107 protein-coding genes (1 of these 107 running past the window's edge) are annotated in these 115343 nt (G+C 41.8%); 60 read left to right on the top strand and 47 right to left on the bottom strand.

The features are described 5' to 3' along the window. Nucleotides 1–54, top strand: the 3' end of a protein-coding gene (locus HUS62_RS10340) for a tyrosine-type recombinase/integrase (protein ID WP_175079445.1). The gene continues 1152 nt to the left of window position 1, outside the view; the window shows 54 of its 1206 coding nt (coding positions 1153–1206); its start codon lies beyond the left edge, outside the window; the stop codon is at nucleotides 52–54. 6 nt (nucleotides 55–60) lie between these two features. On the opposite strand, the gene HUS62_RS10335 is transcribed toward HUS62_RS10340, so the two are convergent. Continuing rightward, nucleotides 61–1332 carry a hypothetical protein gene (locus HUS62_RS10335; RefSeq protein ID WP_175079441.1) on the bottom strand — a complete coding sequence of 424 codons (1272 nt, stop codon included), beginning with the start codon at nucleotides 1330–1332 and terminating at the stop codon, nucleotides 61–63. Between the two features lie 460 nt (nucleotides 1333–1792). Between HUS62_RS10335 and HUS62_RS10330 the strand changes: the two genes are divergently transcribed. Further along, nucleotides 1793–2449, top strand: coding sequence for an inovirus Gp2 family protein (locus HUS62_RS10330; RefSeq protein WP_175079440.1), 657 nt, complete (start codon nucleotides 1793–1795; stop codon nucleotides 2447–2449). A gap of 190 nt (nucleotides 2450–2639) precedes the next feature. Here the strand turns inward: HUS62_RS10330 and HUS62_RS10325 are convergent, their stop codons facing one another. From HUS62_RS10325 to radC, 4 genes are read right to left on the bottom strand one after another with little or no spacing between them, the layout of a single operon-like run. Then, entirely contained in the window at nucleotides 2640–2879 is a 240-nt protein-coding gene (locus HUS62_RS10325; RefSeq protein WP_036973951.1) for a hypothetical protein, read from the bottom strand. A gap of 53 nt (nucleotides 2880–2932) precedes the next feature. Then, nucleotides 2933–3493 carry a tyrosine-type recombinase/integrase gene (locus tag HUS62_RS10320; RefSeq protein ID WP_036973950.1) on the bottom strand — a complete coding sequence of 187 codons (561 nt, stop codon included), beginning with the start codon at nucleotides 3491–3493 and terminating at the stop codon, nucleotides 2933–2935. A 10-nt stretch (nucleotides 3494–3503) separates the two neighbouring features. Further along, the gene (locus tag HUS62_RS10315) at nucleotides 3504–3923 is read right to left on the bottom strand and encodes a DUF2787 family protein (protein ID WP_175079439.1); all 420 of its coding nucleotides are present in this window, start codon (nucleotides 3921–3923) and stop codon (nucleotides 3504–3506) included. Nucleotides 3924–3935: 12 nt separating this feature from the next. Then, entirely contained in the window at nucleotides 3936–4409 is a 474-nt protein-coding gene (radC, locus tag HUS62_RS10310; protein ID WP_175079438.1) for a DNA repair protein RadC, read from the bottom strand. A gap of 125 nt (nucleotides 4410–4534) precedes the next feature. Between radC and HUS62_RS10305 the strand changes: the two genes are divergently transcribed. The 8 genes from HUS62_RS10305 to HUS62_RS10270 all read left to right on the top strand — a co-directional run bounded on the left by HUS62_RS10305 (nucleotide 4535) and on the right by HUS62_RS10270 (nucleotide 16970). After that, nucleotides 4535–4711, top strand: a complete 177-nt coding sequence (locus HUS62_RS10305; RefSeq protein ID WP_175079437.1) for an AlpA family transcriptional regulator — start codon at nucleotides 4535–4537, stop codon at nucleotides 4709–4711. A 160-nt stretch (nucleotides 4712–4871) separates the two neighbouring features. Continuing rightward, the gene (locus tag HUS62_RS10300) at nucleotides 4872–6446 is read left to right on the top strand and encodes a type I restriction-modification system subunit M (RefSeq protein ID WP_175079436.1); all 1575 of its coding nucleotides are present in this window, start codon (nucleotides 4872–4874) and stop codon (nucleotides 6444–6446) included. Further along, nucleotides 6443–7627 carry a restriction endonuclease subunit S gene (locus HUS62_RS10295; RefSeq protein WP_175079435.1) on the top strand — a complete coding sequence of 395 codons (1185 nt, stop codon included), beginning with the start codon at nucleotides 6443–6445 and terminating at the stop codon, nucleotides 7625–7627. The genes HUS62_RS10300 and HUS62_RS10295 overlap by 4 nt, the downstream gene beginning before the upstream one ends. Further along, complete coding sequence (locus HUS62_RS10290; protein WP_175079434.1) at nucleotides 7627–8793, top strand: AAA family ATPase; 1167 nt, start codon at nucleotides 7627–7629, stop codon at nucleotides 8791–8793. Before HUS62_RS10295 ends, HUS62_RS10290 begins: the two co-directional genes overlap by 1 nt. After that, on the top strand, nucleotides 8750–9841 hold the full coding sequence (locus HUS62_RS10285) for a virulence RhuM family protein (RefSeq protein ID WP_258536756.1): 1092 nt from the start codon (nucleotides 8750–8752) through the stop codon (nucleotides 9839–9841). The genes HUS62_RS10290 and HUS62_RS10285 overlap by 44 nt, the downstream gene beginning before the upstream one ends. Further along, nucleotides 9838–12951, top strand: a complete 3114-nt coding sequence (locus HUS62_RS10280; RefSeq protein ID WP_175079433.1) for an HsdR family type I site-specific deoxyribonuclease — start codon at nucleotides 9838–9840, stop codon at nucleotides 12949–12951. Before HUS62_RS10285 ends, HUS62_RS10280 begins: the two co-directional genes overlap by 4 nt. A 163-nt stretch (nucleotides 12952–13114) precedes the next feature. Continuing rightward, on the top strand, nucleotides 13115–16219 hold the full coding sequence (locus tag HUS62_RS23370; protein WP_175079432.1) for a type I restriction endonuclease subunit R: 3105 nt from the start codon (nucleotides 13115–13117) through the stop codon (nucleotides 16217–16219). A 265-nt stretch (nucleotides 16220–16484) separates the two neighbouring features. Next, complete coding sequence (locus HUS62_RS10270; RefSeq protein WP_175079431.1) at nucleotides 16485–16970, top strand: hypothetical protein; 486 nt, start codon at nucleotides 16485–16487, stop codon at nucleotides 16968–16970. An 86-nt stretch (nucleotides 16971–17056) separates the two neighbouring features. Here HUS62_RS10270 and HUS62_RS10265 read toward each other — a convergent pair whose 3' ends face one another. Then, nucleotides 17057–18712 carry a hypothetical protein gene (locus tag HUS62_RS10265; protein WP_175079430.1) on the bottom strand — a complete coding sequence of 552 codons (1656 nt, stop codon included), beginning with the start codon at nucleotides 18710–18712 and terminating at the stop codon, nucleotides 17057–17059. A 288-nt stretch (nucleotides 18713–19000) separates the two neighbouring features. Between HUS62_RS10265 and ylqF the strand changes: the two genes are divergently transcribed. Both ylqF and HUS62_RS10255 read left to right on the top strand, forming a co-directional pair. Next, entirely contained in the window at nucleotides 19001–19954 is a 954-nt protein-coding gene (gene ylqF, locus HUS62_RS10260; RefSeq protein WP_058586080.1) for a ribosome biogenesis GTPase YlqF, read from the top strand. 421 nt (nucleotides 19955–20375) lie between these two features. Further along, entirely contained in the window at nucleotides 20376–23825 is a 3450-nt protein-coding gene (locus HUS62_RS10255; protein WP_175079429.1) for a PAS-domain containing protein, read from the top strand. Here HUS62_RS10255 and HUS62_RS10250 read toward each other — a convergent pair. From HUS62_RS10250 to HUS62_RS10230, 5 genes are all read right to left on the bottom strand, one after another. Further along, entirely contained in the window at nucleotides 23822–26743 is a 2922-nt protein-coding gene (locus tag HUS62_RS10250) for a DUF3857 domain-containing transglutaminase family protein (RefSeq protein WP_175079428.1), read from the bottom strand. The genes HUS62_RS10255 and HUS62_RS10250 overlap by 4 nt on opposite strands. Before the next feature lie 162 nt (nucleotides 26744–26905). Beyond that, nucleotides 26906–28072 (bottom strand): DUF547 domain-containing protein, encoded by a 1167-nt coding sequence (locus tag HUS62_RS10245; protein ID WP_175079427.1) that lies wholly within the window; start codon nucleotides 28070–28072, stop codon nucleotides 26906–26908. A gap of 182 nt (nucleotides 28073–28254) precedes the next feature. Further along, entirely contained in the window at nucleotides 28255–29424 is a 1170-nt protein-coding gene (locus tag HUS62_RS10240) for a DUF547 domain-containing protein (protein WP_175079426.1), read from the bottom strand. A 317-nt stretch (nucleotides 29425–29741) separates the two neighbouring features. Continuing rightward, entirely contained in the window at nucleotides 29742–30404 is a 663-nt protein-coding gene (locus HUS62_RS10235; RefSeq protein ID WP_054562939.1) for a response regulator transcription factor, read from the bottom strand. A gap of 112 nt (nucleotides 30405–30516) precedes the next feature. After that, nucleotides 30517–32817, bottom strand: a complete 2301-nt coding sequence (locus HUS62_RS10230; protein WP_175079425.1) for a TonB-dependent receptor — start codon at nucleotides 32815–32817, stop codon at nucleotides 30517–30519. 295 nt (nucleotides 32818–33112) lie between these two features. Here HUS62_RS10230 and HUS62_RS10225 point away from each other — a divergent pair, with 295 nt between their 5' ends. From HUS62_RS10225 to HUS62_RS10165, 13 genes are all read left to right on the top strand, one after another. Continuing rightward, on the top strand, nucleotides 33113–34414 hold the full coding sequence (locus HUS62_RS10225) for a GntP family permease (protein WP_054562937.1): 1302 nt from the start codon (nucleotides 33113–33115) through the stop codon (nucleotides 34412–34414). 9 nt (nucleotides 34415–34423) lie between these two features. After that, nucleotides 34424–35611 carry a homoserine O-acetyltransferase gene (locus tag HUS62_RS10220; RefSeq protein WP_058586092.1) on the top strand — a complete coding sequence of 396 codons (1188 nt, stop codon included), beginning with the start codon at nucleotides 34424–34426 and terminating at the stop codon, nucleotides 35609–35611. Nucleotides 35612–35615: 4 nt separating this feature from the next. Next, a complete protein-coding gene (locus HUS62_RS10215) occupies nucleotides 35616–36377 on the top strand; it encodes a 3-hydroxybutyrate dehydrogenase (protein WP_054552326.1) in 762 nt (253 codons plus the stop codon). Between the two features lie 9 nt (nucleotides 36378–36386). Next, the gene (locus tag HUS62_RS10210) at nucleotides 36387–37094 is read left to right on the top strand and encodes a CoA transferase subunit A (protein ID WP_175079424.1); all 708 of its coding nucleotides are present in this window, start codon (nucleotides 36387–36389) and stop codon (nucleotides 37092–37094) included. An 11-nt stretch (nucleotides 37095–37105) separates the two neighbouring features. Beyond that, nucleotides 37106–37765 (top strand): 3-oxoacid CoA-transferase subunit B, encoded by a 660-nt coding sequence (locus HUS62_RS10205; protein ID WP_054562936.1) that lies wholly within the window; start codon nucleotides 37106–37108, stop codon nucleotides 37763–37765. 228 nt (nucleotides 37766–37993) lie between these two features. Continuing rightward, nucleotides 37994–39235, top strand: a complete 1242-nt coding sequence (locus tag HUS62_RS10200; protein WP_175079423.1) for an OprO/OprP family phosphate-selective porin — start codon at nucleotides 37994–37996, stop codon at nucleotides 39233–39235. Between the two features lie 12 nt (nucleotides 39236–39247). Beyond that, nucleotides 39248–40213 carry a tripartite tricarboxylate transporter substrate binding protein gene (locus HUS62_RS10195; protein ID WP_370316435.1) on the top strand — a complete coding sequence of 322 codons (966 nt, stop codon included), beginning with the start codon at nucleotides 39248–39250 and terminating at the stop codon, nucleotides 40211–40213. A gap of 9 nt (nucleotides 40214–40222) precedes the next feature. Next, nucleotides 40223–40687, top strand: a complete 465-nt coding sequence (locus HUS62_RS10190; RefSeq protein WP_054562934.1) for a tripartite tricarboxylate transporter TctB family protein — start codon at nucleotides 40223–40225, stop codon at nucleotides 40685–40687. 3 nt (nucleotides 40688–40690) lie between these two features. Next, the gene (locus tag HUS62_RS10185; protein ID WP_054552331.1) at nucleotides 40691–42229 is read left to right on the top strand and encodes a tripartite tricarboxylate transporter permease; all 1539 of its coding nucleotides are present in this window, start codon (nucleotides 40691–40693) and stop codon (nucleotides 42227–42229) included. Between the two features lie 14 nt (nucleotides 42230–42243). Then, nucleotides 42244–43866, top strand: a complete 1623-nt coding sequence (locus tag HUS62_RS10180) for a sensor histidine kinase (RefSeq protein WP_175079422.1) — start codon at nucleotides 42244–42246, stop codon at nucleotides 43864–43866. Between the two features lie 37 nt (nucleotides 43867–43903). Beyond that, the gene (locus tag HUS62_RS10175; RefSeq protein ID WP_054552333.1) at nucleotides 43904–44632 is read left to right on the top strand and encodes a response regulator; all 729 of its coding nucleotides are present in this window, start codon (nucleotides 43904–43906) and stop codon (nucleotides 44630–44632) included. Nucleotides 44633–44841: 209 nt separating this feature from the next. Continuing rightward, nucleotides 44842–46929, top strand: coding sequence for an elongation factor G (gene fusA / locus HUS62_RS10170; protein ID WP_175079421.1), 2088 nt, complete (start codon nucleotides 44842–44844; stop codon nucleotides 46927–46929). Between the two features lie 432 nt (nucleotides 46930–47361). Further along, on the top strand, nucleotides 47362–47763 hold the full coding sequence (locus HUS62_RS10165; protein WP_175079420.1) for a hypothetical protein: 402 nt from the start codon (nucleotides 47362–47364) through the stop codon (nucleotides 47761–47763). 260 nt (nucleotides 47764–48023) lie between these two features. Here HUS62_RS10165 and HUS62_RS10160 read toward each other — a convergent pair whose 3' ends face one another. The 12 genes from HUS62_RS10160 to HUS62_RS10105 form a co-directional block, all read right to left on the bottom strand. Further along, nucleotides 48024–50822 (bottom strand): ExeM/NucH family extracellular endonuclease, encoded by a 2799-nt coding sequence (locus HUS62_RS10160; protein WP_175079419.1) that lies wholly within the window; start codon nucleotides 50820–50822, stop codon nucleotides 48024–48026. Nucleotides 50823–50954: 132 nt separating this feature from the next. Beyond that, a complete protein-coding gene (hemB, locus tag HUS62_RS10155) occupies nucleotides 50955–51965 on the bottom strand; it encodes a porphobilinogen synthase (protein WP_175079418.1) in 1011 nt (336 codons plus the stop codon). Nucleotides 51966–51978: 13 nt separating this feature from the next. Further along, nucleotides 51979–53835 (bottom strand): diguanylate cyclase, encoded by a 1857-nt coding sequence (locus HUS62_RS10150; RefSeq protein ID WP_175079417.1) that lies wholly within the window; start codon nucleotides 53833–53835, stop codon nucleotides 51979–51981. Nucleotide 53836: 1 nt separating this feature from the next. Continuing rightward, nucleotides 53837–54619, bottom strand: a complete 783-nt coding sequence (locus tag HUS62_RS10145; RefSeq protein WP_175079416.1) for a TatD family hydrolase — start codon at nucleotides 54617–54619, stop codon at nucleotides 53837–53839. Continuing rightward, entirely contained in the window at nucleotides 54619–55158 is a 540-nt protein-coding gene (locus HUS62_RS10140) for a hypothetical protein (protein WP_062566300.1), read from the bottom strand. The genes HUS62_RS10145 and HUS62_RS10140 overlap by 1 nt, the downstream gene beginning before the upstream one ends. Further along, on the bottom strand, nucleotides 55159–55899 hold the full coding sequence (gene tatC, locus HUS62_RS10135) for a twin-arginine translocase subunit TatC (protein ID WP_054552341.1): 741 nt from the start codon (nucleotides 55897–55899) through the stop codon (nucleotides 55159–55161). It lies immediately after the preceding gene. A gap of 50 nt (nucleotides 55900–55949) precedes the next feature. Beyond that, nucleotides 55950–56282, bottom strand: coding sequence for a Sec-independent protein translocase protein TatB (gene tatB / locus HUS62_RS10130; protein ID WP_054562925.1), 333 nt, complete (start codon nucleotides 56280–56282; stop codon nucleotides 55950–55952). A gap of 5 nt (nucleotides 56283–56287) precedes the next feature. Then, complete coding sequence (gene tatA, locus HUS62_RS10125; protein WP_054562924.1) at nucleotides 56288–56527, bottom strand: Sec-independent protein translocase subunit TatA; 240 nt, start codon at nucleotides 56525–56527, stop codon at nucleotides 56288–56290. Nucleotides 56528–56603: 76 nt separating this feature from the next. Beyond that, nucleotides 56604–58205, bottom strand: coding sequence for a ubiquinone biosynthesis regulatory protein kinase UbiB (gene ubiB, locus HUS62_RS10120; protein WP_175079415.1), 1602 nt, complete (start codon nucleotides 58203–58205; stop codon nucleotides 56604–56606). Between the two features lie 17 nt (nucleotides 58206–58222). Then, nucleotides 58223–58828: an SCP2 domain-containing protein gene (locus tag HUS62_RS10115; RefSeq protein WP_175079414.1), complete on the bottom strand. Its 606-nt coding sequence runs from the start codon at nucleotides 58826–58828 to the stop codon at nucleotides 58223–58225. A gap of 28 nt (nucleotides 58829–58856) precedes the next feature. Next, nucleotides 58857–59612, bottom strand: a complete 756-nt coding sequence (gene ubiE / locus HUS62_RS10110) for a bifunctional demethylmenaquinone methyltransferase/2-methoxy-6-polyprenyl-1,4-benzoquinol methylase UbiE (RefSeq protein WP_055020565.1) — start codon at nucleotides 59610–59612, stop codon at nucleotides 58857–58859. A gap of 121 nt (nucleotides 59613–59733) precedes the next feature. Next, complete coding sequence (locus tag HUS62_RS10105) at nucleotides 59734–60720, bottom strand: GGDEF domain-containing protein (RefSeq protein WP_055020636.1); 987 nt, start codon at nucleotides 60718–60720, stop codon at nucleotides 59734–59736. Between the two features lie 359 nt (nucleotides 60721–61079). On the opposite strand from HUS62_RS10105, the gene HUS62_RS10100 reads away from it, so the two are divergent. Together HUS62_RS10100 and HUS62_RS10095 are read left to right on the top strand one after the other, a co-directional pair. Beyond that, nucleotides 61080–62858 (top strand): DUF885 family protein, encoded by a 1779-nt coding sequence (locus HUS62_RS10100; RefSeq protein WP_175079413.1) that lies wholly within the window; start codon nucleotides 61080–61082, stop codon nucleotides 62856–62858. A gap of 112 nt (nucleotides 62859–62970) precedes the next feature. Next, nucleotides 62971–64455: an FMN-binding glutamate synthase family protein gene (locus tag HUS62_RS10095; RefSeq protein WP_055020563.1), complete on the top strand. Its 1485-nt coding sequence runs from the start codon at nucleotides 62971–62973 to the stop codon at nucleotides 64453–64455. A 51-nt stretch (nucleotides 64456–64506) separates the two neighbouring features. Here HUS62_RS10095 and mtnK read toward each other — a convergent pair whose 3' ends face one another. Then, complete coding sequence (mtnK, locus tag HUS62_RS10090) at nucleotides 64507–65724, bottom strand: S-methyl-5-thioribose kinase (protein WP_175079412.1); 1218 nt, start codon at nucleotides 65722–65724, stop codon at nucleotides 64507–64509. 145 nt (nucleotides 65725–65869) lie between these two features. On the opposite strand from mtnK, the gene mtnA reads away from it, so the two are divergent. Then, nucleotides 65870–66898, top strand: coding sequence for an S-methyl-5-thioribose-1-phosphate isomerase (mtnA, locus tag HUS62_RS10085; protein ID WP_175079411.1), 1029 nt, complete (start codon nucleotides 65870–65872; stop codon nucleotides 66896–66898). On the opposite strand, the gene HUS62_RS10080 is transcribed toward mtnA, so the two are convergent. The 6 genes from HUS62_RS10080 to HUS62_RS10055 form a co-directional block, all read right to left on the bottom strand. Continuing rightward, entirely contained in the window at nucleotides 66887–67285 is a 399-nt protein-coding gene (locus HUS62_RS10080; RefSeq protein ID WP_175079410.1) for a hypothetical protein, read from the bottom strand. The genes mtnA and HUS62_RS10080 overlap by 12 nt on opposite strands. After that, nucleotides 67282–67590 carry a hypothetical protein gene (locus HUS62_RS10075; protein ID WP_175079409.1) on the bottom strand — a complete coding sequence of 103 codons (309 nt, stop codon included), beginning with the start codon at nucleotides 67588–67590 and terminating at the stop codon, nucleotides 67282–67284. Before HUS62_RS10075 ends, HUS62_RS10080 begins: the two co-directional genes overlap by 4 nt. Before the next feature lie 69 nt (nucleotides 67591–67659). After that, nucleotides 67660–68001, bottom strand: coding sequence for a gamma-glutamylcyclotransferase family protein (locus HUS62_RS10070; RefSeq protein WP_058586110.1), 342 nt, complete (start codon nucleotides 67999–68001; stop codon nucleotides 67660–67662). A gap of 1 nt (nucleotide 68002) precedes the next feature. Beyond that, complete coding sequence (locus HUS62_RS10065) at nucleotides 68003–68545, bottom strand: acireductone dioxygenase (RefSeq protein WP_175079408.1); 543 nt, start codon at nucleotides 68543–68545, stop codon at nucleotides 68003–68005. Further along, complete coding sequence (mtnC, locus tag HUS62_RS10060) at nucleotides 68542–69228, bottom strand: acireductone synthase (protein ID WP_175079407.1); 687 nt, start codon at nucleotides 69226–69228, stop codon at nucleotides 68542–68544. The genes HUS62_RS10065 and mtnC overlap by 4 nt, the downstream gene beginning before the upstream one ends. Further along, the gene (locus HUS62_RS10055; protein ID WP_175079406.1) at nucleotides 69225–69854 is read right to left on the bottom strand and encodes a methylthioribulose 1-phosphate dehydratase; all 630 of its coding nucleotides are present in this window, start codon (nucleotides 69852–69854) and stop codon (nucleotides 69225–69227) included. The genes mtnC and HUS62_RS10055 overlap by 4 nt, the downstream gene beginning before the upstream one ends. 99 nt (nucleotides 69855–69953) lie before the next feature. Here HUS62_RS10055 and HUS62_RS10050 point away from each other — a divergent pair, with 99 nt between their 5' ends. From HUS62_RS10050 to HUS62_RS10040, 3 genes are all read left to right on the top strand, one after another. Continuing rightward, nucleotides 69954–71096, top strand: coding sequence for a methionine aminotransferase (locus HUS62_RS10050; RefSeq protein WP_175079405.1), 1143 nt, complete (start codon nucleotides 69954–69956; stop codon nucleotides 71094–71096). After that, entirely contained in the window at nucleotides 71084–71857 is a 774-nt protein-coding gene (locus HUS62_RS10045; RefSeq protein ID WP_175079404.1) for an amidohydrolase, read from the top strand. The genes HUS62_RS10050 and HUS62_RS10045 overlap by 13 nt, the downstream gene beginning before the upstream one ends. 65 nt (nucleotides 71858–71922) lie before the next feature. After that, on the top strand, nucleotides 71923–73338 hold the full coding sequence (locus tag HUS62_RS10040) for a mannose-1-phosphate guanylyltransferase/mannose-6-phosphate isomerase (protein WP_175079403.1): 1416 nt from the start codon (nucleotides 71923–71925) through the stop codon (nucleotides 73336–73338). Between the two features lie 224 nt (nucleotides 73339–73562). Here the strand turns inward: HUS62_RS10040 and HUS62_RS10035 are convergent, their stop codons facing one another. After that, nucleotides 73563–73982 (bottom strand): TIGR02444 family protein, encoded by a 420-nt coding sequence (locus tag HUS62_RS10035; protein WP_175079402.1) that lies wholly within the window; start codon nucleotides 73980–73982, stop codon nucleotides 73563–73565. Then, a complete protein-coding gene (locus tag HUS62_RS10030; RefSeq protein ID WP_175079401.1) occupies nucleotides 73969–75888 on the bottom strand; it encodes an ATP-binding cassette domain-containing protein in 1920 nt (639 codons plus the stop codon). The genes HUS62_RS10035 and HUS62_RS10030 overlap by 14 nt, the downstream gene beginning before the upstream one ends. A 129-nt stretch (nucleotides 75889–76017) precedes the next feature. On the opposite strand from HUS62_RS10030, the gene HUS62_RS10025 reads away from it, so the two are divergent. Beyond that, nucleotides 76018–76221 carry a YheV family putative zinc ribbon protein gene (locus tag HUS62_RS10025; protein WP_054562906.1) on the top strand — a complete coding sequence of 68 codons (204 nt, stop codon included), beginning with the start codon at nucleotides 76018–76020 and terminating at the stop codon, nucleotides 76219–76221. A 23-nt stretch (nucleotides 76222–76244) separates the two neighbouring features. Here the strand turns inward: HUS62_RS10025 and HUS62_RS10020 are convergent, their stop codons facing one another. Continuing rightward, complete coding sequence (locus HUS62_RS10020; protein ID WP_054554490.1) at nucleotides 76245–76457, bottom strand: SlyX family protein; 213 nt, start codon at nucleotides 76455–76457, stop codon at nucleotides 76245–76247. Further along, complete coding sequence (locus HUS62_RS10015) at nucleotides 76444–77442, bottom strand: WD40 repeat domain-containing protein (protein WP_063529198.1); 999 nt, start codon at nucleotides 77440–77442, stop codon at nucleotides 76444–76446. The genes HUS62_RS10020 and HUS62_RS10015 overlap by 14 nt, the downstream gene beginning before the upstream one ends. A 200-nt stretch (nucleotides 77443–77642) precedes the next feature. Here HUS62_RS10015 and fkpA point away from each other — a divergent pair, with 200 nt between their 5' ends. Continuing rightward, nucleotides 77643–78398 (top strand): FKBP-type peptidyl-prolyl cis-trans isomerase, encoded by a 756-nt coding sequence (gene fkpA / locus HUS62_RS10010; protein WP_062564767.1) that lies wholly within the window; start codon nucleotides 77643–77645, stop codon nucleotides 78396–78398. 54 nt (nucleotides 78399–78452) lie between these two features. Here fkpA and HUS62_RS10005 read toward each other — a convergent pair whose 3' ends face one another. Continuing rightward, entirely contained in the window at nucleotides 78453–79499 is a 1047-nt protein-coding gene (locus HUS62_RS10005) for an LD-carboxypeptidase (RefSeq protein WP_175079400.1), read from the bottom strand. Nucleotides 79500–79641: 142 nt separating this feature from the next. Then, nucleotides 79642–80112 carry an Rsd/AlgQ family anti-sigma factor gene (locus tag HUS62_RS10000; protein ID WP_054562902.1) on the bottom strand — a complete coding sequence of 157 codons (471 nt, stop codon included), beginning with the start codon at nucleotides 80110–80112 and terminating at the stop codon, nucleotides 79642–79644. 613 nt (nucleotides 80113–80725) lie between these two features. Between HUS62_RS10000 and hemE the strand changes: the two genes are divergently transcribed. Continuing rightward, nucleotides 80726–81790: a uroporphyrinogen decarboxylase gene (hemE, locus tag HUS62_RS09995; protein ID WP_054562901.1), complete on the top strand. Its 1065-nt coding sequence runs from the start codon at nucleotides 80726–80728 to the stop codon at nucleotides 81788–81790. A 59-nt stretch (nucleotides 81791–81849) separates the two neighbouring features. On the opposite strand, the gene sthA is transcribed toward hemE, so the two are convergent. After that, nucleotides 81850–83280, bottom strand: coding sequence for a Si-specific NAD(P)(+) transhydrogenase (gene sthA / locus HUS62_RS09990; protein WP_175079399.1), 1431 nt, complete (start codon nucleotides 83278–83280; stop codon nucleotides 81850–81852). Between the two features lie 13 nt (nucleotides 83281–83293). Continuing rightward, nucleotides 83294–84427 carry a fatty acid desaturase gene (locus HUS62_RS09985; RefSeq protein ID WP_058586121.1) on the bottom strand — a complete coding sequence of 378 codons (1134 nt, stop codon included), beginning with the start codon at nucleotides 84425–84427 and terminating at the stop codon, nucleotides 83294–83296. A 116-nt stretch (nucleotides 84428–84543) separates the two neighbouring features. Here HUS62_RS09985 and fabR point away from each other — a divergent pair, with 116 nt between their 5' ends. From fabR to HUS62_RS09955, 6 genes are all read left to right on the top strand, one after another. Continuing rightward, nucleotides 84544–85173: an HTH-type transcriptional repressor FabR gene (gene fabR / locus HUS62_RS09980; protein WP_054562898.1), complete on the top strand. Its 630-nt coding sequence runs from the start codon at nucleotides 84544–84546 to the stop codon at nucleotides 85171–85173. Nucleotides 85174–85530: 357 nt separating this feature from the next. Continuing rightward, the gene (gene leuA, locus HUS62_RS09975) at nucleotides 85531–87078 is read left to right on the top strand and encodes a 2-isopropylmalate synthase (RefSeq protein WP_175079398.1); all 1548 of its coding nucleotides are present in this window, start codon (nucleotides 85531–85533) and stop codon (nucleotides 87076–87078) included. Further along, complete coding sequence (leuB, locus tag HUS62_RS09970) at nucleotides 87075–88151, top strand: 3-isopropylmalate dehydrogenase (protein WP_054554475.1); 1077 nt, start codon at nucleotides 87075–87077, stop codon at nucleotides 88149–88151. The genes leuA and leuB overlap by 4 nt, the downstream gene beginning before the upstream one ends. Before the next feature lie 58 nt (nucleotides 88152–88209). Further along, entirely contained in the window at nucleotides 88210–89610 is a 1401-nt protein-coding gene (gene leuC / locus HUS62_RS09965; protein ID WP_054554474.1) for a 3-isopropylmalate dehydratase large subunit, read from the top strand. Then, nucleotides 89610–90209: a 3-isopropylmalate dehydratase small subunit gene (gene leuD / locus HUS62_RS09960; RefSeq protein WP_175079397.1), complete on the top strand. Its 600-nt coding sequence runs from the start codon at nucleotides 89610–89612 to the stop codon at nucleotides 90207–90209. The genes leuC and leuD overlap by 1 nt, the downstream gene beginning before the upstream one ends. Before the next feature lie 124 nt (nucleotides 90210–90333). After that, nucleotides 90334–90927 carry a hypothetical protein gene (locus HUS62_RS09955; protein ID WP_054562892.1) on the top strand — a complete coding sequence of 198 codons (594 nt, stop codon included), beginning with the start codon at nucleotides 90334–90336 and terminating at the stop codon, nucleotides 90925–90927. Nucleotides 90928–90929: 2 nt separating this feature from the next. Here HUS62_RS09955 and HUS62_RS09950 read toward each other — a convergent pair whose 3' ends face one another. After that, on the bottom strand, nucleotides 90930–91295 hold the full coding sequence (locus HUS62_RS09950) for a hypothetical protein (protein WP_055198597.1): 366 nt from the start codon (nucleotides 91293–91295) through the stop codon (nucleotides 90930–90932). A gap of 127 nt (nucleotides 91296–91422) precedes the next feature. Between HUS62_RS09950 and HUS62_RS09945 the strand changes: the two genes are divergently transcribed. Then, nucleotides 91423–91869, top strand: a complete 447-nt coding sequence (locus tag HUS62_RS09945) for a TerB family tellurite resistance protein (protein ID WP_175079396.1) — start codon at nucleotides 91423–91425, stop codon at nucleotides 91867–91869. Nucleotides 91870–91892: 23 nt separating this feature from the next. Here the strand turns inward: HUS62_RS09945 and HUS62_RS09940 are convergent, their stop codons facing one another. Further along, nucleotides 91893–92462, bottom strand: coding sequence for an NADPH-dependent FMN reductase (locus HUS62_RS09940; RefSeq protein ID WP_054562889.1), 570 nt, complete (start codon nucleotides 92460–92462; stop codon nucleotides 91893–91895). A 115-nt stretch (nucleotides 92463–92577) separates the two neighbouring features. Between HUS62_RS09940 and HUS62_RS09935 the strand changes: the two genes are divergently transcribed. Continuing rightward, complete coding sequence (locus HUS62_RS09935; protein WP_054562888.1) at nucleotides 92578–93471, top strand: LysR family transcriptional regulator; 894 nt, start codon at nucleotides 92578–92580, stop codon at nucleotides 93469–93471. Here the strand turns inward: HUS62_RS09935 and norR are convergent. Beyond that, nucleotides 93468–95030 carry a nitric oxide reductase transcriptional regulator NorR gene (norR, locus tag HUS62_RS09930; RefSeq protein ID WP_175079395.1) on the bottom strand — a complete coding sequence of 521 codons (1563 nt, stop codon included), beginning with the start codon at nucleotides 95028–95030 and terminating at the stop codon, nucleotides 93468–93470. The genes HUS62_RS09935 and norR overlap by 4 nt on opposite strands. 156 nt (nucleotides 95031–95186) lie before the next feature. Here norR and HUS62_RS09925 point away from each other — a divergent pair, with 156 nt between their 5' ends. Both HUS62_RS09925 and hmpA read left to right on the top strand, forming a co-directional pair. Further along, nucleotides 95187–96419, top strand: coding sequence for an NnrS family protein (locus HUS62_RS09925; protein WP_175079394.1), 1233 nt, complete (start codon nucleotides 95187–95189; stop codon nucleotides 96417–96419). Nucleotides 96420–96439: 20 nt separating this feature from the next. Next, a complete protein-coding gene (gene hmpA, locus HUS62_RS09920) occupies nucleotides 96440–97603 on the top strand; it encodes an NO-inducible flavohemoprotein (protein ID WP_175079393.1) in 1164 nt (387 codons plus the stop codon). Between the two features lie 32 nt (nucleotides 97604–97635). Here the strand turns inward: hmpA and HUS62_RS09915 are convergent, their stop codons facing one another. The 3 genes from HUS62_RS09915 to HUS62_RS09905 all read right to left on the bottom strand — a co-directional run bounded on the left by HUS62_RS09915 (nucleotide 97636) and on the right by HUS62_RS09905 (nucleotide 100379). Continuing rightward, nucleotides 97636–98010: a hypothetical protein gene (locus HUS62_RS09915; protein ID WP_175079392.1), complete on the bottom strand. Its 375-nt coding sequence runs from the start codon at nucleotides 98008–98010 to the stop codon at nucleotides 97636–97638. Further along, a complete protein-coding gene (locus HUS62_RS09910) occupies nucleotides 98003–99625 on the bottom strand; it encodes a S41 family peptidase (protein WP_175079391.1) in 1623 nt (540 codons plus the stop codon). Before HUS62_RS09910 ends, HUS62_RS09915 begins: the two co-directional genes overlap by 8 nt. Before the next feature lie 100 nt (nucleotides 99626–99725). Further along, complete coding sequence (locus tag HUS62_RS09905; RefSeq protein ID WP_258536754.1) at nucleotides 99726–100379, bottom strand: endonuclease; 654 nt, start codon at nucleotides 100377–100379, stop codon at nucleotides 99726–99728. 116 nt (nucleotides 100380–100495) lie between these two features. Between HUS62_RS09905 and HUS62_RS09900 the strand changes: the two genes are divergently transcribed. Further along, nucleotides 100496–100849: a VOC family protein gene (locus HUS62_RS09900; RefSeq protein ID WP_175079390.1), complete on the top strand. Its 354-nt coding sequence runs from the start codon at nucleotides 100496–100498 to the stop codon at nucleotides 100847–100849. Here the strand turns inward: HUS62_RS09900 and HUS62_RS09895 are convergent. Continuing rightward, on the bottom strand, nucleotides 100824–101549 hold the full coding sequence (locus tag HUS62_RS09895) for a hypothetical protein (protein ID WP_175079389.1): 726 nt from the start codon (nucleotides 101547–101549) through the stop codon (nucleotides 100824–100826). The two genes, HUS62_RS09900 and HUS62_RS09895, sit on opposite strands and share 26 nt — an antisense overlap. Before the next feature lie 158 nt (nucleotides 101550–101707). Here HUS62_RS09895 and HUS62_RS09890 point away from each other — a divergent pair, with 158 nt between their 5' ends. Then, nucleotides 101708–102088: a hypothetical protein gene (locus tag HUS62_RS09890; protein WP_054554459.1), complete on the top strand. Its 381-nt coding sequence runs from the start codon at nucleotides 101708–101710 to the stop codon at nucleotides 102086–102088. A gap of 7 nt (nucleotides 102089–102095) precedes the next feature. Here HUS62_RS09890 and HUS62_RS09885 read toward each other — a convergent pair whose 3' ends face one another. Then, nucleotides 102096–102533, bottom strand: coding sequence for a PaaI family thioesterase (locus HUS62_RS09885; RefSeq protein WP_175079388.1), 438 nt, complete (start codon nucleotides 102531–102533; stop codon nucleotides 102096–102098). 161 nt (nucleotides 102534–102694) lie between these two features. On the opposite strand from HUS62_RS09885, the gene lexA reads away from it, so the two are divergent. The 5 genes from lexA to HUS62_RS09860 all read left to right on the top strand — a co-directional run bounded on the left by lexA (nucleotide 102695) and on the right by HUS62_RS09860 (nucleotide 107930). After that, entirely contained in the window at nucleotides 102695–103312 is a 618-nt protein-coding gene (lexA, locus tag HUS62_RS09880) for a transcriptional repressor LexA (RefSeq protein ID WP_054554457.1), read from the top strand. Nucleotides 103313–103749: 437 nt separating this feature from the next. Then, nucleotides 103750–104892, top strand: a complete 1143-nt coding sequence (gene coxB, locus HUS62_RS09875) for a cytochrome c oxidase subunit II (protein ID WP_175079387.1) — start codon at nucleotides 103750–103752, stop codon at nucleotides 104890–104892. Beyond that, nucleotides 104892–106487 carry a cytochrome c oxidase subunit I gene (ctaD, locus tag HUS62_RS09870; protein ID WP_054554455.1) on the top strand — a complete coding sequence of 532 codons (1596 nt, stop codon included), beginning with the start codon at nucleotides 104892–104894 and terminating at the stop codon, nucleotides 106485–106487. The genes coxB and ctaD overlap by 1 nt, the downstream gene beginning before the upstream one ends. Next, nucleotides 106487–107017 (top strand): cytochrome c oxidase assembly protein, encoded by a 531-nt coding sequence (locus HUS62_RS09865; RefSeq protein ID WP_054554454.1) that lies wholly within the window; start codon nucleotides 106487–106489, stop codon nucleotides 107015–107017. The genes ctaD and HUS62_RS09865 overlap by 1 nt, the downstream gene beginning before the upstream one ends. A gap of 37 nt (nucleotides 107018–107054) precedes the next feature. Continuing rightward, on the top strand, nucleotides 107055–107930 hold the full coding sequence (locus HUS62_RS09860; RefSeq protein ID WP_054562877.1) for a cytochrome c oxidase subunit 3: 876 nt from the start codon (nucleotides 107055–107057) through the stop codon (nucleotides 107928–107930). Here the strand turns inward: HUS62_RS09860 and HUS62_RS23365 are convergent. Beyond that, nucleotides 107830–108141: a DUF2909 domain-containing protein gene (locus HUS62_RS23365; protein ID WP_082710866.1), complete on the bottom strand. Its 312-nt coding sequence runs from the start codon at nucleotides 108139–108141 to the stop codon at nucleotides 107830–107832. The two genes, HUS62_RS09860 and HUS62_RS23365, sit on opposite strands and share 101 nt — an antisense overlap. A 14-nt stretch (nucleotides 108142–108155) precedes the next feature. Here HUS62_RS23365 and HUS62_RS09850 point away from each other — a divergent pair, with 14 nt between their 5' ends. From HUS62_RS09850 to HUS62_RS09810, 9 genes are all read left to right on the top strand, one after another. Continuing rightward, nucleotides 108156–108905 carry an SURF1 family protein gene (locus HUS62_RS09850; RefSeq protein WP_175079386.1) on the top strand — a complete coding sequence of 250 codons (750 nt, stop codon included), beginning with the start codon at nucleotides 108156–108158 and terminating at the stop codon, nucleotides 108903–108905. Further along, a complete protein-coding gene (locus tag HUS62_RS09845; protein ID WP_054562875.1) occupies nucleotides 108886–109380 on the top strand; it encodes a hypothetical protein in 495 nt (164 codons plus the stop codon). Before HUS62_RS09850 ends, HUS62_RS09845 begins: the two co-directional genes overlap by 20 nt. A 20-nt stretch (nucleotides 109381–109400) precedes the next feature. Next, the gene (locus tag HUS62_RS09840; protein ID WP_175079385.1) at nucleotides 109401–110390 is read left to right on the top strand and encodes a heme A synthase; all 990 of its coding nucleotides are present in this window, start codon (nucleotides 109401–109403) and stop codon (nucleotides 110388–110390) included. 9 nt (nucleotides 110391–110399) lie between these two features. After that, nucleotides 110400–111308: a heme o synthase gene (cyoE, locus tag HUS62_RS09835; RefSeq protein WP_175079384.1), complete on the top strand. Its 909-nt coding sequence runs from the start codon at nucleotides 110400–110402 to the stop codon at nucleotides 111306–111308. Then, on the top strand, nucleotides 111305–111922 hold the full coding sequence (locus tag HUS62_RS09830) for an SCO family protein (protein WP_258536753.1): 618 nt from the start codon (nucleotides 111305–111307) through the stop codon (nucleotides 111920–111922). The genes cyoE and HUS62_RS09830 overlap by 4 nt, the downstream gene beginning before the upstream one ends. Before the next feature lie 169 nt (nucleotides 111923–112091). Then, entirely contained in the window at nucleotides 112092–112364 is a 273-nt protein-coding gene (locus tag HUS62_RS09825) for an STAS domain-containing protein (protein WP_175079382.1), read from the top strand. 9 nt (nucleotides 112365–112373) lie between these two features. Next, entirely contained in the window at nucleotides 112374–112736 is a 363-nt protein-coding gene (locus HUS62_RS09820; protein WP_054562870.1) for a response regulator, read from the top strand. A 15-nt stretch (nucleotides 112737–112751) separates the two neighbouring features. Further along, nucleotides 112752–114833, top strand: a complete 2082-nt coding sequence (locus HUS62_RS09815) for a chemotaxis protein CheA (protein WP_175079381.1) — start codon at nucleotides 112752–112754, stop codon at nucleotides 114831–114833. Continuing rightward, complete coding sequence (locus tag HUS62_RS09810) at nucleotides 114830–115285, top strand: chemotaxis protein CheW (RefSeq protein WP_175079380.1); 456 nt, start codon at nucleotides 114830–114832, stop codon at nucleotides 115283–115285. The genes HUS62_RS09815 and HUS62_RS09810 overlap by 4 nt, the downstream gene beginning before the upstream one ends. Nucleotides 115286–115343 lie beyond the last annotated feature (58 nt).

Raw genomic sequence — 115343 nt, 5'->3', positions numbered from 1 at the left:
AGACCAATAATGGATTGGTGGAGTGAGTTGATTGGGCAGACTAGTCCCAAATAAAAGCATTTAATCAAGCATTGTTTTGACTATTTTATTGAGAGCTTTTTTCTCAGTACTATTATGCTCTTTAGCATAGTTAGTCAGTTTTTTCTGGTTTGCTTTGGTTAAACCAAAGTGGCTATTATGCTTTTGGCGAAGTATTTTTTGCTTCTGTGCGTTATACAATGATGAAGTTAACTCATTTACTGTTGGCAGCTTATCCTTTTTTAAACTAACAATAGTTGTGGGCAATATTTCACTTGAGGGGGAGGGTACATCCTGCCTAGCCTCCATTGTAAACCTTATACCATTATAATTTTTTTCTACGTATTGTTTGATTGCGCTATCTGGGTATGGGTCAGCTTTGTAATGTGTGTAATGAAATGAATCTAATAAAGCTTCTTTTACGGTGGTTTTTTCTTTGCTTTTTAATTCGAAGTAATGCGAATACAGGTCAAAAAAAGAAGTTTTATTTGTGATTTCAGAGCTGTTCTTTATTTCTAAGTATAGTAAGGAATTATTAATTGGTGCAGTAATTAGGTGGGGGCTGTGATTAGAGATCTCCTTTTCAGAAAAGCATTTGTTAGTTAAAGTGAGACTTGTTAGTGGTGTAACTAATTTTTCAAAATAGAGGCCTTTTAAAAAGTTCCAATTACTTATCAGTGCAATAACAGACCAATAAATTGTCTCATTATCAATTGGTTTAATGAACCGGAAAGCTCTTTTTTCTCCTGCCGCCTTATCTATTTTTTCTGTTAGATAACGCCAAACCCAGCTACATGTTTCTTCATCTTTTATATCTAACCAAGAAAGCCGACTTTTACCTGTTACAAACTGTGAATAGCTCTCCTTCATAGTCAGTAAGTAGTCCTGCTTAACCCCTTCGTCGCAAAAGGTAGCGTCAAAAATTTTAATGATTAGAGGATAAATCTCTTTAACGTTACTAGCAAAGTCTCGAAAGTACTTATTTGGGGGGGCGTAGTAATAGCGTTTAGGTGGGTTAAATTTCAAGTAAAAAAGTACCCAGCATAACTGCTTAGGGTCCTTAACTGATAGCCAATCAAAGCTCTCAGTAGGTAGGATATTCGAAAAGTAACCTTTCATTAATTTACTTTGTTCAAACTGTATACGACCCTCAGCTCCATTAATGAATTCATTTTCCCAGCACTGAATAATCTCACGAGCTTCTTCGATATTTGTAGGGGATTTTTTAACACTAATTAAGTTGTTTTCAAGGATATATTTAGCTAACCAATACAGTGATCTTTCATCATTTTTGAACGTGTCTAGCCATGACATTTTTGTAATTCCTTATAAAATAATGTTCATTTATAGCATAACCATAGTGTATTTAATCAATGTTTTTTTCATAAAAAATTGAACTGTATGTAGTAAAAAAAACGTAACTTCTGAATTTGCAATGAGTGCTATTTTGCTGGGATAGGCTATGTTTTTTATTTATTTCATTGAACTATCTCATGCCAACCTTAAAAAGCAAGTGAATTGCTCTACCTAAGTATTATGATAGAGGAGCTTTCTGTACTGATAACTTCAGAGTAACTTTAAATCTGCAAAGTAGTTGCTCAGTAATGCGTTAATGAAATTAACCATCTAAAATAAAGCTGGTTTTTTAGTGGGAATTTCGGTTTGGTAATATTAATTAGATTTACTAGTAACGAAGTAATTATCACAACAAATACAATTTAAAAAATACTATTCATCCACCTGATATGAACTCATACTTTTCAGGATAAAGAAGGTGAATAATCAAAAACAATACTCAGTAACTACTATCCCTACTTACAAGCAATATCAAACACTCGCTAGAGACAATCAGCCCTTAGTTATTCCCTACTTAGATGCTATTGAGAAAGTCATGCTTGCTGCATGTGCTGAGCATAAAAGAACGTTTGCTGTGAGAGTTGATTTAAGGTTACCTGCTCATTCAAATACAATTGATTTAGATAGCAATAAAGTTATTAAACGATTCATTGCTTCTCTTGAGGCGCAGATTAAAGCTGATACAAAACGTAAAGCTCGTGAAGGTAGAACGCCACACCCTTGCAATGTTAGGTATATTTGGGCAAGAGAACAGAGCACAGCTCATCATCAACATTACCATTGTGTACTGTTTTTTAATAAAGACCGCTATCACTGTACGGGTAAAATAAATGCAGAGAGTGATAACCTGTTTACTCGAACAGTTAAGGCTTGGGCGAGTGCGTTGAGCTTACCGTTGGATGAAACGATGCAATTAGTTCATTTACCTAATAATGCACATTACTACCTCGACGCTAATAGCTCTGATTTCACTCAAGACTTTCATGCTCTGTTTTATCGACTGAGTTACCTCGCAAAGCTAAATACTAAGCAATATGGATTAGGGCAGCGTTGTTTTGGCTATAGTCAGAGGTAATACTTTTAATAAAGACCTGTGCTTCTCATTATTCGTTTTAACGAGGTTTTGAGATCTTCAACTAGCTAAATAAGCTCAAGCCCTTATTATATAAGGGCTGGCAAGTTCCCAAAATACCATTATGAGAACCTAAAAATAAAAGGTGTTATTACACTTTAAAAGAGTGCTCATTTAGAGCACTCGTATTTGACTAATCAAACAAACTAGCAATGCCAGCAACTATCCCTCCAGCAACAGCTAGAGGGACTGTAACAGGCGCAGACGCAACACCAGCACCAATTACTATTGCGCCAGATGTAAGTGCTCCAGCGGCTGCTCCGGAGCCTATAGCCACAGCTGTTCTGCTTACGCTAGAGTCACTACTGCCAGTTATCTGTTTTGATAACTCATTACCGACTAAGCCGCACGAAACGGCTTTATTTAAAGACATAATGTTTTCCTTTTAGTTAAGTATCACGAGCACCAGAATGGCGCTGTTAGGGTTTATAGCTCTAGCTCTTCAAAGTCTTTGTCTATTTCCTCCTGTGTTATGCCTATGTAACGAAGTGTGGTTGCTTCGGAGCTATGGCGGAGCATTTTCATTACTCGGGCGATGTCATGGGTTTTCTGATACAAGTGATAACCGCGTGTTTTACGCATTGAGTGAGTCCCCAAATGAATATTTAGTTCTTCACCTACTAGCGCAAATGCTTTTGTGACAGCTCTGCGTGATAGCGGTCTAGGCTTTGAATTAATCGCTTGTTGATTGCGGTATGATTGAAATAAGTAGATGTGGTGTGGATGAGTTAGTTTAATTTCGTTGATCAAGGTAAGCGCCTTATCATTTAGCTTTATTTCAGCTAATTTCGAGGTCTTTGACTCATAAATAATCAATCTATTGTTACTTATGTCAGTAAACTTCACTGCAAGTAAGTCAGATATTCTAAGTGCGAGATTTAAGCCAATATTCCATATCTGGCTCATTTGTCTTGAGCAACGCTTTTCTAGTAAATAGCTAACGAGCCTTACTGTATCAAGATCTTTAACTGCTTGTACTTCAGCCATAAAGCCCCCGTTACTCCGTCGTAACTGTTACTTGATAACAACCTGTGTTGTAGTACTCAACAAAGTTTGAAATGAATAGGTCTAATAGCTCTTCACCTTCTTTAGCGCTTAACCAACCCAATAAATAGTGAAAAATCTGTTTAATGCTGAAACACACATCAATCTCTTTTATCAGCTCAGAGCTATGGTGCCCATGATACGAAAAGTCAGTAATGTAAAGAAGTTGCCAGTTGGTGACCTGCTTTTCTAATCGTACCTCTACCGGATGAAACCCTCCAGACTTAGGGCTATAATCGGGATCTCTAAAGTTAAGTATAATCGCCTTTGCTTCCCCTACAGAGTCACCCCCGTTAGTAGCAGCATTAATAATCACACTAATAAATGAGTCTGGCACTTTTAAGCCTGACACTTGCTCTATTTTTAACGTCATATTTAACTCCTTTTAAATTAAGCCATGCTCAGCAAATGAATACGTGCTTTCGCCAATGATGATGTGATCAAGTATTGATACATCTATTAGGTTAAGTGCCTGCTGTAACTTGGTGGTAATGAGCTTGTCTGCTTGAGATGGGGTGGTAACGCCTGAAGGGTGATTATGCGCCAATATAACGGATGCTGCATTAAGCTCTAAAACCTCTTTGACAACTTCTCTAGGGTAAACGCTAGCAGCGTTAATAGTGCCTCTGAAGAGTTCTTTAAACTCTAGTATGCGGTTTTGGCTATCTAAAAAAAGTACGGCAAAAACTTCATGCTCATGTATTGCTAGTTTATGTTTCAAGTACTCTTCGCAATCATTAGGGCTATTTAGTACACCATCTCTAAACTGCTTCTGTGCGATGATGTAGGCAGCAGCTTCTAGTATCTGTTTATCATTTACCGGATGCTCGAATTCATATAACGACTGTTGACCTTGCATTATTAATTCCTCTTAAGTGGTTTATGCAAGTTAGTGATGTATATGTGTAAATTTTTCATTTGGAAGGCGTAAAAAAATACTGCCCCCGGAAAGGTTATGTACTAATAACCAACCGGAGAAATTCCATGCGTTTAATTAAACTGAAAGAAGTGATGGCAAAAACATCACTGGGTCATTCAAGTATCTATAAATTTATTGCTGAAGGTACTTTTCCTAAGCAAGTATCGTTAGGGGCTAAGTCGGTGGCATGGGTTGAGTCAGAAGTGGATGATTGGATAATGGAAAGAATAGGTGAACGATAAGATAGTTAAGGCGTTTATATCTCTAAGTAGCAGATTGGTTATAGAAAATTTATGATAGTATAACTTTCATTGAAGGTAAGTGAATTAGGGTCAGCGCTGACCCTAATTCACTTACTAAAATGTGCAGATAAAAGATAATATACCTTAAGGGAATTTATTGATGACAAGTTTACAACAACGTGCCGAACTTCAACGCCAAATATGGGCTATTGCCAACGATGTACGTGGCTCAGTGGATGGCTGGGATTTTAAACAATATGTATTGGGTACGCTGTTCTATCGCTTTATCAGTGAGAACTTTGAGCTTTACATTACTGGCGGTGATGAGAGCGTCAATTATGCTGCTATGGTCGATGATGATGAAAACATTCTCGCTGCAATGGATGATGCAGTCCTTACGAAAGGGTATTTTATTCTTCCAAGCCAGTTGTTTAGCAATGTGGCGGCCAATGCACACAAGAACGAAAACTTAAATACTGATTTGGCTGCTATTTTTGCTGCAATCGAAAACTCAGCCAATGGCTATGATTCAGAAAAAGACATCAAAGGCTTGTTTGCTGATTTTGATACCACCAGTAATCGTCTGGGTAATACGGTAGAGGCAAAAAACAAACGTCTTGCAGCTGTGTTAAAAGGCGTGGCAGGTTTAACTTTGGGTAACTTTGAAGACAACCAGATTGACTTATTTGGTGATGCTTACGAGTTCCTGATTTCAAACTACGCCGCCAATGCGGGTAAATCCGGTGGTGAATTTTTCACCCCTCAGCACGTATCAAAATTAATCGCGCAGCTGGCCATGCACGGCCAAACCAGTGTGAATAAAATCTATGACCCTGCGGCGGGTTCAGGTTCATTGCTGTTACAAGCTAAAAAGCACTTTGATGCGCATATCATTGAAGATGGTTTTTTTGGACAAGAGCTCAACCACACCACTTACAACTTGGCGCGTATGAATATGTTTTTGCACAACATAAACTACGACAAGTTTAATATTCAGTTGGGTGATACCTTAACCGAACCACACTTTTTAGACGAAAAAAATAACAAAGGTTTTGATGCCATTGTCTCTAACCCGCCTTATTCAGTTAAGTGGGTTGGCAGTGACGACCCAACCTTAATCAACGATGATCGTTTTGCGCCCGCAGGTGTATTAGCGCCTAAATCAAAAGCTGACTTTGCCTTTGTGCTGCATGCGCTAAGTTACCTATCAAGCAAAGGTCGTGCGGCGATTGTTTGCTTCCCCGGTATTTTTTACCGTGGTGGTGCAGAGCAAAAAATTCGTCAGTACTTGGTCGACAACAACTATGTTGAAACCGTGATTTCACTGGCACCTAACTTGTTTTTTGGCACTACCATTGCCGTGAATATCTTGGTGCTGTCTAAACACAAAACTGACACCAGCACCCAGTTTATCGATGCTAGCGGCGAAGCTTATTTCAAAAAAGAAACCAATACTAACGTACTGACTGATAAGCACATTGAAGACATCATGAAAGTGTTTGCTAGCAAGGAAAACGTTGAGCATTTTGCCAAGTCCGTTGATTTAGATGCAATTGCATGCAACAGCTACAACCTTTCAGTAAGTAGTTATGTAGAAGCGAAAGACAACCGCGAGCAAGTGGACATTACAAAGCTTAATGCCGAACTTAAAACCGCCGTTGCTAAAATTGATGCGCTTCGCAGTGATATTGACGCCATAGTGGCGGAAATTGATGGTGAGGAGGTTGAAGTATGAGTCAGTTGAGCTATTTGGAGAAACTGTTGGATGGGGTTGAGGTTGAATGGACGACGCTAGGGAATGAACACGCGGTTGAAATAGCCAATAGTGGTCGAAAGCCCGTAAAAGCAGCGCTGCGTATAGCAGGAGAAACGCCGTATTATGGCGCAAACAACATCCAAGATTATGTTGACGGCTACACACATGAAGGTGAGTTCGTGCTTATTGCTGAAGATGGTTCAGCAAGTCTTGATAACTACTCTGTTCAATACGCAACGGGTAGGTTCTGGGCTAACAACCATGTTCATGTTGTGAGAGGTAAAGACGTTCTCAATACACGCTACCTATATCACTATCTTTGTATTGTTAACTTTGTTCCATTTTTATCTGGTGGTGGTCGTGCCAAGTTGACCAAAGGAAAGCTGGTTGATATACCGCTCCCCATTCCATGCCCAGATAACCCAGAAAAATCGCTGGCAATACAAGCTGAAATTGTGCGTATTCTGGACGCATTTACCGCCATGTCCGCCGAGCTGTCCGCCGAGCTTAACCTACGCAAAAAACAATACAACTACTACCGCGACCAGTTGTTGAGTTTTGAAGACGGTGAAGTTGAGTGGAAATCATTAGAGTTCCTTTGTGAGTCCATCTCTGCAGGTGGAGATGTCCCTAAAAATAGCGCTAAAGGACAAACCGAACCAACTTCTGTGTACCCATACCCAATTTATGCAAACGCTACAGATGAAAAAGGGCTATATGGTTTCACTGATAACTATAAGATTGATAGTGATGCAGTAACCATTTCTGCGCGTGGTGCAAAAGTCGGTTATCACACTGTAAGGGAAGCTAAGTTCACACCAATTATTCGTTTAATTGTTTTAGTTGCTGATAAAAATTTAGTTACCACAAGATATTTAAATTATGTTTTAGACATGACCCCAATTGGTGGTACTGAAGGGGGAATTCCGCAACTCACTGTTCCAATGGTAAAAAAGATAACCGTTCCAATTCCATTTCCAAACGATCCTGAGAAATCCCTGGTCGAGCAGACGCGTATTGTTGCTGTATTGGATAAATTTAAAACGTTAACAACTTCGCTTCAAGAGGGTTTGCCACGCGAAATTGAGTTGCGCCAAAAACAATATGAGTATTATCGTGATATGTTATTAAACTTTCCGAAATCAGATGAGGCGGCTTAATGAGTAAAACGCTAAAGGAAATAGCAGAGCAGTTGCAAGCGACCCCAAAAAAAGTGCAGTTGATCTATGCCTTTAATGGCTCTGGTAAAACTCGACTATCAAGAGAATTTAAAGAGTTACTTGCTTCTAAAATAAATGAAGAGGGTAGTGATGAAGTCGCACTAACGGCGATGTCTCGAAAAAATATCCTTTACTATAATGCTTTTACTGAAGATCTATTTTACTGGGATAATGATTTAAATGGTGATGAGCATAGAAAACTTAAGATACATCCTAACTCCTTCACCAAATGGGTGCTTGAAGAGCAGGGACAAGGAAACAACATTACTACCAATTTTCAGCGCCTAACGAATAGCACTATAGAGCCAAGATTTAGTGCTGACTTTTCGGAAGTTTCTCTTGTAATGAGAGATGACGCTCAGAACAAGCCTATCAAGATCTCTAAAGGCGAGGAAAGTAATCTGATTTGGAGTGTTTTCTATAGTTTACTGTATTTGATCAAAGAAGAACGAAATATTTCTGAGCCAGATAACAGAAGTACTAATGATTTTGATGCACTTGAGTATATTTTTATTGACGACCCTGTTAGTTCCTTAGATGAAAACCACCTCATACAACTAGCTGTTGATTTGGCTGCGTTGATTAAATCTAGTTACTATCCCTCAAGTGGCCTTGGTCTTAAATTCATTATCACTACACATAGTCCTACATTCTATAATGTTCTACATAACGAACTTGGCTTAAATAAAAAAGGGAAAAAAGAAGGCTGCTATCTGCTTGAGAAACTCGAAGATGGAAGTCATCGCCTGGATACTAAGTATGGCGATTCCAATATGAGTTTTTCATATCACTTGCATTTAAAGCAAACTTTAGAGCATGTAACTAAAAATAACTTGGTTGAGCGCCATCATTTTACATTGCTTCGAAACTTGTATGAAAAAACCGCCAGTTTCCTAGGCTACCCAGAATGGGGCAAATTACTAGAGAGCGCTCCAGGTGATAAGCAAGGCTACTTAAACCGCATTATTCAATTTACAAGCCATAACACATTAGCTGGCGAAGCACTTCCTGAGCCGACCCCTCCAGAAAAGCAGATGGTTAAGCTTCTTCTAGATAATCTAATTGATAATTACAGCTACTGGAAGCAAGAAACAGAAAATGACTAATAAAAATTTGACCATACAAGATCAAACCTCTGAATTTTTACTGTATACCTCCCCCAATGGCGATGTGAAAGTAGAAGTGTTACTCAGTGGTGAAACCATTTGGCTGACCCAAAAACGCATTGCTGAATTATTTGGTGTGGGTGTTCCTGCTATTTCTAAGCATTTGAAAAATATTTTTGAAAGTGGTGAGCTGCAAGAAGAACTGGTTATTTCCATTTTGGAAAATACCACTGCACATGGTGCTATGGCAGACAAAACCCAAACCAAAGCGGTGAAATACTATAACCTCGATGCGGTGATTTCGGTAGGCTACCGAGTAAACTCAGCGCAAGCAACCCAGTTTAGAATTTGGGCAACTCAACTAATCAAAGACTTCATCATCAAAGGCTTTGCCATGGATGATGATCGTCTTAAGAATGGCCGTTTCTTTGGTAAAGATTATTTTAAAGAGCTTCTAGAGCGCGTTCGCTCCATTCGTGCCAGTGAGCGACGCATTTATCAGCAAATCACCGATATTTTTGCCGAATGCAGTATCGATTATGACCCCAAATCAGAAACCACTCGTTTGTTTTATGCTCATGTTCAGGACAAATTTCACTTTGCTATTACAGGCCACACATCCTCTGAAATCATTGTTCTCAAAGCCGATGCTAGTCAGCCATTGATGGGGATGAAGACTTATAAAAATGCACCTGATGGGCGGATTCTTAAATCAGATACGACCATTGCAAAAAACTATCTGGCAGAAGACGAAATTAAAAAGCTAGAGCGTGCGGTTTCTGCCTTTTTTGATTATATAGAAGGTATTATTGAGCGCCGCAACACCTTTACTATGGAAGCTTTTGCCCAAAGCGTAAATAAGTTTTTAGCCTTTAATGAATACCAAGTGCTAGAAGGTTATGGAAATGTCAGCCGAAAAGTAGCCGAGCAAAAAGCTCATGCAGAGTATGAGCAATTCAATAAGCAACAAAAAATAGAATCTGATTTTGACCGCGAGGTTAAAAAGTTACTTGGGCAAGGAAATAAGAAAAAGGATGTAAATGAATGAAGTCTTATAAAGCAGTTGCAGAATTGAATAATTTCATCGTTCTAGATAAATATACATGGCAAGACCAAATTGCTGAAGGCTACCAGAGCGAAGCTGATTTAGAGCGCGAGCTTGTTCAAGATTTAAGTAATCAAGGTTATGAGTATGTGCCGGAGCTAACTACACCCGATGCCATGATGGCTAATGTGCGCAAACAGCTACAAACTCTAAATAAGGTCGAATTTACGGATGTCGAGTGGCTTCGTTTTTGCGAGCAATACCTTAATACGCCAAGCGACAATATTCTTGATAAAACCCGCAAGGTACACCGTGATCATATCTTCGATTTTGTCTTCGATGATGGCCATATAGAAAACATCTACCTGTTCGATAAGAAGACCATTGCTCGTAACAAAGTGCAGGTCATTAAGCAGTTTGAGCAAACGGGAAGCCATGCCAACCGTTATGATGTGACAATTTTGGTCAATGGTTTGCCTTTGGTGCAAATTGAACTGAAAAAGCGTGGTGTGGCGATCCGTGAGGCGTTTAACCAAATACATCGCTACAGCAAAGAAAGTTTTAATGCAGAGAACTCGTTGTACAAGTTCTTGCAGCTGTTTGTGATCTCTAATGGCACCGACACACGTTATTTTGCTAATACTACTAGGCGAGACAAAAATAGCTTCGATTTTACGATGAACTGGGCGAAGTCAAACAATACGCTGATCAAGGATTTAAAAGACTTTACCGCCACTTTTTTCCAGAAAGAGACGTTGCTTGAAGTAATCTTGCGTTACTCGGTATTTGACGTCAGCAATACCTTACTTGTAATGCGCCCCTACCAGATTGCCGCCTCAGAGCGCATTTTATGGAAAATAAAGAGCGCGTTTAACGCTAAAAATTGGAGCAATACCGACAGCGGTGGATACATTTGGCACACCACTGGTTCTGGCAAAACACTCACCAGCTTTAAAGCGGCACGTTTGGCCACCGATTTAGACTGTATCGATAAAGTCTTTTTTGTGGTGGACCGAAAAGACCTCGACTATCAGACGATGAAAGAGTATCAGCGCTTCTCACCTGATAGTGTGAACGGTTCAGACAGTACCTCAGGGCTAAAAAGCAACCTGGATAAAGACGATAACAAGATTGTTGTTACCACCATCCAAAAGCTCAACAACTTAATCAAAAGCGAAAGCGATTTAGCGATATACAACAAGCAAGTGGTTTTTATTTTTGATGAGTGTCATCGAAGCCAGTTTGGTGAAGCGCAGAAAAACCTAAAGAAGAAATTCAAAAAGTACTACCAGTTTGGCTTTACCGGTACGCCAATTTTCCCTGAAAACGCCTTGGGTGCTGAAACCACGGGCAGCGTGTTTGGCCAGCAGTTGCACACTTATGTGATCACTGATGCCATTCGTGATGAAAAAGTACTCAAGTTCAAAGTGGACTATAACGATGTTCGTCCGCAATTTAAGAGCATTGAGACTGAGCAGGATGATAAGAAGCTTAGTGCCGCCGAGAATAAGAAAGCGTTCTTACATCCAATGCGCATTCGTGAAATCTCGCAGTATATTCTGAACCATTTTAACCAGAAAACGCATCGAGCCTATTCTGGTGCCAAAGGGTTTAACGCCATGTTTGCGGTCAGTAGTGTTGATGCAGCGAAAGCGTACTATGAAACCTTTAAAACATTGCAGGCCGAGGCCGAAAATGGACCTACGAGTAAACCTCTGCGCATTGCGACTATCTTCTCATTTGCTGCTAATGAAGAGCAGGACGCCATTGGTGATATTTTAGATGAGAGTTTTGAAGTCAGTGCCATGAATAGTAGCGCGAAAGAGTTTTTGAGCGCCGCGATTAACGATTACAACGCCATGTTTAAATCTAACTATGGCGTGGACAGTAATGGCTTTCAGAACTACTACCGTGACCTTGCCCAGCGTGTGAAGAATCAAGAAATAGATCTGCTCATAGTGGTTGGTATGTTTTTAACGGGCTTTGATGCGCCTACGCTCAATACCTTGTTTGTTGACAAAAATTTGCGCTATCACGGCTTAATGCAGGCGTTTTCTCGCACCAATCGTATTTATGATGCAACGAAGACCTTTGGCAATATTGTTACCTTCCGGGACTTAGAGCAGGCAACCATTGACGCCATCACCTTGTTTGGTGACAAAAACACCAAAAACGTGGTGCTGGAGAAGAGCTACAAAGAATACATGGAAGGCTTTAACGATATTGCTACTGGCCAAGCTCGTCGAGGTTTTGTTGATATCGTAAAAGAGCTGCAAGAACGCTTTCCAAACCCTGAAAATATTGAAAAAGAACAAGATAAAAAGGAATTTGCCAAGCTGTTTGGTGAATACCTAAAAGCAGAAAATATTTTACAAAACTACGATGAGTTTGCTGGATTAAAAGCACTGCAAAGCATAGATACCAGTGATGAACAAGCTGTTGAAGAGTTCAAGTCAAAGTACTATCTGGATGATGCTGACATTGAGGCAATGCAAACCATCGATATGCCAAGTGAGCGTGCTATTCAAGATTATCGCTCTACCTACAACGATACCCGCGACTGGTTGAGACGCGATAAAGAGGGCCTGGACAAAGATAAGTCAACGGTAGACTGGGACGACGTGGTCTTTGAAATTGATTTGCTTAAATCTCAGGAAATAAACCTCGATTACATTATTGAACTTATTTTTGATCACAATAAGAAGAACAAGAGCAAAGAAGGCTTGATTGAAGAAGTTCGCCGTATGATTCGTGGTAGCCTTGGCAATAGAGCGAAAGAGGGCTTGGTGGTTGATTTTATTAACCAGACAAACCTAGATGAGATCAATGACAAAGCCAGCATTATCGACGCTTTCTTCAAATTCGCCCAGGCGGAGCAGAAGCGCGAAGCCGATGCCATTATTGCCTCTGAAAAGCTCAATATCGATGCTGCCAAACGCTATATTGCGTCATCACTCAAACGTGAGTACGCCTCTGAAAATGGCACTGCACTTAATGAGGCGCTGCCGAAACTTAGCCCATTAAACCCACAGTACCGAACCCAGAAACAAACGGTTTTTCATAAAATTGCCGCTTTTGTTGAAAAGTTTAAAGGTGTTGGGGGGCAGGTTTAGCTGGTCGCTTTTAAAATCAATGGCTTATGCCTTTGTGATGTGAGAGATTGCAAACATAACGAAGCTAAGGTTATACCGCAAATAAATTAAGTCGAATCATCAAGTATTTACGTAGGTGAATGGGAGATATTTCCTTAGGCTAGCTTGAAGTAAAGGATTAGAAGTGACTAAAAATAATAATTTTCCTAAGCTAAATGAATTTATAGTAATAGATAAGGTAGATCAGAATAGGCGAGCGAAAAATAACTATCAAAGTGAAAATGCCCTTGAGCGAGAACTCATTAGAGACCTACAAAACCAGCAGTACGAATATGTCCCAGGACTCAAATGCCCTGACAGGATGTTGGCGAATGTGCGTAAGCAGCTGGAAAAACTTAATAAGATTACCTTTCTAGATAGGGAGTGGTTTCGGTTTGTTGAGAGTTACTTAGATACACCAAGTGATGGAATCATTGATAAAACACGTAAAATTCATGATAACCATATTTTGGACTTTAAATTTGATGATGGTCATATCGAAAACATCTACCTGTTCGACAAGAAGACCATTTCTCGTAACAAAGTGCAGGTCATTAAGCAGTTTGAGCAAACGGGAAGCCATGCCAACCGTTACGATGTGACGATTTTGGTCAATGGTTTGCCTTTGGTGCAAATTGAACTGAAAAAGCGTGGTGTGGCGATCCGTGATGCGTTTAACCAAATACATCGCTACAGCAAAGAAAGTTTTAATGCAGAGAACTCGTTGTACAAGTTCTTGCAGCTGTTTGTGATCTCTAATGGCACCGACACGCGCTATTTCGCCAATACCACGAAGCGTGAAAAGAACAGTTTTGATTTCACAATAAACTGGGCTTTTTTAAAAAATAATCATATTAAAGATCTTAAAGAGTTTACTTCTAGTTTTTTACAAAAAAATACACTGCTTCAAGTACTATTTAATTATTGTATTTTCGATGTCAATAACACTTTACTCGTGATGCGGCCATATCAGATAGCGGCGACCGAGCGCATTTTATGGAAGATAAAGAGCGCTTTTAGTAGCAAGAATTGGAGTAACATTGAGAGCGGTGGGTACGTTTGGCACACCACCGGTTCAGGCAAGACGCTCACTAGCTTTAAAGCTGCACAGCTAGCTACCAGGTTGGATTTTATAAACAAGGTGTTTTTTGTCGTTGATCGTAAAGATCTAGATTACCAAACAATGAAGGAGTACCAACGCTTTTCACCAGATAGTGTAAACGGCTCAAATAGCACAACTCAACTTAGGCGCAACCTTGAGAAAAAAGATAACAAGATTATCGTCACAACTATTCAGAAGCTAAACAAGTTACTCAAAAGAGAGAATAATCTAGCTATTTATGAAAAGCATGTTGTGTTCATTTTTGATGAGTGTCATCGAAGTCAATTTGACGAATCACAGAAAAATTTAAGAAAAAAGTTTAGATATTATTATCAATTTGGTTTTACTGGAACGCCAATATTAAAAGGGAATGCTATAAGAGGGAAAACAACCGCTAGTGTATTTGGTGAGCTCATATCACACCCATACAAAATATCCCATGCAATTCATGATGAGAAAGTACTCAAATTCAAGGTTGATTATAACAATGTTAGTCCAAAATTTGAGAGTATTGAAACTGAGTCTGACGAAAGGAAGTTAAGTTTTTACGAGAAGAAAAAGCAATTTTTACATCCTGAACGAATTAAGAAGATATCGCAATATATACTTCATAACTTCCGTAGGAAAACCCATAGACATCAGGGAAGAGATAAAGGTTTCAATGCGATGTTTGCTGTCAGTAGCGTTGACGCAGCGAAAGCATACTACGAGTGTTTTAGTTCTTTACAAAAAGAAAATAAACCCAAATATCCTCTTAAGATAGCGACTATCTTCTCATTTGCTGCCAATGAAGAGCAGAATGCCATTGGTGATATTTTAGATGAGAGTTTTGAAGTCAATGCCATGAATAGTAGTGCGAAAGAGTTTTTGAGCGCCGCGATTAACGATTACAACGCCATGTTTAAATCTAACTATGGCGTGGACAGTAATGGCTTTCAGAACTACTACCGTGACCTTGCCCAGCGAGTGAAAAATCAGGATGTTGATTTGCTGATCGTGGTAGGTATGTTTTTAACGGGCTTTGATGCGCCCACGCTTAACACCTTGTTTGTTGATAAGAATTTGCGTAATCACGGTTTAATACAGGCATTTTCTCGAACTAACCGTATTTATAATACAACAAAGACCTTTGGCAATATTGTTACTTTCCGTGACTTAGAAAAGGCAACAGACAGCGCTATTGTTTTATTTGAAACGGAAAATACTAAGCAAGAAGTTTTGGAGAGAAGTTATTTAGATTACATCAATGGCTTTGTAAGCATTAAGTCCAGAAAAATTAGCCGTGGATACTCTGCAATTGTTGCAGACCTTCAAAGTGGATTTTCTGAACCTTTAGAGCTAATTAGAGAGAGAGATAAGAAAGAATTTGCACAGCTTTTTGGCGAATATCTTCGAATTGAAAGAGTGTTACATAGCTTTGATGAATTTGACGTTCTAAAAAAATGGAAAAAAATAGCCAAAGAAGATGTAAAAGGGATCGAGGCATTTAAAGCAAGATATGGTGTTGATGAAAATGATATCTGTCAGATGAATAGTATTCAGATACTTACTGAGCGTCAAATCCAAGATTATCTATCAAATTATAGGGATATAATGGATAAATTGCGCCTTCAAGAAGAGGGAGATAGAAAAAATGAATCGAACATTGATTGGAGTGATGTGCGTTTTGAAGTAGATCTAATAAAATCGACGGAAATAGGTCTAGATTATACTCTTGATTTAATTATTAAGCATAATAAAAAAAATAGAAGTAAATTAAAGCTACTTGAAGAAGTAAGTAAGCTTATTCATTCAAGGTTTGAAAATAGTGCAATAGAGAGTTTGATTCTTGATTTCATTAATCAAACTAATTTGAATGAAGTCTATGATAAAGAAAGTATCAATGAAGCGTTTGATAAGTTTGTCCTATTTGAAAAGAAGCGTGAAATTGAAGAATTGATAAAAGTTGAAAATCTTAATGTAGAAGCCACTACTCGTTACATTTCTACATCTCTTAAGCGAGGTTTTGCTAGTGATAAAGGTATTGAATTAAACTTAACCTTACCAACTTTAAGCCCACTTACTTCTCAGTATAAAACAAAAAAAGATGTTGTTTTTAAAAAGTTTGTTGAATTTGTTGAAAAATATAAAGCTATTGAGAAAGCTTAATATTTGGGATTTAATATACCAACAAATGTCCCCCAAGGTGTAGATGTGTAACTACTTGTAAAAATTGGAAAAAACAGATTTAATAGGGTAATACGTTGTTCTGACAGGGACTGAGTCGCAACCGTACAAGCTATAATTTAATAAAGCTTTAAGTATCAGTTACTTTCTCTAGTTTCCTTTAGCGTAAGTAATATTAACGTTAGTTAATGTCAGCACTGTATAACAATAAACATTTTTATTTTGTAAGGATATAGAGGGTTAGTTGATGAAAAAAGAGCTTATAAGCAGTTATTTTACAATTGCTTTAATTTGTAGCATTTTCATGTGGTTGTTTGGTGAAGATAGTTATCGTGGTTATGCATACAACTTAGGTAAAGCAATTGTTTGGCCTATATCTATTTTTAAATCTTATCCAGAAATTGATGGGGATAGCCCATTAAAATTTGCTTCAAGCTACCAGAAAGTAGCTGCTTCTGGCAACGTTGAGGGTTATACCGATTTTAATGTAGCTGTTGGTCTACTCTCTTATTACTTTTATGTTGAAAGCGACCCTTCCATTAAGCTTAAAGATTATAATGAACTAATGTATCAAGGGCGTGGAGCAGATCAATTCTTTAAAACTTTGTTGGGAAAAGAAGAAATTTTAACAAAAGTCGCTGATTATTTAGACGGTATGAGTTTTGGAGATATTGTTTCAGAAAGAGATGATATCGAAGATGATTTAATGGAACTGTTGAATGATAGGGAATAGCTATCTTAAATCTAGAAAAGTAGTCGCTTAAAAAGCGATTACTTTTCTAATGAAATTAGCAACTTTTTACTATTAGTATAAATGGTTTACCTGAGGCTCCATACCAAGTCTAAAGATTTATCTATGAAGTTATGTGTATTATTTTCAATGTGTTTTTGAAATGTTAATGCTTTGCTTTCAAAGTTTGTAGCAAACTTTGTTAAGTCTTGCTCTATTTCATCTAGAGTAAAGTTACCCTCATCAACAAGTTTCGGCAGGGCTTTTTCAACATTAATTGATTTGGTAATATTCACAAAAAACAGCCTTCCGATGAAGGTTACTATGAAATCTTTATCCTCAAAATAGCTTTTCTCTACTTTTCGAACTGCTAAGATATATTTACTATTTTGCCAGTTCCCGCGCTCTCCAAATATAAGCTTTAGGCCTTCAAGAATTATTGTGTCAGATAAGTCAATATCTAGTCCCCTTTTTAACATTGACATACGCGCATAAGCTGTTGAAAAAACTATTACTTCTAAAGTGGCATAATCGTTCTTAAGTTCAGTGTAACTTGCATCCTCGATTATACTTTTTCTAAATCTAGATACATTTTTTACAACAAGAGACTGAAAATCCTCCTTTAATTTTGTTAATGGGGCACTTCTTGGATCTGATGGAGATGTAATAAATGAGGTTACTTTATCAAGCCTATTCATTTTTTTTATAAAATCATATAGATCATCATTACTAATAAACTTTAATTTTAAGCTGGAGTTTCTCCCTAAAGTGGAGGGTTCGTTTTTATTTGGCATTTCTATCGAGGAAGCTGCGTACTTATTTAGTATTTCTGTATTTATTTCATCATGATTTAGAAGGTGAATTATGCAATCCAGTAAAGTTTTGGAAAAAGGTTTGGTGAAACCATTTTGAATAGAAGTGAGGACTTTTATACCATTACTAAACTCTACTTCCCAATATCTTGAATTTTCTGACTCGGAAATTGTTTTTAAATTCTTAAGCTCGCAGAAACTTATAAATATTTCATTTGAATTATTGTAGGAAAGATATATGCCGCAATCCGTAATACAGAAAAAGTCACTATAAGCAGGTGATGAAGACAAAAAAGATACAGCTAGAACCTTCTCTTCTTCTAATTTTAATTGGAAAGCTATGAAATCTAGCTGTTCAGAAGATAGTTCACCTGTTAATTTCAAGGCCGATACTTTAGTTATTAGCTCAGGGTTTGGCCCAAATGTTCTATTCTTGTTAGGGTCGTAGAATACTGGTGTATTTTGGATTCTGTAGATTAACTCTTCTAGCAGTACAAGAGTTTCTCCATCAAGCTTTACTTTTCTACTGCTATCTACAACTTTTTTAGAAGTGATTGCATAACTGTTGAGTACAGAAAATAAAAAAGCTAGTGGCATCTTTTCTGCGTAGGTAAGGCGAGATATAAGGTTGTTATTTATTATGAGCTGACAATCATTACAAGAGACTTTCTCTATATCGTCAAAAAGAACTTTTTTGATTTCTGATGCTCGACTGCTAAAGTAGACTCCATTGTTTGTAATAAGTAAGCCCTCTTTTCCACTTCGCCAGAAGGTATCATCTATTAAAGTTATTACATCTTCCTCAGCTATACCTCGACCATACTCATTCAAAGCATTAAGCAGTTTTTTTCGTGGGATATTTGGTTTAGAGAAAATATAGTCAGATGTAATAATGGGGAGGCTTGTACTTAAAATATAAGTTTCAAAATTCATATTAATTCCTTTATTTGATTAATCCTTTTGATAGAGGTTAGTTCAAACGTATTGAAAAATACAGCTGTATTCTTGTTAGGTTTTGATTTATATGAAGTAAAGTGTTGTCAATTAAGATTGAAATTTTGCTTTTTTTTGAATCTATCCTTGAATACCCGTTAGTAATAGTTAATTTCTTCAGGTTTGTAGTAAGATCACTTATATCGAAGTACAAAAACACTGTTATGTTTTAGTACCCACATTAGTACCCATGGGCAAAAGCCTTAAAATAAAGGTAATATAAATCAAATGAGTAGAACAGGAATACAGTGGTTCCCGGGTCACATGAACAAAGCCCGAAACGAAATTAAAGAAATCATGCCACAGATGGATGTGATCATTGAGGTACTTGATGCCCGTATTCCTTATAGTAGTGAAAACCCAATGGTTACTGCGCTGCGTGGCGACAAGCCGGTGATCAAAATCATGAACAAGGCGGACTTGGCTGATCCTAAGTTAACGCAAGCGTGGAAAGACTACTTTGAGCAGCAAAGTGGCGTGAAAGCGATTGATTTTGGTAATGATAAAGCGGGTGAAGTACATCGTATTAATGAGCTTTGTAAAAAATTAGTGCCCCATAAAGTAGGCGCTGATAAACAAATTAAAGCCATGATCATGGGTATTCCAAACGTTGGTAAATCAACTCTTATTAATACCTTAGCTGGCCGTATCGTGGCAAAAACAGGTAATGAACCTGCGGTAACCAAAGCGCAGCAACGTATTAAGCTTGACGATGGCATTATGCTTTACGACACACCGGGTATGTTATGGCCTAAAGTAGAGAACGAAAACTCAGGTTATCGTTTAGGGGCAACTGGCGCTATTCGTGATACCGCTATCGACTACGAAGAAGTGGCAAGTTACACCGCTGAATATTTATTGCAAGCATACCCAGAACTTTTAAAAAGCCGCTATAAAATTGATGAGCTACCGGAGTCTGACTGGGAGTTTGTTGAAATGGCAGGTAAAAAGCGTGGTTGTATCCGCGGTGGTAATCAAATCGATACTTACAAAATGTCTGAAATTCTTATCAACGAATTACGCGATGGCATTATTGGTCGTATTACCATGGAAACACCGGCTATGCGTGAAGAAGAAGAGCAAATGGTTGCTGAGCTTCGCGCTGCTGCAGAGGCGAAAAAAGCCGCTAAAGAAGAAGAGAAAAAGCAACGCCGTGCACGTGCACGTAAGAACCGTCGATAAAGTTAATGCATTAATTTTTAGACATAAAAAAAGCCCTGTAAGGGCTTTTTGAGTTTCATATCTACCGTCACCGATATGAGCAATGTAGCAAGTAAAATAGTAGGGCGATCACCTGTTGCCAATATCAAGGGGCGTTGCGATTAGCAACAGGCGATCTTAGCTTTATCGTGGGCCACACGTGTTTCAGGGTCGAGAAACAAATCAGTTTATTCCGAACAAGTCATAACACTTTATTGTCTTGTTGATAGTGATTATCAATTAGATTTACGTGGCTGTCAACACTCAATTAAAAATAATTCTCATTTCTTTGTGTTTGTTTTTTAAACTTCCGTAATACAATGCATTAGCACTAAAGTTAGGCTGTAAATTACGTGCAATAAAAACTATGCTGGGGCTATAACAATTAAAATAATCACATGCGATGTTCTCAATTTGGTCAATAAGCCTTCTTGCAATTGTATATCTGGCAATTTTATTTGCGGTTGCAGGCTGGGCTGATAAAAGAAAAGTATTGCCTTTTAAAGGCTTAACCTATGGTTTATCACTTGGGGTGTATTGCACCTCTTGGGCGTTTTTTGGTACCACAGCACAAGCTGCTTACAACGGTTGGTGGTTGGCTCCGACCTATGCTGGGACTATTTTGCTATTCATTTTTGGCTGGCAAGTCTATTGCCGCATAGCACATATTTGTCGGCAGCAAAAAATAACCTCAATGGCAGATTTTATTGCCACTCGGTATGGTCAATCGTCGAGTTTGTCTGGGTTCATTTCATTGATTTCAGTGATTGCCATTGTGCCCTATATCTCTTTACAGCTAAGCGCAACGGCACAAAGTATCAACTTACTTACCGACCGCGCTGCCACACAAAGCCATGAAGTATGGGCCGATAGTACTTTTTATATCACGATTGTATTGGCACTGTTTGCTATTTTATTCGGCGCGAGGCGGTTAAAACCCAGCGAACATAACCCAGGATTGATTGCCAGTATTGCCTTTGAATCTGTGGTTAAGTTATTGGCGTTTTTAGCGGTGGGTTTGTATGTGTGCTTTGCTCTATTCGACAGCCCAGTGGCTCTGTTTGAAAAAGCGCATGACCTAAATATTGATCAGCAAGTGGCGGCCACACAAAGTCCAACCTATGTGTATGTTGCTCATACTTTGCTTGGTATTTTGGCAACCTTATGTTTGCCAAGACAATTCCACATGAGCTTTATCGAAAAAAATAACGATAAAGAGCTGGCCTCGGCGCGTTGGCTATTTCCGATTTACCTCTTACTTATTAACCTGTTTATTCTACCGATTGCATACGCCGGATTAATTTACTTTCAAGGTCAAGAAGTCGGCTACGACACCTTTGTATTGGCTTTACCCATGGCGGCTGATGATGCCTTTGTGGCGTTATTAGCCTTTTTAGGTGGCTTTTCAGCGGCAACCAGTATGGTGATTGTGTCATCAATTGTGCTTTCAGTGATGATCACTAATGACTTTATTAACCAGTTTATTTTACGCCGTTCCCAGCTTACATCGAGTAGTCGCGGGCTTGATAAAAATAACCTATTACATGCGCGTAAAATCGTTATCGTATTGATTCTATTGCTTAGTTACTTCACTCACCGAGTGCTGGGCGAAAGTACAACCCTTGCCAATGTGGGTTTGATGTCGTTCACCTTAGTCGCGCAATTTTCGCCGGCCATGATCATAGGCTTATGGTGGCGACAAGCATCGTGTCGCGGCGCGCAATTGGGGATTTTAAGCGGCTTTATTATTTGGGGATACACACTTTTACTACCGAATATCGCCGGAGGTTTAGGAAGCGATAGTTTATGGCTTGTGAATGGACCGTGGGGAATAAGCTGGTTAGCGCCAACCGACTTATTCTCATTAGGCATGGAAAGCATTAGCCAAGCTCTATTGCTATCGTTAGGTGCGAACTGTTTAGTGTATTTCTTAGTGCCGTTATTTAGTCGTGCAACCTTGGCTGAACGCTTACAGAGTAATAAGTTTGTTTCGCAGCTGAATGATTCGAAGGTAAGCAATCATCTACAGCCTTTGAGCTACCATGATCTAGGTGCACTATTGCAACGATTTGCCGAAAAAGAAGCGGCACAGTCTTTGGTAAATCATTACTTTCCGGATGATAAAAGTAAGTGGAAGCGCCCTGCCAATGTCGAGTTAGAGCTATTAGTTGAGCGCGAGATGTCTGCGGTGATCGGCGGCGCATCGGCACGGCTTATTCTAGATGTGGCGAAAAATGAGCAGCGCCAGCCTCTAGAGCAGGTTGCCGAGTTTGTTGATGAAGCAAGCCAAGTACTTAAATTTAATCGTGACTTACTGCAATCAACAATCGAAAACATTCAGCAAGGGATCAGTGTAGTTGATAGTGAGCTGCGCTTGGTAGCTTGGAACCAAGGCTACAAAAACATGTTCGCCTACCCAGATGATGCGCTTTACATAGGCCGCCCTGTTGCCGACATTATTCGTTTTAATGCCGAGCGCGGCCTATTCAGCGGCGAGAGCATGACCAGCGAAGTTGAAAAACGTTTAGCCTATTTACGCCAAGGCAGCGCTTATAAATATCAGCGCTCGCACAATGATGGCCGGGTGTTTGAAATGCAAGGTAACCCACTGCCAGGTGGCGGCTTTGTAACAACCTATACCGACATTACCGAGTTCGTAAAACAACAAAAAGCGTTAACAGAAGCCAATGTTAGCCTCGAAGAAAAAGTCGCAGCACGCACCTTGGCATTGACTCAAGCAAACCAAGAGTTGTCGATGGCAAAGCAAGTGGCGGAACAAGCAACGGTCAGTAAAACACGCTTTTTTGCTGCTGCCAGCCATGATTTATTGCAACCATTCAATGCCGCGAGCTTGTTTTGTTCTTTAATGAATGAAAAAGCCCAAGACACCGAACTTAAAGAGCTGGCGATGAATATTAAGAATTCATTGGGCAGCGCCGAAGAGTTGTTATCGAGTATTTTAGAGTTAACCAAGCTCGATTCGGGCTCGTTTAAAGTACAAATGAGCGAGTTTGCTGCCAGCTCGTTGGTTGAACCATTGCGTAATGACTACGAAGCCCTTGCCCGCGAAAAAGGCTTAAAGTTTATTATTGAAACCTGTGATGTGCGCTTGCATACTGACAAAGCGCTGCTGCGACGAGTGCTGCGTAACCTTTTGAGTAATGCGATTCGTTATACCGAGCAAGGTGAGGTTCGCTTAAAAATGCAGTACGACGATGACCATGTATCCTTTATTGTTGAAGACACAGGGATTGGTATTGCATCGAGCGATCAACAAACTATTTTCCAAGAGTTTAAACAGCTTGGTGCAAAGCCAAGCGCCGAGGGGTTAGGCTTAGGGTTGGCAATCACTAAACGTATATGTGACTTACTTAAAATCCCCCTAGTGATGGGGTCTGAGCTTGGTAAAGGCACGCAATTTACCCTAACTCTGCCTTGTAAAGTGAGTGCTGCGCCAGCGCAAGCGAAAGGTGCTGAGGCATCACAAGAAACAGAGCTGGGGCAATTGCGTATTTGGTTGCTTGATAACGACCGCAACGTGTTAGAGGCATTAAAGCAGCTACTCGAGAATTGGGGCTGTGAAATTTCAACAGCCACTAACTTAGCGGAGCTTGAGCAGTTAAAGGCAAGCCAAGCCCTGCCGCAATTGTTGATTATTGATTATCAGCTGGATGATGGGGTAACAGGACTAGAAGTGATTGAACAAGCGGCACTAACACGCTTACCTGCCATCGTGAATACTGCGAATCATGACGAAGGCATACGCGAGTTAGTGCTCGATGCGGGCTACCCATTACTTTATAAGCCTCTGAAAGCGCCTGCCTTAAAGCGCATGATTAAGCGACTGACTTAATCTGCGTTTTGCTCAGTTGTTGGGGTATTGGCTTTAATTAAGCGCTCTACCTCAGCGACAAACTTCTTATCTAAGTCATCTTCATGGCTCAAAAATAACAGCATTTCATCACCATTGTGGTCAATGACAGTTACCGTGGTGGTTAGTAGGGCGCTTTTAGCATAATCAACGTTGATCTCTTTAATGTCACTAAAGCGGCGTTGATCTTTTTCGAGCACACCTTGCTCATTTTCCCAGTAACTAAAAATGGTGTTTTCTGTGATGCCGTTTCCATCAGTTTTAAAATCGAAAAATGCGTCACTATAAAAATAGTGCACATTCTCGTTGGCAGGAATAATTTCTTTTCTTTTTAGAAAGTTAACTTGATAGGACCAAAGCTTATCGCCGGTTACTATGGTTGAGCTTGGCAACAAATATAGCTCATAAATTAAGCCATAAAATAACCAAGGCAACATGAATATCGAAATGATAACCTGCCTCGCTCGCCACTGAGAGTGGTACTCAAGAGCCTGTTCTGGTTGCTTGAGGTTTTGAATGTAATTAACCAGTGGCAACCATAGAATAGGTATAACTAAAAACAGCCAACTACCATATTCCCAGTTATAGCTTACGACTTCAGAAATGATAATCGCCAGCCATAACACGAACCCAACCGCGACGGGCATGATCTTATTTTTGCCAAAGGTTTGTTCGCTGTGCTTGCAAAGTTCAAGTAACAACGGAATAAAAAACAGTGGTGCGAATATCCCTCGAGCAATCGGCATAATATGGCTTTGTTGCTGCTCTTTTATCGCTTTCCAGTTGCGATAGCTCCAGTAGTGAATGAATATTCCTAAGCTCAATAAGCTGTAAATAACAAACTTACTGTTACTGACAGGGTAGAACTGTTGCTCAGCAAAAACCGGGCGGTTACTTGCTTCTATACGCCAAGCCGCGATGAAAAAGATGATTGCCGCCAAGTAACTTAAAATAAAAACGCTATACCAGTTGGTTTCGTCATCCGCTGGTGTGGTTGTTGAGCTATTTGTGCCGTATTTAATGATGCCGAAATGGGTCGCGTTATTGAGTTTTTTACGCTCGCTTAGGTAAAGGTCTATTTGATCGGCTGGAATATGATCCTGCTTAGCACTGTAATCAAAGTATAAGGTCAACACCGAGTCTTTAAATGTCACGCGTTTCTCGAGATGAAAAAATGGGTTGTCGACTGTGACCTGCTCATCATCAAACTGCCAATTAGTATCCGTAAACGTAACCTTTATGGTTGTTTCGATATTATTTGGGTAACGAAACCACATTGGTGCATTGTTACGCTCTCGCTGTTCTGGCTTATAAACTGAATTTTGAATTTCACTGGCGTAAAAGTCGTTTTGAAAATCATTACCCTCAGGTCGCCAAAAGTCATCAATAATATAATACTCATTGGTAATTAGTTGACCGGTGTCCTTTGGAGATTCAACCAGCATAGGTTTGGCTGTTTGTAAGCCTTTGTAGGTATCTTGATAATATTCGCGGTAATCATCTTCTACGCTTTTTAAGCTGTTTTTAGCGATTGAACTGCGGCGGCTAATTGCTTCAAAGTCGCCGTATTTATATTGAGTTGAGAAATTAACTGGCTCATCAATACCTTCTGGGATCTGATAATTATCAAAAACCTGTATGCGTTTTAGGGCAGGCTCTGTGAACATATCTGTAAAGCCTGTTTCACCTTGCTTTATGATTAACGCTACATCGTAGTTCGGTTGAGCTAAATGTTCTAAATCGCCGCGCTGGTAAGAAATGGTCGGATCAAGCCAATAGCGCTTACCTTGGTGCTCTAAGGTGACAATCACATGGTCAAACAAGCTAGGAGAGACCGGTAAGCTGGCAGTACGTTTTCTGTCTTCGGTGTTAACTAAAGCTGGATGAGCCTCTACGCCGAGCGCTTTAAGTAAAGAAATGAGCAAGACGGTTTTGTCTTTACAGTCGCCATAGCGCAGTGCCAAGGTTTCTGATGCAGGAGTAGGCTGGTGCGAGTTGGTGCCCATTTCTAGGCCCAAATAACGTACTTCGTCTTGGCTAAAGCGCAGGGCAGCCACAATTTGAGACTCTAAATCGGCATGTTGAAACTTAATTTGACGAGCAATTGTGTCAATAGCTGGACTCACTTCGATGGCTGATTGGTACAAAGGTAACGACCAATTGACTACCTCTTGCCAATTATTTACTTCAGAAAAATACACCTCTTTGTAAGGCGAATACCAATGCGGTACTTCGCTTGCAGAGCTAAGGGTCGGCTCATTGTGTTGGCTAATTTGGTAGTCAAAACCCGTATCGAGCTTGGTTTTAGTAACTGGCGACTCACCATTCATAAAGTTGATATATAAGGGCGAAGGCTTTTGCCACTTTACCCGCATAAATTGCTGCACTATCGGCACCGACCAGTTTAGTGTGCGCATGGTGCTGAAGTGTTGATAAACCGGATTACTCCCCGAAACCGTATAGCTGTAATCTAAAATATCCATGACCCGCATATCATCAATAATGACATTTAGGCTTAAGGTACCATTGTATATACGACTTGCTAAGTCGGTCTCGCGCTGTAACACCTGAAGCTCGGCACTATTTAGTTTATCTATATATTGGCCGTCACGAATAATGCCTAAACTATTGAGCGTAAGAGATTGATAATTTGGGTCAAAATCAATATTCAGCTGGCTTATATAATCAACCCCAGACTGATTGACCGCTTGCATTACGGTGCGATTAAAGCGTTGCTGTGGGGCTTGCTCAGATACCTGAAGCTGAGTGTCGAGCATCAGGTAGAAAGTCCCGTCTCGTATTTGGTCTCGAGGTATCTCAGGGGTAAGTAACTCATGGTGTTTTACCCAGTTAGCTGCGGGGGCAACCTGATAGTCTTCTGCGGCTGCAAAGCAGCTCACAAAGAATAAAAAACAGCCAGTACCTTAAGTTGTAAGTGCATCCATTTCATTGTTATTTTCTAATTACGTTTAGTTTTATATGACAAATTACTGAATTTCACGGCATGAGCCAAATAAAATTCAATATAAATGCTTCTTTTTAGGTCCAATGCTCAATAAGCGCTAGTTTTCAGTGCTTTCTTTATCAGGTAAGTCAGTGATTTCAACGCGGCTATTTACTTCATAGTATTTTTGCGTGATTTTTTTCAAAATCTCGCGGCGTAATGTGCTTACAGTGCCTGCTTTAGTTAAGTGGTTACCATAGGTAGTAAATGTTTTATCCCAGCCCATTGCCACAATACTAGGATCGACAACAATTGCATTACCTCCCCCGTAAGCAACATCGGTACCTAAAATATCGGTAATATCGTAATTATCGATACTAAAAGAGAGGTTTTGCACAACTTGGTCTTTATCTGGTTCTTGAATAACTAACGATTGAAGATGATCAGCTAAGTCTTCTTCAAAGTTAGGGAAATAGTTTTTCTTTTCAAGGTATAACGAAGAAACACGTGTGCTATGAGTATCAATAACACTGCCTCGATTTGAATTTACAAATTGCACTGCATTGTTAGTCAGGGCGGTAAATACATTTTTCGCTGTATATGGGTAGTTAAGTAAATTTGGGCTACCAATATAACCACGGTAATAGCCATATATTAATAGCGGGTCATTGTTAAATAGCGGTGCAACAATGTTGTACTCTATATCGTTCAATGAATATTGATTACCGTTAAAATTAAAGCGTGGCTTATCAAAAAAACTTGGCTCTTCGTTTATTAGCTTAGATAAGTTTTTTACTGGGTACTGCTGAACTAACTCATTGAGTACCGTCACGTTATAAAGATTGAACCAGTAAGCGAGCAGTTCAGGCTTTGGCAAGTTACTCAAGTTAATCTTATTTGGCAGGTCGGCCATATTTTTTTGTATGACCTGCAAGGCTTGCCTCATTTTAGGATTGTCTTTATATGAATCATAATAAAAGCGGTTTGCTTCTGTTGCTGTCGAAGGTTTAGGGTTGGATGATAAATGTGTACCAATCGTCGTGGTGTGTGAGGTGATGCGGTAGCGGTCAGACATGCCTAAATCAATGACCGAAGCACTTAATATTTGCCCATAGCCAGCGTAATCAAGAGTAATGTTTGAGTTTGCATCATACTGATGAAATTGGCTAAATTTTTCTTGGTTAATTGCTGTGATGGCTGTTTTATTAATAGGAGCCGTTGAATTACAGGCCGTTACCAAAATAAGTGATGTTGTTAATGCGATGGTCTTTATAGCGCTTTTCATTTTTACCACCTTCCTTAGTACAAAAAATAAACATGTTACTTTTGCTTTAAATTGGCAATATCCAGGTAATTAACACAGAAAAAACAAGACTTAAAGTTGGCTATTGCGGTTTTGCTAAGTGTTTTAGTTGGGTATTTAAGGGAGTATTAAAGCGGCTTATAGCGAGCCGCTTTAGGGTTATATTATTTATCTTCAGACTCTTTAGCTGGTAAGTCTTTTATTTCAACGCGAGTATTTGCTTCATAGTATTTTTGCGTGATTTTTTGCAAAATCTCGCGGCGTAACGGGCTTACATGGCCGACTTCTTTAGTTAAGTTTTCACCATAAGTAACAAAATTAGTATCAAAGCCCTCTGCTACAATACTCGGATCGACAACAATTGCATTACCTCCACCATATTCAACATCGGTACCTAGAATGTCGGTAATGTCGTAGTTATCGATACTAAAAGAGAGGTTTTGTACAGCTTGGTCTTTATCTGGCTCTTGAATTACTAACGATTGAAGGTGGTCAGCTAAATCTTCTTCAAAGTTAGGAAAATAGTTTTTCTTTTCAAGGTATAAAGAAGAAACACGAGTGCTATGGTTACCTATCACACTACCACGGTTTGAATTAACAAACTGCACTGCATTGGTGGTTAGGGCTGCAAACACATTTTTTGCTGTATATGGGTGGTCAAGCAAATTTGGGCTGCCAATGTAGCCACGGTAGTAGCCATATATTAATAGCGGGTCATTGTTAAATAGCGGTGCAACAATGTTGTACTCAATGTCGTTTAATGAATACTGGTTACCGTTAAAGTTAAAGCGTGGCTTATCAAAAAAACTTGGCTCTTCATTTAATAACTTGGTCAGGTTCTTAACAGGGTACTGCTGCACTAACTCATTGAGTACCGTCACGTTATAAAGATTGAGCCAGTAAGCGAGTAACTCTGATTTTGGTAAGTTACTTAAATTAATTTTGTTTGGCAGATCGGCCATATTTTCTTGCACTAGTTGCAAGTCTTGCTTCATCTGAGGATTCTTTTTGTACGAATCATAATAAAAGCGGTTTGCTTCTGTTGCAGTCGACGGTTTTGGATTCGACGACAACCGCGTGCCAATTTTGGTTGTGTTTTGTGAAATGCGATAGCGGTCTGACATACCTAAATCAATCACCGAGGCATTTAATATTTGCCCGTAGTCAGTGTACTCAAGGGTGATATTTGATTTTTCATCGTACTGATGAAATTGGCTAAATTTTTCTTGGTTTATGGCTGTCGTTGCTGTTTTATTAATAGGAGTCGTTGAATTACAGGCTGTAACTAGAATAAGTGATGTTGCTAATACGATGGGTTTTATAGCGTTTTTCATTTTTATTACCTTCCGTAGTTTAAAAAATAAACATAGCGTGGTTTTTCTGAAAGCGCAACAATCTGTTGTTTTTGTTAAAAATACTAACTTTTGTTAATTAAATAGGTACGATGATGTTGGCTTCTGTGCCTTGCTGGGGTTTTGAATTTATCGATAACTCAAAGCCTTGGTTGCGCACAAGTTCTCGGGTTATCACAAGCCCGATGCCTGTGGTAATATTTAAGCTTTTGAAAAAATAACAGTTTGTTGTTTTTTAGAACGTGAGCTTTTCCCACTACTGGGAAAGCGAGTTTTAAAACTGGGAGTGAATGCTTAAATTAGCTTTCTTCGATTTTGCCAACCTGCGAAAGTTGATTAAATAAAATGCCCGCTTGAGTACGGTTATAAACATTGAGTTTGCGTAAAATCGCTGACACATGTTGTTTGATTGTGGTTTCTTGAATCGACATTTCAAAGGCGATTTGCTTATTCAATAAACCGTCGGCAATCATCGCTAGTACGCGGTATTGCTGGGGGGTTAGTTTTTCAAGGTTACGAGCAAATTCGCTTTGTTCGTCGTTGATCACCACATCAGTTAAATCTACTTCAGGTGGTAACCAAGTGTCGCCATTGAGTACATGACTAATTGCTTCACTGATAACATCTAAAGAAGATGACTTAGGAATATAGCCTGCAGCGCCAAGGCTCATAGCTTGTTTGATTATGGCGGGTGTCTCATTGGCAGAGACCATGATCACTAAGATATCAGGGTAGTGGTTACGCAGTTGCGAAAGGGCTTGTAGGCCATTTGCACCTGGGATCGTAAGGTCTAAAAATATTAGTTCAATCTCAGGGTGAGCGCTTAACAGTGTAAACAAACCATCAATGTCACTGGTCTCTTTAATATGTTCTTCAGGCACTGATGTCGCGGCAGCTTGACGCAGCGCACTTCTAAATAACGGGTGATCATCGGCGATTATGGTGTTCACAGCTAAAGACATTCCCTCGATTCTCCAATGCGTTATGTTATAAGTGATTTTGCGCTTTGAAACAAGGTTTGCCTGAGGGGAAGTTTCAGACAAACCTTTCTCACACAAGGATTTAGATTCTATTTTAGAAACGGTAACCAACAGTGAAGGCTACAGTGCGAGGGTCGCCGTAGTAACCAATCAGGGTATTATCACCACCTAAACCTGGAGTGTATTTGCTGATATCTGTTGGGTCTGTTGGATCTGTTGGATCAGGTGCCACGAATTGGTAACCACCAATCATGTACTCTTCATCCGTTAAGTTTTTACCGTAAAGACCTGCAGTCCAGTGACCATCTGTGCTGTACCAAGTGATACCCATATTAAAGATACCGTAAGCATCTTGCGTTAATAGGCTATCTTCTTCGAATAGCGCGTAGTCGCCTCTGTGGTAGTAGTTACCATTGATGACGAAGTCACCCATTTCTGTGTACATACGGTACGTTGCACCCAGATTAAAGGTTAAATCAGGTGTGTTTGATACCGTAAAGCGATCTGATTTATCGAATGCTTCACCGGTTTCTGGGTCGTAATCAATTACGTTATCGAAATTACTATCGATGTAACCTACTGATGCATCAAAGCTGAGTGATTCTGTTGCAACATAGTTAAGCTCAAGCTCAATACCATCTGATGTTGACTCACCAATGTTACCTAAACGCTGGTTTAGATCTGCATCTGTTTCACCAGGTAAGACGGAAATATATTGGCGATCTTTATGGTCAAGTGAGAATAAGGTAACGTTTGCACGTAAGTTGTTATTCCACTCACTCTTCATGCCGATTTCGAATGAATCAACGATTTCTGGTTTTGCAGCAGGCTCAGCCGTGCTTGCTCGTGGGTTGAAAGTACCTGATTTAAAGCCTTGCGCATAACTTGCAAAGAACATGATGTCGTTTGAATACTGATATTCAACACCTGCGCGCGGTGTGAAGCGTGACCATTCTTCCTCATCATCGAGTACCGTTGGTACAAGTTGACCTTCTGGGCGAGTGTAACCAGGGATCCAATCTGATTCAGGGTAGACTGTATCAAAAATTAAACCGTTATAAACATTCGCCTCTTTTTTGTCCTTAGTGTAACGTGCGCCGAGTGTCATTGACCATTTATCGGTTAAGTCAATCGAGCTTTGGATATACGCTGCTTTACTGTTTGAGTTACTACAGCCACCTGTTTCACGAGTTAAGCTTGGACCACCTAGTGCCTGACCTAATACTTTTAAGATAGCTTGGAATTGACCGCAAGATTCACCATCATAGTAGTAAAGGCCCGAAACCAGTTTATAGTTATCGCCTTGATGATTTAGCTGTAACTCATGAGTGGTTTGCTCATCATCGTAAATAGCAGGTACATCGAAAATTTGAATTGACGTGTTATCAAAGTCGATATTAGTCGGTGAGTAGCTCTCACGGCTTGAACCAATATATTTAATGCTAGTACGGTCAGTCATATCCCAACGAGCAGTTAGGCTATAGCCTTCTAGTTCAACCTTGTTCCATGTTGGTAAGCTGGTGTAAGAGTCATACACGCTGTCTGGAACTGGCGCATCAGTAAGAATACTTGGTAGTAAACGGTAACCACCTTTTGCGTTTGATTTGTCTTCTGTTTTATCCCACGCGAAACGGAAGAATAAGTCGTCAGTCGGAGTGTATTCGAGTGTAACGCGAGCTGCGGTTACGTCTTTGTTGTAGTTTTCGCGGTCTTGGTTATCAAGAGAAGACGTTAAAAACTCGCCAAAGCCATCACGGTTAAGCGTTGCAAAACCAAAGCCCACGTAAAGCTTTTCGTCAACAATTGGTAATTGGCCAGTAATTTTTAAATCTTTTTGGTTATAGCTACCTACAGTGCCTTGAATATTTAAGGTTGCATCACCGCTCATTTCTTTGGTGACGTATTTAATCGCACCACCGATGGTATTTTTACCGTAAAGCGTCCCTTGTGGACCACGTAATACTTCGATTTGTTGCACATCAAGAAGGTCAAGCACGGCACCCTGTGGACGAGCAAGGTAGACATCATCGATATAAATACCTACGCCTGGCTCATACCCCCAAAGAGGATCTTGCTGACCTACACCACGAATAAACGCGGTAATTGTAGAGTTAGTACCACGGCTTGCTTGCAGGGTGGTATTTGGCGAGAACTGTTGAACTTCGGTCATAACGACGATGCCATTTTCTGCCAGTTCCTCAGCACCCACTGAGGTTACAGCAACAGGAACTTCTTGCAGGTTTTCAACAGTTTTACGTGCTGTTACCTGAATACGTTCAAGTTCACCTTTTTTTGCTGCAGGTTCGGCTTGTTCTGCCGCTTGAGCACTGACACCTGCCAAAGCAAGTGATACAGCCAGAGTAAGTGGCGCGACTTTTGGGTTAAGCTTTATCATGTTGTATTCCTTGTTATTGTTGTCATTAGTCTTATGGCCACTCACATTGATGTTGCCGAAGACTTAATAAGATTTGCCCGTGTCACCTGTCAATTAATGTAGAAGATAGTTGCAGAAATTGAATTAGTACCATAGTGCTATACCCGCCACAGCCCTTTATTTATCAAGCAATTAAGCTATTTTTAAAGCAGATAGTACCTTAGTGTTATGTATTTTTTGAACGCTTAGGGTAAGACTGAAAGCATTATTCCGATGTCACCTCATCTGTGTAATAACAATAATTATAGGAATGTCTATGCTGAGCATGATAGGACTGTTAGGCGGTTTAATACTGCTGATCATTTTAACGCTGCGTGGGGTAAATTTATTTATCGCTGCGCCAATCTGTGCACTGTTAGTTGCACTTAGTAGTGGCATGGCCATTTTCCCTGTATCGGCAGATACAAACTTTATTAACGCCTATATGGATGGCTTTGCAGGCTTCTTAAGTGCGTGGTTCTTTATGTTCTTACTGGGGTCGTTATTTGGTAAGTTCATGGAAGACACCGGTGCTGCAGACAGTGTTGCAAGCTACATTGTGGGTAAACTTGGTATGAAACACGCCGTTCTTGCGGTTGTGATTGCCTGTGCAGTTTTAACCTATGGTGGCGTGAGCGTCTTTATCGTTGCGTTTTCTGTTTACCCAATGGCATTGAGTCTGTTTAAAGATGCAAATTTACCGCGCCGCTTTATTCCAGCAACGCTGGCATTTGGTTCGGTGACCTTTACCATGACCTCAGCAGGCTCGCCAGAAATTCAAAACTGGATCCCGGTTAAACACCTTGGTACGTCACCTTATGCAGCATGGGAAGTGAGCTTAGTGGTGGCTATTTTCATGGCGACAGCAGGTTACTTTTGGTTAAACAAGATGATCAAAAAGGCCGTTGCTAACGGCGAAACCTTTGAAGCGCGCGATGATGATCCTGTCATTATTGAGCGTCGTCGTCCGCATCCAATTACGGGTGTGATCCCGCTGATCGTGGTGCTACTTTTATCATTTACGCTACATGATGTACTACAGCAAACAGCGCTTATTGTTGCCTTACTTGGTGGTGTACTGAGTATTGTGATTATTAACTTCAAGCATTTTCACGATATGGGTAACGCCATTAATGTTGGTACAACTGGCGCTTTAGTGGCAATCGGTAATACCGCTGCTGTGGTTGGCTTTGGCGCTGTGGCGAAAGTATCACCAGCATTTACCGCCGCTGTCGATGTGATGACCCATATGCCGGGGAATGAGTTGGTTGGTGCTGCGGTTGCGGTCAGTGTGATTGCTGGTTTAACTGGCTCTGCTTCTGGCGGACAAGCCATCGCATTACCACTTGTCGCACCAGGTTATTTAGATATGGGCGTAAACCCTGAACAACTGCACCGAGTAGTGGCGATTAGCTCTGGAGCCCTAGATACCTTGCCGCATAATGGTTATGTGGTCACAACAATACGCGCTATCTGTAAAGAAACGCATCAACGAGCGTATTGGTCAATGGCAGCACTCACTGCGGTTATTCCGCTTATCGGTGTCGCATTGGCACTTGGACTCTTTATTATCTTTTAAGGAACAGCAATGAAAACCAAATTAATAATTTTGCTATGGCTGGTTGTATTTAGTAGCACTGCGTTTGGCGCTGCAAATAAAGCCGACACTATGCTGGTGGAAAAACAGCATTTTACGACAAAAGATTTTACCACCGTGTCTGGTGTGACGTTAGAGCAAGTGGATATTGGCTGGGAAAGCTACGGAAAACTAAACGCCAATAAAGATAACGTGATTTTAATCACTCATTATTTCTCTGGTACTTCTCATGCTGCAGGTAAATATAAAGCGGATGATGCCCTACCGGGTTATTGGGATGCGATTATCGGCCCAGGTAAAGCTATCGATACGAATAAATATTATGTGATTAGCTCAGATACTTTAGTGAATGCCAACTGGCATGATGAAAATGTAATCACCACAGGCCCTGCATCAACAAATCCAAAAACAGGCAAACCTTATGGCTTAGATTTTCCTGTGGTTACGATTACTGACTTTGTGAATGTGCAAAAGCGTTTACTCGACAGCCTAGGTATCACTAAATTACATGCTGTGATGGGCGCATCAATGGGCTCGTTTCAAGCACTTGAGTGGGCAACACGTTACCCAGATAAAGTAGAGCGTTTAATTCATGTGATTGGCGCTGCAACGATGGATGCATGGACAGTCGCTGCACTTGAAAAATGGGCGTTACCAATTCGTTTAGATAAAAATTGGCAGCAAGGTAATTACTACGGCAAAGAGCGCCCGCTAGATGGCTTAGCGGCAACCATGCTTAATATTACGCAAGATGCGATGCATCCTATTATTTATAACGCGAGCTTCCCTGACTTTAATGTATTGGATGAAGGTGCATTAAAAGATATTCGTACCTTGCCTAAGTTAAACCAAGTACTCGCTCAGCGCGCAATGGCACGAGCGAAAACGCAAGATGCCAACCATGTACTTTATTTGGTCCGGGCATCACAGTTATTTACCGCTGGCATGCAAAGTGATTTAACAACGGCACTTAAAAATGTCTCTGCCAAAACATTATTACTACCCGCAACGAATGACTTACTGCTTCGCCCTGAAAACATGCGTACAGTGTTTGACACCATGAAAGCGGCAGGTAAAGACGTTGAGATTTCAGAAATTGAAGGGGGCTGGGGACACCTTGATGGTATTTTCTCAATCACCCCTAAAGCGCAGCTTATCAGTGAGTTTTTAGAGGAGTAGCCCGATGAGCAAAACAGTTTTAATTACCGGTGCAGCCAGTGGTATTGGTCTATATGTTGCCCAGCAACTGGCGATGCAAGGTCACACTATTATTGTGACTGATTTAAATCAGCAAGCAGCACAACAAGCGGCAGCAGGCATTGTTGAGCAAGGTGGTAGCGCCGAAGGGTATGCACTTAATGTGGCTGATAGTGATGCAATAGAGCAGTTTTTCACTGAGCTTAATCAGCCAATTGATGTACTTATTAATAATGCAGGTATTCAGCATGTTGCAAAGCTTGAAGATTTTCCGGCTGATAAATGGCAGTTCTTACAGCAAGTTATGCTCGTTGGCCCGGCGATGATGACCAAGGCGGTACTCCCTCGCATGCGTGAGCAAGATTTTGGTCGCATCATTAATATTGGCTCAATTCATGCCATGGTGGCTTCTAAATATAAGTCGGCTTATATCGCTGCAAAACATGGCTTAATCGGCTTTGCTAAAACCATGGCACTTGAAACGGGCGATGCCAATATCACGATTAATACTGTGTGCCCAGCGTATGTAAAAACGCCGCTTGTGGAGCAACAAATTGCCTCGCAAGCTAAAGAACATGGCATTTCGGAGCAACAAGTGATCGACACGATTATGCTAGCACCGATGCCGAAAAAAGCATTTATCGGCTTAGATGAGATCCTGCATACCGTTAGCTTTTTAATGGCCGATGCAGCACGCAATATTACCGCCCAAGCAATCGCCATTGATGGCGGTTGGACTGCACAATAGGAGGAGCCAATGGCAGGTTTTGATAAAGTAGTTACAAGTTATAGCGAAGCAATGGCTGGCCTTGAAGATGGCATGACAGTGATAGCCGGTGGTTTTGGTTTATGTGGTATTCCTGAAGGACTGATTGCGCAAATTAAACGTCAAGGCACCCGAGATTTAACCGTGGTATCGAATAACTGTGGCGTTGATGGTTTTGGTCTAGGAGTGCTACTTGAAGACAAGCAAATCAGTAAGATGGTTGCCTCTTACGTTGGTGAAAACGCGCTATTTGAGCAGCAACTATTAAATGGTGAACTTGAAGTTGAGCTCACACCGCAAGGCACTTTAGCTGAAAAAATGCGTGCTGGTGGTGCGGGTATTCCTGCATTTTATACCGCAACGGGTGTCGGTACACCGGTGGCTGACGGTAAAGAAACCCGCAATATTAATGGTCGCGATTATTTATTAGAGCCAAGCATTACTGGCGACTTTGCGATAGTTAAAGCGTGGAAAGCAGATCGCTACGGTAACTGTATTTATCGTCATACGGCGATGAACTTTAATCCGATGGCAGCAACCGCAGGCAAAATTACGGCTCTTGAAGTTGAAGAAATTGTTGAGCCAGGGGAGCTAGAGCCAAGCCAAATTCATACGCCGGGTATCTATATTGACCGAGTGATTAAAGGTGAATTTGAAAAACGCATCGAGAAAGTTACCACTAAGCAAGAGAATCAATAAGGAGCACGCTGATGGCATTATCACGAGAACAAATCGCTAAACGCGTGGCGATGGAACTACAGGATGGTTACTACGTTAACTTAGGCATAGGTATTCCAACCTTGGTCGCTAATTATGTCCCTGATGGCATCGAAGTGATGCTGCAATCTGAAAATGGTTTACTCGGTATGGGGCCATACCCAAGTGCAGACCAAGTTGATGCCGATATGATCAACGCAGGTAAAGAAACGGTCACCGCTGCAACGGGGGCGGCTATATTTAGCTCCGCAGAAAGCTTTGCCATGATCCGCGGCGGCCACGTTGATTTAACCGTGCTGGGTGCCTTTGAAGTGGACCAAAACGGCAACATTGCCAGTTGGATGATCCCGAAAAAGTTGGTTAAAGGGATGGGCGGTGCGATGGATTTAGTAGCCGGTGCTAAAAACATTATTTGTACCATGACCCATGCCAACAAGCATGGTGAATCAAAACTGCTGACCGAATGTAGTTTGCCGTTAACGGGTGTTGGTTGTATCAATAAAGTGATCACTGATTTGGCTCTTTTAGAAATAAAAGACGGTGCATTTCATTTATTAGAGCGTGCCCCGGGTGTCTCGGTTGATGAGATTATTGCTAAAACACAGGGCAAACTTATTGTCTCTGGTGACGTTCCTGAGATGACTTTTAGCTAGTTTTGCGACTTTTAAGCAGCTAATTTGCCTAGATTTTATACTAACCCCCCAGTAATGTGCTTTTTGTTCATGAGTTTTATGAACAAAAAGCCATTTATCACCATCAATGCAACTTACCCCCTAAACATTTCGTTAATCTATCGTTAACACTATGCTCCAAACCGGATCGCCGTTTGCAGTAGGCCGATCAACGACAACAAATAATTATAATCTGGTGTGGAGTAATTCATGAAAGCAAGTAACACACAGCTCGCTTTAGCCGTTGCAGCGGCGTTAGCAAGTACATCAGCATTCGCACAAAGCGACACTGAACAACTACAGCAACAACTCGATGCACTTCAAAAAGAAGTGGATTCATTAAAAACATCTAGCGGCTTCAACCTAGAATTTGGTGGTCGCGTGCAACTTGATTACAACTATTTCGACGGTGCTTACAATGCCGACAATGATGGCGCTGGAGGCAGCGACTTCTTCCCACGTCGTATCCGTACTTATGTTGAAAGTGAACATGGCAACTGGGATCACAAATTACTACTCGAATTTTCTGAAGGCACGGCTGAAATCGTGTTAGCGCGGGTACGTTATGCATTCGACAACGGCTTAAAAGTAAAAGCCGGTAAAATCCGTGAAGACATGTCGCTCAATGCGCTAACCAGTTCTAAACACATTAATACTATTGAGCGTAGCACCCTTGCTAACACCTTCTCGCCTTTCTTCCGCTGGGGTATCTCGGCTTATCAATACTTTAAAGATTCAGGCTTACGTTACGCCGTGGGTGTTTACAAAAACGATGCGTTTGGAGCATCGGGCCATGACGAAGATGACAAACTGACATTGGCTGTAACAGGTCGCTTAACCTGGTCAAGTGCAGCGCCGGGTGATGTGATTCATTTAGGTGCTTGGCACTCTTATCGTGATATGGGCGACAATGATTTGAGCGCTCGTTTTGCCCGTGGTGAAGTGCGTGAAACCAATGTTCGCTTAGTGGATTACGCAGTCGGTGGTGAAGCCGCAGCGCTAAATAGCATGTCGCAAAGCGGTCTTGAGTTTGCCTACCAAGCTAATGCTTTCACTCTAGAGGCTGAATATGCCAGCCGCTACCTCGATACGGTTGATAGTAGCAACGAACTTGATGGTGAACGTTTTGATGGCTTTCATGTATCGGCAAGTTACTTCTTAGGTGGTGAGCAGCGCCGTTACAAAGCAGGCTCAGCATTATTTGTACAACCGAAAGGGATTAAAGATGCATGGGAGCTTGTTGCCCGTGTGTCACAAATGAACGCTAGCAGCAAACAGCAAGGTACCGACGTAACCACTTATACATTAGGCACATCATATTACCTAAGCAGCGATATCAAATTTATGGGCAACCTGATTTACAGCGATGTTGATGGTGCCGGTGCTTCTACGCTGGTAGGTGATGAAGATTCAGGTATGGGCATCAGTGCTCGTATGCAGTACTTATTTTAGGAGTCGTGCATTATGACTATGTTTAAATCATTAAAAAGATCTGTTTTAGCAGCTTCATTATTAGTAGCCAGCCCACTGGCTTTAGCAAACTTACACTTTTTGGTACCGGGTGGCCCAGGCGGCGGTTGGGATACCACCGCGCGTGGTGTCGGTGAAGCAATGGTAAAAGCGGGCATTGAAGACAATGCATCGTTTCAGAATATGTCGGGCGGCGGCGGTGGCCGTGCAATTGCTTACTTGATTGAATCGGGCACTAAAAAAGGCGATATGTTGATGGTTAACTCAACGCCTATCGTACTGCGCGCATTATCAGGCAAAATTCCTTACAGCTATCGCGATTTAACACCCGTTGCCAGCATGATTGCTGATTATGGTGCATTTGTGGTGCGTAATGACTCGCCATTTAAAACATGGCAAGACGTTATTGATGCAATGAAAAAAGACCCAGGCTCTGTAAAAGTAGCAGGTGGCTCTGCGCGCGGTAGCATGGATCACTTAGTGGCTGCACAAGCGGTTAAAGCGGCGGGTCTTGATGGTCGTCGATTACGTTACATTCCTTACGATGCCGGTGGTAAAGCGAAAGCTGGTTTATTGTCGGGTGAGGTCAACTTACTTTCAACAGGCTTAAGTGAAGCACTCGAAGTCGCTAATGGTGGTCAGGCACGTATTTTAGCGGTGACTTCTGCAGATAAATTGCCAGATTACCCAGCAATTCCAACCTTAAAGTCGCTAGGTTACGACATGGAGTTCGTAAACTGGCGCGGCTTTTTTGCAACCCCAGATTTACCAGCAGACAAACTTGCCGAGTACACAGAAAAGCTACGTAAGTTGCAACAAACCCCTGAATGGGAAGCGGTTCGTGCCCGCAATGGTTGGCTAAATCTATTTCAAGAAAAAGAAGCGTTTATTAAATCGCTTGAGCAGCAAGAAGCGCAATTACGCGTTGTAATGAAAGAACTTGGTTTTATCCGAGGCTAAGGTTAGACGATGTTAAACCGTGAACTAATTGGACCGAGTTTATTCTTGGTCCTCTTTACCCTCTACGCCCTTGTGGCTTGGCAAATTCCACTTATGCCATTTGAAGAGTACGAAAGCGTTACTTCTGCAACCTTACCAAAAGTGTATGCAGTATTTGGTATCGTGGTGTGTGTACTTTCGATTGGTGCCAACTTATTAAAGCAAGCGCCAGCAGAAAAAGCAGAGCTACTCAGTAAGGGCAATTTACTACGTACCTTTGCACTGCTGGTTTTAATGGTGGCTTATAGCGCCATGCTTGAACCGTTCGGCTTTTTAATTGCCACCAGTGCATTTTTAATTACGGGCTTTTTTATCATGGGCGAACGCCGTAAGGCAGTGTTGTTGTTTGCTTCTGTGCCTGTGGCCGTGGTTTTTTGGTTTTTAATGACACAAGTACTGGGCATTTACTTAGTACCTGGCAATCTGTGGAGTTAAGTTATGCTTGATGGAATTATGTTAGGTTTGTCGACCGTACTCGACTGGAACAACCTGTTATATGTGATCGTAGGCTGCTTTGTTGGCACGTTCATTGGTATGCTACCTGGCCTTGGCCCAATTACCGCGATTGCGTTGATGATTCCGATCACTTACAGCATCGGTGCTGATTCGGGCATGATTTTAATGGCCGGTGTTTACTACGGAGCTATATTCGGTGGCTCTACTTCTTCTATTTTGATTAATGCGCCGGGTGTGGCGGGGACAGTAGCGTCATCGTTTGATGGCTACCCGCTAGCAAAGCAGGGTAAGGCAGGTAAAGCCCTTGCGATTGCAGCTTATTCATCCTTTATAGGCGGGACGATTGGCGCCATTTTATTGATGGTGGCTGCGCCATTATTAGCGAAAGTGTCATTAAGTTTCCAATCGCCTGATTATGTTGTACTGATGTTTTTAGGCTTAACGGCTATCGCTGCGTTCTCTAATAAAGGGCAATTTTTAAAAGCTATGATGATGACGGTATTTGGTTTGATGCTGGCAACGGTAGGTATTGATCCCTCTTCAGGTACCGAGCGATTTACTTTTGGCCAAGCTGATTTATTAGATGGTATTAGCTTTTTATTAGTAGCAATGGCAACGTTTGCGTTGGCTGAGGCGCTGATTAATGTGGCACGCCCTGAAGCTGAACCAGATAAAAAAATTGATGATCCTGATACGCCAAAAATTGGCTCAACAAAACTGACTAAAGAAGAAGTAAAAGACATGGCTCCTGTAGTTGGGCGCTCATCTTTACTTGGCTTTATTGTCGGTGTTTTACCGGGCGCAGGGGCAACCATTGCCAGCTTTATGGCCTATGCCACTGAGCGTAACCTCGCTCCAAAGGCGCTGAAAGATAAATTTGGTAAGGGCTCAATGCGTGGCTTAGCGGCACCTGAGTCAGCTAATAATGCAGCCTGTACTGGCTCATTTGTACCATTACTGACTTTAGGTATTCCGGGCTCTGGTACAACAGCGATCATGCTAGGTGCATTAATTGCCTACGGTATTCAGCCGGGCCCTATGTTAATGCAAGAAAACCCAAGCGTGTTTTGGGCAGTTATTGTTAGTATGTACTTTGGCAATATTGTACTGCTGATTTTGAATCTGCCGTTGATCCCATATTTCGCTAAAGTGTTGGCAATGCCTAAATCTGTGCTGACAGTAATGATTTTATTCTTCAGCCTGATTGGTGTGTACTTAGTGTCATTTAACACCTTTGATTTATTTATGATGGTGGGCTTTGCGCTGGTGGCCTTGGTACTTCGATTATTAGCTTTCCCGATGGCGCCTTTATTACTGGGCTTTATCCTCGGTGATATGATAGAGCGAAACTTCCGTCGTGCCATGATGATTTCAGATGGTTCACTAAGCTTTTTATGGGACCGCCCATTAACACTGAGTATTTTTGTGATTTCGATCTTAGTGTTGTTGTTCCCGCTGAAAGACTATATTGTCCAACGTCGTAAAGAAAAAGCAGCTACGCAAGCAGAGCAACATGCGTAGAACAAGGCACTGATATGAGATACACCAATAAGCTAAACCCATTTCAGCATATGGTTAAAAAACCTAAGCGCTTAGAAACGCGGCTCATCATTTGGGTTACCGGTCTATGTGTTTTACAGGCTGTATTGTTTGGCGCTTTGGTGTATCAGATCACTGCAGAAAGCTTACATAACCACATGGGTGATAAAGCGCTTGCGCTCGCAACCAGTATTGCCTCACGGGATGACGTGCAAAACGCATTGCAAACCAAGCAAGGGCTTGATGAGTTAAATACGCAAATAGAGCATATTCGTGAACTCACCGCAGCTAGCTTTATCGTGATTGGCGATAACAATACCCGCCGCATTGTTCACCCAGACCCCGACAAGCTAGGTAAGCCGATGGTGGGTGGTGACAGTAAAGCGGCACTGCGTGGTGAGCGTTATGTGTCGATTGCAAAAGGAAGTTTGGGCGAGTCTATTCGTGGCAAAGTCCCCGTGCTTTCAGAGCAGGGCGAAGTTATTGGCTTAGTTTCGGTTGGCTTTTTAGTGCAATCAATTGAACCGCTTATTCGTGCTCGCAGTGCTGAAATTATGCTTTGGGGTTTGTTGTTAGTCGGTTTAAGTATTTTGGCCGCGGTGTATATTGGTCAACGGGTTCGTAATGCTATTTTTGGGTTACAGCCTGACGAAATAGCACGGTTGTTCTCTGAGCAAGATGCTATTTTGAATACTGTTCGTAGCGGCATTATCGCCCTCGATCCTGAGGGTAATGTACGTAACTTAAACCAGCGTGCCTGCGAAATCCTCGGTAAACCGACCAGCTGTATTCATCAGCCACTTAAGCTTGCAGACTTACTTCCAGAACATAGCGAGTTTTTAATGCATAACCAACAGCGTCCGATTGTTGGTTTTGAATTATTTGCCGCCGATAAACGCATTGTGTTGTCGCGATATGCATTGCAAGTGCAAGGTCAGGCTGATGGCATTTTGCTGAGTATGCGCCCTGCGGATGAACTTGAATATTTATCGCAGCAATTAACCAAAGTGCAAGCCTTTGCTGAGTTATTACGAGTGCAAACGCATGATTACTCGAACAAGCTAAACTTAATTGGTGCGTTAATTCAGATGGGGCAAACGGATCAGGCGATTGAGCTAATTGGTCAAGAAAGTAAAGGCTCGCAAGCGCAGATCCATCATTTGCTCGAAAGGATCCAAGATCCGGTACTAGCAGGTTTATTGGTTGGTAAATACCATAAAGCCCGTGAATTAAACGTGATACTTGAGCTTAATCCAGATAGCTTATTAGGACCGATCACTCGTAAAGATATGCTTGAACGGGTTGTCTCGATACTTGGCAATTTGATTGATAACGCAATTGAAGCTGCTATTCGAGCTAGTGATACACGTACCCCTAAGGTTCGTGTTACGGTTGACGAAACCAGTAAAACATTATTGTTTGATGTTGAAGACAGCGGCTTTGGTTTAGGCGATGACAAGGATGTGATATTCACACCACAATACAGTTCTAAGTCAGGGGCAGAGCATGGTATTGGCCTATATTTAGTTAAAACCAACTTAGATTCGTGTCGTGGTAGTTTAGAAATAGGTGAGTCTGATCTGATGGGGGCACGCTTAAGTGTCTACATTCCAAAATAATAAAAAATGATCAGCCTATAAATAAAAGGTAAAGAACATGACTTACTCAGTTGTCATTGTTGAAGACGAAGTAGAAGTAGCCCAATTATTGGCGCAATACTTATTACTTCCTCATGGCGTTGCTGGCCAACAAGGGGCACGGCAAACTCTACGTCAGGGACAATATCAGGTTGTTGGTATTGCAGGCAATCTTGCCACTGCGAAAGCGCTATTATCGGCGATTAATGCCGATTTAATTTTGCTCGATATTCATTTACCCGATGGCAATGGTCTTGATTTACTTAATGAATTACGCCGCGAAGAAATGAAAAGCGAAGTAATGCTATTAACCGCAGCAAAAGAAGTAGAAACACTGGAAAAAGCCATGCAACTTGGTGCCTGTGACTTCTTAGTAAAACCATTAATGCTAAATCGTTTAGATCAAGCGCTGGCGCGATTCGAAGCAAGGCAACAATGTTTGTCAGATGCTGATGAAGTAACCCAATCTATGGTCGATACTTTATTTGGATCGCAAGAACAGTTAAAAGCCCCGGTCAGGTTGCCAAAAGGGGTGGATCAGCTTACTTTGCAAAAGATCTTAAAAGCTTTTAAAGCGAATATTGGCACGGCTTTTACTGCTCAGCAAATGGGTGATTTAGTCGGCGTAAGCCGCTCAACAGCCCGTCGTTACCTTGAATACTTGCTTGAAGCTGAGCAAGTCAGTGCTGATCAGAGCTACGGAAGTATCGGGCGACCCGAGCGTTGTTATAAAATGACAAGTAGCTAATCACATCATTTAAATGCCAAATCAGCGCTAAATTAGCGATTTTAGTAGCATAAACTCACTGTTCGGCACGTTAAAAAGTGCCGCTTATCCTGAGCATAGAAAAATTTTATAAAATTGATTGCATTTTAAGCGACTTCGATGGTGATGTTCGCTTTAAGTAATGCTATACTCCCGCCGAATAATTTTTCGACTTTATTAAGAGTAAAATAATGGCAGATTTATCGAAGTACAGAAATATAGGTATTTTCGCCCACGTTGACGCGGGTAAAACTACTACCACCGAGCGTATCCTTAAGCTTACGGGTAAAATTCACAAAAGTGGTGAAACGCATGACGGTGAGTCTACTACTGACTTCATGGAACAAGAAGCTGAGCGCGGTATTACAATCCAATCAGCAGCTGTAACTTGTGAATGGAAAGGCCACCGCTTAAACGTTATCGATACTCCGGGGCACGTTGACTTCACAGTAGAAGTATACCGTTCACTTAAAGTACTAGACGGTGGTATTGGTGTATTCTGTGGTTCTGGTGGTGTTGAGCCGCAGTCAGAAACTAACTGGCGTTATGCGAACGAATCAGAAGTTGCACGTGTAATCTTCGTAAACAAACTAGACCGTATGGGTGCTGACTTCTACCGTGTAGTTGATCAAGTTAAAAAAGTACTAGGCGCAACTCCATTAGTGATGACTTTACCAATCGGTATCGAAGACCAATTCACTGGTGTAGTAGACGTACTTGAGAAAAAAGCATACGTTTGGGATGAGACAGGTCTTCCTGAAAACTACGAAGTACAAGACGTTCCAGCTGACATGGTAGACAAAGTTGATGAATACCATGAAATGCTTGTTGAGTCTGCTGTTGAGCAAGACGAAGACTTAATGATGGCTTATATGGAAGGTGAAGAGCCTTCTTTAGAAGACATCAAACGTTGTATCCGTAAAGGTACTCGTGACCTTGCGTTCTTCCCAACATACTGTGGTTCTGCATTCAAAAACAAAGGTATGCAACTAGTACTAGATGCGGTTGTAGATTACCTACCTTCGCCTACAGAAGTTGACCCACAACCTCTAACTGATCCTGAAACAGGTGAGCCTACTGGTGAAGTAGCAACTGTTTCTGCAGATGAGCCACTTAAAGCGTTAGCGTTCAAAATCATGGACGACCGTTTCGGTGCACTTACGTTCATCCGTATCTATTCTGGTCGCATGAAGAAAGGTGACACAATCCTTAACTCAGCAACTGGTAAAACAGAGCGTATCGGCCGTATGGTTGAGATGCAAGCTGACGAGCGTACTGAGCTTACTGAAGCACAAGCGGGTGACATCATCGCTGTTATTGGTATGAAGAACGTTCAAACTGGTCACACTCTTTGTGATCCTAAGCACGAATGTACACTTGAAGCGATGATCTTCCCTGATCCAGTAATCTCAATCGCTGTTGCTCCTAAAGATAAAGGCGGTAACGAGAAGATGGGTGTTGCTATCGGTAAGATGGTTGCAGAAGATCCTTCATTCCAAGTTGAAACTGACGAAGATTCAGGCGAAACCATCCTTAAAGGTATGGGTGAGCTTCACTTAGATATCAAAGTAGATATCCTTAAGCGTACTTACGGCGTAGACCTAATTGTTGGTCAACCTCAGGTTGCTTACCGTGAAACTATCACGAAAGAAATCGAAGATAGCTACACGCATAAGAAACAATCTGGTGGTTCTGGTCAATTCGGTAAGATCGATTACCGCATCAAGCCAGGCGAGCAAAACTCAGGCTTCACGTTCTCTTCATCAGTTGTTGGTGGTAACGTACCTAAAGAATTCTGGCCTGCAGTTGAGAAAGGCTTCGCATCAATGATGCAAGAAGGTGTTCTAGCTGGCTTCCCAGTATTAGACGTTGAAGTTGAACTTTTCGACGGTGCTTTCCACGCAGTTGACTCATCAGCAATCGCGTTCGAAATCGCTGCTAAAGGCGCTTTCCGTCAGTCTATCCCTAAAGCGGGTGCACAACTTCTTGAGCCAATCATGAAAGTTGACGTATTCACTCCGGAAGACAACGTAGGTGATGTAATCGGTGACCTTAACCGTCGTCGTGGTATGATCAAAGACCAAGAAGCTGGCGCAATGGGCGTTCGCATCAAGGGTGATGTACCACTTTCTGAAATGTTCGGTTACATCGGCCACTTACGTACTATCACTTCTGGTCGTGGTCAGTTCTCTATGGAGTTCTCACACTACGCACCATGTCCTGCAAACGTTGCTGAAACAGTAATCGCTGCAGAAAAAGAGAAAAAAGCTGCTAAGTAATTAGTCTTTTAACTTCTTTAAAAAAACCCGCACTTGTTGCGGGTTTTTTATTGCCTAAACATCGTAAATGTATTGTCGTAATTTTTTCGATTACAAAATAATCACTTCTTATCTTTATAGATTAACCCATCATTCAGTCTTAAATGATTAATGTATCGGTACAAGTATCGAAATTTTAAAGTGCTTTTAACTAATGATTAGTCATTAATATTGCTGATTATTGACTTGTACGATTTTAATACAAAGTTCATTTTCTAGAAATATATAAGGTTATTAGTAAGTTGTAAGTTAGTTATTTTATCCTAGTATAAAAGTGCTTTTTCGTGCCTTGTGTACCTTTTTTGCACCATGTAAAATGGCGACCGAATGATTTTTTAATCATTTTGTATTAAACGTCTGCTTATTAAATATTACAACTAAAGAAACATTTTCATGAAAACGATTAAGTTAAGTCCTAATTGGACTCTACAGGGAAGCAAGATAGCATTAGCAATTCTTGTTGCATTAAGCGTTATACTGCTAGGTGCATCATTTATGATGATACTGTTACCTATTTTACTACTTTTTATCTTATTAAATTTCTTACAAATACGCTTTTTATACTGTTACAAGGCGGGTGTTTGCCATTCGAGTGGGTTTGGTAAGCGTTACATTAACGCTGAAGATATAGTGGCCGTTGAATTTAACCAAGTGGCATTTGTTACTGTTTTTAAAGTTACCCTAGTTAATGGTAGCACTAAACAGTTTTTTAATTGGCAAATTGATGATCAGCAACAGACAGAAATAATAAAACTTTACCAGCGAGTTGGTGATGCCGAAAATGCAACTCTTTAGTGTAATACCAATCCGCAATAATACTTAATCATTTTGAGGGATTAAACCTGTCGCTAACGGCGTTAAAAATTTCTGATTTAGAACAACTAAATAACGAAATTTTTGCCTTGTTATCAACGAGGTTTTATTGCCTCAAAATAGACCACTTAATTAAGCTAATTGGTATAAAGCCTAATACTAGCAAGTCTCAATAATGCTAAATTAAGTGAACTGAAATAAAAAAGGCCGCGAAATGCGGCCTTATTCATAAGCTGTGTCGTTTATTTTTTCATTCGACGACGAAGTGCAAATGGTAAAGCAAGTAAGCTTAACCAAGCAAATGAACCAGAATCATCGTCTTTTGACTCTTCTTCTGTTTCTTCTTCAACTTCTTCAGCTACATCTTCAGCTACATCTTCTGCTTCATCATCAGCTTCATCGTTTGTGATGTTGATGTATAGCAGTTGTGCTTCTGATAGGTTACCAGCGCTATCTTCTGCACGGATCATCAGCGTAAGCTTGTCTTCTTCTTCGAAGTCTAGCTCTTTAGCCACTGTGATTTCACCTGCAGCACTGATTGCAATCGCATCAGCATGCTCACCTTCAATGCTAAAGCTTACTACTGGGGTGTAATCAGCATCACCATCAGAGAAAAGCAGTTGGCCAATCACAGCGCCAATTTCACTATTTTCTACGATTTCGAATGATTGACTCGCTTCGATTACTGGTGCCTGCTCTGCAGGAATAGGCTCTGCAGATTGAATATCAACAATCACTGGGTCGTGATCAGATGCGCGGTATGCATTGTCAGCGTATAGGCTAGCTTGTTGTGTCGATGACTTATACTCAAGGTTGTAGTCTAGGCTAATTGGCTCATCGGCATTGATATGCCAATCCGTAGCAGCGACAACTTTAGCAAGCATAGATTCAGAGACTAGTGCGTGGTCAAGGCTACCAATGCGGCCAGAGAAGCTATAAGAGTAACCTAATGTGTCGCCGTCTAGTTCAGCAACCGCACTCTTCAGACCTTTATCTGCGAATGCACGGATAGGATCTTCCATCGCATAAGAGTTCATATCACCGACTAGGATGATATCTTCATCTTCAACTTCAGTTGGGTAAGTTGCTAACCAATCAGCATATGCATTTGCACCCGCAACACGGATTTCATTCCAACATGCTTGACCATCGCCTAAGTCAGCATTATTACCTTCAGCGCTACCACAGCCGCCTTTAGATTTTAGGTGGGCAACGGCAACAGTGAAGATTTCTTCGCTTTCAAGAGATTGGAAGCTTTGTGCAATTGGCGGGCGATTACTGTAATCGAAAGGTTCTACTGTAGTATGAGCAGCCTTACCAACTTCAGATACTTTATTTGAGCGATAAATCAGTGCTGTTGTGATTGCATCAGTACCAATTTGGTCAACACCGAAATCAACAAATGCGTAGGTATTTTCTGCATCTTCATCATTAAGTGCAGATACTAGACTAGCAATAGCGCTATTTTCACCGAAACCGTCATTTTCGATTTCCATTAAGCCAATAACATCAGCGTTAATAGCTGTAATTGCACTAACTAATTTAGCTTCTTGGCGAATCAGCTCTTCTTCGCTATCTGCACCACGGCTAGTAGGGAAGCCTGCGCCTTGGCCATCACCATTGAAATAGTTTAATACGTTGAAGCTTGCTACACGTAGGTCTGCACCTTCGTTAAGCTCTGGTGCATCTGTACGAGGGTTAGTGGCAGTGAACTCAGGCTGTACTGTAGGGTGAATACGGTAACGGTCGAAGCTGTAACCCATTACACCAGTAATTGTATTAACAGTATCGCCTAAACGTAACGTGTTATAGGCATCAAGGCCGGTACCTGGGTAGGCAATAGGATCAAGGTTTTGCTTTGTTGAACCATCGTCGATTAAGATTTGTTTTTTCAGGTTTTCAGCTTCAACAGCATTTGCTGCATCACCTGGTAGTGCAACTTGAGTACCTTGGTATAAACGCTCAGTACCTAAGTCAACTTCACCATAGCGACCAAGACCGTAGTTGTTATTAACGACTAAAGGTTGATCTATGGTCACTAACATACCTTCGTAAGCTTCAAGGTCTGCCACGTCAGCAACAGGTAAAGTGATAGCGGTTGCGTCAGTAGATAAACCTGTCGCACAGATCTCAACTTGGCTAACATCACCTAGTTGTGTTGCGCTGTAGTATTCAGCCACGCTACCTTTAACACGCACATGGTCACCAACAGCAACGTCGGTATCTGCGAAATAAACGAATACACCCTCAGAAGTAAGTGGGTTTTCATCAATATCAGCAGCAAGTGAGCTAATGAAGAAACCTTTTAGTTGGTCATCACCTTGGAAGTCAGCTGTAACAACACCTTCAACTTCTACTTCAGTGTCTATAAGCGGGCTGTCGCCGCCTTCACCTTGAATTGCGCTGATTAAGGTTTTTTCTGCACCACACTCAAGAGGAGTTACTGGCTCTGGTTCAGGTGTTGGCTCAGTGCTCTCACCATATTGACCTATATTGCTGAAATCGTCTTGGTCGAATTGCTCCCACTCATCGCTTGGGTTAAACGCTGAGGTTGCATCAGTACGGCCTGAAGTGATTGTAGCTTTACGGCGAAGTGTTTTATTTTGTGTTGATACGCCGCCTTCGTCCCATGCTGAACCTGGATCTACGCCCAGTTGACCAAAGCTATCAACAATTGCACCGTCTTTAGTTAGCACTAATGCGTCATCACCGTTGAAATAAGTGATTGTTGATTCAGTGTCCGCGTTGGCTTTTAACTCATCTGCAGAGCCTGCATTAACAATAACGTAAGTTGCATTTGCTGCAAGAGTACCGGTTAAAGCTAAGCTGTTATTAGGGTCTGCTAGATCGCCGTTACCATTTGAGTATAAAGAGATGGTGTAACCGTCAAGCGATAGCTCAGCACCAGAAGTGTTGTAAAGCTCTACCGCTTTATTGTTAGAGCTTCCTTCAACGTATTCAGAGATGATTAGGTTGGCAGAAGCAGGTGCGCTCAGGCTTGCAATTACAAGCGCGAGCGGCGTTAATTTTGTATTTATCATTATTTTTCCCGTGTATGTATTATAAAAGTCCCAATATGGGACACAGTACTTTAAGAAAAATCTATGACAAATTAAATACAAAATGTTAATAAAATAGGAATAATTACCAATTTTTAGAACATTTACTTTAGATTAGTTATTTTTTAACCAAATAGCTGCTTGTTTTGCAAAATAAGTCAGGATGCCATCGGCGCCAGCACGTTTAAATGCTAATAATGATTCCATGATTATTGCTTCTTCTGCAAGCCAGCCGTTATCAATGGCTGCTTTATGCATGGCATATTCACCACTTACTTGGTAAGCAAAAGTGGGTACACCAAACTCATCTTTTACGCGGCGTACTACATCTAAATAAGGCATACCTGGTTTTACCATCACCATGTCTGCACCTTCTTGCAGATCGAGGGCTACTTCACGAATTGCTTCATCAGAGTTGGCAGGGTCCATTTGATAGGTCTTTTTGTCGGCACCTTTTAAGTTGCCTGCAGAACCTACCGCATCACGGAATGGGCCATAATAGCTAGAGGCGTATTTAGCAGAGTAAGCCATTATACGCGTGTGGATATGGCCTTCGGCTTCGAGTGCTTCACGAATTGCACCAATACGTCCATCCATCATGTCTGATGGTGCAACTACATCCGCACCTGCTTCGGCATGCGATAGCGCTTGTTTAACTAAGATTTCAGTTGTTACATCGTTAATCACATAACCGTCTTCATCGATAATGCCGTCTTGACCATGAACGGTGAATGGGTCAAGTGCAACATCGGTGATCACACCTAGTGTAGGAAAAGCTTCTTTAAGCGCGCGGACAGTGCGTTGTGCTAATGCATCTGCGTTATAGGCTTCTTCAGCAAGTAGAGATTTTTTATCGCTCGGTGTTACTGGGAAAATCGCCACTGCTGGCACACCTAATTCAACGAGTTCTTTTGCTTCTTCAAGTAGTAAATCGATAGAAAGACGCTCAATGCCTGGCATAGACTCAATGGCTTCGCGGCGGTTTTTACCTTCTAACACAAATACAGGAAAAATAAGGTCATTAACGGTTAGTTGGTTTTCAGCCATTAGGCGACGAGAGAAGTCATCACGACGCATGCGGCGCATACGTGTATAAGGGAAAAGGTCGAGTCCTGATTGGGCCATGCTTTGTATACTCCTAGTCTGGTAGAGGATAACTCACTACGCGATTTCGACCCGTTTGCTTGGCATGATATAAGGCTTTGTCGGCATAGTCAGTGAATAAACTTGGGTTATTAATGTCTTCAGCAATTGCGCTGTAAACACCTGCACTCAAAGTAAATTTAATCGTTGTTCCGGCAACTATTATATCAGTATTTTCTGCGGCTTTGCGTATTTGTTCGGCAATTTCTAATGCACCTGTCAGTGGCGTATTAGGCAACAGCACGACAAATTCTTCGCCGCCATAGCGCGCCACTTCATCAAGAGGTCGTTTCAGGTGCTGTTTAATGACATCGGCAGCTGATTGAATGGTTTGATCACCGGTTAAATGACCGTAGGTGTCATTAATTACTTTGAAATGGTCAATATCTAACATGATGATGGCTAAAGGTGTTTGTTCACGTCGCGAGCGACGAATATCCATCAGGAGTTTTTTATCGAAGTAACGGCGGTTCTTGGTTTTTGTCAGCGCGTCTTCCATATTGAGTTGTTCAAGCTCTCGGTTTTTCTCTTCAAGCTCGCGTAATGTCACTTGTAACTCAAAGGTACGCTCCTCGATATTCGCTTCAAGGTCTTGGCGAGCTTGTTCTTGCAGTTCAAGGCGCTCGCGCATTAAAGTATCTTTAGCTTTGCTCTCAGCTAAGGCATTTTGTTGTGCTGCAACTTCAGCATCGCGCTGCATCAAAAACAGTTTTATAACTGCATAGCTTAAACTTAAGCTACAAACCAAAAAGCAAATAAAGGTAAGTGACAGCACTCCGATATTTAAATTAAACGGGTTAAATACCCCAAGTGCGCTGTAAATAATGGCGCAGAAGAAAGCGAATAGGGCGATTAGAAAAGCGCTACAAGGCTGTTTATACTCACGGTTAAACTGCTTTAGAGCAATACTTGCAAAGATGATTAGCACCACAGGTAAACTTAATAAGCAAAGTGTAATAGCAATATGAATAGGTAAGAACCACATTGTTACAGTAGTAAGTACGACCGCCCACGCTAGCCAATACTGAAAGCGATTTAAGCGAGATTTGGTAAAGCCGAATATATAGCCTTGCAAGGGCACAAATAACGCACCACAAATGAAAAATAGGCTCGGTATGGTGAGTTGTTGAAACGATGAACCGCTCGGTTGTAAGTAACGATAACCATAGCCATAAAGGTAGGCTAGCGACAACCAAAGTAAGGTAAGTAATAACCCAGTGTAGGCGAAATAGCGGCGTCTAGAAAAGCCATAAAGTACTAAATTAGTGAGTGCCAGCGATAAAATAAAACCGACTAATAAACCGTACAATAAATTGAACTTACTTTTATGTTTTAGGTATTCAGAGGGGCTCCAAAGGCTTAGAGGTACTCTTAGGCCACCGTTGTTTTTAATTTTTAGGTAGATTTCGGAATGACTGGCTTTTGGAATAGTTAATGAGGCTAGCAGCGATTCATTTTTAATTTGCCGATTGGCTAAAGGAACGGCATCACCTATTTTGGTGTTAAATAACACATGCCCACCTTGCAGATGAAAGACGCTCACTTCATCGAGTAAAGGGTTATCTATCGATAATATCAGCGGTACATCATCTAATGAGGTGTTTTTTATCGATAGCTTTAGCCACAGAGGCTTTAAAGTCATGCCTAGATTTAAGGTTTCACCTCGGTTTTTCAGCCATTTTACATTAGCATTGCTAAACGCTTGTTGTTGAGTAATAGGATCAAGGGTGTACTCAACATTTAGCGTATGTTGAGACTTAAATTGTGAGCTAACAATAAGTGGGTTAGCCAATAAATAAGGAGTAAATAAAAAAACGAAGAGTACGCCACAAAGTGACCATAGGCGCTTCATCTTAACCCTTTATGGAAAATAATTGCTGAAAGTTTAGTGTAGTTTGTTTTGCCACTTCAGTAAATTCACAGCCTTTTAAATCAGCAATTTGCTGACACACATAAGGAAGGTTCTGAGGTTCATTGCGACGAGACTTCGGTCTTGGTCTAATATTTCTTGGCATTAAAAAAGGCGCATCAGTCTCGATTAACAAGCGATCTAAAGGGATTGATGGCACTAAGGCTTGTAGTTGCTCACCACGGCGTTCATCGCAGACCCAACCCGTAACACCGATATAAAGCCCCATTGCTAGGTAACTTTGTAGCGCTTTTTCATCCCCTGTAAAACAGTGCAATACGCCTCGTACTTTGAAGTCACTTAAAATTGCGAGCATATCTTCACTAGCATCTCGCTCATGCAAGTACACTGGCATATTCAGCTGCTCAGCTAGCTGCAGTTGGCGTCTAAAAACGCTGCGCTGAACGTCCCGAGGAGAAAAGTCACGATTGTAATCGAGGCCACATTCACCAATAGCAACTACTTCATGGTTTTGGCTAAGCGTTGTTAAGTGTTCTTCAAGGTGTTCGTCGGCGGTTTTTGCATCATGAGGGTGAATTCCTGCAGTGCAAAATTGCTTAAATTGTTTGGCGAGGTTAAGAGAGGCTTGGCTACTTTGCAGATCGCAGCCGATAAGAAGCAGCTGCGTTACATTTGCCTCAGCGGCACGTTGTAACACAGCTTCATGAATATCATCAAATTGATGATTGCTTAAGTTGACGCCAGCATCAACCAGCGAAATGCTCATTAGTTAGTGCGCTTTACACGAATCGAACGGTTTTGGCCTTCAACTTTTAAAAGGAAAGAATTGAAAACGCCACGTTCAATAACCACAACATCTTGTTTTTTTAGACGTAAGCTATCAGAGCCAACTTGACGCCATTGTTGACCATTATCAAGTTCGATGATGAGTTCACCATAAGGGGCTTTTTTCACGCTTTTTACACTAGCGCTAATTTGGTCATCGTTTACTTTAGCAACTTCTTTATGCTCTAAACCAAAGTCTTCATTTTTTGTTCTTACGATTTGTTCATTTGTTGCTCCTGCTGCGGCAACAGGTGCTGGGGAAGCAGCTGCAGCTGAGCTTGCAACAGGTTGTTCAATTTGTTTTTTTGTCGCAGGTTTTGATAGTGATTTACCTGCCATCACGTTGTCGTAACAAAGTAAGCGGTTAAAATCATTTTCAACAAAAGTACACGCTTGTAGTGCTTGTAAGTTAACTTCGTTTGCTTGTGCAGTGCCAGTAATCGTTAACAGTGCAACTAATGGAATGAGTTGTTTTTTCATTTATTCCTCTGATTCCTGTTGAGGTTTGGCGGTATAAAATGCAGCCAAAATTAAACCTAATTCAAATAATAACAGCATGGGTAATGCTAGTAATGTTTGTGACAGTACATCAGGAGGTGTTAAGAACATGGCAACCACAAATACACCTACCACGATATAAGGTCGTTTTTCTTTTAAACTTTTTGTTGTTGTTGCGCCACTCCAGCATAACAGCATGATGGCAACTGGTATTTCAAAGGCAATACCAAAAGCAAAAAATAGTTTTAAAGCAAAACTTAAGTAGCTACTAATATCAGGCGCTAATGTCATCATATCAGGGCCAGTGTTAGTGAAAAACCCTAAAATAATAGGTAACACCACAAAGTAGCAAAATGCGATACCACTATAAAATAGCAAAATGCTAGAGGCCAAAATTGGCATTAGCATACGCTTTTCATGTTGATACAAGCCAGGTGCTATAAAGCTCCAAACTTGGTGCAGTATCATAGGAATAGCAGCAAATAACGCCACAAATAAGGTGAGTTTAAACGGTGCAAAAAAAGGTGCCGTTACATCCGTTGCGATCATGGTGGCAGTGCTAGGCAAGTTTGCAATAAGTGGTGCTGCAACAAAGCTATATATATCGTTGGCAAAGTACACCAAGGCGATAAATATTAGCAAAATGCTTAACAAAGCTTTCATGAGTCGATTTCGTAACTCAATTAAGTGGCCAACAAAGCCTGTGTGAGCTTGCTCGGTCATAGTTTACTATTCATCATCATTGTTATTGACCACAAAAGCAGAGATTAAATTCACTTTTTTTCGTCATTATTGTTACTTTCTGCTTTTTCAGGCGTGTCTTTTTTGTAACTGTGGGTGACTGACTGAGCAGCCTTTTGAAGTTCGTTTACAGAGTCTTGCAGATCTGGAGATAGTTCTTGCAAGTTTTGTTGCTCTGCTTTTTTTAAGTTTTCGTGAAGCTCATGGATACGGAGTTCTTCGTTCACTTCTGCTTTCACTGAGTTGGCGACTGACTTTAAGGTTTTTACCCAGCGGCTAACCGTGCGAATTGCCACAGGCAAGCGCTCTGGGCCTAATACAATTAGACCCACGATCAGTACGACAACAAGTTCCCACATCCCCATGTTGATTAAGCCTTATGGTCGTCTTTGCTTTTCTCTACGGTTTCTTTGTTTTGCGTGTTAGAAGCTTGTTCTATTTGCTCGCTTTTAGCGCTAGCTTGGTCATCATCAGATACGGCTTTTTTAAAGCCTTTTACTGCGCTACCTAAATCACCGCCGATGCCACGAAGTTTTTTTGTGCCAAATAACAATACGATGATTGCCAAAATAATGATTAATTGCCAAATACTGATACCACCAAAACCCATGGGTTACTCCGTTTTTTCAAATTTATCGAATAGACTTGTCTCGATTATACTCACCAAAACATAAATAGCACTTAGTTTATGCACTACGCCACGCTGCAATAAAGCCTGCTATAGCAAAGCCTGCGGTAATTGCACTGGCAACTAAGTCATGCTGCAAATAACATAAGCCTGAAACAATCAAGCAGCTGCCAGCAAAGATGCTGAGTAACAAAGGTTTAGCAGATTGCGGCGCTGGCAATTGTACAGGTTGTTGTTGACGCTTTAAGTTTTGATAAATTAAATCAGGTAATTCAGGCATTTTTTCTGCCCAAAATGGCAAGTTCGCATACATTTTTTTCATTACTGCAAGCGGACCAACTTGTTCTTTGACCCAATCTTCTAGAAAAGGTTTAGCGGTTTTCCATAAATCAAGCTGCGGATACAGTTGTCTGCCAAGGCCTTCAACATACAACAGCGTCTTTTGCAGTAACACTAATTGCGGTTGAACTTGCATATTAAAGCGACGAGCCGTATTAAACAGGTTGACTAACACATGGCCAAACGAGATTTCGGCCAGTGGTTTATTGAAAATTGGCTCACACACAGTACGAATGGCAAATTCAAACTCTTCAATGCTGGTATCGGCGGGTACCCAGCCAGAATCAACGTGTAGCTGCGCTACTTGGCGGTAATCACGATTGAAAAAGGCAATAAAGTTTTCTGCTAAATAGCGCTTATCTTCACGATTAAGGGTGCCTACAATACCGCAATCAATACCAATATATTTTGGGTTATGAGGGTTTTCGCGAGAAACGAAAATATTACCTGGGTGCATATCAGCGTGGAAGAAACTATCACGAAATACTTGTGTGAAAAACACTTCGACACCACGCTCAGCTAGTAGCTGCATATTGGTATTTTGTGCCAGCAATGCTTCGGTATCAGATACTGGAATACCGTAAATGCGCTCCATTACTAATACGTTACTGCGGCTGTAGTCACTGTAAACAAAAGGAATGTAGAGTGAATCTGAGTCTTCAAAGTTACGGCGTAGCTGAATCGCATTCGCCCCTTCACGCATTAAGTCGAGCTCATCGAGCAAGGTTTTTTTGTACTCGTTTACTACCTCAATAGGGCGTAAACGCTTGGCTTCTTTTAATAACTTAGCCACTAAGCGTGCGACTTTTTGCATTAGCATTAAGTCGGCATCAATTTGCTCTTTAATGTTAGGGCGAATGACCTTAATCACTACATCTTGTGGTGCGCCATGCTCATCAATTAAGGTTGCCGTGTGAACTTGTGCAATCGAGGCTGATGCTAAAGGTGTTTGCGAAAAATCACTAAACAATTCACTAATATCATTAATACCCAGCGCCTTTTCAATAAGCTGCTGGGCAAGTTCACCTTCAAAAGGTTCAACCTGATCTTGTAGTAGTGCAAGCTCTAATGCGACATCATGAGGGAGTAAATCACGGCGTGTTGAAAGCATTTGGCCAAACTTGATCCATACAGGGCCAAGCTCTTGCAGAGCAAGTCGTAAGCGCATACCTGCAGGTTTATCTTTATGTTGGTTACGTAACCAAAATAAGCTGCCACGGGCGAGTTTGGCAAACCAAGGCACTCGTTTACGTGGAATTAATTCGTCTAAGCCATAGCTCAGTAGGGTTTTAGTGATGTAATAAAGACGAGCAGACGACACACAAGTTCCTTAGCGCATTAGCGAGACTGTAACAGCGCGTTAATTCGCATCTCTAATTGAGATACTTGGCTTTTTAATTGGCGGTTTTGCTGTTTAAATTCAGCAAGCTCAAGAGGGTGTATAGTCACTGCTAACTCATCTTGGCAAAGCGTTGTTAAGGTGTTTTCTAACTTGCTTTTCGTTTGTGAGCCACGACGTTTTAAAGCTTGAATAGAGAGCCACAACTGTTGCGCTGGGGCATCGCCAATGTACCGAGAAAAATGTTCTGGCCAATCAATATCAAGCTCAGCAAACGCATTGCTAAAACCTTGTGCAAGATTTAAGTCGCCTTGTAAGTCGAGCTTATCTTGGCGAATGAGTTGCGTGAGCATTGATGGATCTTTAAGCGCCAACAAGGTGTCGATATCGGCGCTGATCATGCAATCAAAACTACGCTCTTGCGTACTGTATAAGTGAATTTGCTCGTCGCTGTAAACACACAAAATTGACTGTTGCCAATCACGTATCTCAATCAACAGCTGTTTATCAGCAATTGCTGCAAGCTTGCCCTGTAACTGGGGGTCTAACTGCAGCAGTTGATTAATGATTCGTTCGACTAGTGATAACAGAGCGTTTGCTAACATCGCGTTACCTACTTAATTTACAGAATTTTTAGTATTTAAAACCACGGTGAAGGGCAACAATACCGCCAGTAAGGTTTTGATAACTGGTTTGTTCAAAACCAGCATCTTCCATCATGCCTTTTAATGTTTCTTGATCTGGATGCATACGGATTGATTCAGCAAGATATTGATAAGACTCGCCATCATTCGCAACCAGTTCACCCATCTTAGGTAAGATATTAAATGAGTAGAAATCGTAGGCTTTACTTAATATTTCTTGTTCTGGTTTTGAGAACTCAAGCACGAGTAAACGGCCACCTGGCTTAAGAATACGATACATTGAACGCAGAGCTTTATCTTTATCGGTCACGTTACGAAGACCAAAGGCAATCGTAATTAAGTCAAAGCTGTTATCAGGAAATGGTAATGCTTCTGCATTCATTTGAACATATTCGATATTGCCAACACGACCAAGGTTACGCAGTTTCTCACGGCCAACTTTCAGCATTGAAGAGTTAATATCGCCTAAGATAACCTGACCGGTCTCACCTACTAGCTGACTAAATTTAGCGGTTAAATCACCTGTACCGCCGGCAAGATCTAATACATAGTGACCTTTGCGAACACCTGAACTTGCAATAGTTTGGCGTTTCCATAAACGATGAATACCGAACGACATAAGATCATTCATTACGTCATACTTTGCAGCGACTGAGTGGAATACATCTGCAACCATTGATGCTTTGTCGTTTTCAGCAACGGTTTTATAGCCAAAATGCGTGGTCTTTTCTTGATTCTCGTTCATGATTAATCTCTATCGTGGCAATAAAGACTAGTGTACTTGATTGTAGCTGTGGGGTGCAATTTGATTATAACTAAATCATCAGATTAGCGTGGCTTTTCATGACTTAGCGCAGTTTTAAACTTTATTGGCCGGCAATAAAACTACTTTGTCCAAGTGACTTGGCTTTAGCGGCTGCTAAAGAGGCTTTACGGGCTAAACTGTTAAAGTCGCCATCGCCTTCATGTTTAGCGATCCCTAAAGCAAGAGTGATAGCAGGAAGTTTGGTGCCATTTTTTGAGCTGACAAAGCGCAGCTTTTCTACGCCATTTCGTACTTTTTCGGCAATTAAGTTTGCAGTTTCAGGCTCTATATCAGCAAGTAAGATGGTAAATTCATCTTTACTTGTGCGCCCAGGTAAACCGCTTTCTTGTACGTACTTTTGCACTTGCTTGGCGACTTTACTCAAAATGACTTCACCAATGACATCGCCATAGTTTTCAATAAAATGATTTAAGTTCTCAATGTGAATAGAGATAGCACAAACCGCTTTATTTTGGCCGACCCAGAGTTGGGTTTGTTGATTCAAGTAGTGGCGCTTGTATAAGCCAGTTTGTTGGTCGGTAATGTGTTGTTTGCGTAATTGAGTGAGTTGTTTTTGAGTTTTTTCTTGCAGTGATTTGGCTTTTGCTATTTCTTGCTTAAATTGACGATGCTGGTTGAGCAGTACTTCTGATTGTTTACTGAGCATTTTTAATGCGTGACGCGTTTGCTCAATATTGTTTTCATCGATTGAATGCACACAGTCACTAACTTGATCAGCAAAGCGGACAATATTTTGTTCGTTATTGCTAGCATTACGTGAAAGGGTGTTAATTACTGAGTCAACGTTGCGAACAATGGCGGTTTTCATTTTATGGCCTTGCTCTATAAAATCGAAATAAAGCTGTTCTACATAGACACAATCGATGGTTTTTCTTTGTGCGATGGCACGGTCAATAGCGGCGTTAAGTTTTGGGTTAGACTGGCTGACGTAGGTGTAAACAACTTGGTAGTTAAGTGGTGACGGCGGTAATGCATGATGTTCTAAAAAGATACATACCTTTGTCATTTTTTCTTGAGCAATAGCCATGGGATCATGGAACATCATTTTTCAATACCACTAAATACGCATATCAACCAATTAATCATCTCTTCCGTAAAGTTTATTTGCTTCCAAGCATAAATACTGAGTCTACAGTAATCTGTAATCAGTCTATTTAAAAGCAAAATCGCTAATTTTGGAACTTAAATTTGTTTCGTTTGCGTCTATTAGCTGATTTTCTCAACAACTTTAACAAGTGTAATTAAAAATTGCTTAAACCTTGCTCATTCTTATCTACACTGCGCTGTTAATTTGAGCGTATTTAACCTGAGCTTGGTCGCATTTGCTTGGGTTTTAGCCAGTGCTGCGCTACTTTAGCGATACTGATTAAAACTAAAAAGAATGCTATGAAACAAACACTGTCGCGAACTTTAAACCGTTCTGTTATTGCGGTTGCTTTAGCTTGTACTTTAAGCGCTTGCCAAGTAACAAATATTGATGCTGATCAGCAATTTACTCAAGTAGCCGAAAATATTGTTAATTACCGCCAAAGCATCAGCCCATATGGTAAAGAAAATGGCGTTGATGGTTATTTATTAGAAAATCTATCGGCTGAATTTTTAGAACAAAAATACAAGAAGAATACTGAGCTACTTGCCGAGCTAGACGCTATCGACCGTGATAAGTTATCGGAAGAAAACCGCATTAACCTGACTATTTTGCGTGGCCAAGTGCAAAATAGTGTCGATGAATATGTGTTTAATGCGCACTATATGCCGCTGACATCTGAGTATGGTTTCCACTCTAGTCTATCATTTATGATATCAAGCTCAGATTACACAAAACCACAAGATTACCAGCTATATCTTGCTAAATTACAGCAAATTCCCCGCTATTTTTCGCAAAATATCGGCTGGATGCGTAAAGGTCTTGAAGTAGGTTTAACTCAACCAAAGGCTGTTTTAGAAGGGTATCAAGACTCAATCACGGCTTATATTGTTGATGATGCGACACAGTCTGAATTTTACAAACCATTTTTAAATAACACGGCAGGTGTAAGTGATAGCGAGTTTGCAGCGCTACAAAAGCAAGCGCAAACCATTATCACAGAACAAGTTATTCCGGCATATCAAGGTTACTTAACCTTCTTTAACAATGAGTATCAACCGGGTGCACGTACAGATATTGGTATTTCAAGTACGCCGAATGGCAAAGCGTTTTATGAAAACCGTGCTAAGTACTACACCACCACAGATATGACGCCAAAAGAAATCCATGAGCTAGGTTTACAAGAAGTCGCGCGTATTCGCGCAGAAATGGAAAAAATTATTGAGAAAGTAGGCTTTGAAGGCTCGTTTGCTGATTTTGTGCACTTTTTACGTACTGATCCGCAATTTTACGCAAAAACACCAAAAGATTTGCTAAAAGAAGCGTCTTACATCGCCAAGAAAATGGATGCGCAGTTACCTAAGTTATTCCACACCTTGCCAAGAATGCCGTATGGTGTTGCGCCAGTGCCAGAGAGTATTGCCCCTAAATATACAACCGGCCGTTACTCAGGTTCTCGCCGTGATGACCAAGCAGGTTATTACTGGGTTAATACCTATGCGCTAGATAAGCGCCCGTTGTATGTTCTTGAAGCATTAACTTTGCACGAAGCTGTACCAGGGCATCATTTACAAATTTCACTTAATGCAGAACTTGAGTCATTACCAAGTTATCGCCGTAATGCATATTTGTCGGCATTTGGTGAAGGTTGGGGCTTATATTCGGAGTTTTTAGGTATCGAAGCGGGCTTTTATCAAGACCCATACAGTAATTTTGGTCGTTTAACCTATGAAATGTGGCGTGCAGCACGTTTAGTAGTTGATACAGGTATGCATATGTATGGCTGGAGCCGCGAACGCGCAATGAAATTTATGAGCGAAAACACCGCGCTATCATTACATAACGTGAAGACCGAAACTGACCGTTATATTTCATGGCCTGCACAAGCGTTGTCATACAAAATTGGTGAGCTAACAATTAAACGTTTACGCCACGAAGCTGAGCAAGCACTTGGTCAAGATTTCGATATTCGCGAATTCCACCATCAAATATTACGTCATGGCTCAGTGCCAATGTCAGTGCTTGAAGAGCAAATTCAACTTTATATTAAAGCTGAATTAGCCAAACGAGCAGCATAGCGGCATAAAAGAAACGAAAAGGCGTGACTTACATCACGCCTTTTTTGTTTATTGCACGTAATATAAACACCTTATATGCTTTGAAGGATGTCATTTCACAAAGGGGCCTTGGATGAGTGATTTTATAATTTTTAGTATCGATGTTTTTGCCAGCTTGTTTATTTTTGCACTCGGCATAGGTTTGCTGGTGATTGTGTGCTTTTACATTAGTGATGTGACGCAATCTAAGCAGGCGATTCGCCGTAATTACCCGGTGATCGGCCGCTTTCGTTATTTTTTTGAACGCCAAGGTGAATTCTTCAGACAATACTTTTTTGCCATGGATAGGGAAGAGCTACCATTTAATCGTGCTGAGCGAAGCTGGGTTTACCGCGCTGCGAAAAATGTTGACCGTACTACGGCCTTTGGTTCAACCCAAAGTCTTGAAGCAACGGGAACGGTGATGTTTATGAACTGTGCGTTCCCAACTTTAGATGAAGATGCACTCGATCCGAGCGAAGTTACGTTAGGGCCTTATTGCCAAGCTCCTTATACAACAAACTCGTTATTTAATATTTCTGGCATGAGCTTTGGTGCCTTATCTAAGCCCGCTGTTCGCGCACTATCGCGAGGTGCAAAGTTAGCGGGTTGTTGGATGAATACCGGTGAAGGAGGGCTCAGCCCTTACCATCTTGAAGGTGGCGCTGATATTGTGTTTCAGATTGGCACGGCAAAATATGGTGTACGAGATGAGCACGGTAAATTAAGCACCGAAAAACTCAAAGCGATTGCTGAGCACGAACAAGTTAAAATGTTCGAAATTAAAATGAGTCAAGGTGCTAAACCCGGTAAAGGAGGTATGTTACCAGGGCGCAAAGTGACTGCTGAAATTGCAAAAATTCGGGGTATTCCTGAAGGGCATGACTCTATTAGTCCAAATGGTCATCCAGAGATTAAATGCCCAGCAGATTTACTCGATATGATTGAAACGGTACGCAGTACCACAGGTAAACCAACCGGTTTTAAAGCGGTGATTGGTGAATACACTTGGCTCGAAACCTTGTTCAGTGAAATCAATAACCGAGGCATTGAATCTGCTCCTGACTTTATCACTATAGATAGTGCCGACGGTGGAACGGGCGCTGCCCCTCAACCCTTGATGGATTCAGTTGGTTTACCGCTACGAGAGAGCCTGCCTTTGGTTGTTGATCTGCTAAAAAAACATGGTCTCAGAGAACGAGTGAAAGTGATTGCATCGGGTAAGCTAATCGTACCGTCAAAAGTGGCTTGGGCACTTGCATTGGGTGCTGATTTTATTGTGTCGGCGCGTGGTCATATGTTTTCGCTTGGTTGTATTCAGGCTCTACAATGTAATAAAGATACCTGCCCGACCGGTATTACGACTCATAATGAACGCTTACAGCGAGGGCTCGATGTGACCGATAAGGCACAACGTGTCGCCAATTATAATAAGTTTATTCATTATGGTGCAGGGCTGATTGCTCATTCATGTGGAGTATCAAGTGCCCGCGAGTTAGCTCGCCAGCATGTGCGAGTGGTACAAGAAAATGGTTTATCAGAGCCGCTCGATAAAATGTATGAGCACTACAATAAATAATCTAGTTGAATAATTAAAAGGCGCGTTGAGCGCCTTTTTACTTTTTGCTAGTTAATTTAATAAACTGATTAACAACGAAAAGAACTCGTCTTTATTGTTACAGCTTGTGGCATTAAGCATCAGTTGCTCGCCAAGTACGAGTGTTTGCTGTTGTACTGCTAAACGAGCTTGTGCATCTTCAATACCGTCTATATCTGCAACATGGGCTAAACCAATAGTACGGCGAATAAGTTCAGCGCCACAGTAGCCAATCGCATCACGCAATACGTGTTGTAAGTAATCTTCGCTAAAGGTGCGGTTTGCAAAGCTAATATCAGTTGCTTCGCTGCTTGCTAGGTTTAACCAATGTTGCTCAAATTGGCTATAACAGTCTTGTAAGCAGGTTAATAAATGAGTTTGATACTGACGGCGCTTTGCTTGCTCTGTAATACGGGCGTTTTGGGCACAGTAATTTAGAAGCAAGTTACCCATAAATGAGCCGATATCAAAGCCAACAGGACCAAAAAAGCCGAACTCTGGGTCGATCATTTTAGTGGTTTTGCTATCAACAAAAATGCTGCCACTATGCATATCGCCATGCAATAAAGTTTGTGGGCAAGATAAAAATTTAGCTTTTAATTTCGCAGCGGCCAGTTTTAAAGCATCATTATTTCGAATACTTTCGACGTGCTCATTAAGCTCAGTTGGGAAATTATTGCGCTCATGCTCAATGTACGGATCAGTAAAGAATAAGTCTTCTGTGATCTTACATAAATCAGGATTAATAAATTGACTGACTTTGGCTTTTTTATCTTCAGCAGATAAGTAAAAGTCTGAGTTATAAAAGCCTGTTCGGCTTAAGTAGAGCGCAACATGGCTGGCCAATAATGGAAATTGCTCTGCGTTGATTTGTGCGCCACGTAAAATTTGTAACTCACCTAAATCTTCTAACACGGTTAATGCTAGCTCTACATTGTGATGCAATATCGCCACGGTATGCTCTGGGCATAACTTACCATGATTAATCAATACTTCGGCTTCGATTCTGGAGCGGTCTAATGATAATGGCCATGACTCACCTACGCAGCGGGCATAAGGCAGTGCTTGCTTTAGAATTACACTGTTGTTGTGCTGATCAGCAACCCGAAAAACTAAGTTTAAGTTTCCGTCACCAAACTCGTATGCAGTCAGTGCTGCATCAGCAGGGAAGACTGAAATTAGTTCACTTTTAACAAGTTCTTTAATGTAATCAACAGCATGCTCTGCATTAAAGGCAGTGTATTTAGCCATGGCTCTATCTCGTAATACAATTAACTTTGAGCATTCTATACCTGTAACCGTTTAGATGTCCATACATCTAGCTTGTTAGTTATCAAAACTGATGTAAAATAACTATTCACTTAAATTAGTTATTCATTAGTTATTCGGATTCAGTATGCAAGATCTCATCGCCAGCAGTATTAAATATCAGCAAGGTACGCTAACCGTGCTTGATCAGTATTTGTTGCCACATCAACAGCATTGGCATGTATGTAACGATGTTGAAACGATGAAAGATTTGATTCTGACTTTGAAAATCCGGGGAGCACCTTTAATCGGCTTAGGTGCGAGCTTATTGGTTGCACACTTAGCTGAGCAAGGCATGAGTCAATCAGCACTTGCTGTTGCTATAGATGAGCTTGAAGCAACACGCCCAACAGCGGTAAACCTTATGCACTGCATGGCCAAGTTACGCGTAGCGCTTGCAGAGACTGACTTTGTAACTGCTGTTGTCGCGACTGCTGAGCAGTTATTTAAAGAAGATATTGCCCTTTGCGATAGCATGGCAGAACGTGGTGCTGCTTTGGTTGATAAAGGCGATAACATTTTAACCCACTGTAATACCGGTGCTTTAGCGACTGCGGGTGTCGGCACTGCATTAGGGGTTATTTATAAAGCTCAGCAACGCCATGGTGACATTCATGTTTGGGTTGATGAAACAAGGCCGTTACTGCAAGGCGGCCGCTTAACGGCTTTTGAGCTTGAGCGCTGGCAAATTCCTTATACCTTGATTTGCGATAACATGGCGGCGAGTTTAATGGCTGCGGGCAAAGTAGATAAAATCTTTGTAGGGGCAGACCGTATTGCTGCAAACGGTGATTTTGCCAATAAAGTCGGCACTTATAATCTCGCTGTGTTAGCGCATTTCCATAACATTCCATTTTATGTCGTTGCGCCACTTACGACACTTGATACACAAACGTTGTGTGGTGCAGATATCGAAATTGAGCAACGCAGTCCTAATGAAGTGCGCGGTGTTAGTGGTAGTTTTGGTGAAGCGATGTGGGCACCGACTAACGCGAAGGTTTATAACCCGGCATTTGATGTGACACCGGCGAGCCTAGTCACAGGCTGGGTGCTCGATAGCGGCGTTTATAACCAGTCCGATATCGAGCAAGGTATTCTAAAACAGTTAAAGTCGTAAATTACTCTGCGCTTTTTTAGTGTAGAGCTCAATGCTATTTTGATTGTTGGCAGTTAAGAAGGTCACTGCCAGCTTGTCGTTTTTAGCATTAAGGCGCGATATATAGTGTGAAGGCTTCATTTGAAGTACTAACTCAACGCCCTGCATTGTGGCTAAATTAATGCTGAAAACTTCAGTATCAGTGGCGATATACAAGCTATGTAGGTTACTTGCCATCGACACAATAGAAGGCTTTAACTCAGTTAGTTTGTCTGGTGTAGTCAGCTCACTATAGATATTGTTATCGCTGTCTAAAAGCAGGTATTTATCGTATTTAGAATGCACAATCAGCTGTGTATCGTCATACCATGCAATAGCTAGGGGTGTATCTATAGTGCTTTTAATCACTTCATCGCTGTGGCGATGTAACTCATTGTTTTTGAATTAAGGTCAAAGACTGCGGCATCTTTATCGTGAAGGTCAGTACTGATCAACACACTTTCTTTGCTTAAAGGGTAAGCATAATTTGCTCGTTTTACTGGCGCTGTTATAGCGGGTTGTCGACTCATACTATCAAAAGAGAATGATTCAATAGTTGAGGTGCCGCGGCTATACCAAATTAGTGAGTTGGTCTGCTCATCATATGTGGCTACCCATGCACGGTAATCGTTGGTAGTTAAAAGCTTTAACGAGCTGCCATCTAAATTGGCCATGTATATCTCTACTTGGCCAACATTATGGCGCTCAAAGATGATGCGGCTCGGGTTTTTTATATTTGTAAATTAAAGGCTGTTTTTTGCAACATATAGCCAAGCTTGGTTGTTACATTGGAATGTTTCTGCAATTCGCTGATAATCATCTACTTCGTAAGCGTCTGCCTGAGCAAGCTCTTGTTCGGTGATTAAATAAATAGTGCCATTAACAATATCACTTTGTTTGCTTGTTTTGATTAAAGCCGGGTGAAAACGTTGACCACTACTTTTAAGTACGGCTTCGTCGGTGATCTCGACTTCACCAATGACATACCCAGTTAGCGTAGCAGGTTGACCTTCGAGCAAACGCCCGAAGGTATCAAGCTGAACCTGCGGGTATTGTAAAGTACCGTAAGAGAATAGCTTTTCCATGTTAGTCCAGCAGTGGGAAGTTGGTAGCAATAGTTGACTCTGTGCTTTTAGCGACCCAACCTTCGGTATTATTGAATAAGCGAATTGCTGTGAATTCAGGGTCGTTGCCCATATCAAACCAATGTGGTGTGAGTTCTGGTACTGAAATTAGGTCGCCCTGTTGGCACAGCACTTGATACACTTTATTGCCTAAGTGTAAACAAAATAAACCTTGGCCTTTCACAAAAAAACGAACTTCATCTTCGCTATGTGTATGTTCAAATAAGAACTTGCTGCGTAGTTCGCTGGCATTTGGATTACCTTTAGCAAGCGAAATAACGTCCACTGTTTGATAGCCCCCTTCAGCCCTAAGGCGCTCTATATCGCTAGCATAGGCAGTTAAAATAGTGTCATGGCTGGTATCTTGGTCAATCTGTGCCGTTGCTTGCCACTGCTCAAAGCGAACGCCAACCGCATTCAGCTCACTCGCAATCGCGCTTAAGTCTTCACTGTGAAACAGTATGTTGTTTGCGTTGTTATCGTTATAAATAGTTAATTGGCTCATGCTAAAAGCTCCGCACTAAATGCTGTGAAATCGTTAATGTATGGGTGAGCGTCGCTTACTGCTTGGCCATCGCGAACAAGGTGCAAAGTACCAAGACCAGCAGCTTTGGCAGCATCAAGCTCTGCCACCACATCGCTTAAAAACAATACTTCGGCAGCGTCAAATGGCAGCTCGGCGATAATATTCTCATAAGAGCTTTGCTGTTGTTTTGCACCGACTTTAGTGTCGAAGTAATCACTGAATAAAGGTCTAACATCACCGTAGTCAGAAAATTCAAAAATCAGGTGTTGGGCTTTTACTGAGCCTGATGAGTAGACATATAAACTTTTACCAGCTTGTTTTTGGAGTTGTAAAAAGTCATAAGCATCTGGGTAAAGGTGGCCAGTAAAATCACCACTTTCGTAGCCCGTTTGCCAAATTAACCCTTGCAACTGCTTGAGTGGGGTAATTTTTTGATCTGTTTCAATCCAATGAATTAAATGGCTAATGACCGTGTCGATATCGGCTTCGGGTTGTTCAATATGTGCTTTCACGGCCTCAATTTGGGCTGCTACTTCTGGGTCACTTTGATGTGACTTCACAAACTTAGGTAATTGCCCTGCCGCGTAAGGAAATAATACGTCTTTAACAAAAGAAATGCGGGTAATTGTGCCTTCAATATCGGTTAAAATCGCTTTGATCATGGCTGAACTCCAGCTTGAATACCTTCTAGTTTTAGGCGCTCAAGCTCACAGCTAAATAGGAACTCTAAGCCTTCTAAATGACGCTGTACTTCTTTGATATCTCGGCCAACGACATATAAACCATGGCCACGAATTAATACGGCATGCTCAATAGGGGTGTGAAGGTGATGATCACTGACCAGTAAGCTTAAGCGGTCAATGTCTTGGTCATTATCAAAAATAGGAATAGTTAAGGTATCTAAATGCGATTTGACACCGCTTAAAGACTTTTGCATTTCGTAGCCATGCAAATTGATAGCGTGGCCTTTGATCACACGCGATAACACAGTTGCTGCAACAGAATGGGTATGCAAAACAAATTTAGCTGATGGGATCAGCTTATACATATTCAAATGTAGCTCAGTTTCAGCTGATGGATTGCCAGAGCCTTTAGTACGATTGCCTTCATGATCAAATTCAATAAATGCATGAGTGCCGAGTTGACCTTTATCGAAGCCACTTGCTGTGACGACATAACCGCTTGCAGTGCGGGCTGAAAAGTTACCACCAGTAGCAGGGACCCAGCCACGTTGGCTTACCCATTTACCAGCTTCAATTAGTTCTGAAATAGCGGTATTGTTATGCATATATTCCTCGACATTCTAAAAGTTATTTAGACGGCTATACATCTGTTTTAAGCAATGATAGCATCGCTTCGGGCGCAAAACCATCTTTAAGGAACCTCTGTGTTTGAAAGTAAATTGCCGAATTTAGGCACCAGTATTTTTAGTCAAATGACCGCTCTAGCAAATAAGCACCAAGCGCTTAATTTATCTCAGGGTTTTCCTGAATTTGATGCACCAGAATTACTAAAAAAACAGCTCAATCATTATGTACTTGAGGGAGTAAACCAATATGCGCCTTCAAGTGGGGTTGCAAAGCTACAACAGCAAATAGCGGCTTTGATAGCTAGAAAATACCATAACAACATAAATTACGAGCAACAAGTTACCGTCACTTCAGGGGCAACAGAGGCATTATTCGTAGCAATTCAAGCGCTTGTTAAAGAGGGTGATGAAGTTGTGGTATTTGACCCCGCGTATGACTCGTATCAACCGGCAATTGAACTTGCTGGTGGTCGCTCAGTTCACGTTGCCTTAAATGCGCCAGACTACAAAATCGATTGGCAAGCTGTAGCCGATGTTATAACAGACAAAACACGTGTCATCATCATCAACACGCCACATAACCCAAGCGGTAAAATCTTTAAAAAAGAAGATATTTATGCCCTTAAAGCGCTTGTTACTAAGCATGATTTATATGTAATTAGCGATGAAGTGTATGAGCACATTACCTTTGATGGCGCTTTGCATTTAAGCGCGCTGACCGACCCTGAGTTATTTGCACGCAGTTTTGTGATATCAAGCTTTGGCAAAACCTTTCACAGCACCGGCTGGAAGATGGGTTATTGCGTTGCACCTGCTCAGCTCATGGTGGAGTTTCGTAAAACTCACCAATATGTGACCTTTTCAAGCTTTACGCCTGCCCAGCATGCACTAGCCGATATGCTTGAGTTAGAGCCAGAACATGTTGATGAACTTAGTTGTTTTTATCAACAAAAACGCGACTTGCTCAGCGAAGCATTAGCGAAAAGCCGTTTTAAAATATTACCAAGTGAAGGCACCTACTTTTTATTACTCGATTACAGTGATGTGTCTGATCTTGATGATGTTGAGTTTTGCCAATGGTTGGTTGAGCAAGCGGGTGTTGCAGCTGTACCACTCAGTGTGTTTTATAACAGTGCAAGCAGCGACAAAGTGATTCGTTTATGTTTTGCTAAAAATGATGACACATTAAAATGTGCCGCGGAGATTTTATGCCAACTTTAACCTTAGCTTTAGTGCAGTCATCACTGCATTGGCTTGATAAAAGCGCCAACCTTGCGCACTTTACAGAGCAGCTTAACAGTTTAAACGAGCAAGTTGATATAATTGTCTTGCCAGAAACATTTGCCACGGGTTTTGCGATTAATCTAGATTGCAGCGAACCAGAGCAAGGCGAGGTACTTAGCTGGTTAAAAGCCACAGCTAAGCAAAAAAATGCTGTGGTTGCAGGCTCTGTTTTAGTTGCAAAAGGCGACAAAAAGGCTAATCGCTTTTATTGGGTTTGGCCAAATGGCGAAGTGAGGTATTACGACAAACGCCATTTATTCTGTTTAGGTAACGAAGGCAATTTCGTCGCAGCAGGCGAGCAGCGCGAGATATTCGCTATCAATGATTTTCGCATTTTGCCGCAAGTGTGTTACGACTTACGCTTTCCTGTATTTCAGCGTAATTGCAACGACTACGATGTGATGATCAACGTAGCTAATTGGCCAGCTGCTCGTCGCCATGTCTGGGATACTCTTCTAAAAGCACGCGCAATGGAAAACCTGTGTTATGTCGTGGGTGTGAATCGCATTGGTGCTGATGGTAATAATGTTGCCCACAGTGGTGGTACTGCCGTTTATGATTTTAAAGGCGACACCTTGGCGAAGCTTGAAGATGACCAATCGGGCATCATTATTCAGCGCTTAGAAAAATCACCGCTTGATGACTTTCGAAGAGTGTTTCCTGCTCACTTAGATGCTGATCAATTTCAGTTACTGTAATTGCTCGAAGCCGCATACTCAAAAATTTGTTAAACTCATGATTGGATTATTTACTATAAGCAATCATGAGTCGCAAAATCACCCCCGTTATTCTTGCTGGTGGCATAGGTTCTCGTTTATGGCCTTTGTCGCGTAAAGCGATGCCTAAGCAGTTTTTATCTTTACTTAGCGAAAAATCACTCTTACAGAACACGTTGTTACGAGTGGCTGACTCACGATTTAATGCGCCAATTTTAGTGTGTAATGAAGAGCATCGTTTTATTGCTAAAACGCAAATTGCAGAAATCACAGATAACTATACTTTATTGCTTGAGCCTGAAGGTAAAAATACCGCGCCAGCGATTGCCTTGGCCGCTGAATTTGCATTGCAAAATGGTCTAACCGACCCCTTACTAGTCATGCCTGCTGATCACCATATCAGTGATTTTGATAAGCTTATTGCCTGCTTAGATAATGCGATAGCGCTTTGTCAGCAACAACAATTAGTAACCTTTGCTATTACTCCCACTGAGCCACATACCGGTTATGGTTATATTCGCCAAGGTGAGCCGTTAGCCCATGAAGGTTGTTTTAAGGTGGCTGAGTTCAAAGAAAAACCAGCTCTGGAATTAGCAGAAAAATACCTTACCAGTGGTGAATATGGCTGGAATAGCGGCATGTTTTTATTTTTGCCAGATATGTATTTAAGCGAGCTTAATCGTTTTGCCCCAAAGATTGCTGACAGTGTCGCAAAAGCGGCAAGCTTCACCGCAGATTTAGGTTTTCAAAGACCCGTTGCGGATGCGCTCACAGCATGCCCAAGTGATTCTATTGATTATGCTATTTTGGAGCGTAGCGCTAACGTTGCTGTTATTCCTGTTGATTTAAATTGGAGCGATGTTGGCAGCTTTTCTGCATTATCGAAAATCGCAGAAAAAGACCATCATGGCAATTATTTAGCCTCACAAGGGGTGAGTTTAGATAGCGAGAATAATCTACTTATCAGCGAAGCCGACCATACTATTGCGGCGCTCGGCGTGAGTAATAAAGCAATTATACATACTCATGATGCCACCTTAGTGGCAGACAAAAGTGCGCTCGATAAGCTCCCTGATTTACTTAAACAGCTTGCTGTTGTCGATAACGATAAACTAACCCACCATCAAGCCGTATTCAGACCTTGGGGTAACTATCGAACTTTAATTGAAAGCACTGGCTTTAAAGTAAAGAAAATCATCGTAAACAGCGGTGCAAAGCTCTCAACTCAACGCCATCAGCACCGTGCAGAGCACTGGGTCGTCGTATCTGGCGTGGCAAGCGTGCGAGTAGGTGATGACGAATTTGAATTAACAGCTGATCAATCTTGTTATATTGCGGCTAAACAATTGCACAGTCTTGCTAATCAACAAAACACGCCACTGATCGTTATCGAAGTACAAACCGGAGCGATACTTGATGAAACTGACATCGAGCGATTTGATGATAGGTATGGGAGGGAGTAGACATAGCTATCAGCTTTCAGCCGTCAGGCGTCAGTTGAGCGGTAGAGTTGTTGAGTGCGGTGTCTCACTCAGCATTCGCCCTGTTCACTCTTCGGGTAGGTTGGTTTGCGAAGCGAAACCCAACGTAAGCAGAGCTGTCAGCTTTCAGCCGTCAGACGTCAGTTGATCAGAGCGGTAGGCTTGACTTACAACGTTTAAACTTTACCCCCACTAACCACTAACCACTAACCACTAATATAAATTTTTAAATTCTCCGCATTCTCACACTGAGTGAATATCATGGCATTCGCTGTGTTTATCAGTAATTGTTGCTGTTGTTTTTCTAGTTTTAGTTCTGCGCTAAGTAGCTCTTTGCGGATGGTGGGGTAGTCTGAAATCTCGTTTTGAATAGTTTTCAGGTAGGCGCGTGTGGCTCGTAGGGGCTTTAAAGCTTGTTGGTCAAATTCGGCAATGCACGACTCAAGCTCACTCAGTTGAGAGGGTGTTACAGCCAGCTCTAAAGAATCGAGATAATAAAGCAGCAGGCAAAGGTTCACATTTTTGCTTTGCTGGTCTTGATAGCCTAGTAGCTTGGTTTGCATGCCGTCTTTGCTGTAAAGCTTGCATGCAAACTGCCAAAACTGTTCGCTGTTAAGCGGTTTCATCGGCAAAGGCCTGCTCTTTTTCTTCAAGCTCTTCAAGTGCCATGAGCAGCTCTTCTTCAACGTCATTAAGCTTGGGTGTTAAGCTTGCTTGCTTAGCGAGTAGCTCTGTTAGTTTGGCTTTATTTTCATCATTGTATAAGTCATTGTCGGCAAGTGCGTTTTCGATTTCACCAAGCTCTGTAGAGTACTTATCAAGTTGCTTTTCAAGCCTTTCGATTTGCTTTTTCAACGGCTGCACTGACTTTCTGAACTCAGCTTCTAAGCGCTTTTGCTCTTTGCGGTTAACGCTTGAATGGGCTTTAGGGGCATTGTCTTCAGGGCTTTTAGCAGCTTCTTTATTGGCATTCAGTAGCCATTGGTAATAGGCATCAAGGTCATAACCAAATTGTGTTACTTCGCCGTTATCAACGAGGTAATACTCATCAGCGGTATTTTTAAGCATATGACGGTCGTGCGATACGGTAACCATAGCGCCTTCGAAGCCTTGTAGCGCCATCACTAAGGCATGACGCATTTCTAAATCTAGGTGGTTGGTTGGCTCATCCAGTAACAGTAGGTTTGGCTTTTGGTACACCAGCATAGCTAGCACTAAACGGGCTTTTTCACCGCCAGAAAATGGCGCAACTGGCTCAAGTGCTTTATCGCCAAAGAATGCAAAGCCGCCTAAAAAGTCACGTAGTGACTGCTCTGGAGCTTGTGGATTTAAACGTTGTAAATGGGTCACTGCACTGGCTTTTAAATCAAGTGACTCAAGCTGATGCTGCGCAAAGTAACCAATATTTAAGCCCTGATGCTGAAATACTTCACCTGCTTGAGGTTGTAAATCGCCAGCTAATAATTTAATCAGTGTTGATTTACCTGCGCCATTTCGGCCAAGCAGCGCAATACGGCTACCCGGCACAAGGTTTAGCTTGATGCTGTGTAAAATGGTGGTGTCGCCATAGCCTGCTTTGGCTTGGTCGAGAGTCATTAATGGGTTTGGCAGTGCTGTTGGCTCAGCAAATTCAAAATCAAAGGGTGAGTCAACATGGGCTGGGGCCAGCTTTTCCATACGCTCTAGGGCTTTTACGCGGCTTTGTGCTTGCTTAGCCTTACTGGCTTTTGCTTTGAAGCGCGTAATGAATTTTTCTAGGTGAGCAATTTGTTCTTGTTGCTTTTCGAACATCGCTTGTTGTTGCAATAAGCGCTCTGCTTTTTGGCGTTCGAATTGCGAGTAATTGCCTTTATAGACATTTATTTTTTGTGCGTCTATGTGCCAAATTTGGTCAACAACGGCATCTAAGAATTCTCGGTCATGGGAAATAAGCACTAGAGTGCCTGTGTAGGCACGTAAAAAGCGTTCTAACCAGTAAACCGCATCGAGATCTAAGTGGTTGGTTGGCTCATCCAGCAGTAATAAATCGGCGTCACGGATCAGTGCTTGTGCTAAGTTTAAGCGCATACGCCAGCCACCAGAAAAGGCGCTCACTGGGTTGTCTATTTGCTCATTACTAAAACCTAAACCGTGTAATAGCTCTCCTGCTTTTGCCTCAATGCTATAGCCTTGAATATGTTCTAGGCCAATATGTGCTTTTGCCTGTGCATCGCCGTCGTTATTTTGCTCAGCTTCGCGTAGTGCAATTCTTAGCGCGTAATATTCAGGGTGACCTTGTAATACATAATCTAGAGCGCTGATTTCGAGCGCGGGTGTTTCTTGCTTCACAGAGGCAATTGACCAGTCTTTAGGAATTTGGCATTCACCGGCATCGAGTTGCAATTCAGACTTTAATAGCGCGAACAGCGTTGATTTACCACAGCCATTAGCGCCAACAAGGCCGACTTTATGCTCTGGGAATAAGGTTGCAGAGGCCCCTTTTAGTAAGGCGTTACCACCACGTAGAAGTTCGATGTCTGAAATTTGGATCATGAATGTTTACTTGCACAGCACTGATTAAATTGCCGCTATCATAACACGGATCACATTAGCCTTCGCAATCGTATCAAACAGAGAATTATTAGGCTAAAATAGCAGCCTACATGCCACGGGAGATCATCTATGAGACAAAAGAAACGCTTTATTGCTGGCGCATCATGCCCTGAGTGTAAGGCCATGGATACCATGATGCTTTATAAAGAACATGATGTGGAAAAAGTGGAGTGCGTACAGTGTGGCCACAAAATGACGCAACCAGAGCAGGCAGTGCAAGCCTCAACACGCCAATTTGAGCAAGTGATTGGTGTATTTAAGCCGGGTGATTAATCCCCGGCTCTATCGCTACCTAATTAATAGTGCGGCGGTGGCGGCTCTTGCATTTGTGACATTAAAGATGGCTGCTGCGCTTCTTTTATCTTTTCTGCAAGTAACTCTGTCTGGCGTTTCATTTTAGCCAGCTGTTGTTGGTGCGCTTTAAGCTCATCGTTTAATATTTCAATTGTTTCATCTTGAAAAGCGACTTTCGCTTCAAGTTCCATTAGACGATCTTCAATTGTATTCATTTGATTCTCTTAGATTAAAACTTTCAGCGAATCCGCTGGAGCTTTCGGTTAATAACGCTTGGTTGTTATCAGTAAACGCAACATCTAACACCACGGCTGATTTCGGGCGGCTTCCTTCACGAGGAATCACTTGCCACGTTTGTAATTTTTTACCTGACTCTAGCTGCCATAAATCAACCAATCGATTGGGTGAACCGGTAGCAATTAAAGTCCCTTCATCGTTAAAACGGACGGCGGTAAAAATTTTCTGACGCGCAATATACGCCAGTTTGCTAACAAGATCACCTGTAGTCAGTTGCCATACATTTGCTTGCTTCATACTGTCTGCGGTAAATGCGTAACGACCTTGTGGATCAAGGGCGACTTGAGTAACGCGACTTGGGTGATTAAAGCGGTGGATCACTTGCCCTGTGCGAGTATCCCAAAAGTAAGCAACATAATCATTTGAGCCGCTAATGGCGTAGTGACCGTTAGGTGATAGATCAACAACATTGACTTTTTCTTGGTGGCCAAGGAACTCTATGCGTCTGCCACTCTCTAAGTCGAGGTAAACGACTACACCGTCGGCGCGGCCATATAATACACTGCGCCCTTGGTTACTTATCGCGATATCTCGAATTGTTGAGGCGTGTATTTTGTAATAACCCGTGTTGTTGCCCGTGGCAATGTCCCACACTGCAAAGGTGGACTTCTCAGCGGTAACTGCATGGCTATTGTCGTAAGAGATAGCAACAGTATGAACCAAGCTATCTTGATTTTGTTGTTGAAACCATTGGTATTTTAGCACCTGTTGTTGATTATCCCACAGTGCGACCCCATGGTGTATTGATGAGATTAAGCTGTATTTGCCATCGTGTGACAGCGCACTGGCGAAGGCACCTTTAGCCGCATGCTCATAGCGTGCAGTTGATTGCTCATGTTGCTCAGAGCAGGCTACAACTAAGCAAAGGCTGAGCAGATACAAAAAAGTACGAAATATCGACATATTACGAGTATTTCCCCTTAACTCTTAGTGATTGAGAGGTTAGACTAGGTCTCGTTGAAGGCCTAGGTTGTTAGTCTAATCGCTGATCATGCATAGGCATGACGTTAGTTATTAGACAAGCAGCCTACCATGTAGGTCGTTAATCTTTAACTAGTAATAATACAATAATTGACAACTGCAAAGTGTGTCGGAGATATAAAATGAGAAAGACGATTAAATTGTCATTGATTGCAGCGTCAGTTTTAGCGCTTACAGCTTGTAATCAGGAAGCAAAAAAAGAACAGCAAGTTGAAGTTAAACTAGAGACTGAAGCTCAACAACAAGCATACGGTATTGGTGCATCTGTTGGTAACTTCTTAAACCAAGACCTTGCTGATAAAAAAGCGCTAGGTGTTGAATTAGACGAAGCACTCCTTAAGCGTGGTTTTGAAGACGCACTAGCGGGTAACGCTAAACTTGATGACGAAAAAATTCGTGAAGTGTTAACGGCGCTTGATCAAAGCATTCGCACTAAACAACAAGAAAAAGCGAAAGTAGAATCTGAAAAGAGCAAAGCTGAAGGCGAAAAATACCTAGCTGAAAACGCGAAAAAAGAAGGCGTTACAGTAACTGAGTCTGGCCTACAGTACGAAGTGATCACTGAAGGTGAAGGCGAAAAGCCAGTAGCAACTGACGTTGTTAAAGTACACTACAAAGGCACTTTATTAGACGGTACTGAGTTCGATAGCTCTTACTCACGTAACGAACCAACTACTTTCCCACTTAACCGTGTGATCCCAGGTTGGACTGAAGGTTTACAATTAATGCCAGTTGGCTCTAAGTACAAGTTCACTATTCCATCTGAACTTGCATACGGTGAGCGTGATCTTGGTAAGATCCCAGCAAACTCAACGCTTGTTTTCGAAGTAGAATTACTTGAAATCCAAAGCGATGACAAAGCTGTACCAGCTGAGTAATATTTAACTCAATAAAAAAGGGCTTTTTAGCCCTTTTTTTATGCGCGAAGTTTATTAACTAAATGCCGCTTCTTTCATTTTTAATGTGCCACTATCTGCATTAAGCTCAACCACAGTGCCAACAGGCAGGATAAATTGGCGCTTAATATGGCCAATCATAGCTCCACGATAAGCAGGAATTCCCAGCGGTTTTATATAATCTGCAAAAATATCGTCAAGGGTTAAAGAGCCATAACCACGGCCAGGCTTACAGTCATTACAATCACCAAATACAAAGCCTGCAATTTTATCCAGTGCGCCCATGAGTTTTAGTGTGCTCATCATCCTGTCAATTCGATACGGCGCTTCGTCGATATCTTCTAAAAATAAAATTGCGCCATTAAAGTCAGGTAAATAATTCGAGCCTGCAAGGGCTGTCAGTACTGTTAAGTTGCCACCGATTAATCGTCCAGAGGCTTTACCTGGTGTAATCGTTTGGGTCAGATACTGTGTGTTAACAAGCTCATCATCGGCTTTTGGTAAGTTTTGGAATTGCATTAGCTTACGCGCTTCGAACATGCTCTTAAATTGCGCAACATGAAACGGGTTCCAGTCACTCGATGCATTTGGGCCATGAAAGCTGATTAACCCAGCTTGAGACAGTAATGCATTGTGAAGAGCGGTAATGTCCGAATAGCCCATTAGAGGTTTTGGGTTGTTACGGATCATTGCGTAGTCTAGCAAAGGTAAAATACGGGCAGCGCCTGAACCGCCACGTAAACACAAAATGGCATCAACCTCTTTATCGCTGAATAAACTATTTAAGTCGCCGGCTCGCATTGCATCAGTGCCAGCTAAATGACCTCGTCTTGCTAAAATGTTTGGTGCAAGCTTAGCCTTGTAACCCAGTGCTTCTATAACGCCCTTTGCTAATATGATATCAGCCTGCTCAGCAGTGGCAGCTGACGGGCTACATATCCCAATTGTGCCGCCTGTAGTAAGAGCTTTTGGCTTAATTAATGTTTGGGTACTAGCATTTTGTGCCGCCATTAAAGGAGCTGATGTCAGACTTGCGCCAGCAGCAAGAATTGAAAGTGACTTTAAAAATGACCGTTTATTCATAGCGAGCCTCATGTTTTTATAGTATGAGTATCGCATTGAAGAAAATATTTCAAATATTTGTTACGAAATGGAATAGATGATTCTTTTTGGCAAGGCAAAAACACTTCAGCAGAGAGTGTTTCTCTGCTGTGTAACTAAGCTGTTAGCTGGTGTGATTAGAATATAAGTTGTCGATTAACTCATCTTCTAGCTCAAAGCGCAGTTCAAGTGCTTCGCCTAAGATTGATAGGTCTTTATCAAACTCATCAAGCAAGTCATCTTTGTCAACTTCTGCGTATTTGTCGTTAAAGTCGAGTGCTACATCTGTGGTTTCAGAAATGCGAGGGTATAAGGCATTCGCCAGCTTTTGGCTCTCAGGACCTTTTTCTTCACACGCTTTGGCAATGTCGTCGTAAATTTCGAAATGGCCAGCAGAAAGGTAATCCATCAGAATTTGGCAAAAGTTTTGAATTTGCAGCTGATCAGGAAGGGCGTGATCTTTCTTTTCGTACGGTGAAAAGCCTGCAATACGGCAGAACAACACAAGCAGCTCTTGACGTTCTGTGAGCCATTTGTCGATTACAGAGTGACTACCACCCCATTTTTGTTGAGCTTTTTCCAAACGCGTCAGCATATTTCATCTCCTCGCTGAGTAGGTTTTCCTTTGTATATATAAAAAGGAAATATGACACAAAGATCAACTAAATTCTTAGTGTCTAATTGCAACAGATTGTAAAAAGTCATTCTAAAGACATACTTTTCAGCATTGAATAGGCCAAAAAATGACCTTGTTTTTAGAGTGGACTTTTTTTGCTCTCATTGCAGTGTATGGGAATTGATTCAAAACTACTAGTATTAATTTTGCGATTTTTATCTGAGCGGAGGAGTTATAATTTGCTGATTTAGAAAAGAAAAAACCACCAAAATTGGTGGTTTAATTCTTTTTCTAAGACTTGTTAAAACAAGCGTTCTTATTGTTATGGGAAGATTGTTATTCTTATTGTTATAAGATTTTTATTATTGTTTTTGTTAACGCGGGATAAGTTATACCAAGCTTTTTTTTATGTTGCAAATTTATTAATAGAAAGTTTTAAATTTATTTTATTTTCGCTCAAAAAACGCACATTAGGCTTAGGCTGGCTTAAAAAACATGATCTATATCTAGCCTTGATTATCTATCCATAGTGAGACGCGCAATATGGTGATACAATCTGCTCAATTTCATTCAGTTCTAGGATTCTATACGCATGAGCGAATTAAAAAACGATCGTTATTTACGTGCACTACAAAAGCAACCTGTTGATGTCACACCGGTATGGATGATGCGCCAAGCTGGCCGCTATTTACCTGAATACCGTGCTACACGTGCCCAAGCAGGCGACTTTATGAGTTTATGTAAAAACGCTGAACTTGCTTGTGAAGTAACGTTACAGCCATTACGTCGTTATCCGCTTGATGCTGCAATTCTATTCAGTGATATTTTAACTATTCCTGATGCTATGGGCTTAGGTCTTTACTTTGAAACAGGTGAAGGTCCAAAATTTGAACGTCCGATTTCTTCATTAGCAGATGTTAAAAAAATCCCAAATATCGATCCAACTGATGAGCTTGGTTATGTGATGAATGCGGTAAGTACGATTCGTCGCGAATTAAAAGGTGAAGTACCGCTAATTGGTTTCTCTGGTTCACCTTGGACACTTGCCACTTACATGGTTGAAGGTGGTAGCAGCAAAACATTCGGTAAAATCAAGAAAATGGCCTTTGCAGAGCCACAAACACTGCACCTATTACTTGATAAATTAGCTGACTCAGTAATCGACTATTTAAACGCGCAAGTTAAAGCGGGCGCGCAATCGTTAATGGTATTTGACTCATGGGGCGGTGTATTAAGCCCACGTGACTACAATGAGTTTTCATTACAATACATGCACAAGATTGTTGATGGCTTAATTCGCGAACATGATGGCCGTAAAGTACCAGTGACGTTATTTACTAAAAATGGTGGTCAGTGGATTGAAGCAATTGCAGCAACAGGCTGTGATGCAGTAGGTCTAGACTGGACTATTAACATCGGTGATGCAAAACGTCGTGTTGGCGATAAAGTAGCGCTGCAAGGCAACATGGACCCAGCAATGCTGCATGGCACGCCTGAGCGTATTCGCCAAGAAGTTGCCACTATCCTAGAAGACTTTGGTACAGGCTCTGGCCATGTATTCAACCTAGGTCATGGTATTACTCCAGATGTAGACCCAGAAAACGCAGGTGTATTTATCAACGCGGTTCATGAATTCAGTGGTAAATACCACAAATAAGCAAAAGATAATCGTAAAAAAGCCCGCATTAAGCGGGCTTTTTGTTGTAATTTACTTCGTTACTTAAACAAACGATTTAAGCCATTTAATGCAGCTACGCGATAGGCTTCAGCCATGGTCGGATAGTTGAACGTGGTATTTACAAAGTAATCAATGTTATTGCCGCCGTTCTTTTGCTCCATAATCGCTTGGCCGATGTGAACGATTTCAGAGGCACGCTCACCGAAGCAGTGCACACCCAGTACTTCTTTGGTATCAACATGGAATAAAATCTTTAAGCTACCCACCTCGGTGCCAGCAATTTGCGCTCGCGCTAAATGCTTAAATTGAGCACGGCCTACCTCGTAAGGGACTTTTGCAGCTGTTAATTCTTGCTCTGTTTTACCCACTGAGCTCATTTCAGGGATCGTATAAATACCTGCTGGGATATCAATGATCAGCTTCTCATCACAGTTACCACTTGCAATCGCATCGGCTGCAATACGGCCTTGGTCAAATGCCGCACTTGCAAGGCTTGGGTAACCAATGACATCACCTACAGCATAAATGTTGTCGACTTCTGTTTGGTATGTTTCATTCACTCTAAGCTGGCCACGACCATCCGCTTTTAGGCCTACAGCTTCAAGGTTTAATGTGTCTGTGTTACCAGTACGACCATTGGCAAATAAAATACAGTCAGCTTTTACGCGCTTACCTGATTTTAAGTGCATTACCACACAATCATCGCGAGTTTCTACGCGATCAAACTCTTCATTATGGCGAATAACAATGCCGCTATTCCAGAAGTGATAGCTTAGAGCATCTGAAATTTCCGCATCCATGAAAGCAAGTAGGCGGTCACGGGTATTTACCAGGTCAACCTTGGCACCTAAGCCTTTAAAAATAGAGGCATACTCACAACCAATTACACCGGCACCATAAATCAGCACACGATGAGGGTCATCTTCAAGGCCTAAAATCGTATCGCTGTCGTAAATACGTGGATGTTTAAAGTCTACACCCGGTGGACGGTAAGGGCGCGAGCCAGTAGCAATAACGATTGTTTGTGCAGTAAGAGTTTCAAACGAACCGTCTAGGTGCGTCACTTTGATAGTGTGGTTATCAATAAACTCAGCATCACCTTGATACATATGAATGCGGTTACGCTCATAAAAGCTGCTGCGTAAATTAGATTGCTTTGAAATGACGTTACTTGCGTGGTGCAAAATATCTGGGAAAGTTAAGCGGTTAGGGCGTTCACTAATATTAAAAAGCGGATTTGCTTTATATTCAATATAACGGCTTACAGAATGACGTAATGCTTTTGACGGGATAGTACCCCAGTGCACACAACCGCCACCTACCGCTTCTTGGCGCTCAATGACAGCGACTTTCTTGTTACTTTTAGACAGGTTCATGGCGGTACCTTCACCGCCAGGACCTGTACCTATGATGATCGCATCATATTGATAAGATGGAGTATCTTTTTGCTTTACTTGTTGTTTGGCCACAGCCGCTCCTATGTTAACTAAAAGAGGCTTTTAACAACCTCGCATTTAGTGCAAGCCAAGCCTGCTTTTGGTTTTCCCAAGCGGCTTCAAGCTCGTGATATTGTGTCATTAATGCTGACTTTTCGCATTGTTTCATCATTTTATTGCGTTTGATTTCTAACACGCGTTTTTGCAAGGCACAGAAGTGTTGCAGTTTTTTCAGCAGTAAATCGTACTCAGATTGTAATAATGTAAGCTTATCTTGCGCTAAAGGCAATTTTGCAAGGCGACCTTGAGTCTTATTCATCAAGGTTTCTGCTTTGGCTTTTTCGATTCGCTCAATCGGTGTGCGCTTTAATTTTGAAGCAAGACCGATTGCCGCTAAAGAGCGGATCATCCACTTAGTTGGATCATAGTGATACCACTTAATGCCATTGCGATAGTCGCTAGCAAAAATATGGTGGAAGTTATGATAGCCTTCACCGTAGGTGAATAGCGCTAAAAAGCCATTATCACGGGCGGTGTTTTTTTCTGTGTATGGACGTGAACCCCAGATATGCGCCAGCGAGTTGATAAAAAAGGTAAAATGTTGGCTCAATACTAAGCGTAGTAAACCAACCAGTAATAACATGCCCCATACATCGCCAAGCATTAAACCAAGTAGTAAAGGAATACCAAAATTAGTCGCGACGACTAACTTCATATAGTGACGGTGTTGCCACATAACAACTTTGTTTTTTTGTAAGTCACGGCAGTTACTGTAGTTACCGTATTGCTCGCCTTGATAATCGCGCAGCATCCAACCTATGTGGCTATACCAAAAGCCATTTGTAGCGGCGTAAGGGTCTTTGATTGGATCATCGACTTGACCATGGTGAATACGGTGATCGCTACTCCAGTGCAAGGCACTATTTTGTAGTGCAAAAGCACCACCTAAGGCAAAAATCACTTCAATAACAGGGTGCACATCATAGGCTTTGTGTGCCCATAAACGGTGATAACCTGCAGTAATAGAAAGTCCGGCGTAGAACATACAGCCAACAAAGGCTATCCACTGTGTACTGGTGTATCCGTAGCTAAAGCCATACCAAGGAACAAGGGTGATCGCGGCCAAAAATGTAAGGCTAAAAAATAGCACATTGGTCCAAATAATCGGTGGTTTTTTCATCTGAATAAATCTCGGCGTACAGTTGTACGCTAAAATAGTGTTTCATTCTCTCCGCGTCAAGTATTAGACTGTCTCATTAACCGAAAAATCATTAAAAGTTCACGCTGGGAGTTTCCATGTCGGGTGTTAGAGCGCAACAGAAACAAAAAACACGACAAGCACTAATCGAGGCTGCATTCAATCAATTGAGTGCCGATCATAGTTTTTCTAATTTAAGCTTGCGTGAAGTTGCCCGTGAAGCAGGGATTGCCCCCACCTCTTTTTACCGCCACTTTAAAGACATGAATGAGCTCGGTTTGACCATGGTTGATGAAGCTGGTTTAACACTTCGCCAGCTTATGCGCCAAGCGCGTCGCCGTATTGAGAGTGGTGGAAGTGTGATCACCACATCAATCGTGACCTTTATGGAGTTCATCGATAACTCGAGCAACCAATTTAGATTGTTATTGCGTGAGCGCTCAGGAACTTCAAAAGCATTTCGTGCCGCGGTTGCTCGTGAAATTAAACATTTCATTTTAGAGCTTGCGCATTACCTTGAAAGCGAAACACCATGCGACCCAACTCATGCATACATTCAAGCCGAAGCCATGGTGACTTTAGTATTTAATGCCGGTGCCGAAGCCCTCGATATTGAAGGGACACAACGCGAAGAGCTGGTTGAACGTTTAATTTGGCAATTACGTTATATTGCTCGCGGTGCCACTTTATACGTGCGTGATAGTAACCAATCGCAAAAGTTAATCTAAGCAATAGAGGCTTTACCTTCCGAAACTTTAAACGTTCAATACACTCAGTGAGGGTTAATTAACCTTAAAAATGCATTTTTGTGGATTTTTAATTTCATTAAGGCGATTTAAAAATCGCTTTTGTGGAAAAATTATGCTTGCAAGCAAGTTTTTTGAATGTTAAAAATACAGCCACTGAACACACATTTAGTAAATTAAGATGCAAATTACACATTCAATTACATTAAAACTAAACCTCTTACTGCTTAAATCAGTGAGCGGGGCTTAGTGTATTTGCATTTGTAGAACATTAAAAAACCCCGCAACCGCGGGGTTTTTTTTATCTCGCTAATGGGTCATTGGGAACGAGGACAGTTTATGAAAGATAAGGTTTGGATTTTTGACACAACGTTACGTGATGGTGAGCAAGCATTAAAAGCAAGCCTAACCGAAGACGACAAAATTCAACTTGCGCATACCATTAGCCGCTTAAATGTGGATGTAATGGAAGTGGGTTTTCCGGTATCTAGCCCGGCAGATTTTCGCTCTGTACAGCGCATTGCGACTGAAGTAAAAGGGCCGATTATTTGTGGCTTAGCACGTGCTGTTGCAAAAGATATTGAAGCATGTGGTGAAGCACTTCGCCCGGCAGAGCAGGGCCGTATTCATACATTTATTGCAACCAGTCCATTACACCTTGAACACAAATTACGTATGAGCTTAGACGATGCAACGGCAATGGCTGTTAAGTCGATTAAACTTGCGCGTAACTACACCGATGACGTTGAGTTTTCGTGTGAAGATGCAGGTCGTACACCGCATTGGGATTTATGCCGTATTGTTGAAAGCGCTATTGATGCGGGTGCATCAACTATCAACTTACCTGACACCGTAGGCTATGTAACGCCAGACGAATATGCTGCGATGATCCATCACTTAATGAACAATGTGCCAAATATCGACAAGGCGCGTTTAAGCGTGCATTGCCATAACGATTTAGGTTTAGCGGTTGCTAACTCAATCGCAGCGGTACAAGCCGGTGCTCGCCAAATCGAATGTACGATTAATGGTATTGGTGAGCGCGCAGGTAACTGTTCGCTTGAAGAAGTGGCGATGATCATGAAGATGCGTGAAGACCACTTAAAAGTGCATACCGATATTCGTAGTGAAGAAATTTACCGTGCTTCGCGTCAAGTCGCGAAGATTTGTAATATGCCAGTACAACCAAACAAAGCAATTGTTGGTGAAAACGCCTTTGCACACAGCTCAGGGATCCACCAAGACGGCGTATTAAAAGCCCAAAACACTTACGAAATTATGTCGCCAGAAAGTGTCGGTGTACCTAATAATCAATTAAACATGACTTCGCGTTCAGGTCGTCATGTTATTGAGCATCGTTTAGAAGAGTTAGGCTATCAAAAATCTGATTACGATATGGATAGCTTATACAGCAGCTTCTTAGCATTAGCAGACCAAAAAGGTACTGTGTATGACTACGACTTAGAAGCGATGATTTACTTTAATCAAATCAAAGATAAAGACGAAAAGTACCAGCTTGAATTTGTTAACTCTACGTCTAACTCACAATCAGTGGCGAGCTCAACAATCGGCATGACAATTGATGGCGAGTCTAAGCAAGAGGCAGCAACAGGTAACGGCCCTGTCGAAGCATCATTCTTAGCAATTGAGCGCTTAACGGGTATGTCGGTTGAGATGATTGAATATAACCTAGAAGCAACAGGCCAAGGCGCCAGCTCGCTAGGACAAGTGAATATTATCGCTAAATACGATGGTCGCCCTTATCACGGCGCGGGCATTGCAGCGGATGTGGTTGAAGCGTCGGTACGCGCTATGATCCGCGTTTATAACTTAATTTATCGTGCACAAAAAGTGTCTGATTTAAAACAACAGAGGAAAGTAGGATGAGTCAATCGAATTACAGTATCGCAGTATTAGCAGGCGACGGGATTGGTCCAGAAGTTATGGCAGCAGCAGAAACCGTCTTGGATGCTGTAAGCGAAAAGTTTGGTTTTACTTTGACTCGTCATCACCACGCGATTGGTGGTGCTGCCATTGATGAGTTTGGTCAGGCACTGCCGCAAAGCACTCTTAGTGCTTGTGAAAATGCCGATGCGATTTTATTTGGCTCGGTAGGTGGTCCTAAGTGGGAAAACTTACCACCGAACGAGCAACCCGAGCGAGCTTCACTGTTGCCACTGCGTAAGCATTTTGGTTTGTTCTGTAATTTACGCCCAGCACAATTATTACCAGCACTAAGTGCTGCATCACCGCTGCGTGCAGATATCAGTGCACAAGGCTTTGATATCTTATGTGTGCGCGAGTTAACCGGTGGTATTTATTTCGGTGAAAAAGGCCGCAGTGGCGAAGGGGAGCAAGAAGCTGCTTTCGATACCCAAACATACTCACGTAAAGAAATTGAGCGCATCGCACGCTTTGCATTTGAAGCCGCTAAGCTGCGTAGTAATCATGTTACCTCGGTTGATAAAGCGAATGTGTTGGCGACCAGCGTACTTTGGCGTGAAGTGGTCTCTGAAGTGAGCAAAGACTACCCAGAGGTAAGCCTTGACTACATTTATGTTGATAACGCGGCAATGCAGTTAGTAAAACAGCCAAGTCAGTTTGATGTATTACTTTGCGATAACTTGTTTGGCGACATTTTGTCTGATGAGTGCGCGATGATCACCGGCTCTATGGGCTTATTACCATCAGCGAGTTTAAATCAGTCTGGCTTTGGTTTGTATGAGCCAGCTGGTGGCTCAGCACCTGATATCGCGGGTAAAGGGGTTGCAAACCCTATCGCACAAATTTTAAGTGCTGCGCTTATGCTGCGCTACTCACTAGGTCAAGATGAAGCGGCTCGCACGATTGAAAAAGCGGTAGCAGAAGCGGTTGAGGCCGGTGTCGGTACACCAGATATTTACCCAAATGCAGGGTACACCACCAGTGATGTTGCTGCGGCAATTGTGGCACGTATTTAATTAAAAATTGTTTGCGCTGAGCTCGTCACTCAGCGTAACTAAAATGAGGGAATAGCAAGTGGCCCAAACCTTATACGATAAAATTTGGCAAGCTCATGTAGTCGCCAGCATAAATGATCAAACCGATTTACTTTATATCGACCGTCATCTAGTTCATGAAGTTACATCGCCGCAAGCCTTTGCTGGTTTACGTGAGAAAAACCGCAAAGTACGTTGCCCAGAAAAAACCTTTGCGACCATGGACCATAACGTTTCAACAAAAAGCCGTTCATTAGATGCTGCGAGTGAAGTGTCGAAAAATCAATTAATGGCACTGGATGCAAACTGTAAAGAGTTTGGTATTCAACTTTATGATTTAAATTCGATTAATCAAGGTATTGTGCATGTAATGGGGCCTGAGCAGGGCATTACCTTACCGGGCACAACCATAGTGTGTGGTGACAGCCATACCTCTACCCATGGTGCATTTGGTGCACTAGCGCACGGTATTGGTACTTCAGAAGTTGAGCATGTTCTAGCCACTCAAACACTGCAGCAGAAAAAAGCCAAGTCATTAAAAATTCAAATAAATGGTCGCCTGCGCCCAACCGTTACTGCCAAAGATTTAATCATGGCTGTGATTGGTAAATTAGGCACTGCGGGTGGTACTGGCTATGTTGCTGAATTTTGTGGTGAAGGGATCGAAGCGCTGTCTATGGAAGCGCGTATGACGCTTTGTAATATGAGTATTGAAATGGGCGCAAAAGCGGGTTTAATCGCACCAGATCAAACAACTTATGATTATTTAAAAGGTCGCCCATTTGCACCACAAGGTGCTGACTTTGATAGTGCCGTTGCCTACTGGCAAACACTAAAAACTGATGAAGGCGCAGAGTTTGATCATGTTGTTGAATTAGAGGCTGCAGATATTCAACCGCAAATTACGTGGGGTACCAGCCCTGAGCAAGTGATTGGCGTAGATGAATTCATTCCTGATCCTGAGCAAGAACCAGATCTAATCAAAGCTGATGCAATCCGTAGCGCACTAAAATATATGGGCTTAAAAGCGGGTGATAAATTGTCTTCTGCGACTGTTGATACCGTATTTATTGGCTCATGTACAAACAGCCGAATTGAAGATTTACGTGCTGCTGCGCAAATTGTTGAAGGTAAGCAGGTTGCAGCGGGTGTTGAAGCTCTGATTGTTCCTGGTTCTGGCCTTGTTAAAAAACAAGCCGAAGACGAAGGCCTTGCAGATATCTTCAAAGCAGCTGGCTTTGAATGGCGTGAGCCAGGTTGTTCAATGTGCTTAGCAATGAATGATGATAGATTAGAAGCTGGTAAACGCTGTGCATCTACTTCAAATCGTAACTTTGAAGGACGCCAAGGTCGTGGTGGACGCACTCACTTAGTGAGCCCTGCAATGGCTGCGGCAGCGGCAATTCATGGTCGTTTTGTTGATATCAGAGGAGAAGCCTAATGAGTGTATTTTTTAGTGGCTTAATGGCCCCGTTAGATAAAAACAATGTTGATACTGACCAAATAATTCCAAAGCAATTTTTAACGTCGACCAGCCGTGATGGTTTTGATGCGGCGCTTTTTTACGATTGGCGTTATTTAGATAACGGTGAGCCAAACCCTGAGTTTATTTTGAACCGTCCTTGTTACCAAGGTGCGCAAATTCTTTTAACTCGCGACAACTTTGGTTGTGGTTCATCGCGTGAGCACGCGCCATGGGCATTAAAGCAATATGGTTTTGAAGTGATCTTAGCGGAAAGCTTTGCTGATATTTTCTTTAATAACTGCGGCAATAACCAAATGCTTGCTATCGCATTACCAGCAGAAACGCTTGAGCAATTATTTTTGCTGAGTGAACAGCATGACGATATTCATATCGAAGTTGATTTAGAAAACCAACAACTTCGTAGCGATAAGTTTGACACTATTCACTTTGATATTCGCCATGACATTAAAGAGCGTTTATTAAGCGGCTTAGACTTTATCGGTGTGACTGAAACACTTAACAGCCAAATTGATGCCTTTGAGCAGCAACTAGCAGCAGAACGCCCTTGGCAATAACCTGTTTTTTCCATGTGAACCTAAACGCGGCCTTGGCCGCGTTTTTTTGTTTTTTATCGTAATTGTTTTCTTTATGGCTATTAAGCTATTAGGCTAGGCTGAAATTTTATTTAGGGAACACACCATGAAATACTTAGTAGCATCGATGCTCGTGGCAGCATCATCAGTAGCAGCTGCACGACCGGCACCATTAGTGTCAATTCCAAGCCATGATGGCTTTTTTGATAATATTGCTGCCCATTGCGGTAAAGCTTACGAAGGTAAAGTGAGCGTTGATAACGCTGCTGGCCCGAGCTCATTTGCGGGCAAAAAGTTAGTAATGCATGTACGTCGTTGTAACGAGCGTGAGTTACAAGTACCATTTCATGTTGGTGATGATGCATCTCGTACTTGGATCATCACAAAAACGGGCAGTGGTTTGAGTTTAAAGCATGACCATCGTCATAAAGATGGCAGCGATGATAAATCAACCATGTATGGTGGGCATACTCTTGATGCGGGTTTTGCTAACGCGCAGTCGTTCCCGGCTGATCAGTACTCAAAAGAGTTGTTTGTGAGCCAAGGTATTCCCCAATCAATGGGTAACACGTGGCAAATGTATATTTATCCTAAGCAATTTACGTATCGCTTAGTGCGTGAAGGGCGTGAATTTCGTGTTGATTTTGACTTAACTAAACCTATCACACCTCCAAGCGCGCCGTGGGGATATGAAGACTAGTGCTATTTAGCTTCGTCTTCACACTGTAAAACAACCGTTAAAGGTGGCTGATAGGCGCGTGGTTTAGTTGGAAAACGTTCATACTCCTGCACCCCATCAGTCACTCTTAGCATAAAAGGTTTGTCTCTACATAAGCGACTTGCATGGCGCAGTAAGAATACGCTTTGATTGCGAAAGTGCTTGTAGTCGTCAGACTGAATTTCGAGGTGGTAGCGGCCATCGGCCAATTTAGTTTGGTAGTAATGGACTTTTTCGTCGAAGTCATAGAGCTTTTCGGTTTCGCCTTTTGCTGCCTGCGCATTACTGCACCCCGCTAACATTAAAACGGCGCTGATTAATAGTGCTTGTGTACTTCTCACTTCACTCATAAACACTTAACTCCATGTGATTAATACCTTGTTTCATCGAGATGTTGAACCTGAGTTAGCATCCATAGTCAAACTAAGGTAACGTTACGTCTTACATGTAGTCTAACACCCAAAAAGGGAAAATGTGATGCTCAATAAAATAAAACAGCTGTTTTCAGCGCTGAATGATACCCAATCTAGCATTGCTGAGCATGACCTAAAAACCGCCGTTGCTGCGTTATTAATTGAGGTTATGCGTGCAGATAATGAGTTACAAGATGATGAGCAACAGACCCTGAATGAGACCTTAAAGAATTATTTCTCGCTTAACGAAGAAGAGGTTCAAGAGTTAGTTGCAAGTGCATCGCAAAGCTTAGATGATGCAATAGATTACTTTCAGTTTTCAAAACAAGTTAATGCCCAGTGCAGTGCCGAGCAGCGTATTGAAATCATCGAGCTGTTGTGGCGTTTAGCCTACGCAGATGGCAATTTAGATAAGCATGAAGAAATGGTTATTCGCCGCGTCGCAAGCTTGCTGTATGTAACTCATGAAGACTTTATCGCTGCTAAGCTAGCAGCGACAAAGCTTAGTTAGTAGCGATAAAACTAGGCTAGCAATTACTTATTTAATTTGCTCGCTACGCTCACAAGTTGCTGGGCAAGGCTGGCAACTTGCTCGGCTGTATCAGCATCGCTGATGCGGCCTTGCTCATCTAATTTAGTGTGGATAGCAGGCACTGCGAGTTGATCTGCAAGTACTAAACTACCAATACCCGATAAAATATCACGCACGTGATTTAAACCACGTAAACCACCTAAACCACCCGGTGAAGATGCATAAAGTGCAGTCACTTTATTACGAAATGCAGGTACTGCGCCTTGCTCTGTACGAGATGCCCAATCGATTGCGTTTTTAAGTGGCGCTGTAATTGAGCCATTATATTCTGGGCTTGCTAATAAAATGCCATCAGCAGCGCGAAGCTTATCTTTTAATAATTGTGCACCAGCAGGTGTACCTTGCGCTTCAATATCTTCATCAAATAAAGGTAAGTCTAAATCACTTAATTTAATCACTTCTACTTCAGCACCACTTTCGAGGGCGAAGCGTGCAGCTTCATTAATCAGTTTTTGATTAAAGCTGTCTTTACGTAGGCTGCCTGCTAGGGCAATAATTTTTGGTGCTGTCATGATGGCTTCCTTTTATAAGCTTCACTGTTGATATACTCACTGTAGCAAAAAACAGCTTGCAGAAAAGCCAAATAAACGCAAAACTTATGTGCGTATATGCACACAAGGAGCCGTTATGGCGATTCAATTTGATGATTGGCAAGATGTAAAAGTTGCTTATGAGGTGGCAAGACTCGGCACGTTAACCGCTGCTGCCGAATCGTTAGGTGTTCACCACAGCACAGTGCTTAGAAGAATCAATAATTTAGAAGATAACCTTGATGCGCGGTTATTCCACCGCCATGCCCGTGGCTATACAGTGACAGAAATAGGCGCTAAGTTGTTTGCGACTGCAAAATCGATTAACGCTGAACTTGAAAAACTTCACAACGATATTATTGCCGCTGATAGCCAACTGCGAGGCAGTTTATTATTAACTACGGTTAGTGGTTTTATTGATGTGCTTAGTGATGTCTGCGAGCAGTTTCAAAGTCTGCACCCGCAAGTGCAACTCGAAGTTATTCTTGATCAAAACCGTTTACGCCTTGATCACGGTCAGGCGCATATTGCCGTGCGAGCGGGCCCTCGGCCTGATGAAGGCGACTATATTGCCCAGCATTTAGCTGAACTTTCGTCAGGGTTTTATGCCTCTAAAAGTTATATTGAAAAGTATGGCATGCCAAAGAATATTGAGCAGTTGCAACAGCATAGTTTTGTTTCTGGGGTGGCTGGGTATAACGGTAAAGTGCCTTATTTTGCATGGGTTGATCAACATATTGAACCTTCGCAAATTAAGTTACGGGTGTCTGAAACATCAGAAGCTACAAGGGCGATTGTGAGAGGCTTAGGAATTGGTGGTTTACAGCATGAAGTGGCAAGCCAATACCCTGATCTGCTGCCAGTGCTTCCTAAAGAGCTAAACTGGCCAACGGATCTTTGGCTGGTAACGCATCACTTGGTGCATCGCACAGCCAAAGTCCAAGCATTTAGTCAGCTTTTAAAAGCCTATTTTAAAGATTTAAAAGCTTAAACAGACTTTTTAACGTTAATGCCTAGCCGTTTGGCTAGGCGCACAAGGTTGGCTCTATCAACACTTAAGCTGCGTGCTGTGGCTGCCCAGTTTAGGTTGTGTAGTTCAAGTTGTTGCATAATCAATTGATAACTAAAAGCGTCGGTTGCCTCTTTCAGCGATAAGCGAGTGGCTTTTTGTTCGTTAACTGCAACAGGGCTTGGTGCAGCAACGGTCGTTTTAGCAATATCACAATGCTCAGGTTCGATTGTGACAATGCTTTGTTGCCATTGCTGCTGCTTGGCTTTGAGTGCTGCGCGGCTAATCACATGTTCAAGCTCTCTCACATTGCCTGGCCAATCATATTGACGCAGTAGTAACTGTGTATCGCTACTAAGCTTAAGTTGCTTAATTGCCAATTTTTTAGATGTTTGCTCAATAAAAAAGCCTGCCAATAAAATAACATCGTTATCGCGCTCTTTTAGTGGTGCAACATACAATGGGTAAACGCTTAAGCGGTGATAAAGGTCTGCACGAAAGCGCCCCGCAGCGACTTCTTGTTTTAAATCGCGGTTGGTTGCTGCAATCACTCTGACATCAACATAACGGCTTTGATCTTCCCCGACGGTTTGTACTTCCCCACTTTGTAATACGCGTAATAGCTTACTTTGCATAGCAAGCGGAAGCTCGCCGATTTCATCTAAAAACAGGGTACCACCATCGGCGAGTTGAAACTTACCCTGGCGCGCAGTATGTGCGCCAGTAAATGCGCCTTTACTGTGACCAAAAAACTCACTTTCGACTAAGTTCTCTGGTAACGATGCGCAGTTTAAGTGGATCAACGGCATGTCGCGGCGTTTTGAGTTTAAATGGATATTGCGCGCAACGAGTTCTTTACCGACGCCTGTGTCGCCTTGTATCAATACGCTAAATTCTGAGGCAGCCACCAGCTGAATATCATTTTTAAGGGTCTGCATTGCTTGGCTATTACCAATAATTTCGACACCTTCTCGTGTTAGTGCCTCAAGGTTAAGCTGCTGCGCAACTTGATAGTTGTGCTGTGCGTGCTGCATAAAATGCTGCAAGGTTAGGGCATGCTCAACATAGCCTGCAGCTAGCTGTTTTAGTTGATTGAGCTCGTTCATTGCTAAAGCGTCAAAGGCATGTTCATCTAAACTATCAAAGGTCAAAACACCCAATAGTTCGTTGTTATCTTTGCTGCTCAGCAGCGGCACGCCCATGCAGGCATGAACAGGAAAGTCTCCATGCTGGCTTTGTAATAAACCATCGTAGGGGTCGGGTAGGCCACAATCTTTGGCAAATTTTAGCGGTTCACTGCCACGGCATATTTCAAATAAGCGCGGATGCTCCGCTATTTTAAAGCGTCTTCCTAACGTATCGTCCGACAACCCATGAAGGGCTACGGGCTTTAACACATCGCCTTGTTTCAATAATAAGGCAACTGCATCACATTCAAGCCAATCATTAATGCAACTCAACAGATAACTGAAATTATGATCAACACTGCTTGCTTTGGTAAGTGCAAGTGCAACATCAAGAAGGGATTTTTTGAACGTCATGTCAATTTGACCTGAATGTGTTTTATTGATGTTTTTAATTGTGTGTCATTTTGACTTATTTATCAAGCGTCCAAATTTAATGCATTGATATTTAATGGTTTTTATTTTTGGCTTGAACTGTGCAATAGCTGGGGAAATTAAACGCTGAGAGCACGAATGAAAGTCATTAATTTAACTGAACCTATGCCAACTAAGATCAAATTTTATCAACTCAGCCAGTGGCCGTTATGGGCATTAGCATTTCGGCCTTTTTTCTTGGCGGCAGGTGCCTTAGCTGTATTTGCTATGAGTTACTGGTTTTTAATCTTGGCGGGCTATGCACAGTGGCACCTAACAATGCCCGCAACGCTTTGGCATGCTCACGAAATGCTGTTTGGCTTTGCAGGCGTCGTTGCTATGGGCTTTTTGCTAACCGCCGCACAAACATGGACAGGTGTGGCAAGTGTAAGTGGTATTAAGCTTTGTTTGCTTAGCATGATTTGGCTTGCTGCAAGGCTTAGTTTTTTTATTGAGATTGCAGGGTTCGAGCAGCTAAACCTTTATATTGTTAGTGCGCTACAACTCGTTTGGTGGCTAGCTGGAATTATTATTCTAGCTGACATGCTGATACAGGCAAAAAGCAGTCATAACTACTTATTTGTTGTCATCGCATCTTTGCTCTGTGCGCTCAATGTGATTTTTTTGAGCTTAGTTGTACTTAATAAAATGTCGCTGGCACTGGGGGTTGTTGATACCGCTGTACTTATCATGACACTGCTAGTTGGTGTTGTGGCTGGGCGAGTTGTGCCATTTTTTACCGCGCGCGGCCTTAACCTAAGTGAACAAGTTAGAACCCCCAAGCTCGATAAATTAGTCGTATTTAGCTCATTTTTCGCCATTGCGTGGTTTTTTATGAGTCAGCTATTTTTTAGCGCAATGAGCACCGGTTGGGTTTTTGCTTGGCTTGCTTGTTTACATTCAGCCCGGTGTGTTTTGTGGTGGCATAAAGGCATTCTAAAAGTGCCTTTGCTATGGTCATTACATGTGGCTTATTGGGCTTTATCGGTTGGTTTAATACTCGTCGCGCTGAGCTATTTCAGCCCTATTATCTTATTCAAAGATGCGCTTCATCTGATCACTGTTGGCACCATAGGTGTAATGATCATCGCCATGATGGTACGTGTCTCTCATGGTCACACTGGGCGCGTATTACAAGCCCCTGCGTACATTAGTTTGGCATTTGTACTCATTGTGATAGCTGCCATTGTACGTTCGTTACTTCCCGTTTATTTAGGTCATCACCTTGCATGGCAGTTAAGTGCGTTGCTGTGGGTTGCTGGCTTTAGCTTATTTTTATTTCATTGTGCGCCCATCTTAGTGAATCGTCGTGTTGATGGTCGCCGCGGTTAATCTCTCCAATAGGAAAAACTATGTTATCTGAAAAAACGATCCAGATTGTTAAAAGTACTTTGCCGTTGCTTGCACAAGCAGGCCCTCAAGTGACTGAGTATTTTTATGACCGTATGTTTAGCTACAACCCTGAGCTTAAAAATATTTTTAATATGACACATCAGCAATCGGGCTCTCAGCAATTTGCGCTGTTTAATGCCTTAGCTGCCTACGCGGCAAATATTGATAACTTGGCAGTGTTAAAAGGTGCGCTTGCGCGCATTAATCATAAACACACCAGTTATCATATTTTGCCAGAGCATTATCCTATTGTTGGTGGACATTTGATTGCGACTTTAAAAGAGTTATTGCCAGAACAATTTACCCCTGAGGTTGAGTATGCATGGCGTGAAGCTTATTCATTATTAGCGGATGTATGTATCAACGAGGAGATGTCGCTATATCAAAAAACCAAAAAGGCGCCGGGAGGATGGTTTGGTACCCGTACTTTCACTATTACAGAAAAACGTATGGAGTCATCGCAAATTTGTAGTTTCACATTAACGCCTGCCGATGCAAAGCCTGTTGTGGCGTATTTACCGGGCCAATATTTAGGGATTAAAGTAACGCCTGCAAACAGTGATTTAACGCAAGTGAGGCAATACTCTTTATCGCAGCAAAGTAATGGTCGTAATTACCGAATTAGCGTGAAAAAAGAAGGCTTAGTATCTAACTACCTACATAGCTTAACTGAGGGGGATGAGTTAGAAATTTACCCACCCGCAGGCGACTTTGTGCTTCGCGAAATTGACTCGCCTGTTGTATTGATTTCAGCGGGAGTTGGTCAAACCCCGATGATGGCGATGCTCGAAACACTATTAAGTAATCAACCTAATCAGCCAATTCATTACCTACATGCTTGCGACAGTGAGACGCAGTTTGCCTTTAAAGAGTACTTATTTAAGCAACAGCAAGCGCACGCTTCATTACATTGTGTTACCTGGTTTAAAGATGGCAAGGGGGGCGATTTTGCGGGCTTAATGGATGTAAACCACATCGCTGAAAGCTTACCAATTAGTAAAGGTGACTTTTACCTGTGTGGCCCAATCGCCTTTATGGCAATGATAAAAGAGCAACTACTAGGTATTGGGGTTGCAAGTGAACGCATTCATTATGAGGTGTTTGGCCCTCACCAAAGCCTATGATGTAAAAGGCGCAGCCTAAGCTGCGCCTTTTGTTAGTTAACTTCGCATTCTACATTAGGAAGTGGAATACGGAGCTCTTTTTTGGGGTAGTAAAGCAGGCATTGCTCACCTGCTTTTTGCAACACAAACTTCTCAGAAGGAATTGAGTGGGCGCCCATAATTGGCAGGCCATCAGGCCCTTTGTTGGTGCCGTGGTCAATCAGTAACTCTGCGCTTTTAGTAAACACATCATCGGCTAAGGTGACCAGTGCACCGCCTTTAGCAGACTGAATAGCCTGCTGTATATCAGTAATCACTCCCGGGTTTACCCGAACAAGCGTAGCATCTTGCGGTTGCTCTGCTTGAGTACTTTTACAGCCTGCTATGCTTGTCAGTAAGGTGCAGGTTAAGAACAGTGCTTTATTCATTATCACCTTCCTTAGCTGGTAGCGGACGGGTTAAATCCATATTATTTTTGTAAAGCGGTTGCTTAATCGTAAGTGGTAGGCCTATTTCTTGAGTTGCTTGCGATGTAAAGCTAGGTTGCTTAGCACTTGATGACTCAACCACAATTGGGCAAGTATTATTTTCAATATGATAAAGCGCGGTTGCTAATAAGTCTTCTTGGCTATCACCTAGTTTGTTGTCAAAGTCATCTGCAACTTCACATCCTCTTACATCTGCATCAAACTGAGGTGAGGGAGTTGGCTTTAAGCCGTCTGAGTATTCGCCGAAGCCTTTATAATTTGCGCCTGAAAATTGAATTGTATAGTAAGTGGTCGCGCAGTTATGTGTTGGGGTAAAACCATAGGGTTTACCGCAGGTAGTGCCACCAATTAGGATCACCTCAGCATCGATACCTTTTAAACCATTAATAAACGCCTCAGAAGCAGAGCAGGTGTTATCTGTACTTAACACATACACTTTTGAGAGGTTTAGGTCGGGTAAAGTATTGCCCGTTGATCTGAAGGTAGAGTAATCGATTTCAAGATCGATAAATGGATATGGGTCCTCTTGTGGCTGTTTGTCGTTCTGAATTGTTTGATAGTAATAGAAATCATCGGTATTCGCAGGGCCTGCAACCATATAGGCAAGTTGCGATGAAAGCGCTAATAAGCCACCACCGTTATATCTAAAGTCGATAACCAATTCATCAATATTATCGGCTTTGAACTTGTTCACTGCACTTATCAGCTCAGGCTGAGCAATACTGATAAAGCTATTAAATTGCATATACCCCACTTTTGTACCGTTGCCAGTTGTTAGAGTATCAACATTCTGCACGGGTGATTGGGTAATATTTCCTGCAACTAAGGTAAACGACTTTTCGGTGCCATCGTTACTTTGCACAACAAAGTTGTGAGAGTCGCCAGCTGTCGGTCCAAATAGCGCTTCATTTAGAATATCTACGCCTTCTTGGGTATTAGTGTTAATACTAACGTCGTCGACCATTAAAATAGTATCACCACGTTGTAAGCCTGCATTTGCAGCCGGTGAGTCATCCTCTAAATAGGCAACACGCAACTCTCGTGGTGGAACATTACTGATAAATGCCCAATTGATACCATAGCCAGAAACCACACCTGATTGAGCCTCTTGATAATATTCTTCAGTGGGTCTGCTAAAATGAAAGTTGTCTTTAGAAGCACCAGAATCAGTTGTTTCGAAGGTCTTTAACTGATCAAAATAAGCGGCGACAGAGCTGAAGTTGTCAGGATTGTTGTCTTCTATTTCATCGTACCAGAGGTAGGTTTCGTCACTCCATGAACGTAGCCACATCTTCTCAGTAAATTCAGACCCTGCTGTATCTGGGTAAGGTTGATTATTGTTATATGGATCATTGCCAGTACGTGGTACAGCGCATTGATCTTTAAATTCGCTCGATGGCTCAAAAACACCAGCCGTCCAGGTGGGTTCTGAAGTTGTTGGTGGTGGATTGGTAGTATCGGTATTACTCGATGAGCCACCGCCGCCACAACCAGATAGAGACGCGCCTGAGGCCGCTAAAAAAATGGCTAATGCGAGTTTATTATTGATAAACATGAGTGCTTCCTTTGCGATAGTAATTGACTAAAAGCTAGCAATTACTTTATCTGAAAGCAATAAATTATAGCGTCTGAAATGTAAACGAATGTGCTTCTAGTTATAAAGACTTACGGTTGTTAATTTCAGCTATTTCAAGCTTTTGCCATGACTCAAACAGTTTGCGTTGTTTGTCAGATATTTTTAAGCCATAGGTTTTTTGCATATAAAAATAGGTATCGGCTATTTGCTTTCTTGCATAAATGGGTGGCTCAAATACGCGTTGCTTAAAGTCGACTTTTACAGGGCATGCTCCGTAACTTGCACTTGATGTTGACACCATGCCATAGCGAAAGTTTGAGCGGTCAGCATTGATCTCGCCTATAGCAGGTGCAAGGTTATTAATGTCGGCTTCCATTTGACGAAACTTTTCACTGACCTTTTTACAGTTTTTGCGACCGCCATCCTGCCAGCATTGTAATTGGTGGCCAAACTCCCAGGCAGGCACAATGTGCTCCCACTCTATTCTTTTTGCGCGAGCATTCTCTTTTCCTGAGCGGGTGACAGAGTTTCTAGGAATATAACCACACGCATCAGGGTCTGGCACAAGTTTTTTACCTTGGCGCTTGATATCGCAACCACAATATAAGCTTTTAGTGTTGCTTGGTAGATTCTTAATTAAATGCTTTTTGGCACTGTAAAAGCTCGAAAATTCTTTAGCGGATATAGGAAAAGTGAAAATGAAACAAAGGACTAAGTATAGGAATAAACGCATATCCATCACATCAGTGAACTACAGGAGCCGCCATTTTAGAGCGACTATTCTAAAAAGGAAAAGTTTTTCAACTCAGCTATAGTTGTTAGGCCGTTTTTATTAAAGGAATTACAACTATGTTATTAGGTGCTTTTTCTGTAAGTCTAAATGTAAAAGATATCCATGCCTCAGAGCAGTTTTATGAAAAGCTGGGTTTCAAAGTGTTTGCTGGGGAGATAGAACAGCATTGGCTAATTATGAAAAACGGTGAACATTTAATTGGTTTGTTTCAAGGTATGTTTGATAAAACCATGCTGACCTTTAATCCTGGGTGGGATCAAAATGCTGAAGCTTTGGATGAATTTGCAACCTTTGAGCAATTAGCTACACAATTTCAGCAACAAGGATTAGAAATACAAAAGGCCGGTGACGCGAGTTTTATTATCACCGACCCAGATGGCAATCCTATTTTGATTGACCAACACGTGTAGCTGACTTTCTACGTTTAATTCGAACGTTTTGTAGTAACAAGAGAACTCCTGTAATACAAAATAGTACGCTGGTGGCTGAGAAGCTGATGAGTAGTGGATTGTTAAAGTTCTCACGCTCATCATAATCCATAATGTGTAGCATCCAGAAAAAGTCGAAAATGCGCCACAGAGTGCTGCGCACAGTTATAACTTTACCGGTTTGGCTATCTAAATATAAGGTTGTTGTTAACCAATCATCGAAGCTAATTTGCCAAACATTGGCTTTGTGACCGACTTCTCTAGGCCCTTTTGTTAATAACTTCGCTTGCGTTATTTTTGCGTCAATAAGCAGGTGAGCTTGCGCATTTTCTATGATTTGCGCTTTACTCGGTGTAGGCATTTTAGCACCTGTTCTGCCATCAAAAATAAACGTACCGCTAGAGGATGTAACTTCTATAATCGGGGTATTTAAAAAATGGCTATATTTAATACCCTCGATTTGCTCGAATTGCGCTGTTATTTTATCAATTGAAGCAGGGTAGTCCGACAATAAAAATGGGCTACTTAAACTGCGATTAGCCAGATGCTTACCATGCACTTTTTCAAGTGGTAATGAGCTCATTACCAGCCCACCTAAGAGCCAAAAAAAGATCTGCAAAGCAAGTAAGTAGCCAAGCCATTTATGCCCTTTACGAGCATACTTAAACAGGCGTTTATTCATTATTACCCCGTTATTATTGTTATGTGGGCGCTATTTTAGGTTGTTTAGCTAGATTGCCAATGCGGCATAATGTCGCATTAACTGTATTCTAGATTTGGTATATATACAAAACTGAGTTAAAGTTTCAGTCGATATCAATAGAGGGTAAAAACGAGAGTATGTCGGAAATTCAATTTTTAAATGTAGATCTGGAGCTTGAGTCAAAGCACGATATTAGTGCGCTTGTTGCTGATTTGAAGAAAAACGCCATGGTTTTACATTATGACCAAGATGAATACCGCCAACTAGCACGTATTGAAGCAACCGCAGATATCAGCTCTCCAGATAAAGCCATTAACCAGCTTTGCGAGCTTATTGAGTCTTGCTCGCGCAATGCATTAAAACAGTGGTTATCGTGCTCAAAGCGTACATTTGATATAGGCTTTGAATCAGGTAATTCGCCTAAATGCTTTAACCAACCCCTGCATGCCGATACCTTGTTACGTATCTCTGCAATTGGCGCAGGGATTGAAATTACTATTTATCCTGTCGAAAAATAGCCAGAATTTATCGCTCTACAACAGCTGCGGTCATTCTTGATACGCAGCAAAGCTCTCCTGCGGCATTGGTAATTTTAATATCCCAAACAGAAGTTCGCTTACCTAAATGCAGCGGTCTCGCAGTTGCTGTTAACGTTCCTTTGCGTGACGCTTTCATGTGGTTGGCATTAATTTCTTGGCCAACAGCATAATACTTATTGAAATCAACCACGAAATTGGCTGCATAGCTTGCCACTGTCTCTGCTAATACAACGTTTGCTCCGCCATGGACCATGCCCATAGGGTTATGATGCTCAGGAATAGCAGGCATGGTTGCCATTAAATAATCATCGCCAATTTCAGTTACCTCAATGCCCATAGTTTTCATTAAAGTGCCTTGACCGGTAATCCCTTGTTCCAGCTCTTTGCAAAGCTCTAACGTGATTGGTTGGTGCCAAATACTCATTGTGTTTCCTTAGCCTGCTAATTAAAGATAATACCTTATGGCATCTTTCGGTGTGGTTCAATGTTAGTTTTGTAGCAATATGATGGGGTTAATTTAAATTTGCGATTTTCAAATAACTGTATATACTCACAGTTAAATGTACTGTATGGAAAACCAGTTGTATGCGCCCATTAACTAAACGCCAATCGCAAATTTTAGAACTAATTAAAGTCTTTATTAAAGATACAGGCATGCCACCTACGCGTGCTGAAATAGCTCAAACATTGGGTTTTAAAAGTGCCAACGCTGCTGAAGAACACCTAAAAGCACTGGCAAAAAAAGGCATGATCAAAATGAAGCCTGGGGCGAGTCGCGGTATTCAGTTAATTGAAGAAGATGAGCCAGAGCAACTAGGCTTACCTTTAATTGGCCGTGTTGCAGCTGGTGAACCTATTTTGGCGCAAGAGCATGTTGAAAGTCACTGCCAAGTTGATCCTTCATTATTTAAACCTGCTGCCGATTTCTTACTGCGTGTAAATGGTATGAGTATGAAAGACATTGGTATTATGGATGGCGATTTGCTTGCAGTACACAGAACACAAGTTGCTGAAAACGGGCAAGTAGTTGTAGCTCGAGTCGATGAAGATGTAACAGTTAAGCGTCTAGAAAAGGCGGGTCGCAAAGTACTTTTACACGCTGAGAACGAAGAGTTTTCGCCTATTGAGGTTGACCTTGAGCATGAGTCGTTCAACATCGAGGGGTTAGCGGTAGGTGTTATTCGTAACGCTGACTGGATGTAAACGTTCCCAATTTGGTGCATTAAATTGACTCAATTTGGTGCGCCGCTGGAATTTTACTACTTAATTAGGATTTGTGAATCCTTACTCTTCATTTAAAGCCTTATATGGCGCAGTTTTCCTCTCTTTTTATATTTCGTTCTTACTCCTAAACATTAAATAACGCGCTGATTATAGTTGTTATTTATGCACCAAAATAAACATTTATTATCATTAAAACTTGCTTATTGGTTATTTTTTAACTAATTGGTTAATACACTGTATTAACACCTAATTAATAAAAAGGCACAAAAATGTGCGAGGTGTTAGTCATGGGGTCGGTATCATAAGTGGGTCAAAATGATACGTAGTCGCTCTGAACAATAAGAAAAACGAATGGGCACCTTGTTGTATCGCCTTTTCGCTTTGCGTCTTGCAATAGCATCTAAAGGAGCCGTCACATGGGTAAACTGCGTTACGCCTTGTGGCTTATATTGTTTGCACTTCCTGAGCTTGCATTGGCAAATAGCCAATACAATATGCGTAAAGGGGTGACCGATATAAGTAATAATGTTTATGAGTTACACATGACGATATTTATTATCTGCTGTGTAATCGGCATCATCGTATTTGCGGTGATGTTTTGGGCTTTAATACACCACCGTAAATCCAAAGGGGCCAAGCCTGCCCAATTTCATGAAAGTACAAAAGTTGAAATACTTTGGACTGCCATTCCATTTGTCATCTTAATCGCCATGGCTGTGCCTGCCACAAAAACCTTAATTGCCATGGAAGATGCCTCTAAAGCCGATATCACCATTAAAGTGACTGGCTCACAATGGAAGTGGCATTACGAGTACATGGGTGAAGACATTGCTTATTACTCGATTCTATCTACTCCTAAAGATCAAATAGACAACCAAGCAGAGAAAACTGAGCATTATTTGCTTGAAGTAGATAAACCGCTAGTACTTCCTATCAATAAAAAAGTTCGCTTTTTAATGACCTCAGACGATGTAATTCATTCATGGTGGGTGCCTGATTTTGCGGTTAAAAAGGACGCAAATCCTGGGTTTATCAATGAAGCGTGGACACGTATTAACGAGCCAGGAGTATACCGTGGTCAATGTGCTGAGTTATGCGGTAAAGATCATGGCTTTATGCCTGTTGTGGTGAAAGCCTTACCTGAAGATGAATTTGCTAATTGGCTTGCAGATGCCAAGCAAGAAAGAGCCAATGCGGCCGCAGCAGATGCTGCTTTGCTTGATCAAACATTACCGAAAGAAGAGCTTATGGTCTTAGGTGAGCAAGTGTATATGGCAAGCTGTGCTGCATGTCACCAACCTACCGGTATGGGCTTACCAGGCGTTTTTCCAGCACTTAAAGGCAGCCCGATTGTATTAGGTGATGTAAAAGATCACATAGATATCGTGTTACACGGTAAGCCTGGCACAGCAATGCAAGCGTTTGATAAACAGCTTTCAATTAAGCAACTTGCTGCGGTTATTACTTATAAGCGAAACGCGTGGGGTAATGATACCGGCGATGTTATCCAACCGAGTCAAATTCAAGCCGCGATTGATGCAGCAGCGGAGGCGAACTAATGAGTAATGTTATTAACGAGCAAGCAACAGGGCATGCGCATCACGACCATCATCATCCAGCTAAAGGTTTTAAGCGTTGGCTTTACACCACCAATCATAAAGACATTGGTAGTTTATACCTGATTTTTTCACTCACTATGTTTTTAATTGGTGGAGCGATGGCAATGGTGATCCGCGCTGAACTGTTTCAGCCTGGATTACAGTTAGTTGATCCGCACTTTTTCAACCAAATGACTACCGTACATGGTTTGATCATGGTGTTTGGTGCCGTTATGCCCGCATTTACTGGGCTTGCAAACTGGATGGTACCTATGATGATAGGCGCACCTGATATGGCCTTACCACGTATGAATAACTGGAGCTTTTGGATATTGCCGTTCGCATTTTTAATTCTATTGGCTTCGTTACTCATGCCTGGTGGTGGTCCTGCGTTTGGTTGGACTTTCTACGCACCACTATCAACAACTTACAGCAACGATAACACTGCACTTTTTGTGTTTGCCGTACATATCATGGGTATCAGCTCAATTATGGGGGCGATTAACGTTATCGTGACTATCGTCAACCTAAGAGCGCCAGGTATGACGTGGATGAAGCTGCCGCTATTTGTATGGACATGGTTAATCACTGCATTTTTGTTAATTGCTGTTATGCCTGTTCTAGCAGGGGCAGTCACTATGGTGTTGACCGATAAATACTTTGCAACCAGCTTTTTTGATGCAGCCGGTGGGGGCGACCCTGTAATGTTCCAGCACATTTTCTGGTTCTTCGGTCACCCCGAAGTGTACATCATGATTTTGCCGGCCTTTGGCATTATATCGACTATCGTACCGACCTTCTCGCGCAAAAAGCTATTTGGCTATGCGTCTATGGTGTATGCAACTTCATCGATTGCGCTGCTAAGTTTTATCGTTTGGGCACATCATATGTTTACCACAGGGATGCCTGTGGCAGGCGAGTTGTTTTTTATGTACGCCACCATGCTTATCTCGGTACCAACGGGCGTTAAAGTGTTTAACTGGGTGGCCACCATGTGGCGAGGTTCGATTAGCTTCGAAATTCCGATGATGTTTGCCATCGCCTTTATAGTGTTATTCACCTTAGGTGGTTTCTCTGGCTTGATGCTTGCGATTACACCAGCAGATTTTCAGTATCACGATACCTATTTTGTGGTGGCTCACTTCCATTATGTGCTTGTGACGGGGGCTGTGTTCTCAATTATGGCGGGAGCCTATTATTGGCTACCGAAATGGACTGGCAACATGTACAACGAAACGCTGGCAAAATGGCATTTTTGGTTATCGCTAATCAGTGTCAACGTGTTGTTCTTCCCTATGCACTTTGTTGGCCTTGCTGGTATGCCGCGTCGTATTCCTGACTATGCTCTGCAATTCGCTGACTTTAACGCCATTATCAGTATTGGTGGTTTTGCATTTGGCTTATCGCAACTGTTGTTTGTATTGGTGGTATTTAAATGCGCTCGAGGTGGCGAAAAGGCACCTGCCAAAGTATGGGATGGAGCTGAAGGTTTAGAGTGGGAAGTCGATTCTCCAGCGCCTTATCACACCTTTGAAACACCGCCGGAGATTAAGTAATGAACCATGCACCTTTGCTAAAAAAACTGCTGATTACATGCTTGCTCATGTTCGCATTTGCTTTTGCAATGGTGCCGCTTTACGACGTGTTTTGCGACGTTACAGGGTTGAATGGTAAGCCATCATTAGAAAAAGCGAGCGCGAGTGAATCAATAAATACACAGCGCCAAGTTGATGTCAGCTTTACCACTCACGCCCAAAGCGGCGCGCCATTTAAGGTGCAGTCTGAGCAATACAGCGTGGCGGTACAACCTGGTGCAATGCGTGAAGTTAAATTCTCAGCAAAGAACACCAGTAATGAAGACAAAGTCATGCAAGCAATTCCATCAGTATCACCGGGTAAAGCGGCAAAGTACTTACATAAAATAGCCTGTTTTTGCTTTGATCAGCAGCCAATGAAAGCCGGTGAAGAAATGGAATTTACCTTGTTGTTTTATGTTGATACTGAGTTACCCGACGATGTTGAGGAACTGACGTTGTCGTATACCGTGTTTGATATTAGCGGGCATGTTGTGGCTAAAAACGATTAAAAGCCGCCAAGCTAATTGCTAATTGGGAGCAAACAAAATGAATCAAAATTATGAAAAATACTATGTTCCAGCCGAGAGTCCTTGGCCAATAGTTGGTGCCATCGCGATGTTTTTAATTGCTGTTGGTGCTGGTTTAACTGTGATGCAAGTAAGTGGTGAGGGCAGTAGTGGTCAGTATGTCTTGTATCTAGGCATTGCCATATTAATTTATATGGTTTTTAGCTGGTTTAGAAACGTTATTGAAGAGTCTCATAAAGGGCTTTACTCAGCACAAATGGACCGCTCCTTCAGACAAGGTATGAGCTGGTTCATATTCTCTGAGGTTATGTTCTTTATGGCATTTTTTGGCGCTCTTTTTTACGCACGTATGATTTCGGTGCCTTGGCTTGGTGGTGCTGGTAATAATGCCATGACCAACGAAGTGCTCTGGCCAACCTTTGAAGCCGTATGGCCGCTATTAACTACGCCAGCGGGCGAGACCACACAGGCTATGGGCTGGCAAGGTCTACCTCTGATCAACACGCTTATTCTGCTTACCTCATCGGTCACAATTCACTTTGCTCATGTTGCGATAGAAAACAATAAGCGCGGCGCCCTAAAGGTATTTTTATCTTTAACTGTGCTATTAGGTGTGATTTTCCTTGGCTTACAAGTTTACGAGTATATGCATGCTTACCAAGATTTAGGTTTGACCTTAGATGCGGGCGTTTATGGAAATACCTTTTTCTTGTTAACTGGATTTCACGGTATGCACGTGACACTAGGCACCATTATTTTATTTGTGGTGCTGCTCAGAATCTTTAAAGGCCACTTCACGAGTGAAAAGCATTTTGCCTTTCAAGCGGCTGCTTGGTATTGGCACTTTGTTGATGTGGTGTGGTTGTGTTTATTTGTGTTTGTGTACGTGCTGTAGCTTTGTGAAGCGGCGACGGGTTGGTGTGAATAAAGCCCAATTTCATTGCGGCAATGATGAGCACCAGCACAATACCTGAAAACAGCACTCGACGACCTAAGTAATGCGACATGGGTTTCGAGTGCTCTTTTGCTGACATCATCACAAACAGCGCTCTAAATAGGTTGAACAGAATATAAAGTAATAACAAAACAATAATGATTTTAATCATATTAGGTATTCCAAATGCAGTTAATTTTATGGCGTAAACAAAAGCTTAGCTCAATTATCGCAATTTGCGTTGTGATACTTGCAGTGCTTATTTGTTTGCGACTAAGCGTTTGGCAATACCAGCGAGGCGAGCAAAAACAGCAGCAACTAAGCCAGTTATCCGTTTCGAAAGAGCAAGGCGTTTTGAGCTGGCAAGAACTGCAAAATTTACCTAGTGAGCTGAACAAAACGGGCTTGCAAGTCAAGGTCTCTGGCGAGGTAAATAAACAACATTACTGGCTGCTTGATAATCAAATTTATCAGGGGCAAGTGGGCTATGACTTACTAGTAGCGATGACAATTGCAGGTGAAAGCGTGCCTTTAATCGTTAACTTTGGTTGGCTAAAAGCTCCAACAAACCGTAGCCAGTTGCCAAAAGTTGTGTGGCCAGAATCAACAAGCTTTACGGCTACTGTGCAATTGAAACAAGGCAACTTACAAGGCTTCACACTTGCCGATGAGATTGGTGCAGAGCAAGGCTGGCCTAAGCGTATTCAAGGCATCGACTTAGCAATTTTTAGTGCTCAATTAGCAAAGCCCTTACAAGACTTTATTGGTTATCGCAATGAAGCAGATGGTATTGCAACCCCGCATTACCAGAGTGTCGTGATGGGGCCAGATAAACATTACGCCTATGCCGTGCAGTGGTTATTAATCGGCTTAGCGTGTGTTGTTATTGCTTATTTTGCGATGAGAAGGAGAGGTTATGAAAATAAACCCGCTTAGTTTATTCGTTTTATGCTGTTTTGTGCCGCTGGCACTTGCTTATGCAGCATTAAAGCTTGAGTGGTTACCGAGTGGTTCGAGTAATCATGGTGAGCTTTTAAGCGAAGAAGTTAAATTAGCTGATTGGCAACAAGGCGATCCTAAACAATGGACAATTGCGCTTAATTATCCAAAAGAGTGCAGTGAAGTTTGTGCAAACCAATTAGCCAGTCTAGATAACCTATATGTCGCTTTAGGTAAAAATCAGCAAAAAGTGGATGTGGCGGTACTGACAAATCAACAGCAGGTATCGGCAAATTGGCGTCAATTAGCAGTAAGTCCTGCGCTCAAAGCGGGAGACTTATACTTGGTTGATCACATGGGCTTAGTGGTTTTGCATTACCCCTACACGGCTGAGCCAGAACAAAACAGACTGATTCAAAAAGGCTTACTTAAAGACTTAAAGAAACTACTTAACTATGCGCGTTCAAGTTAAACCTCATTAAGGGGATAAAGATGTATAAAAATTATAAATATTTAGTCTTAATTACGGTTTTCTTCTCTATCTTAGTTGTTGGACTTGGTGCTTATACACGGCTGAGTGATGCTGGGCTTGGCTGCCCTGACTGGCCTGGTTGCTATGGATTTTTAACCGTGCCAAAACATGAAACCGCTCTGTTACATGTTGAACAAAACTACCCTGATATGATGTTTGAAGCAGCAAAAGCTTGGAAAGAAATGATCCATCGCTATTTTGCCGGTGCCCTTGGTCTATTAATTTTAGCTTTGTTTGTTTTTGCATTTTTAAAGCGCCAATATCCAAATACGCCGGTTAAATTGCCATTAGCACTATTATTGCTGGTAATTTTCCAAGCCGTATTGGGCATGTGGACTGTCACTATGAACCTACAGCCTTTGGTTGTTATGGGGCATTTGCTCGGCGGTTTTAGTATCTTGTCGTTGCTGTTTTTATTGTATCTACGTTTAAAGACCGACCCTGTTGCTAGCAGTGATAGCGGCGCAAAGCCATATTATCAGTTAGCGCTGGTGGGCTTGGTGGTGCTAATACTGCAAATTGCGTTGGGTGGCTGGCTTGCAGCAAATTACGCCGCTCCGCATTGTAATGGCTTACCGCTGTGTAGCTACGGACAACCGTTTTCTTTGAAGAGTGTGTTTCAGCTACCGCTTGAGCACAGCACCTATGAATATGGCGTTTTATCGCAGCAGGCGCGTATGTCTATTCATCTGCTACACCGTATTTGGGCGCTGGTTACTTGTGTGGTGTTAGCGCTGATCATGTGGCGCATATATTCACGCTGTTACTCTCGAAAAATTAAGCACTGCACAGTCACTGTATTAATCGCTTTGTTGTGCCAAATCTGTTTAGGCCTAGCTGTTGTGCACTGGCACTTCCCATTAAGTGTAGCGCTTGCGCACAACCTAATGGCCGCATTGTTACTGCTTAGCATGGTAAGACTATGCTTCCACTTAAAAATAAGAACTTAGGAGGCTGTGATGGCATTATTACTAAGCTCAGAAAAATCATTATTTATTCAAAGCTCAGAGTTACTTAAAGATTACTTAGCTATCAGTAAGTTTAAAGTAGTTGCTATGCTTGTACTCACTGCTTGGGTTGGTTTGGCATTGGCTCCCGATGTTGGGCGAGGGATATTTGTGCAGCTTGCAAGTTTGCTAGGCATTGGCTTGCTGTCGGCTGCTGCTGCCGTGATCAATCATGTTGTTGATAGTGAAATCGACAGTAAAATGGCACGTACACGTCATCGTCCTGTGGCAAAAGGTCGGCTCAGTAAACAACATGCTTTGAGCTTTGCTGCGACTATTGGTGTGCTAGGTTTTGTTATGCTTATGGTATGGGCGAATACGCTCACAGCCATTCTTACTTTGTTTGCACTTGTCGGCTATGCCTTTATTTACACCTCATTTTTAAAGCGTGCTACACCGCAAAATATTGTTATTGGTGGTTTGGCAGGTGCTATGCCGCCGTTGCTAGGGTGGGTATCTGAAACAGGCCATATGGCTGCAGCTCCTTGGCTGTTAGTGATGATTATATTTACTTGGACCCCACCACATTTTTGGGCCTTGGCGATTGCACGTAAAAGTGATTACGAGCGGGCAAAAATTCCTATGTTGCCTGTTACTCACGGTATTGAATTTTGTAAAACTTGCGTTGTTGGCTACAGCATTTTGCTTGCTTTGGTATGTGTGCTGCCTTATTTAATTGGCATGTCAGGGCTAATTTACTTATTAGGTGCAAGCGTTTTAAATGCGATATTCATTTATAAAGCGTTAAAACTAAAAATTGCCCCAAAAGATGATACAGCAATGGACTTATTTCGTTTTTCAATCGTGCATTTAATGCTACTCTTTATCGCCTTATTCATTGATAAATGGTTAGTTTTATGACGCGAATCGTCGCTTTTTTATGTTTCAGTGCGGTATTGTTTGTAACCGGTTGTGGTAAAAACAACAGCGCACCTGAAGTCGAAGCACTGGTTTATGAGCAGGCAAAGCCGATTAGTCCGTTTTTATTAACCGATCAACATGGTGCGCCCGCTGATAACAGTCAGTTTATGGGGCATTGGAATTTGGTCTTTTTAGGCTATACCAGTTGCCCTGATATATGTCCAATGACACTGGCGAAGTTAACTGCAGTGCAAAAGCAGCTAAGCCAAGATTACAAAGTGCAAGTATGGTTTGTTGCCGTAGATCCAAAACGTGATACAACCGAAAAGCGCAAAGCCTACATTGATTACTTTAATCCTGATTTTCTTGCAGTATCAGGCTCACACAAGCAACTTTTTCCATTTGTTAGAGAGCTTGGCTTAATTTACGCAATTAACGATAGTGATGAGCAAGAGTATGCCGTTGATCATAGCGCGTCGGTAGTGATGGTTGATGGCGATGGCTCGGTACGTGCGATTTTTAAGCCTGAATTTAAACAAGGCAGCGTGCCATTAATAAACGCCACAACTTTGACTGAAGAGTTCAAAAAAATAGCAGATTATTACGCAAAGTAAACTTTCTTGGTTAAGGGAGTCATTTTCCGCAAAAGAAAAGCTTCCTTTTTTGATATAAATGTCTAAGCTACTAAAAAATTTTACTATTTTTTGATTCAAATTATGGCATTTTTATTTAGTCAGTCTAAGCTTTTGTTATGAATTGTTTAAAGCAGGGAAGGTATAAGTAATGTTAAAGCTCCCTACAGAACTAGCTATTAGACAGGTCGAAACACTCCATCAAGATTTGCTACAAGAGTTGTCAGCAAATGATGATATCTGTCTGGATATCAGTGAAGTGACCCGTGCTGACACAGCATCAATTCAGCTTTTATGTGCATTACAGAAGCATTTGCTTTCGGTGCAACACAAAATTATTTGGGTTGGCGAGAGTAAGCCGTTGCAACAGGCAATTAATAGTTTGGGCTTAAGCCATTATCTTGTGCTTGAGAATGCCAATTAAGAGGTTTTTATGAAAAGAATTTTAGCAGTAGACGATTCTGCATCTATGCGCCAAATGGTTGGTTTTACGCTTAAAAAAGCAGGATTTGATGTGACAGAAGCGAAAGACGGCAGCGAAGCTTTAAATATCGCCAAACAACAAGGCTTTGATGCTGTTATTTCTGATGTGAATATGCCGGTAATGGATGGTATTACCCTTATTCGTGAATTACGTAGCTTACCTAATTATAAGTTCACACCTTTACTGATGCTGACCACAGAGTCGGGTCTTGATAAAAAGTCTGAAGGTAAAGCTGCTGGTGCAACTGGTTGGATTGTTAAGCCATTTAATCCTGAGCAATTGTTAGCGGTATTGAAAAAAGTGATTCGCTAATAATAGGAGCGGGGCATGAGTATAGATCTAAGCCAATTTTTTGAAGTATTCTTCGAAGAAAGCTTCGAAGGACTCGACGCTATGGAGGCTGAGTTATTAAACTTAGTGCCTGGCGAAGAAGACTTAGAGACCATAAATACAATTTTTCGCGCTGCGCATTCAATAAAAGGAGGCAGCGGTACCTTTGGTTTTAGTGCTGTTGCAGACTTTACTCATGTTCTTGAAACTCTGTTAGATCAAATTCGTGAGGGTTCACGAGATCTTACTGCTGAGCATGTAAATTTACTTTTAAAATCAGTTGACTGTTTGAGGGCGTTACTCAGAACTCTACAAGCTGAGCAGCAGCCAGACTTAACTGAAGCTGATGAATTGCGTATTAAGTTTGAAGAAATTCTTGGTATGCGTGCTGCAAGTAAAGAAACTGAGCAAGCGCAAGAAGCTGTTAGCGAAAGCAGCTTTAATACCTATCAAATCGATTTCAAACCACATCATCATTTATTTAAAACCGGTAATGAACCACTGTATATGATCAGTGAGTTGGCTGAGCTAGGTGAGCTTGAAACACAAGCCTTTCAAGATGATGTGCCTGATATCACTAACCTTGCCCCTGAAGACTGTTTCTTATCGTGGCGCTTTTTCTTAACCACAGACAAAGAGCAAAGCTGTATCGAAGAAATTTTCGAATGGGTTGAAGATGACGCTGATATCACCATCACCCTATGTGGTGGTTTGTTTGGTGATGAAGAGATTACAGCAGCTGAAACTGTTGCTGAAGAAACTGCTCCAGCAAAAGAGGCTGAGCCTGCAGAAGTTAAACCAATCACTGATACGAAAAAGCCAGCGCCAGTTAAAGCAACCACAGCCAATGCAGAATCAACCTCAATCAGGGTTGGTATCGACAAAGTTGATTCATTGATCAACATGGTGGGTGAATTAGTGATTACCCAAGCGATGTTAAGTCAATTGGGTGAGCAAGAGATCACTGAAGCAACTATAGCCTCATTACAAGAGGGCTTAGCACAACTGGCACATAATACCCGTGACTTACAAGAAAATGTCATGCGTATTCGCATGTTGCCTATCAGCTTTGTGTTTAGTCGCTTTCCTCGCTTAGTACGCGATATCTCGCAAAAGCTTGATAAACAAGTTGAGCTTAAATTACTGGGTGAACAAACCGAACTAGATAAAACGGTGATGGAGAAACTTTCTGACCCCATGGTACATCTAGTGAGAAATTCCTTAGATCATGGTTTAGAAACCGTTGATAAACGCGTTGCAGCGGGAAAAGACCCTGTTGGTACTGTAACGCTCAATGCGTTTCATCAAGGTGGCAATATCGTTATCGAAATTATGGACGATGGTCAGGGCCTGAATACCACTAAAATTCGTGAAAAGGCAATTAAAAACGGCCTAATTTCAGAAACCGATGAGTTGTCTGATAACGAAATCAACGAGCTTATTTTCTTACCAGGATTTTCTACAGCCGATCAAGTCAGCGACTTATCAGGTCGTGGCGTTGGTATGGATGTAGTAAGGCGAAATATCGAAGCACTTAGTGGCTCTGTTGAAGTGGCTTCTGCACCAGGCGTAGGTTCGACATTTACAATTCGTCTACCGCTAACGTTGGCTATTTTAGATGGGCAGTTAGTCCGAATTGCTGAGCACACTTACATTATCCCGCTGATTTCGATAATTGAGTCATTGCAAATCGATATTAGTAAAGTGAGTCGAGTAGGCAAAGACTTAGATGTGCTGCGTTTACGTGACGAATATATTCCAATCTTAAGGCTTTATAATATTTTCAATCATAAAGGGGCGATTGAAACGCTTGATAAAACCCTGTTGGTTGTCGTTGAGAGTGACAACCAAAAAGTAGGTTTATTGGTTGATGACTTATTGTCGCAACAGCAAGTGGTAATCAAAAGCTTAGAGGCCAATTATCAAAAAGTTGATGGTGTCTCGGGGGCGACAATTCTAGGGGATGGTCGTGTTTCTTTGATTGTTGATATTAGTGGTTTGATTAAATTATCTGGGCTTAGAAAGCCTGGGAGCCAAGAATTGATTATTGAATCAAAAGCGAATTTGGAGGCGTCATGATTGCACAGCACGACGACCTGCATAACAAACTAAACCTTGAACAAGATCAAGATGTAAAACAGTTTTTAACCTTCTTCATGGCTGAAGAAGAGTATGGTGTTGATATTTTAACGGTACAAGAAATTCGCAGTTGGGAAGAAATTACGGTGATCCCTAATTCACCAGATTTCGTCAAAGGGGTTATCAACCTGCGCGGCACCATAGTGCCTATTATTGATTTAAGGCTTCGTTTTGGTATTTCAGCCATCGAATACGGGCCGTTAACCGTTGTAATTGTTCTAAAAGTACAGCTTGAAAATACATGTAAAATTATGGGCATCGCCGTTGATGCCGTCTCGGATGTCTATAGCATTGCTGAGCATGAAGCGAAGGCAGTGCCACATTTGTCTGACTCAGACAACGCGCAATTTGTTGCGGGTTTAGTCAATGTGGGCACGGCAAGATCATTATAAATTGAACTTATAGAATATGTAGTGATCAGATCAAGGCATAATAATCACCTTGGTCACG

This window comes from Pseudoalteromonas sp. 0303 (assembly GCF_013349995.1).
Taxonomy (GTDB): Bacteria; Pseudomonadota; Gammaproteobacteria; order Enterobacterales; family Alteromonadaceae; genus Pseudoalteromonas.
Note: the sequence above shows the minus strand (reverse complement) of the source record. Positions and strands in the feature narration are given on the sequence as shown.

What these genes read in the sequence shown, in the direction of transcription:
- HUS62_RS10335 (WP_175079441.1), bottom strand. Translation starts at nt 1,332, where the DNA reads ATGTCATGGCTAGACACGTTCAAAAATGATGAAAGATCACTGTATTGG.
- HUS62_RS10325 (WP_036973951.1), bottom strand. Translation starts at nt 2,879, where the DNA reads ATGTCTTTAAATAAAGCCGTTTCGTGCGGCTTAGTCGGTAATGAGTTA.
- HUS62_RS10320 (WP_036973950.1), bottom strand. Translation starts at nt 3,493, where the DNA reads ATGGCTGAAGTACAAGCAGTTAAAGATCTTGATACAGTAAGGCTCGTT.
- HUS62_RS10315 (WP_175079439.1), bottom strand. Translation starts at nt 3,923, where the DNA reads ATGACGTTAAAAATAGAGCAAGTGTCAGGCTTAAAAGTGCCAGACTCA.
- radC (WP_175079438.1), bottom strand. Translation starts at nt 4,409, where the DNA reads ATGCAAGGTCAACAGTCGTTATATGAATTCGAGCATCCGGTAAATGAT.
- HUS62_RS10305 (WP_175079437.1), top strand. Translation starts at nt 4,535, where the DNA reads ATGCGTTTAATTAAACTGAAAGAAGTGATGGCAAAAACATCACTGGGT.
- HUS62_RS10300 (WP_175079436.1), top strand. Translation starts at nt 4,872, where the DNA reads ATGACAAGTTTACAACAACGTGCCGAACTTCAACGCCAAATATGGGCT.
- HUS62_RS10295 (WP_175079435.1), top strand. Translation starts at nt 6,443, where the DNA reads ATGAGTCAGTTGAGCTATTTGGAGAAACTGTTGGATGGGGTTGAGGTT.
- HUS62_RS10290 (WP_175079434.1), top strand. Translation starts at nt 7,627, where the DNA reads ATGAGTAAAACGCTAAAGGAAATAGCAGAGCAGTTGCAAGCGACCCCA.
- HUS62_RS10280 (WP_175079433.1), top strand. Translation starts at nt 9,838, where the DNA reads ATGAAGTCTTATAAAGCAGTTGCAGAATTGAATAATTTCATCGTTCTA.
- HUS62_RS10270 (WP_175079431.1), top strand. Translation starts at nt 16,485, where the DNA reads ATGAAAAAAGAGCTTATAAGCAGTTATTTTACAATTGCTTTAATTTGT.
- HUS62_RS10265 (WP_175079430.1), bottom strand. Translation starts at nt 18,712, where the DNA reads ATGAATTTTGAAACTTATATTTTAAGTACAAGCCTCCCCATTATTACA.
- ylqF (WP_058586080.1), top strand. Translation starts at nt 19,001, where the DNA reads ATGAGTAGAACAGGAATACAGTGGTTCCCGGGTCACATGAACAAAGCC.
- HUS62_RS10255 (WP_175079429.1), top strand. Translation starts at nt 20,376, where the DNA reads ATGTTCTCAATTTGGTCAATAAGCCTTCTTGCAATTGTATATCTGGCA.
- HUS62_RS10245 (WP_175079427.1), bottom strand. Translation starts at nt 28,072, where the DNA reads ATGAAAAGCGCTATAAAGACCATCGCATTAACAACATCACTTATTTTG.
- HUS62_RS10240 (WP_175079426.1), bottom strand. Translation starts at nt 29,424, where the DNA reads ATGAAAAACGCTATAAAACCCATCGTATTAGCAACATCACTTATTCTA.
- HUS62_RS10235 (WP_054562939.1), bottom strand. Translation starts at nt 30,404, where the DNA reads ATGTCTTTAGCTGTGAACACCATAATCGCCGATGATCACCCGTTATTT.
- HUS62_RS10230 (WP_175079425.1), bottom strand. Translation starts at nt 32,817, where the DNA reads ATGATAAAGCTTAACCCAAAAGTCGCGCCACTTACTCTGGCTGTATCA.
- HUS62_RS10225 (WP_054562937.1), top strand. Translation starts at nt 33,113, where the DNA reads ATGCTGAGCATGATAGGACTGTTAGGCGGTTTAATACTGCTGATCATT.
- HUS62_RS10220 (WP_058586092.1), top strand. Translation starts at nt 34,424, where the DNA reads ATGAAAACCAAATTAATAATTTTGCTATGGCTGGTTGTATTTAGTAGC.
- HUS62_RS10215 (WP_054552326.1), top strand. Translation starts at nt 35,616, where the DNA reads ATGAGCAAAACAGTTTTAATTACCGGTGCAGCCAGTGGTATTGGTCTA.
- HUS62_RS10210 (WP_175079424.1), top strand. Translation starts at nt 36,387, where the DNA reads ATGGCAGGTTTTGATAAAGTAGTTACAAGTTATAGCGAAGCAATGGCT.
- HUS62_RS10205 (WP_054562936.1), top strand. Translation starts at nt 37,106, where the DNA reads ATGGCATTATCACGAGAACAAATCGCTAAACGCGTGGCGATGGAACTA.
- HUS62_RS10200 (WP_175079423.1), top strand. Translation starts at nt 37,994, where the DNA reads ATGAAAGCAAGTAACACACAGCTCGCTTTAGCCGTTGCAGCGGCGTTA.
- HUS62_RS10195 (WP_370316435.1), top strand. Translation starts at nt 39,248, where the DNA reads ATGACTATGTTTAAATCATTAAAAAGATCTGTTTTAGCAGCTTCATTA.
- HUS62_RS10190 (WP_054562934.1), top strand. Translation starts at nt 40,223, where the DNA reads ATGTTAAACCGTGAACTAATTGGACCGAGTTTATTCTTGGTCCTCTTT.
- HUS62_RS10185 (WP_054552331.1), top strand. Translation starts at nt 40,691, where the DNA reads ATGCTTGATGGAATTATGTTAGGTTTGTCGACCGTACTCGACTGGAAC.
- HUS62_RS10180 (WP_175079422.1), top strand. Translation starts at nt 42,244, where the DNA reads ATGAGATACACCAATAAGCTAAACCCATTTCAGCATATGGTTAAAAAA.
- HUS62_RS10175 (WP_054552333.1), top strand. Translation starts at nt 43,904, where the DNA reads ATGACTTACTCAGTTGTCATTGTTGAAGACGAAGTAGAAGTAGCCCAA.
- fusA (WP_175079421.1), top strand. Translation starts at nt 44,842, where the DNA reads ATGGCAGATTTATCGAAGTACAGAAATATAGGTATTTTCGCCCACGTT.
- HUS62_RS10165 (WP_175079420.1), top strand. Translation starts at nt 47,362, where the DNA reads ATGAAAACGATTAAGTTAAGTCCTAATTGGACTCTACAGGGAAGCAAG.
- HUS62_RS10160 (WP_175079419.1), bottom strand. Translation starts at nt 50,822, where the DNA reads ATGATAAATACAAAATTAACGCCGCTCGCGCTTGTAATTGCAAGCCTG.
- hemB (WP_175079418.1), bottom strand. Translation starts at nt 51,965, where the DNA reads ATGGCCCAATCAGGACTCGACCTTTTCCCTTATACACGTATGCGCCGC.
- HUS62_RS10150 (WP_175079417.1), bottom strand. Translation starts at nt 53,835, where the DNA reads ATGAAGCGCCTATGGTCACTTTGTGGCGTACTCTTCGTTTTTTTATTT.
- HUS62_RS10145 (WP_175079416.1), bottom strand. Translation starts at nt 54,619, where the DNA reads ATGAGCATTTCGCTGGTTGATGCTGGCGTCAACTTAAGCAATCATCAA.
- HUS62_RS10140 (WP_062566300.1), bottom strand. Translation starts at nt 55,158, where the DNA reads ATGAAAAAACAACTCATTCCATTAGTTGCACTGTTAACGATTACTGGC.
- tatC (WP_054552341.1), bottom strand. Translation starts at nt 55,899, where the DNA reads ATGACCGAGCAAGCTCACACAGGCTTTGTTGGCCACTTAATTGAGTTA.
- tatB (WP_054562925.1), bottom strand. Translation starts at nt 56,282, where the DNA reads ATGGGGATGTGGGAACTTGTTGTCGTACTGATCGTGGGTCTAATTGTA.
- tatA (WP_054562924.1), bottom strand. Translation starts at nt 56,527, where the DNA reads ATGGGTTTTGGTGGTATCAGTATTTGGCAATTAATCATTATTTTGGCA.
- HUS62_RS10115 (WP_175079414.1), bottom strand. Translation starts at nt 58,828, where the DNA reads ATGTTAGCAAACGCTCTGTTATCACTAGTCGAACGAATCATTAATCAA.
- ubiE (WP_055020565.1), bottom strand. Translation starts at nt 59,612, where the DNA reads ATGAACGAGAATCAAGAAAAGACCACGCATTTTGGCTATAAAACCGTT.
- HUS62_RS10105 (WP_055020636.1), bottom strand. Translation starts at nt 60,720, where the DNA reads ATGGCTATTGCTCAAGAAAAAATGACAAAGGTATGTATCTTTTTAGAA.
- HUS62_RS10100 (WP_175079413.1), top strand. Translation starts at nt 61,080, where the DNA reads ATGAAACAAACACTGTCGCGAACTTTAAACCGTTCTGTTATTGCGGTT.
- HUS62_RS10095 (WP_055020563.1), top strand. Translation starts at nt 62,971, where the DNA reads ATGAGTGATTTTATAATTTTTAGTATCGATGTTTTTGCCAGCTTGTTT.
- mtnK (WP_175079412.1), bottom strand. Translation starts at nt 65,724, where the DNA reads ATGGCTAAATACACTGCCTTTAATGCAGAGCATGCTGTTGATTACATT.
- mtnA (WP_175079411.1), top strand. Translation starts at nt 65,870, where the DNA reads ATGCAAGATCTCATCGCCAGCAGTATTAAATATCAGCAAGGTACGCTA.
- HUS62_RS10075 (WP_175079409.1), bottom strand. Translation starts at nt 67,590, where the DNA reads ATGGCCAATTTAGATGGCAGCTCGTTAAAGCTTTTAACTACCAACGAT.
- HUS62_RS10070 (WP_058586110.1), bottom strand. Translation starts at nt 68,001, where the DNA reads ATGGAAAAGCTATTCTCTTACGGTACTTTACAATACCCGCAGGTTCAG.
- HUS62_RS10065 (WP_175079408.1), bottom strand. Translation starts at nt 68,545, where the DNA reads ATGAGCCAATTAACTATTTATAACGATAACAACGCAAACAACATACTG.
- mtnC (WP_175079407.1), bottom strand. Translation starts at nt 69,228, where the DNA reads ATGATCAAAGCGATTTTAACCGATATTGAAGGCACAATTACCCGCATT.
- HUS62_RS10055 (WP_175079406.1), bottom strand. Translation starts at nt 69,854, where the DNA reads ATGCATAACAATACCGCTATTTCAGAACTAATTGAAGCTGGTAAATGG.
- HUS62_RS10045 (WP_175079404.1), top strand. Translation starts at nt 71,084, where the DNA reads ATGCCAACTTTAACCTTAGCTTTAGTGCAGTCATCACTGCATTGGCTT.
- HUS62_RS10040 (WP_175079403.1), top strand. Translation starts at nt 71,923, where the DNA reads ATGAGTCGCAAAATCACCCCCGTTATTCTTGCTGGTGGCATAGGTTCT.
- HUS62_RS10035 (WP_175079402.1), bottom strand. Translation starts at nt 73,982, where the DNA reads ATGAAACCGCTTAACAGCGAACAGTTTTGGCAGTTTGCATGCAAGCTT.
- HUS62_RS10030 (WP_175079401.1), bottom strand. Translation starts at nt 75,888, where the DNA reads ATGATCCAAATTTCAGACATCGAACTTCTACGTGGTGGTAACGCCTTA.
- HUS62_RS10025 (WP_054562906.1), top strand. Translation starts at nt 76,018, where the DNA reads ATGAGACAAAAGAAACGCTTTATTGCTGGCGCATCATGCCCTGAGTGT.
- HUS62_RS10020 (WP_054554490.1), bottom strand. Translation starts at nt 76,457, where the DNA reads ATGAATACAATTGAAGATCGTCTAATGGAACTTGAAGCGAAAGTCGCT.
- HUS62_RS10015 (WP_063529198.1), bottom strand. Translation starts at nt 77,442, where the DNA reads ATGTCGATATTTCGTACTTTTTTGTATCTGCTCAGCCTTTGCTTAGTT.
- fkpA (WP_062564767.1), top strand. Translation starts at nt 77,643, where the DNA reads ATGAGAAAGACGATTAAATTGTCATTGATTGCAGCGTCAGTTTTAGCG.
- HUS62_RS10005 (WP_175079400.1), bottom strand. Translation starts at nt 79,499, where the DNA reads ATGAATAAACGGTCATTTTTAAAGTCACTTTCAATTCTTGCTGCTGGC.
- HUS62_RS10000 (WP_054562902.1), bottom strand. Translation starts at nt 80,112, where the DNA reads ATGCTGACGCGTTTGGAAAAAGCTCAACAAAAATGGGGTGGTAGTCAC.
- hemE (WP_054562901.1), top strand. Translation starts at nt 80,726, where the DNA reads ATGAGCGAATTAAAAAACGATCGTTATTTACGTGCACTACAAAAGCAA.
- HUS62_RS09985 (WP_058586121.1), bottom strand. Translation starts at nt 84,427, where the DNA reads ATGAAAAAACCACCGATTATTTGGACCAATGTGCTATTTTTTAGCCTT.
- fabR (WP_054562898.1), top strand. Translation starts at nt 84,544, where the DNA reads ATGTCGGGTGTTAGAGCGCAACAGAAACAAAAAACACGACAAGCACTA.
- leuA (WP_175079398.1), top strand. Translation starts at nt 85,531, where the DNA reads ATGAAAGATAAGGTTTGGATTTTTGACACAACGTTACGTGATGGTGAG.
- leuB (WP_054554475.1), top strand. Translation starts at nt 87,075, where the DNA reads ATGAGTCAATCGAATTACAGTATCGCAGTATTAGCAGGCGACGGGATT.
- leuD (WP_175079397.1), top strand. Translation starts at nt 89,610, where the DNA reads ATGAGTGTATTTTTTAGTGGCTTAATGGCCCCGTTAGATAAAAACAAT.
- HUS62_RS09955 (WP_054562892.1), top strand. Translation starts at nt 90,334, where the DNA reads ATGAAATACTTAGTAGCATCGATGCTCGTGGCAGCATCATCAGTAGCA.
- HUS62_RS09950 (WP_055198597.1), bottom strand. Translation starts at nt 91,295, where the DNA reads ATGAGTGAAGTGAGAAGTACACAAGCACTATTAATCAGCGCCGTTTTA.
- HUS62_RS09945 (WP_175079396.1), top strand. Translation starts at nt 91,423, where the DNA reads ATGCTCAATAAAATAAAACAGCTGTTTTCAGCGCTGAATGATACCCAA.
- HUS62_RS09940 (WP_054562889.1), bottom strand. Translation starts at nt 92,462, where the DNA reads ATGACAGCACCAAAAATTATTGCCCTAGCAGGCAGCCTACGTAAAGAC.
- HUS62_RS09935 (WP_054562888.1), top strand. Translation starts at nt 92,578, where the DNA reads ATGGCGATTCAATTTGATGATTGGCAAGATGTAAAAGTTGCTTATGAG.
- norR (WP_175079395.1), bottom strand. Translation starts at nt 95,030, where the DNA reads ATGACGTTCAAAAAATCCCTTCTTGATGTTGCACTTGCACTTACCAAA.
- HUS62_RS09925 (WP_175079394.1), top strand. Translation starts at nt 95,187, where the DNA reads ATGAAAGTCATTAATTTAACTGAACCTATGCCAACTAAGATCAAATTT.
- hmpA (WP_175079393.1), top strand. Translation starts at nt 96,440, where the DNA reads ATGTTATCTGAAAAAACGATCCAGATTGTTAAAAGTACTTTGCCGTTG.
- HUS62_RS09915 (WP_175079392.1), bottom strand. Translation starts at nt 98,010, where the DNA reads ATGAATAAAGCACTGTTCTTAACCTGCACCTTACTGACAAGCATAGCA.
- HUS62_RS09910 (WP_175079391.1), bottom strand. Translation starts at nt 99,625, where the DNA reads ATGTTTATCAATAATAAACTCGCATTAGCCATTTTTTTAGCGGCCTCA.
- HUS62_RS09905 (WP_258536754.1), bottom strand. Translation starts at nt 100,379, where the DNA reads ATGCGTTTATTCCTATACTTAGTCCTTTGTTTCATTTTCACTTTTCCT.
- HUS62_RS09900 (WP_175079390.1), top strand. Translation starts at nt 100,496, where the DNA reads ATGTTATTAGGTGCTTTTTCTGTAAGTCTAAATGTAAAAGATATCCAT.
- HUS62_RS09895 (WP_175079389.1), bottom strand. Translation starts at nt 101,549, where the DNA reads ATGAATAAACGCCTGTTTAAGTATGCTCGTAAAGGGCATAAATGGCTT.
- HUS62_RS09890 (WP_054554459.1), top strand. Translation starts at nt 101,708, where the DNA reads ATGTCGGAAATTCAATTTTTAAATGTAGATCTGGAGCTTGAGTCAAAG.
- HUS62_RS09885 (WP_175079388.1), bottom strand. Translation starts at nt 102,533, where the DNA reads ATGAGTATTTGGCACCAACCAATCACGTTAGAGCTTTGCAAAGAGCTG.
- lexA (WP_054554457.1), top strand. Translation starts at nt 102,695, where the DNA reads ATGCGCCCATTAACTAAACGCCAATCGCAAATTTTAGAACTAATTAAA.
- coxB (WP_175079387.1), top strand. Translation starts at nt 103,750, where the DNA reads ATGGGTAAACTGCGTTACGCCTTGTGGCTTATATTGTTTGCACTTCCT.
- ctaD (WP_054554455.1), top strand. Translation starts at nt 104,892, where the DNA reads ATGAGTAATGTTATTAACGAGCAAGCAACAGGGCATGCGCATCACGAC.
- HUS62_RS09865 (WP_054554454.1), top strand. Translation starts at nt 106,487, where the DNA reads ATGAACCATGCACCTTTGCTAAAAAAACTGCTGATTACATGCTTGCTC.
- HUS62_RS09860 (WP_054562877.1), top strand. Translation starts at nt 107,055, where the DNA reads ATGAATCAAAATTATGAAAAATACTATGTTCCAGCCGAGAGTCCTTGG.
- HUS62_RS23365 (WP_082710866.1), bottom strand. Translation starts at nt 108,141, where the DNA reads ATGATTAAAATCATTATTGTTTTGTTATTACTTTATATTCTGTTCAAC.
- HUS62_RS09850 (WP_175079386.1), top strand. Translation starts at nt 108,156, where the DNA reads ATGCAGTTAATTTTATGGCGTAAACAAAAGCTTAGCTCAATTATCGCA.
- HUS62_RS09845 (WP_054562875.1), top strand. Translation starts at nt 108,886, where the DNA reads ATGAAAATAAACCCGCTTAGTTTATTCGTTTTATGCTGTTTTGTGCCG.
- HUS62_RS09840 (WP_175079385.1), top strand. Translation starts at nt 109,401, where the DNA reads ATGTATAAAAATTATAAATATTTAGTCTTAATTACGGTTTTCTTCTCT.
- cyoE (WP_175079384.1), top strand. Translation starts at nt 110,400, where the DNA reads ATGGCATTATTACTAAGCTCAGAAAAATCATTATTTATTCAAAGCTCA.
- HUS62_RS09830 (WP_258536753.1), top strand. Translation starts at nt 111,305, where the DNA reads ATGACGCGAATCGTCGCTTTTTTATGTTTCAGTGCGGTATTGTTTGTA.
- HUS62_RS09825 (WP_175079382.1), top strand. Translation starts at nt 112,092, where the DNA reads ATGTTAAAGCTCCCTACAGAACTAGCTATTAGACAGGTCGAAACACTC.
- HUS62_RS09820 (WP_054562870.1), top strand. Translation starts at nt 112,374, where the DNA reads ATGAAAAGAATTTTAGCAGTAGACGATTCTGCATCTATGCGCCAAATG.
- HUS62_RS09815 (WP_175079381.1), top strand. Translation starts at nt 112,752, where the DNA reads ATGAGTATAGATCTAAGCCAATTTTTTGAAGTATTCTTCGAAGAAAGC.
- HUS62_RS09810 (WP_175079380.1), top strand. Translation starts at nt 114,830, where the DNA reads ATGATTGCACAGCACGACGACCTGCATAACAAACTAAACCTTGAACAA.